The following is a 108731-nucleotide window of genomic DNA, read 5'->3' as shown; positions in this document are numbered from 1 at the left end:
GCGCTCGCGCTTCACCCGGCCGCGCCCTCGGCATAGGCTGCGCGGAACTCCTGCGCCGCCACGAAAACAGAACCCCGGCACCGCACGCGGCCTCACAGCAAGGACTCCCCCGTCACGGCCGTCTCGCGTTGCATGGTGCGTGCCCCGGTCCCTCCGGGGCCCGACCGGTGCGAGGACGCACGCGCCCCGGTCGGCAGCACCTGAACACTGACAGGACACACCGGATGAGCAACCAGATCGAGACGGTGACGGAGAGCCCCGCGGATGTCGTGCGAGGGCTGTACTACGCGTTGAGCAAGGGCGATGTGCCGGGTGTCCTGGCAAAGCTCGCCCCGAGGTGATCGTCGATGAGCCGAACCAGCTCCCCTACGGCGGCGTGCACCAGGGCCGCGAGGTGTTCGTGCAGTCGATCCTCGCCGCGATGATGGGCTACGCCAACGTCGCCATTACCGATGCCGAGGTCTTCGAGGGCCCGGCCGGCGTCATCGGAACGCTCACCGGAACGCTCACAGCCCACACCACCGGTGAAAAGTTCCCGCTGACCATGGTTGAGATCCACCAGGTCGAGGACGGCATGGTCCGCAAGATCGATGTCTACACCAAGAACCCCCACGAACTCGCCGCGTTCTACACGCGCGCCGAGGCGGGCACCCGCTGACCACGACGCTCGTCGGGTCTGCCAGTGGTGCACACGGAGACCCGCTTCGCTGAGGTCATCAGGTGGTCGGCAGCCATCCGCAGCAGTCGTACGGTGCAGGCATGTGCAGGGACGGAGTGCCCCGGCTGCGGCTGGTCCTGACCACGGACGACGACTCGGGGCCGCGATTGTGTCGCGGGTGCGGTGAGGTGCGTCGAAATGGTCACGGGGCGTCGAAAATGGTCACGGTTAGCGCCTTGTCCCACCGAGCTGCGGCCAGGTCGTCGTGGCGGATCATGTATTTTGTGTAGTACTCCGCGTAGACCCGGGCTTCATTGGCGAGCGGTATCCATTCGCTCGCCAGCTGGAGCCGGTCCTCGTCCGGATAGGCAAACCATTGTCCCTTCGCGGGGGTCTTCGCCAAGATGCTGCCGACCGTCGCCTCGTCATCGGCATAGCCGCCGATGACGAGGTAGGCGCCGGACGACCAGAGGCCGTGGGCCAGAGACCGAAGTTCGTCCAGGTGCGGCAGTTCACGCTCCATGTACCGGGCCAACTGCTGCTGGAAGGGCGACATGTCGTCCCACTCGAGATCCTCCCAGAACTCGTGCCAGTCCTCGTCGCCCTCCTCGAGCCAAAGGGGCAGATCGGCTCTGAGCTCGGCGCAGACGTCGATCTGCTCGCTGACACACGCGGAGTTGGGGGGTTCCGCGACCGCGGTTTCGGTGCCGTCCGGTACATATACGACTCGCGCGTACTGCCCCGGATCATTCCCCAATTCGCCAAAGTCCATCTCTTGGTGCACGAAGAAGAGCAGCGTCCCGTCCGCCGGCAGGTCGAAGCCGTCGACCCTCGGCAGCGCCCCACAATCGACGGAAAGGAGCAACGGCAGCGGAATGTCCCCGGCGGACGGCCACTTCATGCCCACCGGCAGCCGGGGAAACCCACCGATGTGCCCGACCGGAGAACCATCGCCACCCCCGGACAACCCGATCGCCAAACGAAGGTGCTGGCTGAACCTGCTGACCTCGTCGTCCGGGATGCCCAATTCAAGCGCTGCCCGACGAAAATCTCCCTGATGATCCATGTCCGAGAAGATAGACCTCTTCCCAAACCGGCTGCGCCATCGGGGTCATGGTGGGCATGAGTTGTACGTGGCGTGGTGCATGCGAGCGGTCAGTCACCTTGGGTCATCTCAGCGAATCCGCCTCCAGGAAGCCGCGCAGCTCCAAGGCGAGGTCGATGTCCTCTCCGGGAGCGTGATTAGTTCTGACTCCGAAGCACTCGTCGCCGGGGAATGGATGGTGCAGCCCCCCATGTCCGTTGGTCATGGGATCCCACGCGCTTGGCTGAGACCGTCAGATCTCGTTCCAAGGAACACGAGGTTCGGGCACCGTTCACCCACACGAGAATCTTCCGTCAACTCTGCCAAAAACACATTGAGTCCATCACCGCCCCACATCGTCACCGGGAGTGCGGTTGAAAAAGGCTCACTGAGCTTCTTCGAGTTGACCACCGATAAGGTGGCGGCCTGCGAAGTGCAACGAGCGAGGCCCCCGAGCTGTTGATGGAGATGTCTGACGTCTCAACCACGCTGCTCGGGGGCCTCGTTGGTTATCTATCCTGCCGCACTCGACCGGCCCCATGCGCTCGTGGAGTGGGGTCACGATGCTTGTCGCCACCCGCGAGGGTGACCGGCGCTGCAAGCTCCGCCCGTCTCAGCGCGCGATGGTGCACTGGTGTACCTGCGCGAACACACCACCCTGGCGAAGATCGCTGCCGGGTTCGGGATCAGCGAGTCCACCGCTCACGCCTACACCAGCGCGGTCATCCACCTGCTCGCCGAACGCGCCCCGGGTCTGCTGAAGTTCCTGCGCGAGGCCGAGGCGGACTTCGTCCTGCTGGACGGCACCCTCGCCGAGTGCGACCGGGTCGGCGACAGCCGGGCCGACTACTCCTGCAAGCACCGGCGCCACGGAGTGAACGTGCAGGTGGTCACGGATCCGGCCGGCCGGCTGGTGTGGCTCTCACCCGCGCTGCCGGGCCGAGCCCACGACCTGACCGCGGCCCGCACCCACCGGATCATCCGCATCTGCGAGCGCCAGGGCGTCCCTATCCTGGCCGATCTCGCCTACCAGGGCGGCGGCCCCTGGGTGACCACGGGCATCAAACGCAGACCCCTACAGGAACTCACCCTCACCGAGAAGACCGTCAACCGGGCCTTGGCCGCGGCACCGCCACCGGTCGAACGCGGCGTCGCGCGCCTCAAGTCCTGGCGGCAACGCTGAAGAAGCTCAGTGACATCGAGAAGGCGGCCGGTGTGCTGCGCGCCGGCGGCATGGTGGCCCTCCCGACCGAAACCGTCTACGGTCTGGGCGCCAACGCCGAGGACCCCGCCGCCGTCGCGCGCATCTTCCAGCTCAGCAGCAGCGCGAAGGACGCTACCGCGCAACAGGTGTGGCGCTATCACCCGATCAGGTAAGGGACACACCGTCTCGGCCCAGATCTCCTTTCCCTCTGACCCAGGGTGCAAAGCGCAGTTAGGGCGCCGCATGTCTCTCGGTGTCCTCTTTTTGGAGGATCCCCCCACCGCCGGGGGCGGGCCGGACGGTCCAGCCTGACGGCCAGTCGTGGGACAGTTGGTTGTCCTCTGGCGGCACCAGGCGTGTTAGCCGGGCACCGGTGAACTGGGTATCGCGGCCGAAGGTCGCGTTCCTGAACGAGGTGTCGCCGCCGAAGGTCGCGTACTCGAAGTTGGCGTCGCCGTCGAAGGTTGCTCCCCTGAACCAGGCGGCGGCGTTGAAGGTGGTGGTAGGGAACATGGTGAAGTCCTGGAAGGTGGTGCCCGTAAACACGGCGATGCCTTCGAAGGTCGCGTTCGAGAACGAGGCTACGTCATCGAAGGTCGCGTCATGGAACAGGGCAGCGACGCCGGCGAACGTGGCATCCCTGAATTCCGCCCGCGCCAGGTGGCAGTGACGGAAGTCCAAATCGATGAGGGTGGCGTGGTTCAGGTCGATGCGACTGCCCTCCCAAAAGAGCTCGTTGGGTGGAACGAGCTCTCGCTGGTCCGGGGCGCGGGTATCACGGAGGTGAGTGGCAAGGATGCTCTGGGCAGTCAACCGCACCTGCAGTTCCTGGCGCCGCTGGGCATTCGCCTTGCCGCGAAGGAGCACCCAGGCGGCATGCCGAGCCTGAGACAGCCGCGATTCGCCTCTCGGGGTGGAGTCCGGAGGCGGGGTGTAGGGCATGCGAGGTAGGCGCAGATGACGTCCACGATGGTCTGGCGGTGGGTTGGGGCGGTCTGACCGAGCCGTTCCAGTGCGTACAGGCCGCCTAGACGGACGGGGGCCCGTGGGCTTCCGAGCTGTTCGACGGCCTTGGTGTAGAGCTCGGTGAAGCGCCGTTCGGTGGCGTCGTGTTCGGTCTGTTCGGTGGCCCTCTCGTGGTGCTGCTGCCGACGGAACGCCAGCAGCACCGTGACAGCGGCGCCCACGCCGGCCCCGGCAGCCAGGGAGGTGCGCACGACGTCGATCCGCTGCCTTGTCCGTTCTTGGTTCGGTCGGATGCCGTCGGTCTGAGGCATCAGCAGGGCAGTAGTGATCCACACCGCGGCCGCCACAGCCGCGAATGCCAGCGCTGCCCACCACCAGCGGATCGACGGTGCAGAGTGACTGTCCTGCTGCGGCCGCGTGCGCCGGTACAGCTTGCCAGCCGCTGCGGCACAGGCCGCGGCAGCGAGCACAAGAAGGAGCGGGACAATCTGAATGCCGGCAGCCAAGGCGGCCAGACGATGCCAGGAGACAGTGGCCACGATTAGAAGACCAGCCGAGACCGCGATCAGCACGTGCGGGGCGCTTCGTCTCCATGGGACTGGACCCATGCTCCTCCCTCTTGCCTGGCCCAGAGGATTCAGGCTCGGAGGACACCGTGAATGACGTCGGTGGTCACAGGGGTCGCCGACTCGCCGTCATTCGTGGCTGTCACCCGATCAGTAGCATCCGGCGACATCTGCAGGACACCTTCGACGCGAGGCGGCGCGTGCGACGTACGCCGCACACTCCCGTCCCGCAGGCCGAAATCGCGTCGCTGCACTCTTGGACGGCGAGGCCACAGTCAAGGGTCTGCGCCGCGAAGACGGCCGAGTGTGGCTGGTGCCCCACAACCCGGCGTGCCGATCCCAGGTGACAACGCGGCGATTCTCGGCAAGGTGGTCGCAGTTGCGCACTCGTTCAAGCCGCCCCGGGGCCCCGGAGGCGCAGATCGACCAGGCCTACTGCAGAGCTCTCCGGTCAAGCCCGTTGAGAAGCACTGCCCCACCGCGGGACGTGATGGCCCCACTGGAGGCTCGCTCAATTACTCCAAAGAAGACATGGAGTCAGCATCGCGACTTTTACAAAGGCGGCGATCACTTGGGCCAGAGAGTAATCAGGGAGTCGAGTGCTTCGCCGATCCGCTGATTATCGGTGCCCCACCGGGAGCGCAGGTACCGATCGCTCTGGATTGCCTCGAGAAAGATTTCGATGACCGTGCCTTTTTTCGGGATCTTCGCCCGATTGAACACCCAGCGGACGGCCTTGCCGACCTCGCCACTCCCTGCGGCGGCGGGATCGAGGAGCGCTAGGTCGCGGATGAACTGCCGAGGCAGCTTCTTGTATTTTGCTGCATGGAGGCTGTTCGCCGTCCAGTTCTTCAGCTCCGTGTAGACGGTGTGCCCGACGCCGATCCCGCCATCGCCTCGAACGACGAGGTCGATCTCGCGGGCGGACCTGCCGGTGGTTTTCGAGATCTGCCACTCGAAGTGGATCAGCATGGGGTCCGCGCGGACCTTCTTGAGGATGTCGGATTCCTGGGTGGCGTAGCGCATCGCGAACTTCGCGCCGTCGGCCTTCTTCCCGCCCAGCGAGAGATCCTGGATCACCCGGTGGAAACCCGACGACTGATGGAACAGGTTGAGGAAATCGCGGCCGGTGTCGCCGAGCTCCGCGAGCTGCGTCGCAAGCTTCGAGGTAACCTTCACGCCCTGCTTCTCAAGCGCGAGGATCGCGTCGGGGCGGTAGCCAGTGTGGATCAGTGGCTGGGCAGCCTCGGACGTTGTCCGCAAGGCTGTCGCCTCGGCTGACACGGCTGGCGCGGACGCCTTGGCCGTGCTTACGGGGCTCCTGGTCCGGGAGAGCACGCGTCCCTCTTCGATGACCCCGCTCGCGGCCCCCAGGCGGCCGCCCGTCTCCAGACCACCGAACACCTCGGCCACCTCGCCCAGCGCGGCCTTCTGGCCTGCCGTCAGCGTAGTACCAGGCGCGATGTTCGCCACGGTCTGCAGGGTCTGCGGGTCGATCCGCGACAGCCCTTTCACCCCTTGGTGGAGGGCGCGAGGGGCGATGTTTTTCCCCGCCACCTGATGGGCGAGCGCCGCGAGGCGGAGCATCCCCCTGGACGTGGCGCGCCCGGCCGTCCCAATGCCCGCTTTCGCGATACCGAACGCCCCCTTAGCAAATGGGAGGAGCAAGAGCGCGCCGTTGAGTCCTCTCTCCCACACCGTGAGCTCCTGGCCAGTGAGGAGATTACGACCGATCGCTACCTCGGCGATCGCCTTGATCTGCCCGACGACGGGGATGAAGTCGAGCGCGACGTCGATGTAGGGCTTCACGAAGTCGAGCGCTTCGGCGGCTTCCTGGATCGGCTGCGCGGCGCCGCTCATGCGGAAGAGGCTGCTCGTCATCTGACGGGTATCGACCCGCATCAGGCGAAGGTCCGGCAGGTTGCGGATGAACTCCAGCTGGCGGAGGAACTCCTCGTATTCGAGCTCCTCGACGTGTTCGAGCTCTCTCGCAATCCGCCCGGCGCGCTCGCGGCGGGCTTCCATCCTCCCTCGGCGATACTCCTCCTCCATGCCGAGCTTGAACCGCCATTCGGCCTCGGCTCCGCCGTGGTGGCGGCTGTATGCGTTCCCAGCCGCATCGATCAGTTCTTTCGCCGATCGCTCGTCTCGGGTGTACTGGCTGCTGGACAGCTCGCGACGCACGAGCCTGTGGAGCTCTTCCCAGGACTTCGCTTGCTGTGCGAGCAGAGTGCCGCTCCGACGCGCCGCGAAGATGTCGGTGCCGCGGTTCCCGAGGCCGCGGGCAGTGTCGTCGAGCTCGGCCATGAGCGTGCCGAGGCGATCGAAGTACGGGTCCTTCGCGCCCTGGCCGGGGCGTGGCGAGGCACTCGGCCGCCGCCACGGCACGGGTAGGCCTCCGGCGGCCGAGGGCTCGGCGGGATCTGCCGTGTCCGCAGGCCACTGCTCGTCGCCCATCCCAGTCATCCGCTACGCGCCACCAGGGCCCGGAGCCGGGGCAATCACGGCCCCGTCCCCCTCGAACACGTACTTCGCCTCGATGTCGGGGTCCTCGAGGTCGCCGTCGAGGATGCGCTGGGCGCGGCGGACGTTGTCGACCGCCACCCGCCTCAGCTGCTCCTGCGCTGCCTTCACGTCGATCTGGCGGTGCAGGTGCTTGAACTTCTCCATTACCGAGTGCGCGCCCGGGAGCGCTTCGATGTAGAGGCTGGCGGAGGGCACCACGATCTCCTCGTCGTTCCGTAACGACCGCTGGAGCAGGTCACGCAAGGTGTCCCGCAGGTCGGGCTTCAGGTCCTCGAAGGACGGGCGCCCGTCGCCTTCACCGACGTCGTCGCCGTCGGTGTCCCCCTCCTCAAGGTCCTCGAAGTGCTTCTTCAGGCAGCAGACATACTCGGCGAACTCCTCGAGGGTCATGTTGCCGAGGGGATCGGGATCGGAGACGCCGTACTCGCCTTCGGCGAGCGAGACGTAGGGATCCATCATGAACTCGGTGATCGGGTTCGACTCGATCATCGGAAAGATCATGTAGTTCCCGAGGAACCCGACCGGCCGACCGATGTCGGCCACCTCGGAGAGCGGCTTGGTCTCGACCTGTTGCGGCTGAGCCGGCGGGTTGAAGAGGCCGAGGTCGGTCCTCACGTGGAACGGGCGCAGTCCCGCCATCGGCCGGTCAACTGCCACGCGAAGGGCATTCGGGTCGAACGTGTAGCGGCGCGCGGCTTTGTCCTTCTCGAATACCGGAACGGGTACGTTCCGCAGGCGAAGGTAGCGCTGATCGTCGGGTTCGTGCGCCCAGATCGCCTGCATGTAGAACGCGATGTTCTGCACGACGTGTGTGCAGAGCCGTTCGACCTGTGCCACTTGAGTGAGGTGGCTGGCGAGGCGTTCGGTGTACTGGCGCTGCATCGCCTCGAGCGACGACAGCGCGTTCTGCAAACGTGACGCTAGCTGTTCCTCTTCCCGTCGTTCCCGGTCGTAGGCGTCACGCGCTGCACCCTCGCGGATCTGCGCGGCCTCGGACGGACCCCCTTTCCCGCCAGTGAGCAGGTCCAGCCCGCCTTGGACGAGGTCGCCGACGACCGAGAGACCGCCAACGAGCTTGCCGAGCCCCCCGAACAGGCCGCCGCCGCCGGATCCCGCCGACGACGCCGTGCGCTCGATCTGGCGCTGCAGGGCCGAGTAGCGCAAGCCGGCCCCCGCCCGCCGGTCCTCCACGTCCTCCTTCAGCTCTTCCACGAGTTTGCGGTGGCGGAGCAGGGCCTGCCGCATTTCCTTGAGCACGACCTCCTCGCTGATCACCGACGTGGAGGCGTAGCCCAGCGCCGGGTTGAAGGAGTCGTCGAGCAGGACCCGGTTCAGGATCCAGTCGTGGCGAACAAGCCACGCGGCATCGATGGCCGAGGGGGGCGGCACTTCCTGGGCAACGAGTACCACCGATTGGAGGCGGTGCAGCTTCTCCGAAACGCGGAAGCGCCGTTGGAGCTCGTAGAAGAGAAACGTGACCGGGATCTCGTCGTTCGGGTTCTGGATCTCACCGGACTCCGTGAACTCGGACTCGAAGACCTCCTCGGTGGTGACCTCGAGCTTGCGTTCGTTGCGATACTCCTCCGCGCTCTTCAGGATCGCCTCGCGGAACTCCTTCTTCACGGACTGCGAATGCTGCTCAGCGTCGCGGGTGAAGGTGGACGTGGTGGTGGCGCTGCCGCCCACGGCATCCTTACCGACGCTGACCGTGCCGCTTTGCGACATCGCGAAGTTGGTCTTGGCAGCGGCCCGGGCCACGATCTCGGCCTCTGCCCGGCTCCGTTCCTCCGACTCCATCCGCCGGGAGATGAGGTTCGACTCGACCTCGTGCTGCGCCCTTTTCGTCTTCAGGACGGTGCGCTTGGAGAAGCGGCGGATCTCCTTCGGCGCGAGCGGGATAGTGCTCACTAGCTCGCCCACCTGGTAGGAGACGGGGCTCCAGCGCTGACGGTAGGTCACCATGAGACCGAAGTTCACGCTCCGGTGGCGCGCGCTGGCAGCAAAGAACCGGAACGGGTAGGAGCTCCCACGAGCGGCTCGCAGCCGGTCGATGATGTCGTGCGTGGGCCGGAACGGCTTGTTCGCCTCGGTGTCGAGCAGGAGCCGGCGGCCATGGGCGACGAGCCGTTCGGCGTCGGACGTCAGCAGCTGGATCTGCGCCCGCAAGGCGATCGAGGCCTTGGTGTTCGCGACGCGAACCAGCTCGCCGATGTCGAACACGTCGATTTTGGGGATGTCGTCGGGGTTGAGCGCGGCGATGACCCGCTCGCGGAGCTGCTGGATACGCGTGGCCAGAGAGCTCAGGTGCGTGCGTGAAGCTGGCGGCAGGGCACGCCACTCCTCGAGCGAGATATAGACGGCAGAGGCGACCGCTGGTGGCACCTCGGAGTCGGCGGCGGTTCCGAGGTCCCAGATGCTGTCAAGGAGCCTGTCGAAGAAACGGACCGGCTGAGTGGCCAGGAGTCCGCCGATCTCGTTGACTGCCGGCTCACCACCCCGCTCGACGATCTGTTCGTAGGCAGCCTCGACGTCGCCCAGCAAGCGGTCGTCGAGCGCCTCCTGCCACACCGGCTCGAAGGCCACCTGCAAGTCGTGGAAGTCGTGAAACGCCGGGACGTCGGCCGGACCGGGAGCCAGTTGGACGCCGCTGATCGCATCCGAGACTCCCCCGGCCGTGAGCGGACCTTCGAATTCGGTGCCCCCGGCGAACTCCACAGGATGCTCCGGAGGCACCTGACGATCGAACAGTGCGGCGACAGCCCGGTCTCTGTCGAAGACCACGTTGCCACCGACAACCGGCCCGTCCTCGACGGGCGACGGCCCTTCAATCGTGTCGTCGTCGGACGGACCCTCGTCCGGCGCTTCGCCGCCCGGCTGCCCCTCCGACGCCCCCGTGACGTCGAGGCAACGATCGGCGTCGTTCCGTGGGCGGCATGGATCGGGCTCCAAGTGCCGTCGGTAGACGGCCGGAGGCTTGTCGAGGGCTACTCCGAGCGCCTGCTCGAGCTCCTCCTCGGTGAGGGTAGTCAGCTGATTCGTTCCTTCGAAGATTGCGTCGGCCGCGTCCTTCGTGAGCAGGAATCTGCTGGGTCGGCGGATCTTACCGACCTGCGTCCCGACTTCGGGGTCCAGTTCCGTGTCGACGAGCGTGGAGACGTCCGCGGCGACCGCGGTGCGATGCACCGTCTCGATCTCGTCGTCGGAAGATACGAAGCGCCCGGAGGCCCGCTCGGAATCCGACACCGCCGACAACTCGGCCCGGAGTCTCTCGCGCACGCCGTCCCGATACATCGTGCGGCGAGTGGCGACCGAGTCGAACCTCGCCGTGAAGATGCTGTCGCTGGCATCCTGGATGACTTTGGCGTGCTCGTAGGTGGCCTCGATCCCCTCCGCGACAGTCTCCGCCGGAGCGGTCACCGCGGTAGGCACCGGAATCCCGGCCGCCTTGAGCACGTCGGGGGAGAGTCCGATACGGAACTCCTCATCGGACACCACCCCACGGCGGATCTCCGACGAGAAGACCATCCGCCGGTTCCGATCCGAGCCCGCCGCTTCGGGTGCGAGCACAACAACCTGCACGTCCCACTTGGGGAGGCAGAACCGCGACGACAGATGCCACGGTGGCACGGGGATGCGGATGCGGAATGCGCCGTCGCTGCCGGAGACCGTTGACGCAAGCCTGGCCGAGCGGCCCCGGCCGGTGACATGGTGAGCCTCCACGATGAGGTCCGGCACTCCAGTGGTGGAACCGGTGAGGGTCACCTCCCCGGCGACCGCAGGACCCGTCCTATGTGACGGCATGGCTCGACCTCCTCCGTCAGCCCACCACGCGGTGGACGAGACGTAGCCTGATGGTCACTGGGCTTCGTGGACACAAATAGCGGTCACTATGCGACAACAACGTAGCGACTCATGACCATGCACTTCCTGCTACCAGGGTTCGTTTACTGCGTTTGGCCCAGCCTCTTTCAAAGCGCGCTGCGGCGCGCCCTCCCAGCGCGCTCATGTACGGGATGGGGCTGGCAGGGCCGCTGGCCGTGGTCACGGCGATTCGGCATGTGGGCCGTCACGGTCGTCCCGGGCTGGGCGAATCCTGGGCCGAAGGCGTACGCGCGGTGCTGGGCCGGGCGCTCCGTGCCGGCCGGGCCTTGGAGCGGGTCCTGCTGCTGGCCACACCCGAGGGCCTGTCCAGCTCGTTCGCCACACAGCCGGTGGAACGGGTCCGATCTGCAGTGAGAACTCGAAGCCGCAGTGCGTGAGCAGATGGGGACGGCATCCCCGGCTCAGACGTAGAGCCAGGCACAGGGCCCTCGGGTCGTCCCGCCGAACCATCAAGCGGCCCGGGCGAGGCCAGTCGCTGACGCACGCCGCCCCCGGGCCAGACTGCTCGGCCCCGCGGGCGTCAGTCTGGACTCGGCCCCCGATGGCAGTAGTGCCAGTGGGGGTCGTGAGGCTCGAGTCCGAACAGCTCGCGTACGTACACGGCACCGTTCCAGCACTGCCGGTAGGGCGGCCGACCGTCGTCGTCGGCATCCACTGTCGCCGCCCCGCCGTCCAGCGGGCCGCCCTCGATCCCCAGCGTGTACGTCGTCACGGTTGATCAACGCCCTGGAGGGCACCGGGTCACCGCCGCTGCACGACCTGATGGTGCTGGAGCTCTACTGGGCCGGCCGGTGGTCGATGACGGTCTCCTCGCAGGGGCCGTCGGCGAAGGTCTTGAGCGCATCGAGCTCGGCCTTGTCGACCGCCAGGCCCCAGCGGAGCTTGGTGCCGATCTACTCGCCGATGTAGCGGCAGTACTGGTCGGACGCGGGCGGGAGCCACTCGGCCGGGTCCTGGTCCGCCTTCGAACGGTTCGTCCGAGCCGTGACCCGCAACCAACGAAGCAGCGGCACCCTGGTCATTGGCGTACGCCTCGCGCTTCGCCGCGGCCCAGCCGGAGGCTCCAGCTGGCAGGGAGCGTCATTCGAACCGTGCGGTATTCGTATGGCTGGTTCAGTGGCCCCAATAGGCCCGGTAATCCCAGTGATGGCACCGCACCAGCGCACGTCCGTCCTGGGTGCGGTGAAATCACTGGGGTAGCGGGCGCGGTCAGTCAGGGCTCAATGGTCAGTGCGGAAAGCATGAGGTCGACCGGTGCGGCTGCTTACGAGTCGGACGGGTCGTCGGGGGCAAGGCCGTTGGCGCGGCGGCGGTGTCCTCGGGCGATTGGGTGAAGCGGGGGGCGTTGCCGTTATCCGCGCCTTCTTCATGCGTTGGTGGTGCAGGCATCCGCATGATCTTCCGCTCGCGCGTGCTCTCTCTGTACGTGGAGCGGATCCGAATCAGCGTCGCGGACATCACACCAGAGGAGAAGAAGGCATATGAGTTTTCATCGGCTGAGGCGGTTGGTGACCAGCCTGGCGGTAGTGGGGCTGGGCGTTGCGCTTCCTCTTGTCGCGAGTCCCGCGTCGGCGCAGGCGGTACCGCAGCTGTCCATCGTGAAGAGCCACGTGGGGAACTTCGTCCAGGGACAGGCGGGTGAATACAGCATCGTCGTGGGCAATACCGGGGACTTTGCCACCACTCAGCCGGTCTTTGTCGAGGATGCCCTTCCCACCGGTCTCACGGCAACCAGCATCTCAGGCACCGGCTGGGACTGCGACCTAACCCCGTTGAGGTGTGTCAGGGTCGACGACCTGGCGCCCGGCGCACAATTCCCTGCGATCACGCTCGTCGTGGACGTCGCCGATAACGCCCCGGCGAATGTCGTCAACACCGCCACGGCCACCGGCGGCGGTAGCCAACACGCGACCGCCACCGATCCCACGACCATCGAGGCCCCGCCGGCCGCGGCACTGAGCATCGACAAGTCCCACACCGGTAACTTCACCCAAGGCGGGAGTGGCAGCTACACGATTGCCGTGTCCAACGCCGCCGGCTCAGGCACGACGGCAGGCACCGTGACCGTGACGGACACCCTGCCCGCAGGGGTCACTCCCACGGGCGCCTCCGGGACCGGATGGTCCTGCGGCATCTCAGGGCAGACCGTCACCTGCACGCGTTCCGACGCGCTCGCGGCAGGTGCCAGCTACCCGCCGATCGCCGTCACCATCTTCGTCACCGCCAGCGCACCCTGCAGCTTCACCAACACGGCCAGCGTCTCCGGCGGCGGCAGCTCCGCGGCCTCCGACAACGACCCGACCACGGTCACCGGCGGAACCTGCAACGGCGGCAACGGCGGCAACGGCGGGGGTGGATCGCTCCTCCCCATCAACCTCAACGGCATCTTCACGATGTTCAACAACATCAGCACCAACAACAACATCAACAGCCCCGGGGGCACCAACACCACCAACCAGAACTTCACGAAGACCACCAACTGAGAACCAGCGCCGCATCAGGGCCACTATCCAAAGCGGTGGCCCTGTGCGTCGTCGATGACGGCGGCGGGTAGCTCCGTCGGCGGGGTGCCCTTTGCGATCCGGTCGACCACTGGGGCGATCGCCTCGTACATCCGCCGCGACATCGGCTCGACGGAGGTGTCTGCGAAGGCCCCGCCGCTGATGTCCTGCTCCAGACTCTTGAGGTAGTCCACCAGTTGGGAACCGGTGAGCGTGATCTCCACCAGCCCGCGCTCACCAGCGGCGCCACCCAGGTTGCGGGGCTTGGCGTCCTCGTGCGAGTCGACGCTCTCGTGCGGTTCCGGCTGGTGCGTTCCCACAGGTCCTTCGTGCAGGTGATCTTGAGGAGGCGGCGCATGCGGCCTTTTCAGGCGCTCCTCGTGCCCGGCGGGCGGCTCATGTGCGCAGCTGGTGACAAGAACGAGGACGGCCAGCCGCATGTCTCGGTCCGCCAGCTCGCGTGATGGCATGAGCGCCTCCCGCGGATTCCCTTAGCGCCGTTTCGGTTCGTAGGGACTCCAGCCGCGAAGGGAGGGCCGTAGGTCCTCGGGGGTGGTGCGGGGGTCGTCCGGCATCCCGGGAAGTCGAGGCAAAGGGTCGAGTCCGGCAGCATGGGTTCTGCACCAGTTGATCCATTGCCGGACTGTCTCCGCGTTGCCGGAACGACCGTTCTCCAGGTATTCCTCAAGGGCGTCGCAGTAGGCGTGGATGCGTTGCGCCTCGTGCCATGCATCGACTTGGGCGGCCAAGGTGGTGGTGCGGTGGGCGTGGATGAGCGCCGTGCGGGCTTGTTCCATGGCGGCCTCCCACTGTTGTCGGGTCTCTTCCTCCTTTCTTTACTGCTCCGTGCGCCGTTCTGCGTTGGCGCGGGCCCTGTGGTCGATTTCGGCGAGTAGGTGGGGGAGCTTGTCCTCAAGTTGCCAGCGGCTTCGGTCACCCCACTGGTGGCGGCGCCCGCGATGGCCCCAGTCGTGGGCGAGGAGCAGGTCCGGTTGGTGAGAGGGCTGGGTGGTGTGTGCGGTCACGCGCTGCCAGGAGTACTGGACGCTGACTGGGTCGGGGACGGATTCGGTTGATTCCGTCATGTGCAGGTCGAAGACGTCGCTGTCGGCCGTGATGGTGAGAGTGGGGTCGGGGGAGTTGAGGCAGCTACCTGATAGCCCTTGCTTTCGGCGGCTAGCGCGAGGGCGTGCAGGATGTGTTTGGCCCGATCCTGGCAGCCAGGGCAGACGGGTACGTCGGCTTGGTGGACCTCTGGATGCAGGCCGGCGCCCTGGAGCGTATCGGGGACGGGCACGGGCTGGTGGCGAGGCCGTGGTGCGCCGGCGCCCGGAACCAGAGTGAGGATGAAGTCTCCTTTGTCCCGTCCCTGGCATCGCAGGTCGTGATCACGCGGGACGAGGCTCCGGCTTTGGGCGGCATGAACCAGGCGGCGTAGTCGAGCGCGTTGCGCAGGGGGTGGGTCGGTGATCCGTAGGGTTCCGCCGGCGTGCCGGATCTGCGTCATGAGATCCGCCGGCTCGTTCGGAATGCGCATCGCGGTCCTTCGCCAAGTCGTACGGTCCGGTGCGGGGGTCAGTCGCGGTGAGCCCGTGCCTCTCGCAGGAGAGCGGCGGGGACACCCAGCTCGCGTTCCAGTCGCTGGGCCGCGGCGGTCTGCCCTGCTTCGCGGAGGGCGCAAATGGCTGCCTCGGCCACGCCGCCGATGCGAGCGACTTCATGGCGCAGCGCGGCCAGCTCGGCGAACTGATCGACTGCTTCGGCCCCGCACCAGGCGCGGACCAGGTCCCGGCCCGGTCTGTAGGTGCGGTCCACTTCGATGCAGATTTCGGGCGAGATGAAGCTGCCCTCGTTCCGGCCGCGCCCGGGGTAGTACTGGCCGTGGATCGCGCGTTGCCGCTCGCGTTCTTCCTGTCTTGCGAGCGCGGCAACCAACTCTGCAGCGTGGTGGGCGGCGAGGCGGCGGGCGATGTCGAGGGTGGTGGGCCATGGGGCGGTGACGGTTCCGTCAGCGTCGACGCGAGCGCGTGGATCGGAGGTGAACACGTCCTGCATGATGCCGAGACGCGTCGCGAGCCGGGCGGGGTCGTAGACGTAGAGCAGGCCGCGTTCTCGGCCTGACTCTTCCAGTCCGACCATGTCGTCCTTGGGACAGTTATCGAACACGAAACTGACTGCAATGAGTTCGGCGTCTTCGTCCTCGGGACAGTCACGGATCAGTTCGTTCCATGTCTGCTCCGCCTCGAGCCAGGCTTCGCATTTCTCCCAGCGCACGCGCAGCCGGGCAGGCGACACCCACTCCTGTCGGTCTTCGGCCTCTACAGCGACGAACCGCACCTTCACTCGAAGCGGCCGATTCGTGCCGATCTTCAGCACTTCAACCTCGCTGACCGGTCCGTGATGAGGGGACACCCGGTAGCCCCACCGCTCCCCTACGACCGGCCCTTGCACCGCGCCGCCCACCCTCCGCCCCTTTCAAGACACTGCTGAAGGGCCCATCGTGCCCACACGCTCCTCTCATCAGGGCCGGAACGGGGAAACCGCCACCAGGACGGCGGACCGACCGGCCACACGACGGGGCCGCTGCGATGCTGCAGCGGCCCCGGCCCGAGGTGCAGCGAGGGCGCGGTCGGTCACCGGGCCGTGGTTGGTGGCAGAAACGCTGTGAAGGAAAGCGTGCAACCTCTGCCTCTCGAGCTTCCCGTCGAGCGACAGGGCGGTGCGCAGGGACTCGGCGCTGACGTCGCGGGGGATGTTCAGACGGCGTTCGCCGTCGCCGATGACTTCGCCGATGGTGTGCTGGGCAACTCCGGGGTGGTGGCGGATGAGCCAGTCGAGCATGCGGGCCACCGGTGTGGTGATGCCGTAGAAGAGGGACGGCTCGCCGGGGCTGACGCTGCTGTCGAGTTCCTGCCCGGTGGCGAATTCTTCGAGGACGGCGTGCCGGATGGTGGTGGCCAGGTCGTAGGGGTTGATGATCTCGTCGATGCCGGTGGCGACGTTGAAGGCGAGTTCGTCGGCGACCTGGTGGACCGCGGCCTCGGTGCGGTAGCGCATGGCCCAGCGCTTGCGCCGGTGGGGCCGCTCCCACAGGACGCTGAGAAAGGTGCGGGTGAAGCGCTCGCGGATGCTCGTGGCACTGAGGGACAGGAAGTCGTCTTCGCCGGCGGCGAGGGTTGCTGCGACGGCTTCCGGGGAGCGGCGGCGTTGTTCGGCCCAGTCCTCGGCGACGGGCCGTGCCCAGAAGTTGCGGCCGTTGATGGTGGCCTGGGGCGGGGGGACGGCGCTTTCGCGCCGGGAGATGTAGGCACGCAGGGTAGAGGCGGCGATGCCGCCGATCTGGGCCATCTCGGGGATGCCGACGAGCTGGTCGGCTGCGAGTTCCGGCGCGGTGAACTTCACGACGCAGGACGCGAGCGGGCGGGCGTCCTTGGGGCGGTGTGCGGCCGGCCGCCGGCAGGGACGGCCCGGCACCGCCACCCGCACCACACCCACGCCATGACCAGGGCCTCGGCAGACGGTCCTGCTCGACTGGCCGCACTGCGACAACGTGACCGGGCTGCTCCGGTCGGCATGGCTCGCAGCGTGCCTGGACAGCATTGGCACTGCCTAAACGGTCGAGCAGTCCAGGATTCGCCCGTCGGTGGTGCCGATGAGCAGTCGGCCAGGTTCGGTAACGGTCAGCGCGGTCGCCACGACGGGTACTCCGGCAACAGTCAGGTGCCGACGCCAGCGGACGTTGCCGTCACGGACATCGAGTCCGACGATCTCGCCATCGTCGTACGTGACATAGACGGTATCCGTGTCCTGGTCGAGGTCCGTGGCCTTCCGGTCTGTCCGAAAGACCCAAGTCGGCTCTTCACTGGCTACCGTGCGCCGTACGACGAACGAGCCGCCGAGCTGCAATCCGTGGCCGTGATAGACGGTGCCGGCATAAATCAGGTCACCGCCGGCGGTCTCCACGCCGGGGCCGGCGAAGTGTGTCTCACCTGGCTTCCAGGAGTGGGACACAAATGATCGACCTCCGCCCCCCTCGGCTCACGCGGACGTTCGGCAACCGGTATGGACCCCAGGTCCGCTGCCGCAAGCCAGGCTTCACCTGGTCCAGGCTGCTGCCCGACCTTCGTGGAAATGGTTTCCCGAAAGTAGATCCGGCTGCCACGCCGGATGCGCAACCTGCTCCGTTCCCCGTTCCGCCCAGCGGGTGCGCGGGCAGACAGGCCGTCAGCACATCGCACCAGGGAGACCGGGCCGGCGGGAGTGTGGTAGTCGAGCTGCGCCCCATCCTGTAGCGCGAGCCGGACTACGGCCTGAGCACGCTCCTCCCACGGTGGCCGCACCAGACCAACCCAGGCCGATCGCTCATCTGCGGCGAGGACAATGTCACGGCCACCACCATCGTCGTCCCGGACAGCCCACTGCCGTCGCCCCGAGGGCAGCCAGGACTCCAACTGGACCCCGTCGAGCGTCGCCACGATTCTGCCGTCGGACAATTCTTCAACCGCGCGTACGTTGCGTCGCGGGACCCAGTTCGTACTCAGACCGGAAACCGTCTGGCGGGCATCCTCTCTACGGTCGGTTCGCGGGGCCCCTACCCGTGGTCCGGCCAGGTCATATCCGGTGATCGACCGGGGTGGTACGACCCTCCAGTCGGGCCGATGCACCACTGCGACGTGCCCTGCCTTCCACGCGTCCTTGTCCTGCCAGTCGTCAGGCGGTGCCATCAGCAGGCTTAGTTCCTGTTCGCTGAGCCATTCCAAGCCCAGGACTTGGCGGCCGAGCTCGTGCTCGATGAGCGACACGGCGCTGCCCGTCTCCAGGTCCAGAAGGAGCAATTCCCCTTCGAAGAAGTAGCCGCCGTCGTAATCGCCCGTGCCGACTACAAGGAGAGGGAGCCTGGGGTGGAAAGCCATGGTGCGCACGGGATAGCGCGCACTGAGAAGCGCTCGGCAGGTCAGATCATCGATGCCGTAGACACCAACCGGCGCAGTTCTGCCGAACTCGTGCATGCCCGCCACCGCCACGTGTGTGCCCGCCACTGCTAGCAGGCCGCGGCCCTCGTCATGGACGGCGAGGACGGGATCACCGGCCTCGGCGAAGGGACGGTCACCGAGGATTCGGTCGATGCGGAACGAGATGGTCATGGTGGTGATCTTCGCAGCGGCCGGGAAGCTGCGTGAAGCCACGGACTTCAAGAAGCCGAACAGAAGAAGCCCTTGTCATCTCGATATCCGGGAAGGCGAGGGCTTCTTTGCGTTCCGGACTGCTTCCGGTGGGACGCTCGTGCCGGATGAGAGCGATCCGCTCATTGTTCCAACCGATCTTTCAGAGCGAGTTGCGGAGTCATCCCAAGCAGATGATCGCCCAAGCGAGTTGGTGGAGGGCCGCAGGGAGATCGGCGCTCATCTGCTTGACGACCCATTGGCGTTGCAGCGTCTCGGCTCTTCGACTGCCGAGGTGGGCGGCTTGCCAGCACTCGACTGGCGATTCTCCCACTAGAGCATCATCGACGACGTCAGAGACAGAGCAGCTATCTCTGCCCCTTCCGGCCTCCCTCATTACGCCGTAATGAACGTCCTCAGATGCCTCGACGACTGGCTATGCCGTTTCGTTCGGATCACATGCGTCGGCTCCGTCGCGTCCGTGTGCGCCCAACTAGTGACCTCATTCGGAGATCCTTAGGCGGTTCGCCCAACTCTCAGCGCTGCCACGGCTGGCGATGCAGAGGCGAGTCTCACCCGGTCGGATGTGGGCCCGACTGCCGGTCGATTGCGGCGGAGGTCTGCCGAGGAACTTCCGACTCGGGTCACCGGCGGTACGCGTCGCGGTACCTGCTCAGTCGGGGACCGCGTACGGCGGGCAGCCTGACCAGGGTGTAGTCGAAGGCGTGGCGGTGGGGCGTCAGCGAGCACCAGGGGTGTGGCGGCAAGGGGTAGTCGTCGCGCAGGACACCCTCCGGGAGCACTCCGGTCGCGGGCATTGGCGAGGTCTCGCCCGGGTGGGCAAGGTACGCCCAGAGCCCGCTGTCCAGCGGCACCACAGCCCCCTCCTCGCCGGGCGGACGCCAGGGCGCGCCGGTGAGGGGGTGGCGGGGGACGAGGAAAATGTCGGGGCGGGGCCGGGGCGTGCCGATCCCGGGGTCGGCCAGTCCCACGGTCCGGGTCTCGTGTCCGGCGGGGAGGTACCGGCCGACGGCGTCGCCGAGCAGCTCGGCGACGGGACCGACGGGGAGGGTCACCGGGCGGTCCTCGGTGGCCGCCACAAGGTGGGCCAGCATGACTCCGACCGCCGTCTCCCAGCGGCGGCTCCACGACCCGTCGGGTTCGACGGGTGGGACGCGGTGCTCGGCGCGCTCCAAATCGTCCCAGTCGGGAGGCCGCCCTGCAGGGAGCCCCGAGGGGCGGCGTTCGACCGCGTCGGGCTCCAGCCACACCGTCTGCCACATCCCGCAGTCGTCCATGCGGGTCGCCGCGGCTCGCCCGCATCCCTCGCACGCCAGGTTGGGGCCGGCCCGGCCGTCCACGCCCTGGCAGTAGCCCTCGCACTTCTCGGGGATCAGGGTCATGGACCGGGAGTCGCCAGGGGCGATGACGATCCTGTTCCGCGCGCCGAAAGAGACGGAGTACACCGGGGCGTACACGCACTGCCGAGCAGCCGCATCCTCTCCGACCTCCTCCCACAACCGCCAGGGCGGTCCAGTGGGCCGGGGGTCGACGGCGTACGTCGCGGGTTCCATCAGCGGAGGATGGAGTTCCTCCCAGCCCCCGTGATGGGTGTGGACCGGGAGGGCGACTCGGGACACCGGCGCCGTCAGCTCGGTGCCGCACCCGGCACACGCGAACACGTCCAAGCAAGCTCCCCCTCGCCCCGGTTCTCCGCCCGGATTGTGCCTCGCCCTCCGCGAAGAATCCACCGGATTCCGGAGCAGCTCCAGAAACCTGAGTCGGAAGTTCCTCTGCAGACCTCCGCCGCGATCGATCGGCGGTCGGGCCAACATCCGACCGGTGTGAGACTCGCCTCGGCATCGCCAGTGGCAGCGCTGAGAGTCGGGCGAACCGCCTAAGAATCTCCGACTCAGGGTCACTATGGTCAGAGCTGTAGTTCATGCACAGGTCGGAAGGCCCGTCTGGATGCAGGGCCCCAATCCTCAGCACAGGTCCGCCTGACCAGACAGCTTACGTATGCGCAGGTCATCGATCCGTGGCAGGCGAAACCAGTTGACGGGGTCGGCAGAATGTCCGGCATGGGTACAGACATGAGCGGCTTTCTCGAATATCGAGCGTCGCAGGACGACCGGGAGGCAGCCTGGTACGCCGCGTACGACCTCGACTCCCTTTACCAGGGTCGTAACTATGATGCGTTCGGCTGCCTCTTTGGGGTCCGCAACTACGCCAACTTCCGCCCCTTGGCTGCATGCCGAGGTCTGCCCGCCGACGTCTCGGCTGCCGTGAGTGCGCAGTTCGCGCAGCTGACCGAGTGGTACGGCGAGGATGGCTTTCATGACACCACGTGGATCACCTGGGCCGAGGTGAAGGCGATCGACTGGGACGAGCCTGCAGCGAAGCCTGACAGCCGGCTTCACGAGTACCGCCAGACTCCGAACGGGCTCAGGATGACAGGCAAGTCCGCCTGGAGTCCTGCGTTCGCCGAGGCTGTCGGTCTCGAAAGAGGCGAAGACCGGGAGTGGCCCGACGGAAGTGAGTGGCTCGTCGGGGACACGCTCTACAGATCGGTCACCATCCGCCGCAGAGACGCCGTCACCAAAACCGGCGAGTGGCAACCTGTCTGGAAAGCTATGGAGGCACTCGCAGCACAGCACGGTGACGACAACGTGCGCCTCGTCGTGTGGTTCGACGACTGAGCCAGTCGCTGCGCCCCCTCGCCGGACGCCTCTTTCGGATCATCTCGCTGACCAGCCTGAGCAGGCGCGTGGCTTCCCGGACCCACGCAGTGACCTGTACGCCCTCGGTTGCCTGCTCTTCGAGTTGATCACGGGACGACTCCCGTTCCTTGCCCTGACGGCCGGCTACCAGGAGCGGCCCGTCCCCAGCGCGGGTCTTTCGAGGAGTCCCCGCCGCCTGGGGACGACCTCGTGACGACCCTGCTGAGCAAGAAACCCGAGCAGCGGTACCCGGATGCGTCCGCTCTCTCCCACGCTGCAACGGCTCGAAAGCAGGCCCGCGCAGGTACGCGCCCCCGCGCGACAGCGCCCGCACCGATCACGGCGCCAGGGGGTGTCGTCAATGTGATGCGTCAGCCCGGGACTGGGGAACGGAGGCTGCTGCCTTGAGGTAAGCCGACCGTGCGATCGACCGCTCCCCGGCGACATGATGCTCCTATTGGTCGTCAAGCGGCGGTGAGCCAGTCGCGGTAGGTGCTGGTGAGGTCGTCGTCCCGGTGGATTCCTCGTTCGAGGGTGGAGATGGTGGCGGGCTGCTGTGGTGAGGGTGATGTTCTTCGACTGCCGCAAGGGACGCAGATCGGCGATCGAGGGCACGGCGACCGTGGTGGTCAGACAGCGGAACATCTCCCGGGCGATGGCCCGTTTCAGCAGCCGGATGATCTCCTTCTTCGTTCGGCCGGCGGCGGTCTGCCGCGTCACGTAGTCGCGGGTGCGCGGATCGCTGGACATGCGGACCAGGGCGATGCGGTAGAGAGCTGCGTTGGCCGCCCGGTCACCCGGATCCGTGGACCGACCCCCGCAACGTCAGGGCCGGCCTCCTCAGCACCGCCGGCCACCTCGCTGCCGCCGCCACTGAACTGCAAGACCTCGACACGATCAAGGCACGTGAGGAACTGTTCGAGGTCCTCGTCCAGCAAGGACAGGCGGTCGGAGCCGTAGGCGCCCATCCCACAGTGGCCGAGCAGCGGGCCGCCGAAGCAAAGACCGAATCCGTCTCTCTTCGGGAGGACGGGTGCTCCTTAAGTCACGGTGCTGGCGAAACCGGGCCTCGATCAGTTTGTCGATCTCGGCGACCTGCTGGTTGAGGGCCTTCACCTCCTTCGCCAGCGTGTGCACCATCTGGGCAGTCAGTTTCTCCCCAGGCAGGCTGGTGTACTGGCGCTCGGCGGCCTGGACGGCCGACTCGGCGAGCTGATCGGCGTTGCGAACGCTGCGGTTGCGCAACCAAGTCTCCAGGCGCTTGGCGCCGAGGCGGCGGAGGGCGGCCGGGGTCTTGTGACCGGTCAGCAGGGTGAGAGGGCCGGTGTTGGTGAGGTCCAGGGCTCGCTCCAGGCCGGGGAAGATGCTGGTGAGCTGGGCCCGGAGCCGGTTGACGGTGCGTGTGCGGTCGGCAACCAGGTCCATGCGGCGGCCGGTGAGGATCTTGAGGTCGGTGACGGTCTCGTCGCCGGTGCGTAAGGGGTGCAGGTCGCGCCGGATACATGCTTGTTCGGCGATGACGGCTGCATCCTTGGCGTCGGTCTTGCCCTCACCGCGGTAGCCCTCGGAGGCGCGGTGGATGGCCCGGCCCGAGAGGTAGAGCACAGGCTGGTCGTGGTTGAGGAGGATCGCGATGGCCAGGGCGGCGCCGTCGTCGGCCAGATCGATCCCCCAGGTGACCTCATGGCCCAAATCCAGGACGTCAGCGAAGAGTTCGAGCCGGCAGAATGGTCCGGTATGTCCCGAACTTCTGGCAGTGCCGTTCCAGGCAGGGCCAAACGTCATGCGAGCCCACTGTCACCACCGCGGGTCTCAATCCTGGTGACATCTGCAATGGTCTCGACGTGTCGCATCAATGCATGTGAAAGATCAGCTCGACACCTGTGCGCGCTCAGAACGTGACGCCTCGTATCTTCCCAAAGTTCCACCCAGGCGTCGCTCGAAGGGTCCACTTCTCTTCCCACCATGGCGTTCAACGCCTCTGTCGCCTTCTCAAATTTGTCCAGGACCCACTTCGAGTCTGCGGGATCGTCCCGCAGGTCCGGGTAGTCGCCGAACTCCAGCCGCTCACGGCCGTCGGTACCTTGCGTTGCTGGGATGTACAAGCCATCGTTCAGCGCCTCGTATAGGGCCGTACTCGCGTCGACACGCGCCTGCTCCGCCGCTTGGTGGAACGCTCCGGGGTCGACAATGCCATTGCCGAGCAGGCGGAACGTCCGCCCCAAGAGGTTGTCCCACGCGGCCATGGCCTTACGCACCTGCACGACCGAGCAACCTGAGCACGCTGCAGCTCGGACTGCCGAGTTGCAGCGGCATGGGCATGGGTCGAGTCGCGCTCCGCTGACGCCTCTCGGAGTGCTCGCTTTTGCACCTGAAGGGGCCCGTAGAACGTAGCGGTGCCTGCGACGATGGCACCGCCTAGTGCCCCCAGCAGACCGTAGACCGCATCCGACACGGCCACCCCCCGTAGTCAAGCAGCCCGAGTTCACTCAAGCATCGATGGCACGAACCTACTGGTGGCCAAACTTCGCTGACAACGCTCAATGTTCGATGACACGGGACAGTCGGCGTTGTTCAGCGGCGGTCTACACAGGACTAGAATCGAACGCGCGTCCGGTATGCAGCCAGCACCCCGCACACCAACAAACCCCCTTCCAGCGTCAGGCAGGTACACGCCGCGTGTGGAACAGGAATAACCATCATCGCAGCAGCGTCGGCAACGCGCCTTGTCTCCAAGGGCCGCATTCTCGTACTGGTGCCGACGCTCGACCTGCTGACCCAGACGGTGCAGGGCGTGGCACGACGCTGGGCACAAGGGCGCCGTCGCGGTGTGCAGCCTCCAAGACGACCCGGAACTGTAGAGCCGGGAGTTGTCCGCCTGCTCCACGATCTATGTCGCCTACGAAACCCTAAGACGTCGTTTCTTATGGCGTGAGCGTTCGTTGTTCCGTGTATGACGGATCTGGTCGAACGGTTGGTGCCGGAGGAGTTGTGGGTGTTGTTCCGGCGGGTGGTGCCGCCAACTGAGGTGATACGTCCGCAGGGCGGGGGCCGACGCCGGGCCGGTGACCGTGAGGCTCTCGCCGCGATCATCTTCGTGGCCACTTCGGGCTGCACCTGGAGGCAGCTCCCGCCGGTGTTCGGCCCGGCCTGGCCCACGGTCTACCGGCGCTTCGCCCAGTGGAGCCGGGACCGGGTCTGGGCCCGGCTCTACCGCGTCGTCCTCGACGAGCTCGGCGCCCGAGGCGAGCTGGACTGGTCACAGTGCGCGATCGACTCAGTCAGCGTCCGGGCTGCAAAAGGGGGTCATTGACGGGACCGAATCCGACCGATCGCGGCAAGCTGGGATCGAAAATCCACCTGATCTGTGACCGGAATGGACTGCCGCTGTCCCTGGGCATCTCCGGCGCGAACATGCACGACAGCCAGGGCCTGGAGCCCCTCGTGCGCGGATCCCGCCCATCCGGTCCCTCCGTGGCCCGCGGCGCCAGCGGCCGGCGAAGCTGCACGCGGACAAGGGATACGACTACGACCACCTGCGCCGGTGGCTCCGCGCGCGGGGAATCCGCCACCGCATCGCCCGCAAGGGCGTCGAGTCCTCACAGCGGCTGGGCCGACATCGTTGGGTGGTCGAGAGAACCGTGTCCTGGCTGGCCGGCTGCCGACGCCTCCACCGCCGCTACGAACGCAAGGCCGAGCACTTTCTTGCCTTCGTCGGCATAGCCGCGACCCTGATCGGCTACCGCCGACTGATCCGGTGAGCCAGTCGGTCGGGAGCAACAGTCGGCCAGCACCGGTGGTGTCAGTGACAGCTCGTAGGGTGCGCTGGTATTCGACGAGGAGGTTCCATGGGCTTTTCCGGTCATTTGGTCTTTGCGCGCAGTGAGCGCCCACTGCTGGAAGCACCCCTGTTCGGCAGTACCGGTCCAGGGCTGAGGGACGACGTGCACGAGTGGCAGCCGCGACCGGGCGGCTGGCAGACCCTGCAGTTGGAGCAGGGCATCTGGGAGGACGATTACCTCTTCGCCTTGGTGGAATGGACCGATACACCGGCCTGTGTCGCTGATGTCTCCGACAGCAGTGTCGCCCTCGTGACCGGCCTGGACACCAATGGGCGCCGCTGGCAAGCATGGCTCAACTTGCACAACGCCGCGGCCCTCCTCGTCGAGGAACACGAGGACGTGGACGACGTGAGCCTTTGGATAGCCACCCCCGAGTTCGAAGAAGCCATCGGGCACAAGCGCGCAGAGCTCGATGCGGAGGTGCCGGCCGACGCCGAAGGCGCTCTCGTGTGGGCTTCAGCAGCTGGCGTCCAGGCCGCGGCGCAGCAGCCTCGGATCGAGGAACTGCTGCGCGCACGAGAGACCTTCGTTGAGGAACTCTTCGACGCGCTGCTGGACGAGCTGGGCTTCCCTGAAGCTGCCCACTCCGCACAACAGCCATAAGAAACGACGTCTAAGCACGACGTGGAAGACCGCCCACCCGCAGCAGCTCGTCGACGACGTCCTGCGAATCATTGCGGACGACGTGGACTCCTCGCAGGCCCTGCCGCCGGACTCCGGGCCGTTGCGCGCGATGGGGCCTGACCACTCCCCGGCGTGGGCTCGCCGAGGAGACTGCCGACGAGTCCCGGCCGCTCGGCAATTCCAGCGTGGAAATACGGCCGTTGGTGGATTCTCAGATCTCCTCGACGGTTCCGCTACTCGTCGATCGCCGCCCCGAACTGCGCATTGGCCACCGGTGCCCCGAGGGACGCCCCGTCGTAGGTCCACGTGCCCTTGGCCACCAGCCCCGACGACGACGCGGGGACGACCCAAACGAAGCCGTCATTGGTGTTCTTGATGGCGCTCTTTGAACCTCCCCAGGTGTCGCTCTTCAGATGGCCAAACCTGCTCAGGTGATCTCCCCACCCATTGCGTGATCTTCCCGGCGTGTCGAACTGGTCTCGGCGTGTTCTGGAGAGCCTGCGTGCGCACGGAGTTCGGGCTGTTGAAGGGCCCTGGATGCTCACCTGGGAGGAAGACGTGGATGCTCACGCACTGCGTCGCCAGGGCTGGTCGATCTCGGCGATCGCCCGGCACCTGGGGCACGACCGCAAGACGATCCGCGCGTATCTGAATGGCGAGCGGGTCTCCGGATATCGACGTCAGTCGCCGGACGCGTTCATGCCGTTCTTGGAGTACTGCCGCCAACGACTCAGCGACGACCCCCACTTGTGGGCCTCGACGCTCTTCGACGAAGTGGTGGAACTCGGCTATTCGGGCGGCTACTCAACCTTCACCCGGGCCCTTCGGCGATACAAAGCGCGACCCCACTGCGAACCATGCCGGGCGTCAAGCGGCCGCGACGTGGCGATCATCGCGCATCCTCCGGGCGAGGAGATCCAGTTCGACTGGGTCGAGCTCCCGGACCCGCCCGCGGAGTGGGGCGTCGGTGCCAACGCGCATCTCCTCGTCGGTGCCCTGGCCCACTCGGGACGATGGCGGGCCGTGCTCGCGGAGGCAGAGACCTTCCCACACCTGGTCCAGTCCATCGACGCCGTGCTGCGGCGCCTGGGCGGAACCGCCCGCAGGTGGCGGTTCGACCGGATGGCCACCGTCTGCCACCCGCCGACCGGACGGATCCTGCCGACCTTCGCCGCCGTCGCAAAGTACTACGGAGCCGGCATCGACATCTGCCCGCCCCGGCGGGGCAACCGCAAGGGTGTCGTCGAGAAGGCCAACCACTCAGCGGCTCAGCGCTGGTGGCGAACCGTCCCGGACGGCATCAGCATCGAGGCAGGCCAGAACGGCGTGGACAAGCTGGCCGTCCAGATGGACAACCGCAAGCGCAAGCTCGACGGAGCCTCGACCACGGTCGCCGCGCTCGCCGAAGCCGAGCCGCTGCTGGACCTGCCGACCCGCCCCTTCCCCGCCGAGCTGGAGCAGACCCGAGTCGTCAGCCCGCAAGGACTCGTCTCCTTCGCCGGCAACCAATACTCCGTCCCGCCCGGGCTGACCGGCGCCCACGTCACGGTCCGGATCCGCCTCGGCGAGGACGACCTGCATGTGGTCACCGCCGGCCGCGCGATCATCGCCCACCACCGCCGGGCACCGGACGGAGCGGGTCAGACCGTCCGGGACTCCGGGCACGTCATCGCCCTCGAACGAGCCGTTCTCGCCTCGTTCACCGACAAGGCTCCCTGCCGCACCAAGGTCCGCCGGCCCCCGTCGGCCGCGGCCCAGGCGGAAGCCGAAAAGCTTCGCGGCCGACCTGAAACAGACGTCGCGAACCGGGTCGTCATCGACCTGTCTCACTACGCCGCCGTCGCCGACCGGCTGCGGCAGGCCCCCACCCACGAAGACCCAGGAGCGTGAGAGTGAGTGACACCATGCCGATGAGCGAGGCCCGCCGCTACCAGCAGCTGCGAGGCCACCTGTCCTATCTGAAACTCAACGACGCCGCCGAAGCCCTTCCCCGCGTCCTGGACCAGGCCCGAGCCGAGCGGATGACCCTCACCACCGCCTTGGAGAAACTCCTCGAGATCGAAGTCGAGGCGACCGAAGCCCGCAAACTCTCCTCCCGACTGAGGTTCGCCTGCCTGCCAGAACCATGGACTTTGAACGACTTCGACTTCGCTGCCCAGCCAGGCGTCGACGAGAAACTCATCCGCGACCTGGCTACCCTGCGGTTCCTCGACAATGCCTCCAACGTCCTGCTGGTCGGCCCGCCCGGCGTCGGCAAGACGATGCTGGCCGTCGCACTCGCCCGCTCTGCGGTCGATGCCGGCCACCGCGTCTACTTCACCACCGCCGCCGAACTCGCCGCCAAGTGTCACAAGGCCGCACTCGAAGGCCGCTGGTCGAGCATCATGCGGTTCTTCGCCGGACCCCGCCTGCTCGTGATCGACGAACTCGGATACCTCCCGCTGCCGGGCGACGGCGCCTCGGCCCTCTTCCAGGTGATCAACCAGAGGTATCTGAAGTCGAGCACGATCCTCACGACCAATGTCGGTATTGCAGATTGGGCAGGCGCCTTCGGCGACGCGACGGTCGCCGCCGCGATGCTCGACCGGCTCCTTCACCGAGCCGCCGTAGTCGGCATCGATGGCCCGTCCTACCGCCTCCGCTCGCACCAGTCCCACTCCGACAACCTCCGCAAAGGGGTGACTGGACGTGCTGGTTGAACACCGGGCCTGCCCCATCTGCTGGACCCAGTTCCAGGTCAACCCCCAGGCAACCCGACACACCTACTGCACCCCCCGCTGCAAGGCCGAAGCAGCCAGGCGACGACGCCGCGAACGCGACGAAGCCATCAACACAGCGGAGACCGACGTGGTCACGCGGCAGGCGCCGGCACCCACACCCCTGACGCCCACAGCTATCCGCAACTGCCCGCACTGCGACAAACCCGTCACTATCGTCGCGCTTCTCGCCACCCCCGAGGCCGCGCGGCCCACCATCCCTGCAGCAAGTCCCGACGTCATCCCCATGCGCCGCAGCTGAGCGGCCGCACGTCACTGACCTTGTCGGCCCCAGGCGGCGGCAGGGTCAGCTGGCGTTTCCGAACGAGGCGCCGATGTTGTTCCACATGAAGGCGTCCTTCCAATCCGGGCGCCCCTTGGCCCAGCCGCTCAGGGCGACGATCACCTTTTCCTGGGAGATCGTCCGGGTCTGGTAGTGCTCTGCCGCCGTCCCGTCACGGAACTCCAGCTGGTAGGTGTTGTCATCCCTCAGCCACACCTGCACATACCAATCACCGGCAGCCTCATCGTCGACTCGCTCGACGATCACGAAGGCGTTGCCCCGGCCGAGGTTCGCCACCATCCGACTCAAGGCCGCGGGCCCCGGATTCCTCACCTGACGACCGTGCTCGTCTCTCGCTTGCAGCATGGCCCGATCATCCCCCACAGCTCTGACACCCGTCGAAGAGCAGCCACGTCACGCCCGCGCTCGCTCCCCACGTTCCCCAGTTGGTTCACTCCGTGAACCAACTGGGGCGAAGAGTAGCTCTGAGGAAAATTCGGGATCGGTATCAGCTCGTGGGTGATGACGTTCTTCCGCATGATCTCCTGCTGCGCCGGATCGGACGAGTACCAGCCGGCGGCCCAGTATTCGGAGTTGATGCGGAGGTGGCCGCCCCAGGCGGACTGGTCGGCGGTGGAGACGCACGGGTCGGCGGTGCTCATGCCTGCGGTTCCGGTGGGCCGGTAGCTGTAGTGGACGACGATGCGCCGCCACGCCGGGCAGGTGCCGACGGGGGTGGTGTCGAGGGTGGTGGAGACGGTGACTTGCACGCCGGTGGTGGCGGTGATCTGCGCGGCCGGGCCGGTGAGGTAGGGGGTGAGACGGCTGCGGGCGGCACTGTCGGCGAAAACGATCACGTACGGCTGGGAGTGGATGCTGGTGATGCCGTGGCTGGTGAGGGCTTTCCACCCGGTTCCGTGGAAGCGGGGGTAGGTGCGGAAGTCGTAGGTCGGCGTGGGGCCGGTGGTGGGGGGCCAGGTGCTGGCGGCGGCCGTGGTGGTCACGGGGGTCATGGCGGCCCGTGCCGGGGTGCGGCGGTCACCGGGTTCGGCAGGGGTGGCGCAGGCGACGACGAGGCCGCAGGCGGCCGTTAACAGGGCCAGGAGGCGGCAGGTGCGGCGGGCGGGGATGACGCGGGACGGAAAGGGCATGCCCTTCAGTCTGGGCACATATCACTCGACCGTTGCCCCCGCTCGGACGCGGCTGCGCCCCGGCTACTGGGGGTAGTCCGGGGCGCAGGCGTCGGGGGGTGGAGTTGGTGTCAGCCCCAGGCGGAGTCGCGGGCGACCGTCGTGTCCGTACCGTCTTCGGTGGGCTCCGGTGCCGGCTCGTCGGCGGGCGGGGTGCCCCACGCGGAGTCGTCAGTGCCGGTGGGGTCCTCGACGACCGTGGACGTGTCGCTGCCGCCGGTGCAGGCGGAGGCAGCCGCGGCACTGCCGAGGACGCCGGCAGTGGTGAGGGTGAGGATGGCGAGGGCGCGGCGCAGCTTCATGACAGCGTCCAATCCGGTGTGGCGACGTGTGGCGGGCGGGGCGGGCCTCCCGGCCGGCGAAACGTTTCCTGCTGCGATCCACCCCTGGTGTCTGGCCAACGCGGTGCACTGGAAAGACGGTTGTGGAGGATACGTCGTTGGGCCGGGAGGAGCCCCACTGGTCGTTACTCTTGCTGTACCGCCATTCAGTGTTCAACCTTTGCCGTGTGCGTCTTTATGCACAGCGTGAACTCGCACGCGGTAGTACGAGACTTCGACGGGGGCACACGTGAACGAACGGGGCGAACCGCCGTCCGGTTGTGAGGCAATGTCGGCGTCCGGTCTGGACCTCTACGGCCGTATCGCGGCCGGCGGACGTCCCGGCGCGGGCGACGAAGCGGCGCTCGACGAGCTGTGGGCGTTCGGTCTGGTGTCCGCCGACCCGGACCAGCCGGACCGGCCGGTGATCCTGGAGCCGCGCCGTGCGATACGGGACCAGGCGCGGGCGCAGATCGCGATGCTGGCCCGTCAGGCTGCCGCGTTGGCGCAGCTTCCCGAGCTGTCGGACGAGCTGGCCGTGCACTACGACCGGGTCCGCAACCGGGAAGGTGTCGGCTGCGAATATTTGGACGACCCGGCGGAGGTGAACGCCCGGATCGGGGCGGCGTTGGCCGGGGCGCGGGTGGAGATGCTGACGGCTCAGCCCGGGGGGCCTCGTACCCGGAAGCTGTTGAGTCTGGCGGTGGACCGGGACGCGAAGGCCCTCGAGCGGGGGGTGCGGGTGAAAACCTTGTACCTGGACACCGTTCGGACGGATCCGGTGACCCGCGAGTGGGCGACCATCATGACCGGGAAGGGCGCCGTGTTCCGGACCATGCCGTCGCCGTTCCAGCGGTGCATCATCATCGACCGGCAGCACGCCTTCATCAACGACCACCTGCACGTTCAGGACGGTGGGCCGGTGAACGCGGCCTGGTATGTGCAGGACCACGGCATGGTCGCCTGGATTGCTGCCGTGTTCGACGAGGTCTGGCGCCGGGCCGATGTGTGGACCGGGGACGCGCACTGCGCCGGGCTGGGGATCGGTGTGGGTGCGGGACCGCGGACGACTCGCCGGCAGCGGGAGATGCTGCGGGACTTGTGCGAGGGCCTCGGGCAGGACGCGACGGCGAAGCGGCTGGGCTGGTCACCGCGGGCGGTGGCGAAGGAGTTCCAGGCGCTGCGTGCCATGTTCGGGGCGAAGACGCAGGCGCAGTTGGCGTACGAGTGGGCGCAGTGCCCGGAGCGGCTCATCGACGACGAGCCGGCCATCGCCCAGGGCGACGTCGACACCGCAGCCTGACCGCACGGGCCCCGGGGCGTTGTCAGTGCCTGCTGCCAGGATCCGCGTGTGGCAGAACCGATGAGCCTGGAGGAGCGCCAGAACTGGCGTGACGCCCAGCGGACGGCCGTGTACCGGCTGTACGACGAGGATGGGGTGCTGCTGTACGTCGGCATCACCTATGACGTGCCGGAACGGTGGCGACATCACCGGCGGCACAAGCCCTGGTGGCCGCAGGTCGCCCATGAGCGGCTGGTCTGGTACGACACCAGGCCGGAGGCCGAGGCGGCGGAGACGCACGCGATCGTCGCCGAGGAGCCGCTGCACAACCAGGTGAAGAACTGGTCCGACTTCCGGGCGAACTACCGCATCCAGTGGATCGGAGGCCGGTTGCGGGAGGAGCGGTCCGTACTGTGTACGCCGCGCCGGCCGCGGGCGAAGGCGAAGCTGGCGAGAGTCGTCGAGCTCGAGGGGCAGCTGCGGCTCCTCGCGGACCACGCGCCGAACCAATGGGGCGCCTGGCACTGGCAGAAGAACCGGTCAGCCCGGCAGGTGATGGAGGACATTCTCTGCGGCCGTGGCCCGGTCCTGGACGATCCGCTGACGGCCAGCCGGTGCGAGAACGACGAGTGCCCGCTGTGTGGCGGGCCGGTGCCGTGCCCGGTCGTGAAGGAGATGGCAGAGCCGTACCGGGAGCACCCGTTCTACTGCCTGTGACGGGCCCGTGAGGCGCCGAGGAGGTAGGTGTGCGGCGAATGGTCGGCGCACTCCTGCCAGCCCCACATGATGAGGTCGCATGGGTGGCAGTACCGGCGCAGCCTAGGGACAGCCCAGGACCAGTACGCCACCACGCTGACCAAAGTCCGCACGTCAGCCGTCCCGCCTCGAGGCGTTCGACGGCTGGTGCCCTTTGAGTTCGGCCAGCTCCCGCTGCACCTCCACCAGCTTGGCCAGGTGGCCGGCGGCGACTTCCTCCCAGGTGGTACGGCGGCCGCGACCGGTCATCAGCATGTCCCAGCCGCGCAGGGCATACGTGAGGTCGCAGATGCGGGAGCGGAGACCTTCCGGGTCCCGCTCCTGCCGGAGTTCGGCGAGCTCGGCCTCGAGACGGGTCATGTCTTCGGCGGTGCGCTGCTTCTGGGCTTCGCGGCCGCGGTCGTAGCCGCGCCTGAACGCGGCACGGCGCTCCTCCCGCGGGCACTCCCCGATCCAGTCGAGGAGCGCCTCGGCAGCATCGCGGTGGGCTTCCGCCTCGTCGGGGTCGGTCTGGGCGAGCTCGTCGATGCCGACGCCGTACGTGTAGGAGCGGCACAGCTTGTCGGCCAGCACGGCCAGGCGCTCCGCGCGGGTCGGCGGCTGGTCCTCGGGCGGTTGGTCGGTCACGGCTGCTCCTGCGGCGTGAGGGTGTCGCGTACGTGCTGGGCGGTGTCCTCGAGGTTGGCGGTCCACGGGGCTCCGGCAGCGATCTGGTCGGCCACGCGGCGGACACGGGCCTCGAGGTGGTGGAGCTCCATCACCAGCTCGGTTCCGGCCTGGGCCTGGTTGTGGAACCGCTGCCGCATTTCGTCGCGGTCTCGTACGACGGGCTCCAGGGTCTTCTTGAGCTCCTGCTGGACTATGGGGAGCACGGCATCGGCAAGGTCGCCGCGGCGCATGTCGGGTCGGTAGTCGGCGGCTTCGAGGGCGTCAGCGATGAGCTGACGGAGGCGGGGGGCGCAGAGACCGAACTGGACGTCGGGCTGGTCGGTCACGAGCTCCTCCGGGCGCAAGCGAAGTGGTTGGGGCATTGGGGCTTGTTGTCCCACCAGCGAGCTGTGGCGCGGGGGATGGCCGTTCCGCACCACTGGCAGGTGACGGTGTCCTCGTCCTGCTCGGTCATAGGTAGCTCCCGGTAGTGGTGAGGTGGCGGATACGGCGGCCGAGGAACCAGCCGTGGCGGCGGGTGGCGGGTCGGGCGGTTTCGAGGAACAAGGGTGTGGGGCCGGGGAGGACGTATCGGGGGAGGGTCCGCGTTCGGGCCTTGGGGCGGCGCTGTGGGCGCTGCGGGACGGCCGGGGCGGGTCCGGGTCGGGCGGGCTCCCACAGGGGCTCCTGACGCCACGTGAGGGGGATTGCGGCTTGGCCGTCGAGTGGGGCCGGGGTGGGGAGGGTGAGGCGCTTCTCGACGGCACGGATCCGGGCCCGCGTCTCAGGTGTCGTCACCCGCAGCTCCCGCAGGCTCGAGGTCGTCGGCGAGGAGGCGGAGCCGGCCGCGGTTCGCCGCGAACGTCTCGCCCGGGGTGGGCCAGTCATCGGCGCACAGCCCGTACTTCGGCGGCTGCCATTTCGGGAGGTAGTGCTTGTAGACGCGTTCCCAGTCGGCGTTGAAGTAGCAGGGCAGGAGGCCGCCCGTGTTCGGGATCGGCTCGGGCGCGCCTTCGTTCTGTTCGCGGACCTGCTCGGTCACGCGGTCGGCGTGGCCCTTGTGGCGCTTGCAGAACCAGTGCGGGGTAATCCAGCCGGTGCGGGGGTCCTTTTCGAGGACGCGGTGGTGGGAGTCGGCTCCGCAGACGCCGTCTTCGGTGCGCCAGTCCCTGGGCGGCTCGTATCCGGGGTCGACGTGCACGATCGGGGGCGGCAGCCTTCGGGCGATGGCCTCGTCGGCCAGCACGGGTACGTCGGGCGGGGTGGGCTGGGTACGCGGCTTGTACGGGCGGGGACGGTAGGGGCGCAGGCGCGGCGCCTCGCAGAAGGGCCGGTCGAACTGGAGGTTCCTTGCTGACTCGGGCGGCTCATAGCGGGGTGCATCCGCGGTGACGAGCCGGTCGTAGCGGGCCTGCCTTCCGTGCTCCACGCCCAGCTTGCGGCGGGCGGTCCGAAGCGGGCTGACGCCTTCCTCGCGCTTGGCGAGGTCGACGGCGTAGGCGACGGCAAGGAGGAGTTCGCGTGCTTCGTGGCCGACGCGGGGGTCCTCGTAGATGGCTGCGACGAGTTCGGGGAACGTGCGCTTCGGTCGCTGCTCGGTCGAGGGCGGCTTCACCGCGGACAGGTGGGTCACGGGGCGCTCCTGTCGGGTTCTGTGGCCGGGAGGGCGTACACGGCCTCGAGGGCTTCGGTCTCGTACTGGGCCGGGGTCTTGTGGTCCCACTTGACGTGGTCGAACGCGTCGCGGAGGGCGTGCTGCCAGCTGTCGCAGTTGTGGCGGGAGCTGCCTGCCGGGTGGGGACCGCGGGTGTGACCGACGCAGACGCAGGTGTAGCCCCAGGCGCCGTTGCGGCGGCGGTGGACGAGGGGCTTGCCGGGGCGGAGGGGGAAGCGGCCCTGGGCGGCGGTGTCGCCGTACTTCGCACGCCGTGTCATCGGCCGGCCTCGTTCTGTTCGGCGGCCGGCAGAGCGATCGGTTCGCGTGCGGGGAGCGGGACGACGCGGACCGTGGCGGTGCGCTGGACGATCCGGTGCTTCATGTCGGCGAACCGCTGCATGAGCTTCCGCTGCCGGTCCGCAGCCCAGTACGCGTCCGTCTCCGCGCTGCTGGACTGCTCCCACGTGCCGTCGGGCTGCTCGGTCTGGACGAAGAACTCGACCGTGGTACGCACTTCCCCGACGGGCTTCTCCGGGTCGGGGGTCGCGAGCCGGGCGCAGCCGGTGGCCGCAGCCCACGACTCGCGGGTGTGCCCGAACGGGTCGACGACCTGGGACACGGGCCCCGGCCACTGCGACGCTTCGGCAAGGCGGGCAAGGTCGGCAAGCTCGTGGGCGAACTGGTTGATGAGGGTGCGGGACTGCTCGCTGTCGCCGAGGGCGTTAAGGAGCTGGTCGTAGGCGGAGGGCTCCAGCTCACTGGGCTTCATCACGACCGGGCCTCCTTCTGTGCGGCACGACGGGCGCGCATCCGGGCGAGGATCTGCGCTGGCGTGGGCTGCTCCCACGAGTGGAGGCCCTTGGAGCGGATGTAGCTTCGACCGTGGTTGCCACGCTCCTCGCCGCACCAGCGGCAGGAGAATGGCGACCAGATGGTGCGGCTCCTCACGGCGTGGCCTCCTGCTTGAGCTGGTCTTGTACGGCGACCAGGACGTCGGGGGTCGGTGTCCAAAAGCCGAGCTGCCCGGACGCCGGCACCGGCTCGGCGAGGGCACGAACGTCCTCGAGCTGCCAGTGGAAGTAGTCGGTCATGCCCCACGGTGCACAGCAGCCGGAGTCGAGGTGGCAGGAGGCCAGCACCGCGGTGCCGAGGATTGCGGATCGGGCGTCGGGCCGCGGCCCCCAGAGATCGGCGTCACGGTGGAATGCCGCGCCGGCATGGATGAGGATCGTGGCGCCCACGTACTTGGGCGGGATGGGGCGGGAGCGGTTCTCGACGGTCTTCCGGCCGTGGAGGGGGTGCCCGCCGTGGACGATGGCGTCGGCGTACGGCTGCCGGACGGTGAGGGCCTTCACGACTGCACCTCCTCGTCGGTCTCGCAGACGTGGTCGTCTGTGGCGAAGGGCTGCCCGTTCTCGTCGTGCAGGACCAGGCCGTCGTCCTCGTCGTACCAACCGTCTCCGGTGGCACCGCAGGCGCCGCATTCCCAGGTGCCCGCGAGGCTGATCCCGGTGAAGCCTCTGCTGCTGCTCATTCCTTGGCCTCCCGGCTGTCGATGTCGGAGATCCACGCCTGGGTGACGGCGGCGACCTGAACCAGCTCCGCACGAAGCGCTGTGGGGTCGGACTCGGCGAGCGCTTCGTACACCTCCTCGAGGAGGACGTCACGCCAGGCGAGGGCGCCCACGGCGGCGTAGCGGTCGGTCTGGTCGCGGTACCGGTTGGCGGCGTGCTTGTACACGGGGAGGCCGGTGCCGTCGGGGTGATGCTGGTCGCCGAACTTGGCGAGCTGCGCCTGCCGCTCGGTGTCGACGTCGACCATGTGCTGGGCCAGGCCGGGGGTGCGGGGGAGGACGCTGCCCATGTAGGCCGCGGTGTTCACGGTCAGCATGGCGACAAGGTCGGCTGCACCTTCGGGCGTGCCGACGCGGACCGGGGTATCACGGACGGTTTCGGCAATGGTGCGGGCGAGGGGGGCCAGTTCGGCCTGCTGCTCGGTGGTGAGGTCGGCCATGGTCACGCCTCCTGACGGGTGCGGGCGAGCTCGAGGAGGACGTCGGCGTGGCACGGCATTTCGAGCGCGCACCAGCACATGAGGTCCCGGCCACGGAGCTGCTCGACGTCCGCGAGCAGCTGGTCGCGCCGCTCACGGGACCACGTGGTGCCGGACGGTCCGGGGCCGCCGTCAAGCTCGCCGCTGAGCCACTGGCGGAACTGGTCGGTGACGACCTGGCGTGCTTCGTCCTTCGTGTCGGCGAAGCCCGCCTCAAGGCAGTCGGTGATGGTGAACGGGTTGCCCCAGCGGCTGCCGCGGCCGACGTACGTGGCGCCGTTCGATGTCCAGCCCGCGGTGCGCTTGCGCTGGATCCGCTCCGGGGTGGTCGTGATCCGGGCGGGGAGGAACTCGGCGCTCTTTCCTCCGGCGAGGTCGAGGTACAGGAACTGGCCCATGGTCCGGTCGTGGTTCATGCGGAACAGGCTGTCGGCGAGCTCCGGCCGGCCCATTTCCGTGAGGACGGGCGTGATGTGGGGGCGGGCGTGGTCGAGGACGGTGCGGCTGAGTTCGTTCGGGTCGGTGGTGCGGACGGTCAGGTCGGGGACAGGGCGGGTGTCGCCCAGTGCGCCGAACTCGATCTCGTAGGTGGCCATGAGCGCTCCTCGGGAAGGGGAGGGGGCTGTTTCAGGGTGGCGCGGTTTGTGCGCGGCGTTCCCCGCGGTCGGGTGGGTGAGGGTGGGGCTCCACCCTAACCGCGTTCATAGTGCGTACGCAATACGTTACGAGGTGGGAGGATACAGCTCAGCCCCCATCCGTGCGTGCGGATGAGGGCCGGCCAGCAGTTCCCCAATGGGGGCGCTTCAGGAGCCTCGAAGACTCGACGCTGATCCTGGCACCCGACCGGCTCGAGCATCCCCCCGGCCAGGCTGCGCCCTTGACGCCCCAACAGCAGGCGGGATCCTCAACAGGACGACACCCGCACGAACGAGGGGAGCAGGCATGCAATGTCCACGGTGCGGAGGCACCGCAACGCAGGCCCCGAACGGGTCCTGGTACTGCGCGAACTGCGGCCCCGTGTCCGGCAACACGCCCCAGCCGGCCGCCCAGCCACTACCCTCCACGCCATGAGCGCCCCACAGCCCCACGTGCCGGCAGCCGACACCGTGCCGGAGGGACCGCAGATCACCGAGACCGCGTGCGTGCGCTGCGGCACGGCTCTCGCAGGACTGGATGGGCGCTATGCCTGTGGCGTTTGCGGTTGGACGAACAACTGGTCAGATGGCTACCGGGACCTGCCGACCGCCGAGGACGACCCGGACTATCCGGGGCCGGGCAAGACGCAGGCCCGCCGCCCAACCTGAGCGACGGGCCCCTGGTCCTCAGCGGGTCACCTGGGCGGCGCCGTGGCCCACCGCATCCACGCCGCCAACCCCTGAACGGCGGCGGCCTGTCGCGTCGGGTGCCGCTCCCCACCACCCGACGGGCCCAGAGCGGCCAGATGCTGCCGCCACCCGTTCCGGCCCGACCGGCCGGCACCGCCGTACGACGGCGACACCACCACCAGCACCTCGCCGTCGACGCCGACGACATGCCACCGGCTCGACTCCGCCCAGTCCGGCGCCTTCACCAGCTCCGCGCCGTCGACAATCTCCTGCGCCTTCTTCGCGGTGAGGCGCTTCCGGGCCGCGGGCATACGGGTCTCCAGGAGGGTTTGGGAGGTCGACGGCACGAGCACGAGTCTGCCATCCGGGTCAGGCGGCGTCTGCCGCCTCGTCCTCAAGGTCCTTGCCCGCCATCTCACGAAGCCGTTCCAGGACGGCCCGGCAGTCACCCACGGCTCGGTGGTCGCCGCCGTACAGCGGCTGCCACGTGTTGTTGCCCCAGTAGTCCGACCAGTCCCCGACCCAGTCCGAATAGGGGATCATCGCGTCCTCGAACTGCATGGCGTCGAGCCAGGCATCTGCCGACTCCTCGGGGTCGGGATGCTGTTCTTGCCGGTAGTGGATGGTGAGTTCGTGTCGGAGGCGGGCGACGTCGTACGGCCGGTTGTAGATGAGGCAGCGCCGGCCGTCGAGGGCAGCGGTCAGCTGGTCGAGGATGCTGCTGAAGGTGGGCGCGGTCGCGGTCATCGTGTCGGTGATGCCGTGGATGGAGGTGGCGTCCGCGGGGATCGGCTCGCCGGGGTTGACGAGCGTGTCCATCAACACGTCCCCCGCGCCGTTGACGATGGCGATGTCGACGATCCGGGCATCGTCCTCGAGGCCCGTGGTCTCCGTGTCGAGGACGACAAGGTTCGGATCCTCGAGCGCGGCCGCAGCCCACGAGGAAAGATCCCGCACCTCCTGCTCCCGGGCCTCCCTGAACCGCTGTTCGGCCTCCCGCTGCTGCCGCTCCCGCTCGGCGCGCTCCCGCGTATCGCGCTCCTTGCACGGCGGGCACCACCGCGGCGACCACCCCCACGACCGCCACTCCTGCGCGGCATCCTCATCCCAACCGGCCGCGACTTCCTCATCCGTGGCAGTGACCACCGTGCAGTCTCTGCCGGGGCATGTACGCGCCCACACCGCGCGGCGCTCCGCCGCGGCCTGATGGCGGATCGCGTACAGCACACGGCAGTGCTCGCAGGCGTGCCCTTGGTGGGCGTCTTTCGGCAGGGCCTGGCCGGCGACGCGGCGGCAGCGCCTGCACGTCCGCGTGTACAGCTCCTGCCGTGCCTGTTCCGCCTTCTCTCGGCAGTCGACGCACCGCACGTGGACGATGTACGCGCGCAGGGTGCCGCACTCGGGGCACGTACGGCGGGCGTCCTTCGCGGCCTGCTGCTTCGCCGACAGGGGCCGCATCGGCGCCGCGTCGGCCGGGTCGTACAGCGGGAACTCTCCCCAGCCGTGACCTTGGCGGTACTTGCGCAGGTAGCCGACTGGCTCCTGCCCGGGAGCGACCTTCAACCGCTGCTCTTTCAGTTCCGTCTTGGTGCGCAGGTGGGCGGGAACGTCGGCCGCCGCCCACACGGGCAGCGTCGTCGTCTCGACGGCGGGGGACGCGGTCACGGGCACCTCCATACGGGTTTGTGGTGGTCTGTGGGCAGTCTTGCAGCGGGCACTGACAGCGGGCAGCAGAACGCCCCCGAACCAGCCGGCCGGGGGCGCGTGGAGCAGGCTATTCGGCTGTCGGCTCCCCCCGTAGGGCCTGGCGGACGTGCGGGTCGCTCAGGCCGATCGTGCGGGTGATGGTCTCCCTGTCGACTCCGCGGGCGTACGCGGCGCGCATGGCGGCGTTCCTGCGGGCCACATGCGACTTCGTGCGGGCCTTCCCGGCGACGGTCTGCTGCAAGGTCTTCGCCCACCACAGGCATGCGCGGCCGGCCCAGATGGTGATGACGGTCAGCGTGGGTGCGGTCTGATTGGCCAACATGTCCCCCTCGTGTCGGTGTGCTCCGTTCTGAAGGTGAGGGCGCGGGGCGTGGTGGGCAAGGGCGCGAACCGGCCTGGTGGAAGCACAAAGCCCCCGACCATGGCGGTTGGGGGCGTGAGGCTGAATCAGCAGGACTCGTCCAACTTCACCGAGTACAAGGTGATGGTCTTCTCCACGCCGTTCCTGCCCGGCGCCGGCTCCTGCTTGCAGACCTTCCAGTTGCTGTCGAGGATCAGGAGGCGCTCCATGCCGGTGGCGTCCTTCTCCCGAAGGTTGAAGAACCCGGCGGCCTGCGCGGTGTCCTGCGCGTCCTGGTGGTTCATGCCGATGAAGTTCGGCAGGTTGGCGGTCTCGACCGCGGGGGCGACGGCCTGGGTCTTCTTGGGGGCCGGGGTGTCCTTGACGGTCGGCGTGGGCGCCGGCGCCCGCTTGGTGGCGGACGCCTTCGGGGACGGGGTGGCCTTCTTTTCGGCGGGCTTGGCGTCCGCCTTCGCGGGCGTCCCCGACGCGGTCGCGCTCGGCTTGCGGGTCGCCGTGTTGCTCCCGTCGACCGTGTCGATGATCGCGCCGAGGATGCCGAGAGTTCCGCACACGCCCGCGAGGGTGAGACCGGCAATGGCCCAGCCGTTCATCGGCTTCTTCGGCGTCGGCGGGGGCTGGTAGGGGGCGGGGCCGCCCATGTACGGCTGCCGGTACTGCGGTGCCGGCTGCTGCGGGTATCCGTAGCCGGGCTGCGGAGGCTGCTGGGGCTGCTGGCCGTACGGGGGCGGGGTGGGCTGAGACACAGGTGGTCCTCGAGGCTGGGCGGTGTGTTGGGGGCGCACCGGTGCGGATGAAATGTGGGACATCCGGTGGGGTCGGATGGTTGCGTAACTGCCGGACTACGGCTTTCGCCGGGCCAGGATTTCGCGGAGCGTCTGCACGGTGGCCACTGCTGCTCCGACCGCCGCCGCCGTGCTGGGGGACATGGCGTACATGGCGGCGATCGGAGCGATAGCGAGGGCGTACATGCGGTGCGAAGAACCGGGCTGGAACATGACTGTTCCTTTCGTCTTGGTGGGGGTTGGATAGTCCCGCCCGGTTTGGGTGGGCTGCCGCGTTCCCTGTGCGAAGGTCGACCGCGGCAGCCCGTGCATCACAGAACCTACGCGAAACATAGTGCGTACGCAATACGGTAGTGAAGGTGATGCGCACCACGGAGCCCCCGACTGTGATGGTCGGGGGCTCTGCCGCGCCAGAATCGCTTAGTTGACCTGCCAGTCCTCCACGAACCGGGTCGCCACGAGGACCTCACCCTGTTGGCCCCGGCCCTGGTCTACCAGGTTGCCCATTTCCAGCAGTTGGCGACCAAAGTGCTCGACGAACGACCGCGGGGCTCCGATAACAGAAGCCACCTCCCCGAAGGTGAACAAGCGGTTGGAGAGCTGGCGATGGATCTTCCCGAGGAGCCACAGGGCCACCTCGCGATCCGTTCTCTGACGAGGAGCGCCTGGCCACAGCATGTACCCGCCGAGCTCCTGCTTGACGACTTCCAAGATGCGAACAGCGCACTGGACCAGCGGCACAGGATCGTGCGGGAACTCGAACCACTCGCCGTGCCTCCGGTACGAACCGAAGTGATGATGCAGCGCCTGCTCGAGGGACTGATTGCCGTTGCACGACCAGCGGACTTCGAGGGCCTGCGGCGACATGTTCTGGATCTCGCGGAGACGCCGATCGATGTTGCTGGTGACCCCGATCTTCACCACGTAGCTTCCGGCGCTCCCGATCACGTACACGGACTCAGGCATGCTGCGCCTCCTTGGCACTTGAGCAATCACGGCACAAGAGTTCGCCAGCAGGCGTGGGTCGTCCACACATGCGCTGTTGGCCCTCGCACTCGCCCGGACGATCCCCCACGACGATCAGATCCTCAGTCCACGAGGCGGGGGTCGGAGTCGTCGTGTCAGCGGGCCGGCCGCCTTGAAGGGGCGGCGCGCAGGAAGGAGCGGGTCCGGACAGGGCTTGCCGCAGCCGACTCGAGACCACCGCGCCAACAGACGTTCGGATCAGATCAGGCAGCGGCCGGCCTGCGATGACCTCCCGCAGCTGCTCTGCGGTCCACCCCACGTCCAGCATCCCGAGAACGGTCAGGCCCTGGTCCCGGAGCGTTTTGCCCGTCAGCAGGAACTTCGGATTCTCAGCACCAATCGCGAGCAGCAGATCGACGCCCTCGTTCCTGCTGATCTGATGGGGGACCGCTGAGCCGTCCATCCCTCCGTCCTTGCTGCCCTCCGTCGACTGCTCGGGGACGGAAGGACGGGGAGTGTCCCGGGGTGGGTTAGAAGGGGAGGGTTGGGGGTCTTCCAGTCCCCCCCTCTGGGACTTGTAGTCCCCACCCCCGGGACTTGTAGTCCCCCCCTCCTGCTCATCTGGACCGGGGGACTTGTAGTCCCCACCCCCCGCCGGACCCACCTTCGGCTTACGCTTCACACCCTTGTCGGCGCGACGCTTCTTCGGCGGGGCTTTTGCAAGGTCAGGGCGCATCTCCGGCGTCAACGGCGGCTTCCCCCGCCCCTTCCGCTCAGCGTTGATCTGCTCAACGTCCGGATACCAGGAGAACGGGATCATCAGGTCGTACACCGTCGGCCGGAAGTGCTCCGGGATGTACGCGGCCGCCGCCTGGTTCCCCTCGGCAATGAGGCCACGGGACGTCATCGACCTCAGCCGGCGCTGAACCGTCTTCGGGTCGATCATCGCCAGCTCGGCGATCGTCTTCTTTGACTGGAACGCGTCGGTGCCATCGCTCCAGGCGCTCTCCGCCATGGTCACGAGGATGACGCGCTCCTCGGCGTCGGCAACGGGGGCGTTCTTCAGCGCCCACAGAATCGGCAAAAGGCTCACAGGACACCGCCCAGCATTCGGACGATCACACAGTGTGGCCTTGCGGGGGTACCCGACGGTACGGGTAGAGTCATGAAGGACCTCATCACGCTTGTGGGTCTATGAGGCAGCGGACGTCAATCCGCTGTTGCACTCGAACGGCCGGCCATTGGGGAGCTGCGAACCCTCCAGGCTGGCCGTTCCGCGTTCCGGTGGCTGCGATCACCGGAACTGACCAGGGTCATTCGGGCTTGCGCCCGCGGCCGCCGCTCGTGGGGCCGGCCTCGAAGTACGCCAGGAACGCTTTCGTGTCCATGGCCCGGGCGTTGCCCACGAGGATGTACGGGTGCTTCCGGCCGTCGCCGAAGGGCCAGTCGTCTCGGGTGCGCGCGATGTAGCGCAGCCCGTCCGGCGTGATGCTCTCCACCAGGCCCAGTTGCATGAGCAGAGGTGCTCCGGTGGTGAAGGTGACGATGGGGGGAAGCTCGTTACCGGAGGTCACAGGGGGCCTCCGACTGTTCGAAACTTCGATGTCCCCGAAAATGCCGCTAGTCTCGGCATGGCAGGTCCAATCGCTCATGAGGGTGATCTGCTGCGGCCGCATATGTCTTCGCAGGACGCGGCCAGGGGACGGTCGACAGGGTTGTGGTGACCCGTCGGCCGTCCGCCTTTTACGGCGGGCTTCGCATGGTTCTTGCTCCTGTCTCGGCCTGGCCTACTGGCCTTCCACCTGCCACCGGCCGGGCGCGTACACGTCCTCCCACACCTCGATCGGCCCATCCTCGTCGTGGAAGACGTTCACGAGGACGAGAACCGGCGCACACGTACCCTCAGGTAGGTCGATCTCCAGCGCGGCCAGCTCGTGCGCGCTGGCCGGCCGGGCGCCGCGCATCTCCGGCGACCGGTTGATCTCCCGGCCTGTGCGCTCCGTGTAGAGGTGCTGCCAGAACCGGCCCGTTGTCCCCGGGCGGAGGATCTCCGGCACCGCCTCCAGCGCCCGCGGGTGGATGCACGCCATCGAGAAGACGTTCGGCGTGTCCTCGTGGGTGTAGACCCGGGTCCGGCGCACGACCTCGTCATGCGGCTCGATCCCGAGCTGGCGGCAGATCGCCGTGTCCGCGCACGGAACCATCGTCGCCGTGTGCTTGATCGACCGCTCCTTCACGCCCAGGGGCCGGCCGGTGCGCTCGAGACGATCGAGGCGCGCCGCGCCCGTTGAGCCGACGAGCGGCCTGTCGGCAACGACCGTCCCCACGCCCAGCTTTACCGCGGTCAGCCCTTCCGCCTTCAGGACGGCGAACGCCCGGTTGGCGGTCGTGATCGCGACGTCGAACTCGTCCCGCACATTGCGGATGGACGGCATGGCGTCGCCAGGGGCGAGCGTGCCGTCAGCGATGAGCCTTCGGTAGTGGGCGGCGATGTCCGCATATCCGGTGGTTCCACTCATGTACTCGCCCCTCTCGTGTCTCGGAGTAGTTGAGGTGTTCTACTCAGTGTTCTACGGTAGGTGTTCTACGGCAGTGTTCTACCTTAGGTCGGGCGTGACTCCGGCCGCAACGCGCAAGGAGGCGACGTGGCAACTGAGCACCTACTCAGCCTCCTTGCGGCGCCGGCTGTCGCGGATCGCCGCGCGCTTGGCGTGCGCGACGAAGTACGGCTTCGCCTCGCGCCAGTCAACGACCTTGGAGCGGCCGATCTGCTGAACCGCGGGGAACTGCTCGTCGTCTCGTGCCAGCTGGGAGACGCGCTGGTGGCTCATCGAGGGGGCGATGCCCTCCGCCACGACGCGGCGCGCAGCTTCTCGGAAGGTCACCAACTCGGGGCCTCTTTCTGTCTCGGCGATGACGGCATACTCCATTCTCTCCACATGACTTGCCATATGGCAAGTCATCGCCTAGTGTCGTTATCAGCACAGCAAGACGGCCCCAATCCAGCAGTTGCCGGACCAGGGCCGCGTGTCCAACCCGGTGCTACCAACACCGCGAGGACGAGAACCCGCCCACCTGCGCATTCAGGGAGGCCGATCCGTATGGATCGTAACCGCCAAATGGCTACTCGCACCATCAGCCCCTCCGACGTCCAGCAGAACGAGGCGCTGCGCCGCACGGCCGCGCCGGCCAGCAAGCCCACCCGGCTCATCGCCGCCGGCATCAAGAACGGCCGCGGCACCTACACCCTCCGCACGGCGGTGACCCGATGACCGGCAACCTGCCGCCCGAGGTCGACCCGCTCCTCATCGCCGCGATCGAGGACCACTTCGACCAGGTCGACACGATCGCCCTCACCGGCGAAGTCCTCCACGCCGTAATGCCGCAGGCCCGGATGCTCGTCACCCGCGCCATCGACGACATGTTCGGCCACATCCCCACCGACACGGACGGGGACCTGTGATGGCCGGCCGTGACACCTCCTGGGTGCACACCGCCGACAACGCCGTCCCCCCGCTGGACGACGAACTCGAAGGCGTCCTCGAGGACCTCGACAACATCCACCCCGGCATCGACCTCATCCGCGACGGCCTCCGACTCCTCGCCCTCGACCGGCTCACCATCGACCGCACCCAGACCCTGATCGCCGCCCTCGCCGGATCCGCCGGCGTCGACGTCATCACCGCCACCGCGCTCACCGTGCAGCGCCTCACCAACCCGGCCACGAACCCGTCACTCCGGGCCCTGCCCGACGAGCGGCAGAAGAAGGCCCAGCGCTACGGCGAACTCGCCGCCCTCCACCTCGCCGACCCCGAACTCCACCAGCCCGCAGCCGAAGCCGCGGCCGCCATCGAAGGCATCTGACCACCCACCGCGCGGGGCCCGGCCGTCGAGCCGACAGACAGTCCGGGCCCCGCACCCCCGGAAAGGAACCGACCGCCATGACCGCCTCCGAGTTCCGCACCGCACACGGCGACCCGCAGACCTGGACCACCGCCGACATCGAAGCCCAGCAGAACCTCGCCGAAATCGACCAGCTCCCCGACCCGCACGCCAGCGCCGACCGACTCCGCACCCTCCTCGCCCCCGCCGCCTGACCACCGGAAGGACACCACCGTGACCACCCAGACCGAGCAGACCACCGCCCAGGCCACCGACACAGACACCGTCGACCACCACTGGATCCTCACCATCCAGCGCGCCAACGGGCTCATGAGCTGCCGGTCCGGTGTCCACGCCCTCCCCACCGGCATGACCCGCGACGAGGCCCTCCGCGCCATCGCCGACGAGTACTTCCCCGGCGAACGACAGCTGATCGTCCTCTTCTTCTCCCTCGAGCCCAACCAGATCTGACCCGCGCCACACCACGAACCGAAAGGACACCGACCCGCATGACCACCAAGCAGAAGCGGAAGCGCACGCCGCTGACGGGACTCGCCGCAGTCCTGTCCTTCGGCTCCCTGATCTGGACCACCGTCAGCCTCTTCGACCTTCTGGGTGTCGGCCCCGCCGGCCTCAGCGTCGCCGCAGGAGCGGACATCGTGTGGGGCGCGGTCATCTACGCCGAGTACCGCGGCACCCGCGTCTGCGGAAAGCGGTGGCCCGTCGCCGCCTTCGGCTGGGCCGCCCTCCTCGCCGTCGCCGGATTCCTCGTCTGGCACGGCATCGCCCTCGACAACATGGCGCTCGCCGCCGGCGGCCCGTTCCTCCCGCTCGGAGCGAAGGTCGTCTGGGTCCTCGCCCTCGCCGACATGCGCGACCCCGCCGCCCTCACCGACGACGAACTCCACACCCTCGCCCGCATGGAACGCGGCATGGCGTTCGAAGAGGCGCAGCACCGTATCGAGATGCGGCGCCGCGAGATGGACGCCGAGCGTCAGATGGCGGAGGTGTCCGTCGACTTCGACATCGAGCTGATGCGGCAGGACAAGACCCGCGAACTGATGCGCCGCAGGCCGATGCTGGAACTTACCGCCAGTGATGCGGCCAGTGATGCTCCCCGCATCACCGATGCGCCGCGCACCCCGCAGATCAGTGATGCGCCCACCTCCTACACCGCCTCATCGGCGCAGCACACCATGCTCGCCGCGGCCGCGCACCGTACTGCTGCGGTCGGTGAAGTCCCTGATAGGGCCGATGATGCGCCCCTGACGCGGACCGCACCCGCCCGTACTGCTGCGCCTCGTCCCACCGGTGATGCGCCGCGTCTGGACGGGATGAGCAAGGCCGCCGCAGTCCGTGCGATGCGTGATGCGGACCCGGCCGCATCAGCGCCTCAGATCGTGGAGCGCCTCGCGCATCACGGAGTCGAGGCGAGTGATGCGTATGTGCGCACCGTCCTGTCCCGCACCAAGCAGCAGCGCGCCGGTGACGGCGGATACCTCTAAGCGAAGGCGAGCAGCGATGCGCACCACCACCCAGCCCCGACCGGTCCGTTCGAACAGTGCACCGGTGACGTCCAAGTCCGTTGAGCAGCTGGTCGCGGATGCCCTCCGCGGCCAGCGCCCGCCGGTGCCGGATACGCCGTCCTGGTCCCACCGGCTCCTGCCGCCTGCGGTACGCCGCGCGCTGGCTGGCCTCGGCTGGTGGCAGGACCCCGCCCCGCAACTTCCGTCCACCCACCTCGAGCAGACGCTCGAGGTCCTCCGCAGGTACGGATGGTGCCAGTCCCTCGACACCACCATCACCGGCCGGCTCTGCATCCGCGGCGCCCAGAACGTCCTCGAGAAGACCGGCCACACCACCCCCGAAGCCCGGGAGAAGGCCGTCGCCTACATGCAGCAGACCCTCGCCCAGGCCGGGGTCAGCATGCAGTTCTTCACCTGGAACGACCTCCCTGACCAGCAGTTTTCCGCCGTAGAAGCCCTCCTCACCAGTGCCGCTCGCACCGCCCGAGAGAACGGAGAATGACCGTGAACGCCCCCCAGGACGACGAGTTCAACAGCATCATCAACGGCCTCAACGCCCCTACGGCCGTGGACCCGTACCCGTACGGGCCGCCCGCCCACACCCCCAAGGCCGGTCTCACGAAGCGCGGCAAGGTCGCCATCAGCGTCGGCGCCGCCGTTATCGCAGGTAGCAGCCTCATCGGCTACCAGATGTACGAGGCCAACGCCATCAAGGAGCGCGAGCTGGAGCTGAAGGCCCAGGCCCTCGAGCTGGAGAAGCTCCGCGAGACGAACCGGGTCACCCAGACCAGCCAGCAGCAGGCCAACGCCCAGATCAAGGAGCGCCAGGCGTCCGTCGACGCCTGCGTGAAGGGGCAGGCCGACCAGGTCGGCAAGGCGTACGGATCGCCGTCCTACCGGGACATCGTCGACGCCTGCCAGGCCCAGTACACCGGCACCGCGGACGCCATCAGCGGCCTCGAGAACGCCGCCTCCACGCAGTCTGCGGACGGCGGAGGGGGCGTCAACTCGGGTGCCGTGATGGGTGTTCTCGTCCTCGGCGGCGGCCTCGCGCTCCTCGCCCGAAAGGGCAAGCGCCCTAACGCCGCGTAACCACTTCCCTCCCACTTCCCACAGAAAAACACCTGCTCAACCCCCCACAGGAAACCCCCGAACCGATCTTCCCTCCACTCAAGTGGCAGGGAAGTGACTACAGAAAGTGAGGAAACTGATGGCGGCCGACGCGGCTCCCGCAGCAGTGCCCGACCCGCACGACACGACCGGCAACGCCCGCACCAGCGGCGCGCAGCCGGGACTTCTCGCGTCCGCGCTGGCCCCTGTCGCCCCCGCCCGTACGGCCGCATTCACCCTCGACCCGGCCACCACCAACAGCGCCGAGAACGCCACCACGGGGGCGTCCAGCGACGCCTTCCACACCACCTCCGACACCCCCGCACCGGGCACCAAGACGGGCACCGGACGCGGCGGAGCGGCCCAGAACCAGAGCGTCGTCAAGGCCTGGCTCCTCGCCGGTGCCGAGCGGTGGAAGAAGGGCGCCGGGTCGAACATCAAGCGCCTCGAGGTCGCCAAGGCCCGCGCCATGGCGCAGCAGGTGAAGGAGACGCGGCAGGTCAAGGTGAACCGCACCGACGCGCCCGCCCCCAAGTCCAGCCCCGCGGCCGCGTCGAAGACCGGCTCTGCGCCGAAGTCGTCCCCGGCCTCGAAGGCTGCGCCGGCGCCGGTGAAGAAGTCGCTGGGCAGCAAGAGCCAGGGTCCGGCGCCGAAGGGTCCGAAGAACTCCGGCACCCACAGCCCCGGCCCGGGTCGCAACGCCTCTGCCGGGAACGGCCGCAGCACCGCAGGGTCTGCCCCGACCGGAGGGGGGAAGACACAGGCGCCCGCCGGTGCGACACCCAAGGCCCGGACAGGAGAGCCGAAGCCGAGCAAGGCCGACCCGTCGAAGCCCCCCGCCCCTGATGGCCGGAGCGCCGCCGGCGCCGGGAAGGCCGGACCCCAGGGCCCCGCCGGGCCCGCCGGGAAGCCCAGCACCACCGGAGCGCGGAGCAGCGACAAGGACACCGCGGGCGCCAAGGGCGACGCCGGCAGCCGCAAGAGCGGCGACCAGCAGAGCAAGCCCGGCCCGGGCGGGACGGTCGAGAAGCCGTCCGGCAAGGACCGCAAGGACTCCACGAGCACGCCTGGCAAGGACGACGCCAAGCCCGCGGCAGGCCCGGAGCGGAAGGACGACCAGCCCGCCGCCAAGGACAGCACCAAGCCCACCGGGAAGCCGGACGACAAGCCCGCCCCCACGGCCGACAAGCCCGACACCAAACCCGAGGAGACCGGCGGAAAGCCGGCCGAGAAGACCGGGAAGCCGCTCAACCTGCGCGAGTCCCGCGAAACCGGCTACCGCGACGGCACCCGCGCCGCCCGCACCGTCGCCCACGTCAAGGCCTACCGCGACGGCGCCAAAGACGGCTGGAACGACACCACCGAAGCCGCCGAACGTGAGAAGCAGCGCCTCGACCAGGACCGCGACAACCGTAAGAAGCAGCGACAGGAGCAGCAGGTGCCCGCCACCACCAGCGCCGACTACCACCACCCCCAGAACGAGGCCGGCCCGCAGCCCATCCCCGTCACCGGCATCAACGCCACCCACCTCACCCTCGGCGACGGCGCGGCCCGCACCACCATGACCCGCGGCGAGGTCCGCACCCTCAAGAAGTTCGAACGCCGCCTCGCCGAGAAGACCAGCCTCGCCGACAAGGCCGCCGAACAAACCAAACACCTCAAGGCCCACGCCGACGCCCAGGCCGCGAAAGCCCTCCAACTCCTCGAGCTCTCCCGCAGCGTCAAAGGCGGCGCCAAGCTCACCACCGCCCTCGCCAAAGCACACGAAGCCGCACGCGCACAGGCCGGGCAGGCCGAAGAGATTTATCGCCGCGCCTCCCGCGCCGCCGAAGCATGCCGGGCCCTCTACGCCAACACACAAACCCGCTACGGGGCCATGTACCAGGCCGTCGTTGACTCGCCCGAGACCACGCCCGCCGAAATGACCTTCTACCTCGGAGACCGCAATGGCTGACATCACCTACCGGCAGCTCAAAGCAGCAGTCACCGCGCTCAGCAAGGAAGTCACCCGCGGCGCCGAAGCCATCCACGCCCGGGCCGAGCAGATCGCCGAAGACGCCCGCGACACCGCCCGCGTCGCGGAAATGATCGCCTCCATGGGCGTCGACGAGCCGACGATCGCGGAGACCGTCCAACTCGCCAGGATCACCGGCGGGGTATCCCAGGCGTCCCTCGCCTACGCGGCCGCAGGCGACACCACCGCCCGCGCCATGAAGGCCGCCCACGACCAGGCGCACGCCTCCCACGACGGCATCAACGAAGCCGTCTCCCGCTCCACCGTCGACGTCAGCGGCCTGGACCGCGAATGGCTCCGCCAGGAGTAGCCCACCGGCCCGGGACCTCCCCGTCCCGGGCCGCCCACCCCCATTCCGCCCACCGCACCCGCAGGAGACGCCTCGTGAACACCCCCGCCCACACCGCCACCCGCCCGGCCGGCACCGAACGCGCCATCGCCATCGCCACCAGCGCCGCCCCCATCGCCACCGGCATCGTCACCCCATTCCTCGACGGCGGCGCAGCGTTCACCGCCACCCTCGCCTACGCAGGCACCGCCGGATTCCTCGCCGCGAACTACATGAACCGCCTCCCACCCGGAATCACGGCCAACCTCCCCGCCGCCGACATCGTCCAGGCCCACCGCTCCCCGCTGTTCATCTCCACCCTCACCACCGGAGTCGCCCTCGCCCTCGGCACCATCGGCGGCCCCGCAGGCTCCGACGCCCTCATGGCCGGCGCGCTCACCCTCCCCTCCCTCCCCGGCATCGTGTCCCTCGGCTGGTGGGCAGCCGTCGCCCTCGTCCCCTTCAAGCTCCGCACCGTCCTCAGCCGCCGCCCCCGCACCCTGAGCCCGACGGCCGCGCCCACCGGCGCCGTCGCATCCGTCCTCCACACCAACGTCACTCCCGACGAGCGGAACATCCTCCAGTCCTGGGGACAGAACATCTCCCACCCCGACCACGGCTCACACCGCGGCCAGATCCTCACCCTCACCAGCCTCACCCCCCGGGCATGGACCGGCACCATCACCGCCCCCGCCGGACAGTCCGTCACCGTCAACGCCGACACCGTCTCCTCCGTCTACCAGCGCCCCGCCGCCTGGATCACCTTCGCCCCCGGCGCCCACGCCGGCGAACGCCGCATCACCGTCAACCTCACCCCGCCCGCCGAGCTCGACACCACCACGCTCGCCGGAGCCTGGAAGAAGTGGGTGTCCCGCAAGGGCGGCCTCATGCCCGGCACCCACCTCGAAGACATCCGCGACGACCCCAACACCGGCGGCCAGGTCGCCCTCGTCGTCGCAGGCGAAGACATCGACCGGCTCCAGCACCCCGACCGCATGGACCTCGCCGGCGCCATGCGCGTCACCAACTCCCTGCTGATCTCCTACGAGCCCCGGCAGAACCCGCGCCAGGCCGTCATCCGCAAGATGGACCGCAACCCCCTCGAGCAGGGCGCCCCGTTCCCAGGCGTCCACGTCCTCAAGGCCAACGCCAACGGCTACATTGAACTCGGCCGCGGCGTCTCCGGCTTCCCCGCCCGCATCCAGCTCCACGACCCCGCACTCGGCGCCCAGCACTGCATCGTCGCCGGCGTCACCGGCTCCGGAAAGGGCGGCACCCTCCAGATCATCGCCCTCGCCCACCACGTCAACGGATCCGCGATCATCTACGCCGACCCCAAGGGCTCCTCCAACCCCGCCATCGAGACCATGGCCGCCTACTCCGGCCTCGGCCCCGACGACGCCATGGGCGCCCTCCGAATCTGGTGGCACATCCTCCAGCACCGCGTCGCTGAATCCGCACGCCTCGGCATGAAGAACTTCCAGCCCTCCGCCGACCGGCCGTGGGTCCCGCTCATCCTCGACGAGGCCAGCAAGCACCTCGGCGAGAACGCCGAACACAGGAAGGAAGCCACCTTCATCGTCAACGCCGGAGCCACCCTCGGCCGGTCCCTCGGCATGCCCGTCATCCTCGCCAACCAGCTCATGCAGCTCGCCCAGCTCGGCGGCGACGCAGCCATCCGCGACAACGTCTTCTACGGCGGCAGCCTGATCCTGCTGCGCTCCGACTCCCAGCAGAAGCACCTCATCGACCTGCCCGAGAACTTCGCCGGCTGCAACCCCGCCGACATCCCCCCGGCCTGGTCCGGCGACCGCGACATGGTCTACGACCCCAACACGCCCCCGGACGACCCGCAGCGCACCTTCGGTCTCGCGTTCGCCGCCAGCCCCGGCGGCCACGCCGAGATGATGCGGAACTGGATCCTCGAAGACGCCACCCCCTACATCGACACCGACAACATCGCCATCCCCGCCGACTGGCCCCTCTGGGAACAGCGCCACGAGCTGGCCACCCGCTCCGTCCTCCCCGACGACCAAGCCGGCGACGACCTCGATGGCGGGCCCTCCACCCTCTTCGGCGGGCCCGACCCCGTCCCCGCCAAGCCCGCCAGCGCCGACGAGAAGCTCGTGCAGGCACTCCGCGACAGCAGCGACCCCCTCGGCATCGAGGTCACGTACCTACACAAAGACAAGCTCCAGACCATGACCGCGCTCGCCAAGTCCACCGTCGAGAACGCCCTCTCCCGACTCGTCAGGGAAGGCCAGATCCACCGACAGACAAACGAGCAGGGCCTCGTGATCCGCGGCATGTACGGCCTCGGCGCAGCCCCGGACACCGCCCCCGTCGAGCAGGCCCCCGTCGACACAGGACTCGAGCAGAAGGTCAACGAGCTGCTCCCCGACGCGATCGAGCTCATCGTCTCCACCCGCTTCGGTTCCGCCTCCATGCTCCAGCGCAAGCTCCGCATCAGCTGGGACCTCACCACCGCGGTCATGGACGGCCTCGAGCAGCTCCGTGTCGTCGGGCCCGCTGACGGCAGCAAGGCCCGCGAGGTCCTCGTCACCCCCGACCAGCTCGAGGACGTCCTCCAGCGGCTCCGGAACCCCAAGGCGGGGGAGTAGGGGGAAGCACCTCGGACAGATCCGTGATCGTCCGCCACTCTGATATTGCACAGCCTGGGCGGGTAGCCCGAGCGTCCCCGCGCCCACTGCCCGTCCAGGCCGTAACCTCTTCGGCCCCCGCCACCACGACTCCGGTGACGGGGGCCGCTCCATGCCCGCGGTCAGCCGATCTTCTTCCAGATCCCGCAGTTCTCCGTCGTGAACTGACCGTCGGAGGCCCGGATCGTCACCGTGATCTCCTGCGCCGACGTGGCGAAATTGTTGTCGATGATCTCCCCGCCCCGGGTCGTCCGCTCCCAGTAGCAACCCTCCAGGTCACCCGACGTCCGGTACGTACCCGGACCGATCTCCTGCGGCTCCTCCGACGACGGATCCGGATCCTTCGGCTTGGCCTTCACCACATACGTGCCCTCCGTGTACTCCCGCACGTAGTCGCCGTTCAACGCGGCCAGGCCGACCTTCTCCCACTCCGGGCACAGGTCCTTCCACCCGGCCTTCAGGATCTTCAGGTTGTCGTTGTCCCTCGCATGCCTTGCAAGGAAGGCTCCCGGGTCGTTCCCGACCTCCTTCTGCGACGTCATGCTCGTGCACATGTCCAGCACCAGCGCGGACGCCGAGTCGTACAACGAGTCGTAGACCCAGCCCTCCTCGTCCGCCTTCCTGTCCAGGTCGCCGGCCGCGTTCGGCGGATACCCCGTTTCTGTCTCGGTCGGCTCCGGTTCCACCGACGGCTCAGGCGCCGGGGCGCTCGAGGACACACTCGGCGACGCGGCCGCCTTCCCGTCCTCGCCCCCTTCGCTGCCGCACCCCACCAACAACGCCGCCACGGCCACCCCAGCCGCAACAGCCCCCACCCCACGCACAGTTCTCATGGTGCGCAGAATCCCACCCCACCCAGACCGGGGGGAACCGGAACGGCCGGATCGGGGATCATTCGTGACAAGGCGCGGGGCCTGACAACCACACAGCGGGAGCCCCACCGCCATGGCCACCTCCAGAGCCAAACACGCACAAGTCGCCGACAGGCGCGCCCGGCTCGTCAAGCTGCGCCTCGCCGGCGTGAAGTTCGACGACCCCCGGATCCTCGCCCTCGGCTACGCCAGCCGCCAAGCCGCGTCCAAGGACATGATCCGCGCCCTCGAGGAACACCGCGAAGAGGAAGCCGCCGCCGTCTCCGCCTACCGGCAGCAGGAGAACGAACGCCTCGACACCCTCCTCGAAGCCGTATGGGAGAAGGCCACCAAGCCCAGCCCCGTCTTCAACAAGGAACGCGAAGTCGTCGCCGAGGAGATCGACGTACGTGCCGTGGAGACCGTCCTCAAGCTCATGGACCGCCGCGCCAAGCTCAACGGCCTGGACTCCCCAGTCCGAACCGAAGTCTCCGGCCCCGACGGCGGAGCTCTCCCGCTGGGCGCCGGGTCCGTAGCCGAGCTCAGCCAACTCATCGGAATCGCAGGACAGCCCGACGGCACGAACGATGCCGAAGACGAGGAGGACGAGGGTGGCGACAGCCCCGAGTGACCTGCTCGAGGACGCGCTGCTCCAGCACTACCGCACCCTGTCCGTGGCGGAACGCCGCCGCATCGCGCAGCAGGCCAGCCCCGGCGTCCGGATCCGCCTGGCCTGGGTGGAGCGGCAGATGGCCATGGACCGCTCCCCAGGCGCACTCGCCGCGGTCCTCACCGAAGGCCGGGAGAAGCAGGCCCCGCACCTCGACCTGATCGACGGGGTGTTCCAGCGCATCGCCGCCGGTGAGCGCATGCAGGTCATGCTGACGATGCCTCCGAGACACGGGAAATCGCAGAGGGCCTCTCGGTGGGGTCCGCTCTGGTACCTGCGCCGCAACCCCACCGCACGCGTCATGCTCGCCTCCTACGGTGCGGACCTCGCCGACGACCACGGCCGCTGGGTCCGCGACCAGCTCCGCGAGCACGGCGACACCATCGGCGTCCGCCTCGACCCCGCCTCCCACGCCGCGAACCGGTTTGACCTCGAGACGCCCCGCGGGTCATCCGTACGCGGCGGCATGGTCACCGCCGGCGTCGGAGGTTCGTTGACCGGCAAAGGATTCTCGCTCGGAGTCATAGATGATCCATTTAAGGGCTCCGATGACGCCAACAGCCCGGCGCAGCGCGAGCGCGTCTGGAACTGGTACCGGTCCGTCTTCTACACCCGCCGCGCCCCCGGCGCCTCCATAGTGTTGATCAACACCCGCTGGCACGAAGACGACCTGTCCGGCCGGATCCTCGCGACCGAGCCCGAGAACTGGACCCTCATCGACCTCCCCGCTCTCGCCCTCTCCGCCGACGACCCCCTTGGACGCGCTCCCGGCGAAGCCCTGTGGCCCGAGCAGTACGACGCCGACGAACTCACCCGAACCCACAAAGCCGTCGGCGAACGCGTCTGGTGGGCCCTCTACCAGCAGCAGCCCCGCCCCCTCGAAGGCGGCGTCTGGCACTGGGACTGGATCACCAAGAACCGCATCTCGCCGGTCGCGTTCCGCGGTGTCGACCTCGCCCGCGTTGTCGTCGCCCTCGACCCCGCGGGAGGAGACACCCCCGGCCACGACGAGTCCGGCATCGTCGCCGCCGGCCGCGACACCGACGGCCACCTCTACGTCCTCGCCGACCGCACCGGCAAGCACTCCGCCGAAGCCCGCGGCCGCGAAACCTGCCTCCTCGCCCTCGAACTCGGAGCGGACGCGATCGTCGTGGAGACCAACTACGGCGGCGACATGGCCCGCCAGAACGTCATCCAGGCCTGGGCGGAGCTCCAGCGGCAGGGCGAGACGAAGGGCTGGCCCATGCCCCGCGTCATCGACGTCACCGCGAAGAAGGGCAAGCGGCTGCGCGCCGAGCCGATCGCCCAGCTGTACGAGACCGGACAGGTCCACCACTGCGCCGACTTCCACCAGCTCGAGACACAGATGGTCACCTGGATCCCCGGCATGGACTCCCCGGACCGCATGGACGCCGCCGTGCATGCGCTCACTGAACTGGCGGATCCGACAGCAGCGGCCGTGAAGACCGAAAGCTACGCCGACAACCGGCTCCGAGGACGACGGTGAACCAGGCGGCAGGCCCGAGAACGCCCCTGGACGCCCGCCTGACGGTTCGGGCACCCGGGGAAGCGGACCACACCAAGCCAGTGACCACATAGATAACCAATAAGTGGTCACCAACTTGCGAGAACCGATAACGCAATCACGATCCGTGAATTAGGTTGGAGAGCGCGCCACCTTAGGGCACTGACAAGTGCGCTGAAGTGGCGAAGGAAAAGGAAGAGAGACCGGGGACGCACCTAGCGGTACGCCCCCGGCGGGTTGGACCCCGTTCAGGATCCGTTGCCGTGCCTGAGCGCCTCGAGGACCAGTCGAGCCGCGTTCATCAGGAACGAGCCAGCAGCAAGAAGGATCCCGACCGGGGTCTTCCGCTGCTTCTGCGGCGGTTTCTGCTCATCTTCCACAGTGGTGCGTCTCCTCCGTTTGATTCCACGTGCGGAACGGGGACACCAGTGCGGTGACGGAACGTCAACCACCTCCTCGCACCCTATTCGCCACCGTTTCGCCATGGGGGCCGTTTACAAACACAGATCGCGTACGCCAGCATTCGCCACCCCCTTCGTGTGAACTTCCTCCTTCGCCACCCCGTTTCGCTGGACACCAGGCGGAGGGAAGCCCCACGCCGGTTGCCCGTACGCTGATGGGTATGGCGCGGGGCCTGTAGCGGAGGATGCTTCGTGGGCCTCAAGAGCGTGGTCATCGACGCCTGGTCATGGCTGAACTTCAAGCCCCTGTTCAGCGACCCGACGCTCGGCATGCCGAACCGGCGGGCCTTCCCGGAGGCGCACGCCTCGTGGGTGCCGGCCGCCGACGAGCGGCGCCTGGCCGCGTACAAGCTCCTCGCCGCCTACGACAACAACCAGGCCGGCGAGCTCGCCGAGATCCGCGACGGGGCCGCCGCCCGGGAGCGGCGCGAGTTCGGCGACCCGTCCATGTTCGTCGACACGCTCGTCTCCCACGTCCTCGGCCGCGAGCAGCACATTGTCGTCCCCGGCGCCGAGCAGGCCGACGCGGACGGCCAGAGCGACGCGGCGGTCGCCGAGCGGGTGCAGACTCTGTTGCGGGAGTGGGCCGAAGAGGAACTCCTCCCGATGCGGATGCTCCAGACCGAGCGGAAGGCCGTCAGCTTGGGGGACGGCGTGTACCTCGCCTACTGGGACCCGTCGAAGCGGCGCGTACGGATCAAGACGTATGACCCCGGCTTCTACTTCCCCGTCCTGGGCGAAGACGACGACGGGGCCGACTTTCCCGAGCGCGTGCACATCGCGTGGGAGCTCCCCGAGGACAAGAAGCGCGGCCTGAAGCCCCGGCTGCGGCGGATCACGTACGAGCTGGGGGAGATCCGAACAGCCACCGCATCAGGCGTGGACAGAGAAGGGCGTGCCGTGCGGGCGCCGCTGCTCGCCGAACCCGCGGAGGAGGGCGGCGAGCCGTTCCCGGTCCTCGGGCAGGGCGACGACGTCGACGACACGGGCCGGATCTCCCGCCAGTACCCGTGGAACGACGAACCCTCCTACCTGACCTGCTATCTGACGGACGCGACGTGGGAGATCGGCGACCTGCAAGCCGGCGCCGACGTCGACGACCTGCCGATGAACAAGGCCATCTACGCGACCAACGGCTCCGGCGAGGTCCTCGACCACCTCGATCTCCTCATCGACTTCGTTCCGGTCGTCCACCAGCCGAACACGGTCCCGCCGGCGGAGGAGCACTGGGGCCAGTCGTCCCTCGCCAAGGTCCTGCAAGTCTTCGACGAGCTCGCGGGCACGGACACCGACTCCTCGAAGGCTTCCGCCACGACCGGCTCCCCGGTCATCTTCATGTCCGGGAAGTCCACGGCCCCCGACACGGTGGCTGTCGGCCCGGGCACCGTCCTCACCGGCGGAGAAGGCGGCCGCATGGACGTCCTCAACACCGCCCCGCAGCTCGCCGAGCTCCGCAACCACCGGGCCGACCTGGCCGACCAGGCCGCGAACGTCGCCCGGCTCCCCGCCGTTTCACTGGGCACCATGGACCCCTCCAAGGTGCCGTCCGGGTACGCCCTCGAACTGTCCCTCGGGCCGCTGGACTCCCTCATCTCGAGCATGCGGCTCGCCCGCGCGCACAAGGACATGCTGCTGCTGCGGTTCGTGCAGCGCCTGTTCCTCGCCGGGCAGCACCCCGACTGGGCCGGTGTCCGGCCGCTGCCCGCGAAACTGGTGCGTGGCCCGTACACCCCCACCGACAAGGCTGCCGTCCTCGAGCAGGTCACCAACGGCGTCGGCAAGGTGTTCTCCCTCGAGACCGCGGTGCGGATGCTCACCGAGGCCGGGTTCCCCATCGAGGACGCCGAGCGGGAGATCGAGCAGATCGAGTCCCGCCAGTTCGAGCAGGCCCGCTTCCTCGCCGACGCGCTCGGCAACCCGGACGAGGTCGCCGCGTTCCTCGGCAGGCAGGCCCCGGACGAGCCCGTGGCCCCCGCCGTGCAACTGCCGCCCATCGACGACGACGAAGACGACGACGACGACGAGGAAGAGGCACCGCCGGGAACCGGGGGGAACACGTGACGCGTTCTGTGCTCCAATCGATCTCAGGCGCGGGGCCTGGAACCTCTTTGGGAGGAAGCGTCTCCATGCGTCGCCCCGCGCAGCACCGCTACGGCCCCACCGCCAACTCGTGGGCCCACCCGTACACGGGTGTGGCCGGCTTCGCCGTCTTCTACAACGACGGCGGCAACCCGCCCGCCCCCGCCCTCGGTGAGCCCAAGCCCGTGGAGCCGCCGAAGCCCGGCCCGCCGCCGGTCGCCAAGGAGTTCACGCAGGAAGACCTCGAGCGGGTCGCCGCACGCGAGAAGGCCCAGGGCAAGCGGTCAGCGTTGAAGGAGTTCGCGGAGGAGCACGGGTTCAGCAGCCCCGAGGACGCGGCCACGTTCATCGCCGCCGCCCGCCAGGCTCAGCAGGAGGCCCTCAGCGAACAGGAGCGGCAGGCTCAGCAACTGGCCGCCGACCGGGCCAAGCTGGAGCAGGAACGCAGCCAGATAGAGGCCACCCGGCGCACGCTCAAGCGGGAGCAGGCCCTCGCACGGCTGGGAGCACTCGACACCGATGATGCCCCCAACCTCCAGGACGCCCTCGCGATGTTGGACCGCGACCTTCGCGACCAGCCCGACGCGGACGACGAATCCCTGACCAAGGCCGCGGCCGCACTCAAGGCCCGCCGGCCGGAGCTGTTCGGCACCAAGACCCCGGACGCCACGCCGCCCGCGGTGCTGCCGCCCGCGCCCGGCGGCGCGCCCGCCGGAGGCGGCACACCCCGCGTCCCGGCCACCAAGGACGACGTGAAGGCCCGCGCTCTTGAGCGCGCCCGCAAGATGGGCTTCGCGACGAAGCCCGACGCCGCATAGCGGCCACACAGACCGAGGGACCACGCCCTCCCCGCACCACCCCCGTGGACGACACCACCCGCACAGGCCCGGTGTCCGCACTCACCTCGTGCCATCCCACATCCACGGGAGGAGATCCGGCGTGGACATCCAGCCGATCACCACGGAGGAGACCACCAGCGCCAACCGCACATGGCTGCGGTCGCTGCACGGCTCCGACATGAACAAGACCGTCACCCTCGACCTGGCGACCTTCACCGTCGACGACCACTACACGGCCGCCGCCAACGGGATCCCGAACAGGCTGTTCTCCGGCCTGCCGCTCGGGAAGATCACCGCATCGGGGCTGTACGGCCTGTACGACTCCGCCGCCGTCGACGGCCGGGCGACCCTCGCCGGCCTCCTCGACACCGAGACCGCGTTCAACACCGGCAGCACCAAGGTCGGCGCCGCGCTCCGCGTCCACGGCGACGTCGACAAGGCGAAGCTCCCCATCGCGCTCACCGTCCCCGCGGCCGCGAACCGCACCGACTCCATCCTGTTCTCCTGAAAGGGGCTGACTAACCATGCTTGAGGCCCTGCTCAGGGACATCACCCCCACGGACATCATCGCCTTCGCGCGCGCCGTGCAGACCCCCGCCGACTACGCCCTGACTCTGTCGGTCATGCCGGAGCGGCAGATCAACGGCGTCAAGTTCAAGACCCGCCGCACCAGCCGGCGCGTGAACGCCGCCAAGTACCGTGCCTACGACGCGCAGACCCCGGTCGCGTCCCGCGAGGTCAAGCGGATCGAGACCGAGGGCATGCTGCCCCCGCTCGGTCAGAAGTTCCTCGTCGGAGAGCTCGAGACGATCCTGCTGGCCGCACGGCGCGGACAGGACGGCTCCGAGCTGGTGGAGTCCCTCTACGAGGACACCGCCGCGCACACCCAGTCCATCCGCTCCCGCCTGGAGCTCGCCGTCGGCGACCTCCTCACCGACGGCAAGTTCACCCTCGCCGGGGAGAACGGCCTGACGGTGGAGTACGACGCCGGCGTCCCGTCGGCGAACATGCCCACCGCCGCCACCCCGTGGACCACCACCACGGCGGACGCTCTCGCGGACGAGATGGCGTGGATCGAGGTCCTGCGCGCGTCCGGTGCGCCGCTCCCCGCCCGTGTCCTCACGTCGTACAAGGCGCGCGCCCTGCTCGCCTCCAACGACTCCTACCGGCGTGCGTTCTACGGCCAGCCCGCGGCATCCACGCCGACGGGTGTCCTCGCCCCCAACGAGGTCGACGCCGTCCGCGCCCGCTACAACCTGCCGCCGATCGAGGTGTACGACGTCCAGATCCCCAAGGACGACGGCACCATGGCCCGCCCGATCCCCGAGGACCGGTGGCTGATGCTGCCCCCGAACCCGGCCCAGTGGGGCGAGACGCAGTACGGCATCACCGCCGAGTCGATCGCCCTGACCACCGGCTCCAACCCGGCGATCGAGCTGGAGGAGGCGCCCGGCATCATCGTCACCCACGGCTTCTCCGACGACCCGGTCCAGGTGTGGACCAAGGGGTCCGCCGTCGCGATGCCGGTGCTGTACGTGCCGGACATCCACATCACGGCCAAGGTGTTCTGATGGGCGCCCGGCTGGCCGCAACGGTCTACGTGACAGAGCCCGGAACGAACCAGACGGTGCGCCTCGACGCAGGAAGCGAGCCCCCTGCGGAGCTGGCCGCCCTGGTGACGAACCCGTCGGCGTGGGAGGGCGGCAAGCTGCCGTCCGCCCCGGCCGACTCGAAGTCCTCCAAGACCCCCGCCAAGGACAGCGGCGACGGGAACGACGGGGACGACAGCGCGGACACGAAGCCCGCGCGCAAGACGGCCGCCCGTAAGACGGCGGCCAGCTAGCCCGGTCTCGGGGCCGGATGTGGCCGCCGGCGAGGGCAGCGGCGGCCACAACGGCGGAGTGCGACCCCCACGTCTGGTGGGGGCGCCAGCAGGGTTCGCACTCCGCCACACCGCTTCCCCTGCACACCTCTTCAGCCACGGGAGACCTCATGGACGCCGACGTCACAGCGTGGCTGCTCGCCGAACTCGGCACCACCACCGACCTCACCGACCTCACGGCCCGATACACCCGGCTCGGCGGCGCCCGCGCCGTCGCCCTCGAAGTCCTCCGCGAACGCCTCGCCACCCTCCGCGCCCAGCCCGCCACCGTCAACGTCTCCAGTGTCGTCTCCGTGTCCAACGTGGAGAACATCAAGGCCTACGAGCGGCAGATCGCCCGCCTCGAGAACGGGCAGCCCCCGGCCCCCGACGACCACACCGACGACACCGACTACGGCGGCTTCGACGTCATCACCCTCACCGCCAGGCCCCGCCGATGAGCACCCCCACGCGGCGCCGCACGCTGCGCTCGAGACTCCTGGGCATCATCACCGGCGCCACCGACCGGCTGGTGGCAGCGTGGCGGATCCTCACCCGCGCCCAGACCGTGCTCCTCACCGCGCTGGCCCGCATCCGGCCCGGCCGCGGCGCCACCCGCACCATTCGCGCCGCCACCGCCGCGTTCCAGCAGAAGATCGCCGAGTTCGACCGTGCCGTTGCCGCTTTCGCCGAACGATGGGCCGGACAGGACCTCCCCATCGCCTACCGCGAAGGCGCGTTGAGCGTCCTCGACCACCTCGACCGGCCACACCGCTCCTGGTCCTGGACCCGCCGCCATCAGGGCGCCATCACCGGCCTGACCGCCCAGTACTACGCCGACCTGATGGGCCGCCTCCGCGAAGCCGTCCGCCGCGCCCAAGCCTTCCTGCGCGCCGCCACTGATGCCGCCCGCGACCGCGCCGGCCGGTTCACCGTCCCCGCCTTCGACCGGGCCCAGCTCGAGCAGGACCACCCGCTCGACACCGTCATCTACGCCAACGACTCCCGGCACCCCGTCGAAGCGTGGGCCCGCGCCGCCCTGTCCTGGCAGACCGTGACCACCGCCAACACGGCGGCCGCCCGCACCAGCCTGGACGACCTCGGCATCGAGTGGATGGAGGTCCGCGACGGCGCCGGTTGCGGCTGGGAGACACACGACGACCCCGACCTGGCGAACGGGACCCTCCGCACCGTGCAGGACGCCCTCGCCCACCCCACAGCCCACCCGCACTGTGTTCGCCAGTTCCTTCCCCGGCCGGACATCATCACCCGGCCCGACTACGCGTTCGGAGGCCCGTTCTGATGACCACGCCCCCCAGCCTCGGCGACGCCCCCCGCCACGTGCGCATCGCCAGCGACGGCACCCGCCCCGCCCTCCACATCGACGACACCGAGTTCACGAACCTCGTGCACGGCTACAGCCTTCAGCAGCAGGCCGGGCAGTCGCCGCTCCTCGTCCTCCACGTCAACCTGCACCGGCAGGCCATGGAGTTCGACGGGATGGCGCACGTCGTCGTCGGCGACCAGCCCGACCCCGCTCAGGCGGTCGCCGACTTCGTCCGCAGCCTCGACCCGAAGACGCTCGAGCAGGCTGCGCTGAACCGTGACGCCATGGACGACGGACGCTACGGGCTCACCCGCGCGATGCTCGCCCAGATCGCCGACTGGGCACTCGGAAACGGTGGCCGCTGATGGCCGGCCTCGATGACGCCATCGCCGGAGCGGTCGCCTTCATCCGCACCAGCGTCCTCGTCGACACGGTCCGCGTCACCCACCCCGGCAGCACCGGCGCACCGGTCCTCAACGAGGACACCGGCCAGCTCGAGTACCCGACCACCGTCGGCGAAGTCCTCTACGAAGGGCCCGGGGCGATGCTGCCCGTCAGCGGCCCGCCAATGACCGTCATCGCCGACGCGAACCTTGGATGGGACAGGGCCACCCGCTCCGCGTACATGCTCCTCACCCCGCTCGAGGCGCCGATCCCCTACAAGGATTGCGTCGTCACCGTCGTCGCCGTGCACAACCCGACCAACACCGCGCTGCTCGGCAGGGCGTGGCAGTGCTCCGACCCCGGTCGCGCCGGCACGGTCGAAGCCGTCCGCAAGACACCCTGCGACCAGCTCGGAGGTGCAGCAGCGTGACCCCTGATGAGCTCGCCGACCGGCTCGAGCAGGCGGCCGACAAGATCGGTCCTGCGGTGCAGCGGCGGATGCGGCACGTCGCCACTCTCGGCATCGCCACCATCCGACGGAACGCGTCCGGCCGGCCAGGGCCGCGGGCCATCACCGGCGCGTACCGGGCCTCGTGGCGGGACGTGCACCAGGCCCTGCCGTACGGAGCGCAGTGCACGATCGGCACCGATGCCCCCCAGGGCCGTCGGCTCGAGTTCGGCTTCTGGGACATGACCGACTCTATCGGCCGGCACTTCTTCCAGCCGCCGTATCCGCACGTTCAGCCCGCCCTTCCTCTGATCGGGACGATCCTGCGCAACCAGATGGGCGAGGCGATCGACGAGGTGCTCTCATGATCCGGCGCCGCCCGGTCACCAACGCTGTCGCCACGCTGCTCGCCACGGTGTCCGGTCTGCCGGTCGGCCGCGGTAAGGCACCCGTCGGGGACCCGGACCCGCCGTACTACCTGCTGTACGCCATGCCGCTCGAGGTGTCCGGCGCGCCGCTGGCGGACGAGAACGAGGACGCCTCGATCGTCTACCAGGTCACCTCCGTGTCGGGGCCGGACCCGGCCGTCGCGGACTCGGCCGGTGAACTGGATCAGACGGAGTGGATGGCCGACAAGGCCCGCGAGGCGTTCCTCGCCCGCGACCCGGCGACCGGCCTGTGGCTGCATCAACTCGCCATCCCCGGCGTCAAGGTGATGACCCGGTCGCTGGACACCGAGCCAGGGGGAACGAATGATCCGGCCGATGCCATCATCACGTATGTGCAGCGCTTCAGGCTCGGCCTGACGCCCGCCTGACCCACTGGTCGGGCAGAAGGACCGCACCGCGGCGGGACCCCACGCGGACGCCACCCCACTGGTGGCCGCCATCGCCGTACCGCATTCAAGGGGTCCCCACCATGGGCAGGTTTTCCCGCAAGGGCACAACGAAGATTCTCTTCTCGCCGACGATCGCCGCGGCCACGTACATCCCCACCCGCACCGAGATCACCGACGCCGAATCGCTGACCAAGCAGATCTCGTCGGTAGAGGGCTTCAGCCTCGAAAACCAGGAGATCGAGACCCCTGACCTCGAGAGCACGTTCACGTCGAAGATCCCGGGTGACGACCAGGCCGCCGACTCCACCCTGACGTTCTACGAGGACGACACCGTCTCCACCCTGGAGGAGCTGCTCGCGAAGGGCACCACGGGGTTCATCATCATCCTCCGCAAGGGCGACGTCCCCGCCTCCAAGAGCATGGACATCTACCCGGTGCGTGTCGCCTCGCAGTCCGCCGCGATCACCGTGGACAACGAGCCCGCCCGATGGATGGTCAAGTTCTCGATCACGGACACGCCGGTGATCGGCGCCGCCGTCCCGGCCGCCGTCTGATCCCACCCCCGAAGCTCCTGGTCGGGCCCGACGTGTTCGGGAAGGGGCGCTGAGGCGCCCGGCCAGGTCCCCCCTTCCCTACCGGAGGACCCTGATGCCGAAAACCACCACAACGAAGGCGCAGCCGCCTGCCGAGGCGGTGGCCCGCGACGCGCACTGGACCGCGACGAGGGAGCGTCTCGCTGCCCGCGCCCGGCCCACGGCGAAAATGACGATCTGCGACGACCACACCGTCAAGGAGAACCTGGCGCGCGCCCAGTACGCCGCCCGCGCCGCGCAGGCCAAAGTCGACGACCAGGACACGCCAGAGAACCAGGCCGCCGCCGACACGGCGAGCAAGGCTCTCGAGGCGGCACAGGCCGCATTCGACGAGACAGTGATCGTCCTGCGCTTCCAGGCCCTCGAACGGCCGCTCCTCGAGCGGCTGAAGAAGGAACACCCGCCGACCGAGGAGCAGGCCGAAGACGGGTTCGTCTTCAACGTCGAAACCCTCGCCCCCGCCCTGATCGCCGCCGCGTCCCTGGACGGCATCACCGAGGACGACGCCCGCACCTACCTCAACACCTGGTCCGAAGCCGAAGCGGTCACCCTGTGGAACACCGCCTACGGCGTACAGGGCGACGCGTCGCGCCTGGACGTGGGAAAAGGCTGATCGCCGATGAGCGCTTCCGTACCGAGCTCGAACTGTGCGACCGATGGGGCATCCCCCACTCCCTCTTCCTCGGCGCCGGCGACGGCGTCTGGACGGCCCGCGACCGGCACAAGGCCATCGCCTACCGCGACTACCAGCGCAGCGTGTGCCCCCAGTGCGGCACCCGCCACGACGACTGGGACCACGGCGGCGACGGCGAAGAGGACCTGTACGTCGCCTCGGTACAGAAGTGCGTCGGCTGCGAAGTCATCGCCGACAAGCAGCAGGAACTCGAACGCCAAGGCACCGGACTGAACGGCATGAAGATCGCCCTGGTGCCCGCCGATGTGCAGGCGGCGCTCGAGGCGGAACGCGAACAGGCACGGGCCCGGCGCGGACGGCGCGCCTGGGACGACGAGGACGAGTAGAGGAGGGCGAGCGGCGTGGCCAACTGGAACCTGTCAGTGGACCTGCGCGGCGAGGGCAACGACCTCGCCCGGGCTTTGCGCGAATCGGCGCGCGACGCCCGCGGCCTGGCCACCGCCGTCCGCACCGCCCGCACCCAGGTCCGCGGCCTGGACACCGACGCCAGCAGCGCCGCCACCCAGATCACCCGCCTCGGCGGCGCCACCAACACCGCCCAGCGGAACCTGCTGCGCATGGCCCGCCAGGCCCAGCAGGCAGCCCGCCAACTGCGCGACGTCGCCCGCGCAGCCGACCACGCTGATGCCCGCCTGCGCGCCATGACAGACGACGTCCGCATCCAGGCCCGTCTCGACGACGACACCGCCGCCGGCCAGGCCGCGATCCACACCGCCATCGCCAACCTCAACAGCCTGGGCCCCGTCCGGATCGGCGTCCAGTTCGACGCCGACGCCGCCCAACTCGCCGCCGCCGGAGCGGCTGTCACCGCAGCCCTCAACACGGTCCAGACCCAGTCCAGCGACACCTCCCGCACCCTGCTGATCCTCGCCGCCCGCGCCCGGCGCACCGCCCGAGAACTCGACGAGCTCGCCGACCGGGCCACCCTCGCCGCCGGCCGCCTCGCCCTGCTGAACACCGCCGCATCGAACGCCAACGGCAACGTCCTCACCCTCGCCGGGAGCGTCCGCCTCCTGCGCGGCGACATGGACGACCTCGACGGCAGCCTCACCCGCGTCAACGCCAACCTCAACGGCCTGAACGGCAACCTCCCCAACGCGGGAGGCAGCGCGGGCAGCGCCGCCGGGAACATGCGCAGCCTGTACCTGGCCGTCGGGCTTCTCGCCACCGCCCTCATCCCCATCGCCGCAGCAACCGTCCCCATCGCGGCAGGCCTCGCCGCGGCCGGCGTGGCCGCTGGAGCGTTCGGTGTCGCGATCGGCGGGCAGATCGCCACCCTGGTCGAGGCGGGCGAGGCGCAGGAGAAGTACGAGGAGGCCGTCCGTGAGCACGGCAAGAGCTCCGAGCAGGCGGTAGAGGCGGAACGGGAGTACCTGCGCCAGATCGAGGAGATGCCGCCCGCCACCCGCGAGGCAGCGGCCGCCGTGTCCGTCCTCAAGGACGAGTACATGGACTGGTCCGACGCTCTGGCCGCCGACACCATGCCCGTCGCCATCAAGTCCATGGACCTGATGCGCGCCATGCTCCCGAAGCTCACCCCCCTGGTGCGCGGCGCGTCCACCGAGTTCCAGCACATGCTGAACGTCCTCGCCGGAGCCAGCCAGGCCAAGGGCTTCGACCGGTTCATGGACCGGTTCACCGAGTTCGCCACCGACTCGCTAGCCAAGGCGACCAGCGGCATGGTCCGCTTCTCCCAGTCGATGAACACCGGCGAGATCGGCGCCGACCTGCGCGCGTTCCTCGACTACGCCCGCCAGAACGCGCCCCTCGTGGGCGACACACTGCGGGAACTGGCCCGGGCGGGCATGCACCTGCTTGTCGCCTTCTCCGACGTCGGCGTCGGCGTGCTCCAGGTCATCAACGCGCTCGCCACCGGCTTCGCGGACCTCATCAACGCGGTCCCACCCGGAGCGCTGACCACGTTCCTCCAAGTGGCCGCAGTGATGAAGCTGGTCACTCTGTCCGCCGCCGCCCTGGGCGCGGTCACCGGGGGAGCGGCGGCCGCCCGGCTGGGCGCCTACTTCGCCGTCATGCGCGCCGCAGGTGTAGGTACCACCCTCCGCGCGACCGCCGCATCCATGTCCGCGACCGCGAAGGCTGCTGTCGGACTTGGTGTCCTCGCCGTCGCAGCGATCGGCATCGGTCACCTGGCCGAGAAGGCCCGCGGCGCGCCGCCGGACGTCGACCGGCTCACCACCTCCCTGAAGGAACTGTCGGAGACGGGCAAGTTCACCGGCGAGCTGAAGAAGACGTTCGGCGACGTCGACGGTGTCGTGGACAAGCTCGGCGAGCTCGGCAAGGCCGCCAAGGAGCAGGAAGAGTACGTCGAATCGTTCGGCAACTCGGGCATTGAGGTCCTCGACGACCTGCGACGCGGCGCCCATGATCTGTGGTCCGACTTCTCCGACGGCGACAAGTCCCTGAAGGCGCTCGAGGACGACTTCAAGGGCCTCGACGAGGCCATGGCCGGCATGGTGTCGTCCGGCTACGGCGAGCAGGCCGCCAGCGACTTCGACCTGATCAAGAACGCTGCGCTGAAGGCCGGATACTCGATCGACGACATCAACAAGGTCTTCCCCAAGTACAACGACGCCGTCGCCGCGTTCAGGGTCGAGCAGCAGTTGGCCGCCGCGGGTATGGGCCTGTTCGGACAGCAGGCGATCGACGTCAAGGGCAAGCTCGACGCCCAGCGGGCATCCGCCGATGGCCTCCGCGGCGCGATCCAGGCCCTGAACGAAGTCAACCGCCAAGCCCTCGGCGGCATGATCGGCTTCGAGGCGTCCATCGACGCGGCGGCGAAGGCGGCGAAGGACAACGCCGGCGCGCTGAACATGGTCAACGGCGCACTGGACCTCAACGACCCGAAGGCCCAGGCCGCCGCGACGGCCCTTCAAAACCTGGCCACAAGTACCGACGAGGCTGCCGCGGCCGCCCGGGCCTCCGGCGCACCGTGGGGCGAGGTCAACGCCATCTACGACCGCGGCCGTACCGAGCTCGTGAAGTACGCGCAGCAGATGGGCCTCACCGAAGCCGAGGCCAACGCGCTCGCCACCAGCATTCTCGGCATCCCGGCGGACAAGGACATCACGATCGACATGATCCGCGAGGACGCCATCGCGGGTCTCGACGAGGTGATCGGGAAGATCAAGGCCACGCCGGGCAGCAAGTCGGTCGTCGTGGACGCGCTCACCGCTGAGGCGATGCGGCTCCTCAACTCGCTCGGCTTCCGAACGGAGACCCTGCCCGATGGACGGGTGCAGGTGACCGCGATCACCGGCTCTGCCCTGTCGAACATCGGCGCGGTGCAGAACGCGCGAGACCGTCTGTCCGACAAGACCATCACCATCACCACGAACTACGTCGTCACCGGCAACCAGGCCCGCCGCTCGGGCGCGCACGGCTCGCAGCTTCGTGAAGCGGACGGTGGCGTCGTCGACTACTACGCCGACGGCGGCATCCGCGGCGAGGTCAAGCACTTCGCCAACGGGGCCGAAAATCACATCGCGCAGATCGCCCCCGCCGGCGCGATGCGCGTGTGGGCGGAGCCCGAAACGATGGGCGAGGGCTACGTACCCTTCGCCCCGTCGAAGCGGCCCCGCTCCCGCGCCATCACCGAGGAGATCGTCCGGCGCCTCGACGGAGACCCTTCGGCGATCCAGTGGAACGCCAACGGCAACGTCAACAACTGGAGTGGGCGCGAGGCGTTCAACCCCCTCGAAGCCCAGAGCCGCCGCCAAGCCTTCCCGATCCTCCGTGACGCGGCCCGCCGCCTGAGCGTCGGCCTGACCGACGTCACCGCGGGACGGCAGGTCGTGATCGTGAAGGAAGGCGACACCACCACCATCAACGTGCCCGTATCCCGCAACGACGCGTCGCCGTCCGACATCGGAGCGCAGGTCGGCCGCAGCTACCGGCGCGCCACCAGGGGAGGGGTGAAGTCCCGTGCCTGATATCACGCTCACCGCAGGGCAGGTCGACCTCGGCGGGGTCGCCATCGGCAAGGGCACGGTGGTCGACATCATCGAGATCACCGGCCTTGGCCGGCCCCCTGTCCGCGACAACGACACGGACCGGCCGTCGATGGACGGGGAGTGGGCGGGCCCGGACTACTGGGGTGCCCGGCAGGTCCAGATCGACGCCGCCATCAAGATTCCCGGCGACGGTCCGGCGTGCGAGGCGATGCTCGCTTCCCTGCAAGCCGCCGCGTCCGACCCGGCCCTGCGGCTCACCGGCGGCAGCGGAATGCCGCTGCGGATCCTGCGCCCCGGCGGGGTCGTCAAGCGGCTCACGGGCCGCCTGCGGCGCCTGGATGCCGAGTACGCCCAGGTCGTCCACGGATACCTGCCCATCGACATCGACTTCATCGCCCACGACCCCACCTGGTACGCGGACACCGAGACGCAGATCAGCGTCCCGCTGGGCTGGTTGTCTGGCGGTGGGTTCACGGCCCCCGTCACGGCTCCGATCCACGTGACCAGCGGTGCCACGGCTGCGGACCGGCCCGGCTGGGTCACCAACCAAGGGGATACAGACGCGTGGCCGGTCATCCGGATCACCGGCCCCTGCTCCAACGTGACCATCACCCACGCCGACTCCGGACGCCAGATCAAAATGCCGACGCTGGTCCTCTCGGCCGGCCAGTGGGTGGAGATAGACACCCGCCCGGGCTTTGTCACCGTCACCCGCGAGAACGGCGGCAACGCGTCCACCCTGATCAGCCCCGGCTCAAGGATCGACCAGTTCTCCCTGCCGCCCGGCCAGTCAGAGATGCGCTGGACCGCCGTCGACCCCACCCTCACCTCCCGCATGCGCCTCACCTGGCGCGATGCCTACATCGCCCTCTGAGGAGCACCGACCATGACTCTGTTTCAGGCCCCGATCCTCACCGACGGCGCCACCCACCCCGCGCAGCAGTTCCGCATGCTCGTGCGCGACCTGGCCCGCGGCTCGGAGGGCATCACCGAAGGCGACGACCTGAAGGTCAGCCAACTGTCCACCCCCGGTGGTGGGGTGCAAATCTCGGACGGGTCCGGCATCGTCGTCGGCCGCGCCAACCCTGTTCAGGGCTCCTACGCGGTCGCCAACGTCGGCTCCGCCACGGTCGATGTTGCGGCGAACGGCGGCGGTAGCACCCGCTACGACATGGTCATCCTCCGCGTCGAGGACCCCGAGTACGAGGGCACCCTCGACCCGGCAGTCGACGACATCAACTACTTCACGATCATCCCGAGCGTCACGTCGACGGCGACGACGATCCCCGGCGGGCTGACCGGCATCCCCCTCGCCCGCATCGCGATACCGGCCGGCACCTCCGTCATCACCGACGCGATGATCACCGACCTGCGGCAGGTCGCGAACCCCCGCCGCGAACGCACCCTGCACATCCAGACCCCTGCCTCCGCGTCCACCGGCATCAGCGGCACGTCCGCCACGTTCGCCTACTTCTCGACCGCGCCCGGCTGGAACATTCCCGTCCCGGCGTGGGCCACCAAGGCCGTCGTCACCATCAGCATCGGCGGCCTGCGCCTGTCCGACGGCATCTTCTTCGGCAGCATCTCCGGAACCCTCGGCGTCCTCTCCATAGAGCCGGTCATCGTCGACGACAACACCACCGGCACCCGGCGCGTGACCCACATCATGGGCGACACGCTCACCATCCCCGACAGCTACCGCGGCACCACACAGCTGCTCCGCTGCCGTGCTCTCGCCTCGCCCGGCAACGCCGGAACGATGATGGTCGACACCGCGTCCACGTTGATCGCCGACGTCGAGTTCTTCGAGGCGCCCAGGTGACCGGCCTCGCACCCGTCGACCGGGTCCTCACCCGACACGCCCTGACCGGCGAGTGGCAGACCCTCGCCCTCCCGGTCCAGGACCTGGCGTACGGGCCGGAGCTCAACGGCCCCGGCACTCTCACCGGCCGCCTGTCGCCGCGGCTCATCGCCCAGAACCCCAGCTTCCTCGACCCGGGCACCACGTACATCTACACCGAGTCCGCCGGCCAGCTCCGCTGGGGCGGCCTCGTCTGGCACGCCGAACCTGAAGGCGACACGTTCACCTTCGAAGCGGCCTCCTGGTCCAGCTACCTAGAGCACCGCTTCGACCTCCACGGCGACTTCGCAGGCCGCGGCCCCTACACGCAAGCCGACCCCTGCCGGATCATCCGCGACATCTGGGAGTACGCCCAGTCGGTCGAAGACGGCAGCATCAGCGTCGTCGTCGACACCATCACCAGCACCGCGAAGGTCGGCACCACCGCCGAGCAGTACAAATCCGGCTGGTGGGACGGCAAGAGCCTCGGCGCCCACATCGACGACCTCGTCTCCGGCGAAGCCACCCCCGACTACACGTGCGACGTCGCCTGGAACGCCGCCAAGACCCAGCCGGTACACCGGATCCGTCTCGGCTGGCCCCGCCTCGGCGCCCGCCGCACCGACCTGACCTTCGCCTCCGGCGTCAACATCGTCGACGACCCGGCCGTACCCCTGAGCGGAGACGAATACGCCCAGGTCGTCGTCGCCATGGGCGAAGGCGAAGGGTCCAAGAAGCGACGCGCCGTCTCCGCCGTCCGCAACGGCCGGCTGCGCCTCGAGCGGATCTCCGACTACCCGGGCATCACCGCGGCAGACGTCCTCGCCGCCCACGCAGCGGCGGAACGCAAACGGCGGCAGGTCATCGGAACCGTCGACCAGATCATCATCCGCGACACGGCCGCAGCCCGGTTCGGCTCCTGGCAGGTCGGCGACGACGTGTACGTCCGCATCCACAACGCCTGGACCTCATACGTCGGCTGGCGCCGCATCACCAGCTGGACCATCCACCCCCACGCCAAGGGCGGGCCACAGGCGGTCATCGACCTCCAGCCCGCCGACGCCTACACCTACGCAGGGACGTAATACATGGACATCGGACACGAACTGGCCCTCATCAAGCGCAAGATCGAAGAGATAGAGCGCTCCTCGCGCCTGTCGTCCGCCTCGCTGGACGACGCGGCGCTCGAGGTCTTCGACGACACCGGCAGCCTGAAGGCCATCGTCGGTGTCCAAGCGGACGGCACCAGCGGCGTGAACGTGGTCAATGGACCGGTCCCGCCCACACCGTCCGACCCGACCGTTGAGCCCGCGCTCGCCGCCCTGACGGTCGCCTGGGACGGCACGTTCACCGACGCGCAGGCCGCACCGCTGGACTGGATGCGAGTCGAGGTCCACGTCGGCCCCACCGCAGGCTTCACCCCCGACCAGGGCACCCTCCGGGACACCATCGAGACCGCGCAAGGCGGCTCGGTCGTCATCTCCCTCCCGTACACCGAATGGCACGTCAAGCTCCGGTCCCGCAGCACCGCCGGCGTCGCCGGCCCGGCGAGCAACGGTGTCGCGGGCACTCCCCGCAAGGCCGACACGGAAGACCTGGTCGTCGGGGCGATCACCGCCGACCTCATCTCCGTCGACGCCCTCACCGGCAAGACCATCACCGGCGGCACCATCAACGGAGCCGAAATCCACTCCGACGACGGGGCCGGGGCCACGGTCGACATTCAGGACGGCATGGTCGTCGCCTCCGCCCCCTCCGGCTGGTCCATCCTCCTCGACCCGATCGGCACCAAGCCCGCGGTCGGGTTCAACAACAGCCTGGGGGTGACCGCCGGCTACATCGCCGCCACCGGCACCGACTCGCAGCCCGCGGTCAACATCGTCACCGGACAGATCACCGACGGCGCCGTCTCCGACTGGCGCTGGCGCACCTACTCCGGACAGGGGGAGGGCAGCAACTTCTGGCGCACCTACCGAACCCGCGACTCGGACGGAAAGGTCAAGGGCGGATGGATCGAAGCCTCCCCGACCCGCGCCTTCCTCGCCTTCGTGAACACGGTCGACGCCCTGCCGTCCACGCGCATCGAAGCGACCGACGGCGTCATCTCCGTCTCCGGCGGCCGCCTCTCCGTGCAGCCCGCGGCGTCCGCCTCATCCGGCGTGCTCCTCAACGCCGCCGCCGGCCACACCGGGAACCTGCTGCGGCTCCAGCTCAACGCCGCCGACAAGTTCACCGTCGACAAGGACGGCAACACCACCCTCACGGGCACCCTGACCGGCCCGAACGGCACCTTCAGCGAAGAGGGCGCCTGGCAGGCTGTCACGTTCACCGACTGGAAGCAGTCCACGAACGGCACCTACCAAACCCTGCGCTGCTCCCGCGGCACCAAACGCGCCCGCCTCGACGGCGCCGCGATGGTCGCCACCGCCATGGCCGCAGGCACCTCACAAAACGTGTGCACGCTCCCCGCGGGCATGTGGCCCCTCAAGGCCCACTACTACGACGTCCCCTTCGCCACCGGCGGCAGCCCCTCCCTCCTCGGCTGCCGCGTCGGAGCCGACGGCGTCGTCACCGTCTGGACCACCGCAGCACGCGCGGTCAACGACCTGTTCGACTTCACCGAATGCAGCTGGCCCCTCGACTGACCGGCACCGGCGGCGGCCGGAGGGAACGATCCCTCCGGCCGCCTCTACGCTGAACAGCAGGGCGACCCTCCGCCCCGCTCCACCCCGAGGGACTGCCACCCGGCCTCGCCAGGACGCAGAGACCACCGCCACACGCTCTGGGCGCGGGGAAGAGAGCGAGACAGCCGATGGCGACGCCACCGAGTGCTGCCGCATTCCTGAAGGCACTCCGCGACGAGGGCCTCAAGGTCGTCGAAGTCGGCGACTGGCGCACCCACAACCGCAACCACAAAGGCTCCTTCGGCCCCCTGCACGGAGTGATGATCCACCACACCGTCACCAAGGGCACCGACACCACCGTCCGCATCTGCCGCGACGGATACAGCTCACTGCCCGGCCCGCTGTGCCACGGCGTCATCGACAAGAAGGGCATCGTCCACCTTGTCGGCTGGGGCCGCGCCAACCACGCCGGGCTCGGCGACGACGACGTTCTCGACGCCGTCATCGACGAGCGCGCACTCCCCGCCGACAACGAGGCCAACACCGACGGCAACCGCCACTTCATCGGCTTCGAATGCGAAAACCTCGGCGACGGCAAGGACCCGTGGCCGGACGCCCAGCTCGAGGCCATCGAGAAGGCCGCGGCCGCCGTGTGCCGCCTCCTGAACTGGGACGCCGAGAGCGTGATCGGGCACCTCGAGTGGCAGCCTGGGAAGGTCGACCCGCGCGGGTTCACGATGCGGTCGATGCGTGACCGGGTCCGCGACCGTCTCGCCGGAGGTAAGCCCCCGGCCACCCCGCCGCCCGCTCCGGCGCCGTCGGGCACGTACACCGTCCGCAAGGACGACACCCTGTGGTCGATCGCGAGGACGCACAAGACGACGGTCGCCAAGCTCGTCGACCTCAACAAGCTCGACGACCCCAACGAGCTCAGCGTCGGGCAGAAGCTCAAGCTGCCCGGTACGACGGCACCGTCGAAGCCCGCGGCCCCGAAGCCCGCCTACGAGCCGTTCCCCGGAGCCGCGTTCTTCAGCCTGGGCCGCCGCTCACCCCTGATAACCGCCATGGGCCGCCGGCTCGTCGCCGAAGGCTGCGGCCGCTACCAGCAGGGCCCCGGCCCGCACTTCACCAACGCCGACCGCCGGAGCTATGCGGCCTGGCAGAAGAAGTACTCCGACAAAAACAAGAAGGGCTGGACCGGCTCCGCACTGGACGGAATTCCTGGCAAGGAGTCCTGGGATGCCCTTCGTGTACCGAAGCAGCTCTGACCCCGCCCATCACTCCTGAGAGAGAAGACAACCGTGAAGATCTTCGGTCGAGAGCCCGCGCTGATCCTGACCCTCATCGCCGTAGCGCTGAAGACCGGCACCGCGTTCGGCCTTGAGGTGTCCAGCGAACAGCAGGCCGTCATCAACGCCGTCGCCGCGGCCGCCGTCGGCCTCCTCATCGCCGTCATGGCCAGCGACGGCATCAGCGCCGCCATCCTCGGCTTCGTCCAGGCCGTCATCGCCCTCGCTGTCGGCTTCGGCGCGGACTGGTCCGCCGAGCAGCAGGCCATCGTTCTGTCCCTTGTCGCAGCCGTCGTGGGCATGTTCGACCGCACCCAGGTCACCGCCCCGGTACCGGCCGGCGCGGTTGGCAAGCCGACCAGCGCCTGACCGTTGCCCTTACCCCCACCAGGAGCACGCCCCATGGCTGATGAGCCGTCTCTGGGAGAGCTGGGACGGCTCATCCAGCTTCTGCGCGGAGACATCCGCGACGACATGGCCCAGATCAACTCCCGCCTGGACCGCATGGTCTCAACCGACGTGTACACCGTCGAAAAGGCCGGGCTCACAAAGGACATCGCCGACTTGGCGAAGAAGGTCGAAGGCTTCGAGACGCAGCGCTCTGCGGATGCCGACCGGGTGACACAGACCCGTCGGTGGCTGCTGGCGTCCGTCATCATCCCCCTGATCGGCCTCATCCTGCCGTTCGTCTTCTTCTTCCTTGGAGGGAAGGCATGAGGCCGATCACCCGCGTTGAAGCGCGGCGCCTACGAAAGCGGGGCGACTATCTTGCCGCAGCCGCTGCCCTGTTTGCCGCTGTCGTCCTCGGTGCAGTCGTGACCGCGTTCGTCGTCCTGTCGCGCGACCTGGACGAGGCGAACGAAGCCCGAGACGCACTCGCCCATCAGGTGGAGAGCCTCGGCGAGAAGCCCATTGCTGGGCCCCCTGGGTCACGCGGCGAGGCTGGCAAGTCCATCGTCGGTCCATCAGGTCCGCCCGGCCCCACCGGTCCGGAGGGTCCGGTCGGCCCGACTGGACCCGAAGGCGTCCCCGCGCCCACCCTCCGGCCGCTGCCGGGCCCCACAGGGCCCCTCGGGCCATCGGGTGTGCCCGGAGTCCCGGGCGAACCCGGTGCCCCCGGGGCGGACGGCAAGGACGGCGCGGACGGGCCGCCTGGTAAGGACGGCACTGACGGAGTCGACGGCAAGGACGGGCAACCGCCCGCGGGCTGGACGTACACCGACCCCAAGGGCGTCACCTACACATGCACCCGGGTCTCCAACTTCGACCCGGCCGCACCCCGCTACGAGTGCACCACCAACAGCAGCCCCGACCCGCAGCCACCCGCCAACGGCACGTCGGTGCTGGGCCTCGCCCCCGACCGCCGCCGCTTCTGATGATCTGGAGACGCTGATGACGATGGTGACGGGCAAGCTGATCGGACCGACGGACCCCACCAGGGTGGAGGTCACGGCCACGCTCGTGGACGTGACCGGCGCCCGGGCGGTCGGCTACGTAGCCAGCCTCGAAGGCGAAGTTGTGCGCCCGGTACGGATCGTGCCCGCCTCGGACGGATCCTGGTCGGCGGACCTCGTCGCCAACGCGCTGGTCGAGTCACCGGCGGGGGACACGCTGTGGGAGGTGATGGAGGGCCGCGCCCTGGACGGCACCCCGGTCGCCACGCACATCCTCGTCCCGGAGACGGGCGAGTGGTGGGTGGGCGACGTGCGGGTCGAACTCGCCGACGCCCCAACGGAGGCCGGGACGGTCGTGTTCGTGCCCGGCCCTCCCGGAACCCCGGGTGTCGACGGAGCAGACGGCACGGACGGAGCTCCGGGGGCGTCGGCATACGGCATCTGGCTCACCGCCGGCAACACGGGGACGGAGGCCGACTTTCTCGCCTCCTTGCAGGGCACGGACGGGCAGGACGGAACCGACGGCACCAACGGGGCAGATGGCGCCCCGGGCCCCGCCCGGCCCGGACTCCTCACCACCGTCGGCCAGCCCGACAACGCCATCGGCATCGACGGCGACTGGGCCCTCGACGCAGGCGCACGCCGACTGTACGGGCCCAAGACCGCCGGCGTGTGGACGCCATGGCTGCACATCCCGCCCCCGACCGACCCCGGCTGGCAACTCAACGGCTTCGCCGCCCTGACCGGCACAGACCTGTACCTCACCCACGCGGCAGACGGGTTCGGCTCCGGCACCTGCTGGCGCACCAGCCTCGAGCCCGCCGACGGCCTCGACGTCACCTTCCAGTGCGAGATGTCCGGCGGCACCGGCGCCGACGGCATCACCTTCGCGCTCGCCGACCCCGCAGACACCGCGGCCACCTTCCAGGGCGGCGGGGGAGGAGACCTCGGTCTCGTCGGCTGCACAGCGCTCGCGGTCGCCCTGGACACCGGCGCCGGGTCCCGGGCCCGGATCGTCACCACCACCCCCACCGGCATGACGACCGTCGCCACGTACGGAGGCGTACTCGCCCTGCGCGCCGCGCCGGTCCTGGTGCGCGTCCGGTACGCGGCCGGCGGCATCTCGGTGTGGGCCGATAGCGTCCTCCTCTTCGACCAGGTTCCGGCCGTGGTGCCGGCGTCGGTGCGGGTGGGCTGGACCGGGTCGAACGGTGGCGCCAACGACGACCACATCGTCCGCAGTGTGGAGTTCGTCGTCGCGGGCGGCATTGAACTGTGACCAGGGCAGTTGTCCTACACAAAGTCACCGTAAATAACCCGATCTTGCTCGAACGAGCGCTCCGCCCACCACGCCGCAAGCCAGTGCGGGTCAACACCCCGCCAACAGCCAGGGCAACAGACTCCTGGCGCGCGCCTACGCTCGCCGTGTGCTGCTTTCCGACCGTGACATCGAGGCCCAGATAGCTGACGGCCGTATCCGTATCGCCCCGTACGAACCGGCGTTGATACAGCCGGCGTCGCTGGACGTCCGCCTCGACCGCGGGTTCCGGGTGTTCGAGAACCACCGGTACGCCTGCATCGATCCGGCGGTGGACCAGTCGGACATGACGCGGCTGGTCGATGTGGCTGACGGGGAGGCGTTCGTGCTGCACCCGGGGGAGTTCGTGCTCGCGTCGACGTACGAGCAGGTGACGCTGCCGGATGACGTGGCGGCGAGGCTTGAGGGCAAGTCGTCGCTCGGGCGCCTTGGTCTGATCACACACTCCACCGCGGGGTTCGTCGACCCCGGCTTCTCCGGGCACGTGACGCTCGAGCTGTCGAACCTCGCCACGCTGCCGATCAAGCTGTGGCCCGGCATGAAGATCGGGCAACTGTGCTTCTTCCAGTGCTCGTCGCCGGCCGCGGCCCCGTACGGCGCGGGGGCGGCCGGGTCCCGCTATCAAGGGCAGCGCGGGCCGACCGCTTCCCGCTCCCACATCGGCTTCCATCGCACGAAGGTGTGACGCCGGTTTCAGTCTCGCTGGTGGCTTCCCATACCGTCTCTGCATCGCCCTTGGGAAGGAGCCCAACGTGCCCCGCAGCGAACGAGTGCAGGCCCCGCCGGCGGGCATCGTGTGGATCAAGGACTACCGAAGCAGAGACGGCTCGGTTGTCATCCCCGGAATCGCCACCCGGCTCGGCATCAGCCCCAGCACGTACCGCAAGTGGCGGATGCGCGACCAGGGGCCGGTAGCTTTCATCATCGGGAAGAAGGTCGCCGCACGGATCGACGCCATCGAGTCGTTCCTCGCGGACCTGCATGAGACCGCAGTTCGAGAGATGGCGCAGAGGGCCGAGGACGCCGCCTCCTGCGGCCGCCCTCCGGAACCTCGTGCGACGAAGGCGCGAGCCGCGCGAGGGGGACATTCATGACCGTGCCCGAGGCTCCTGGCGTGCCGCAGTCGTCGCAGATCCGACCGGGTATCCCGGCGCCCTCCACCGTCGAAGGCGAGCTGTTCCACTACACGCCTGCCGAGGCGGCCCAGTGGCTGCCCTTCACGGCCAGGCGACTCCGGGAGATGGCCTACCGTCGCGAAATCCCCCATGGGAACAACGGCAACAAGATCTGCTTCGCCGGCATTCACATCAGGGCTATCACGGAGCAGTTCACCGTCGAAGTCCTGCCCGAGTCGAAGCGTGTACCGAGTTCGCGTAGGGGCTGGTAACTGAGGATCGCCCCTTTCCCGCCCCTGCCTCCCCACGAGCGGGCGTCGCCTCTATGCGGCCAGCCGTACCCTGGCGTGCAGATGCCCCCGACCAATTCACCTGGTCGGGGGCATCGCTACAGGGCCTGGTCAACGTGCGAGATGCCAACCGACCGGACAGCTACGGCGCATCAGGTCGAGCACCCACTGAGGGGTCCAGTGCACGCCCCCAGGAAAGACGACGTCCTCCAGCCGGTCGGTCAGGGTGCCATCGCGGTCACGCCACTTGCCGAACACGCGGGCCTCGCCCTGGCACTCAGTCTCTCCAGAGTGCCGGGACAGCTTGATGCGCACCTGACTCGGTACGAGGCGCCCCATGTCGTACGGCAGCGGCACCTCGGGGGCCCCATCCGGCAGGGTGAAGTTGTACGTCCGGAACTCGGACTCGTGGACAGCGTTCACGGCCAAGGTCGTGTTCCTCATTTCTCGGTGTCCCAGGGTGCCCGCTGCGCGTATCCCCCGTTGCGGCTCTTGAAGTGCTCTGTCACCGAGATGCCCATCTTCACCAGCGGGCGCAGAGCTGCGGAGGATGCGACCTGGAGGTCGTACGCGTCGGAGAGCGGACCGGCTGAAAGCTGGTACTCCTCGACGGCCGGCCAGTCGTCGACAATGTAGTGGATGCGCCATCCGTCCCCATCGGGTTCGAAGGCGATGCCGACCTGGTGTCGCTGCGCGGTGGCGAGCAGGTCGCCAATGGCGTTGAGCAACTCGGGCGGGTAGGTGTTCGGCTCGGGGCTCAGGTCGTCGTCCATGGTCGTGGTCCTCACTGCTCGGTGGTGGTGTCGGGTAGGGGGATGTCGGATTGCAGGACCATGCCGAGGTACTCGGCTGCGGCCGCCCGCTGCACCACGATCAGGTCGAGCCCCAGTCCCGCGGCAATGGCCGCAATGAGAGGCGGGTTGACCTTCACCGCCTGGCCTGTCGCGATCCGCCACAGGTGATTCGCGCTGGGTTGGTAGCCGGTTGCCGGGTCGACGGCGCGCTGGTGCAGTGCCTCGAAGGTGAGCGGTCGGCCGGTCCCTGCCTGCGCGGCCACCAGCTCCCTGAGAGTCAGCACGGTCGTGGTCCTTACTTCTCGGTGGTGCGGTAGGTGGCGCTGCCGGGGTCGGTCTTCTCCAGCAGGCCGGCGGCGGCCAGGTCGCGGAGGATCTGACGGGCCCGCTTGTCGGTGACCTCGTGGCCGGCGTCGCGGAGGGCTGCGACCGCCAGGACGGTGGTCCACTCGCCGCGGCGCTTGCGGACGGCCTGCTCCAGTGCGGCGGACTGGGTCATGCGCTGCTCTGCCCATTCCTCGGGCTCGGTCTCGATGTTGCGGACTGCGGCGAAGAAGACGGGCACCAGGTCCTCGTCCATGGCGTAGCCGGCGACCTTGCCGAAGCCGGGGCCTTGGGGGTCGATGGGGGTGGGGATGCTCTCGGGCCAGAGGCCGCGCATGGAGCCGCGGTGGAGGAGCCGCTTGAGGGCGGCGCTGTGTCCGCGGAGGCTGGTGTTTTCCTCGTCGCGGAGGTCTTCGGCGGAGACGTATCCGTCGCCGGCGACGGCGAGCTTGACGATGCGGCGGGCCCGGGAGGGGAGGGATCGGTAGTACTGCTCTGCTCGTTCGACGGTCCAGGTCGCGTCGATCTGGATGTCGGCAGCGTGTTCGGCGAGGAGGGTAAGCAGCTTCTTCTGGAAGTCGCCGGTGGGGTTCTCGATGTTCATCGTGATGCGCAACAGGTGCCCCCGTAGTAAGAGACGTGAACTAACGTGCTTCTGACGTGGCATCACCGTAGCGCAGCACGACTCGTCTGTCACTGGTTAGTTCCACGTTTATCAGGACCGCTGTGCGGCCGACCTCGGGGGTGACCGAACCACACCCTCTCTGTCAGCGCCTAGCCATACCCTTCGGCTACAACCCACGAGGAGAGGGCGAACACCGTGGCGATACAACGGAACTGGCTGGACGTCACCTATGACGAAAAGGACGCCGCGAAGGCGGCTGGTGCCCGATGGGATGGTGCAGCACGACGCTGGTACGCCCCTCCCGGCCGGGAGGACTCCCTCCAGCGGTGGGCAGCAGCACCCGACATCCCCGATCTGCTGCCCGGCGAAGACCGCTCCCTGGGCCAGGGCCTGTTCGTCGACCTCGTCCCGAGCTCCTGCTGGTTCACGAACGTCCGCTCGTGTGTCGCCCCGAAGGACTGGGAACGCCTGCGCAGGATGATCACCGCCCGGGCGGGCCAGCGCTGCGAAGCGTGCGGCGCCACGCAGGACCGGGAGACGAAGCGGTGGCTCGAAGCCCACGAACGATGGACGTACGACGACGAACGCCGAGTTCAGACACTCCGGCGGCTCATCTGCTTGTGCACGCACTGCCACACCGTCACCCACTTCGGATTCGCCCAGGTCCGCGGCCTTGAGGACGTGGCCCTCTCCCACCTGATGGCCGTGACCGGCATGACCAAGGCCGAGGCGCGGGAGCATGTCGAGGCTGCCTTCGAGATCTGGCACGCGCGGTCCCAGCGCAGCTATTCGCTGGACCTCTCGATGCTGACCAACGCCGGCATCACCCTTTCCGGGCCGCCAGAGGCCAACGAGCGGGACCGCATTGCGCAGACCACGCTCCGCAATCAGTCCTGACGATGCGATGACCTGGTGGAGGTAGCGAAGCGTTCTTACCGAAGTGCGGCCCATCCGTAAGGATCGATTCTGGCGAAGGATCGGAAGCCCTCTCCGCTTGTCCACTCTCGAACGGCACGCCGGGTAGCCATCCTTGAGGCGGAATGAGCCCATGTGCCATGCGCGCTGTCACCCTCCGGGAGCAACGGTCCGGCAGAATCTCTCACGTGCGCCGCTCTCAACTCCCCGCTCCCGAGGGGTATATCTGGCTCGACGAAGCGTCCCGACTCACGGGACTGGCCCAGAGGACCCTGTACAACTATCGCTGCCAGGGGACCGGGCCACCTTCCACCACGTACCGCCGCAAGGTTGTCTACAGACTGGTCGACGTTCAGGCGTGGATCGCGGAGCAGCTGGCCCCTGCCCCGGGCGCGGCACGGCTCCACGAGCGCCGTCCGCCAGAGCCGCGGTTCACCCCGAGGTCCTGACCCTGACGATAAGGGGTGACTCGGACCGGGCAGGTGACACCGTTTCGGGGAACCCTCTCGCGATCACCCACGTATAATTTCCCTTGTAGGTGGCTCTTGCGTGAGCCGCCCTGAGAGGGGATCAACTCCATGGCCGTCACCATTCCTGCCGCCGACGACGTACAGGCGCTGCAAGCCTTCCTTGAGGAACGCGTCAACGAGGAGTGGGAGGCGATCAACACGGACGAGGACCTGGACCCCGACGCCGCGGCCCGCTTCAACCGCGTCTCGAACTCCAACAAGCACGGGATCGCGGGCATGGCCGAGGCCGTCTCGTACCTCCTGGCCCAGGACGACGCCGAGGGTGCCGAGCGCGCCTGGCATCTCCTGACTGGCGCAGGTGAGCAGTGGCGGGATCACCCCGACTACCTCTCCGTCTGGGAGAACCCCCAGTTGGCACGCGTTCGTCAGGCCCTTGGGGGCTGACGTCGTGGACGACGAGGCGGAGGTGGTCGACGCCGAGCTGGTGGACGACGACCACCTGCCTGCCCTGGTGCAGCAGACCCCTGCCGTCCGGCCGGCCGTGGACCGGCACACCATCCTCTACCCCGGCCAGGGCCTACCCACCGAGGACGAGCAGCCGGCGTACACCGAACGGGACCTGTACGTCTCCGCGCGGACCGCCGAACGGCTCGAGAAGCAGTCCGCCCCGCGCAACACCAGCGCCAACTACCTCTCCCAGCGGAACAAGTTCGCCGCCTGGTGCACAGAGCAGGGCCGCGTCGCCCGGCCGTGCACCACCGCCACCTACGTCGAGTACGTCGCCCACCTCATCGAGGAGGGCCGCGCCCCGAACGCCATCAGCGCCGCCATGTCCGCCATCCGCACCTGGATGCCCGAGGACAAGAAGCCCGGCACCAGGCAAGCCCGCGGCATGCTGAACGAGTACCGCAAGGAGTGGGGCAAGCGCCGCGCCGTCCGCAAGGCGCCGCCGGTCACCGACGCGCTGCTGCGGGCCATGGTCGAAAGCTGCGACCTGCGGACCCCGGCCGGCGTGCGAGACCGGTGCGTCCTCCTCTTCGGCCGCGGCGCGCTGAACCGGCGGGTGGAGCTCGCCGACCTGTCCATCGCCGACGTCGCGGTGGACGACGACTTCGTCACCCTCCACATCCGCTCCTCCAAGACCGACCAGGAGGCCAAGGGTGAGCACACGGACATCCCCGCGGATCCTGACCCGCTGCTGGACCCGGTCACCGCGGTGCGGGACTGGCTGAGCGTGCTGCACCGGCTCGGCGTGCGGGAGGGGGCGTTCTTCCGGGCCCTCACCTCTCGGGGCACGCTCCAGAACCGGGCGGCCGCCAAGGAGCGTGGCGACTACGTAACCGGCGACGCCATCAATGACTGGGTCCGCGGCCGCGCCTTCAAGGCCGGGGCGAAGAACTGGCAGCAGATCACCGCGCACGGGCTGCGCCGGGGCGGGGCCCAGGCCATTGCGGACGCCGGCGGGGACCCGACCAAGCAGGGCCGGTGGAAGCCGGGCTCGGCGGTGGTGAAGCGGGAGTACCTGGACCGGGCTCAGTCCCGGGCGGAGAATCCGTGGCTCAAGGTGCAGGCGAAGCGGCGCGAGGAGCAGGCATGACCGCAGACGAGTCCGTGGATGTCCGACCGGTGTTCGACGGCCTGTTGGCTGCGGCCAGGGACGGTCTGAGCCGCTCGACCTGGCGCGTCGGGGACTCCGACGAGAAGCTGCTGCTGCCCATCATCGGGGCTCTCACGGTTCATCTGGCGAAGGGCCTGCGGGTGAACGAGATGCCGCCCGACGAGCACATGCTTCGGTCGCAGATCGCGGAGGAGCTACGGCGGGCGGCAGGCCGTCATCCGGCGGGCACGGCACGGCACGCGGCGTACCTGGAAGCGGCCCAGATTGCAGAGCAGGGCGAGGCGTCGTGAGCTACCGGTACGCGTCGGTGCGGCAGTTGGCCGCGGTGGTGGAGCGGATCGCGCCGCGGGACCCTGCCGCCTGGGAGGGGCGGCAGCTGGTGCCTGGGGCGGCTGGTGTGCCGATCCAGGTGTCCCGGTCGCGGGCCAAGCAGCTGTGGGCGCTGGTGGGCTTGGTCGACCGGGCGGTCGGCACCGTGCCGGAAGCAGTGCTGTCGAAGCGGTCGGCGCGCCGGCTGTTCGAGGACGAGGCGATCGGCGCGTTCTGGGAGTTGGTGGAGGCCGGGGAGCTCAGGTTCCGGGCGAAGGATGTGGGGCGGCCGCTGCCGGTCGCGTCGCTGCGGATTGTGCGGGACTGTCTGGCGTTGCTGGGGCGGGTGGTGGTGCCGGACCGGATGCTGCTGCTGCCGGTGATCGAGCAGCCGGAGCTGAAGGCCACGGTCGACGGCCGGTCGCGGGCGGCGCTGTATCGGGGGCTGGTGGACCTGGCCGGGGAGGGGCCGCTGGAGCGGGACGGCCTGGCGCTGTCGCATGCGGACCGGACGCGGCTGCTGGCGATGGTCGCGGTGGTGCTGGACGCGGGCACCAGGTCGGGCGAGTTGGCGGCGCTGCGCATGGACGATGTGGCGGAGGGGCTCGCCGCGGTGGGGGTGCGCCGGCGGCAGCAGAAGGCCGGGCCGAACCGGGCGGAGGAGATCGCCTCGTTGGCTGAGGTGCATCCGGATACGGTGCGGGCCGTGTTGTGGGGGCAGCGGGAGCGCATGTCGGAGGCAACAAGGCAGCGGGTGCTGGCGGCGGTGGAGGTGTTGCCGCCGCTGCCGGAGGTGGAGTGGTACCCGCTGCGGGACGGGACGCGGGTGGCGCTTGGCCGGTGGCTGGAGGTGCGGGAGCAGATCGTCGACGCGTTGCCGATCGAGGGCGGCCGCAGCGCGCTGTGGGTGACGCTGCACGAGTCGAAGGCCGGCCCGGCGGGGATCACGATCCTCCCGGACGGGCTGCGCAGGGCCTATGCGCGGGGGATCACGGCACTCAACTATGTGATGGCCGGCCAGTACGGCTGGTCGCCGTTGCCGACGACGATGGAGCAGCTACGCCGGGCGGTCGGCGTCACGCCGCTGGACGAGCCGCCGCCGGTGCCGTCGTCGCGCGCCGGTGCGGGCGCGGCCGTACGGTCTGGGTAGGCGCTTCGGACAGGATGGCGCTGGGCGGCCCCGCGGTCACTTCGCACGTGCGCGGGGCCGCCGTCTGCTGCGCTACCGGGCCTGAACCCACAGGATGATGATGCTGACCGCTCCGCTGCCGATGCCGGTGGCCATGCCGCGGGCGACGTACTGGTGGATCCGCCACTCCGACAGCCGACGTCGAAGTCGCGTCAGCCGTCCCTCTGGCTGTCCTTCCTCGTTCTTCTTGCTACCGTCCATTGCTGGTGTCTCCTTCAGATTCATGGTGAGTGGCACCCGCGCAGGGAGCTTTAACCCGATGCCCGGCCAGGCTCTTTCGGGGGAGGGCTCCCGTTTGCGTTGTCGGGCTGATTGCCCGATGCCGGGAGAATGACTGAAGGGCTATAAGCGGGTCAACTGACCTATCTGCGTGGGGAGATGGGCCTCTGTTTCGGGAAAGTGGTTGGGGGAGAACAGAGTTGCCGGGCAACGGCCAGTGACTACTGGCCTAGGCCATCCGGAAAGAGTGGCGCGCATCACGCTGGAGGCTGCGACAGAACAGGACGTACTGCCTCGCGCCGCTCGACGCCGGTTTCAGGTGCCGGGGAGCGTGTCTTGGTCGACGTGATGCTCGGGTGCGGCCGCGGGGTGCCGGTTGGGGTCGCAGTCCGGTCCGTAGCCGTTCAGCCGGGATTCGAGGCGGGTGAGTTCGCGGCCGCAGCGCCGGCAGTAGCGGTGCCGGTAGCCGGTGACGGGGTCGTCGACCAGGGACGGCTGCTGGTGCGTGGGGCGTTGGGCCATGGGTTTCATTGTCCCAGGTAGGCGGTGGGGGTAGCAGGGTGGAGACTTCTCGGGCTAAGCTGCGCTTGCGCAACTCGTGTGACTTTGAAGGCCACCATCCCTGTTCGGGGTGGTGGCCTTCGTCGTTCACTGGCCGGAGTACAGGAGATGGCTGTTCATCGCGTGCAGGAGCCGGCGAGCCTGAAGGTGGCCGAGGTTGTCTCCGGGCTCCAACTGCTCCATCTTCTGCGCGACGTCATACGCGCTGAGGGGTGACAGGCGCGCTTCCTCGTCAGTGTCGAACGACGCGAGGTCCAGAAAGCGGCTGGGCTCGTAGTCGTGGTAATCGAAGTCCTGCACGCAGATGACGATGATGCCCTGCTCCGGGCGGTGGCTGAGGTAGCGCCGGTAGTGGACCCGAGGGTTGTACCGGTGGTCGCCAGTCATGTCGAGCGGCATGGGTCCTCCTAGGCGGCGAGGTCGGTGTCGGTCTGGGTGATGCGGCGGCGGGCGGGGAGGTAGTCGCGGCCGAGTTCGCGGGCGATGAGCTGTGCGGCGCTACGGACGATGGTGGGCCGTCCGGCCGGGGTCGTTGCCTCCGGTGCTTCGAGGACGAACGCCATCCGGTGGCAGGTGTAGGAGACGATCCGGTCGACGTCGAAGGATCGGGCGTCGCCGCGGAGCCGGCACATGGCGCGTACCTGGATGAGGCCGTTGCGGGTGGTGCGGATGTCTATCGGCTCGATGGTGCGGATGGATTCGGTGCCGTCCTTGTCGAGGTAGGTGATGGTGACGGCGTGACGACGGTCGAGGGCGCGGTAGAGGTCGGCCAGGGTCTTGGTGCTGGTCTGGCGGCTGGTGTGCCTCATCGGGTCCCCCTCGTTCGTGGTGTTGGGAACACCGTACCATTTCATAGTGCGTACGCAATACGTTTCGTGTAACGTGGTGCCCACCAGGAACCCCCTGGGGCTACGCACCGCCCCCTAGGCGTGGCGTACGCAATACGAAATGGAGGACACTGGCGTGGCACACACCCCCATGACGCGCCCGCCCAACCGCCCTCGGTGCCTGCGGACGCGCCCACCGAGAGGACCCCGCCCCGTGGCCCGCAAGGACAACCAGATCCGCCAGCAGATCGCCACCGCCGCCAGCCACCTGCGCGACACCGGCAAGCCCGACCTCGCCGACGCGATCGACCTTGTACTCGCCCCCGCCGGCTGGGGCATCCTCCGTCGCTCCGACCCGGACGCCGGCGATGCCACCTCCGCACCGAACCTGCCGATCCGTATCTCCGCCACCGACCGGGACCGGATCCGGGCAGCTCAGGAGCAGGCCGGCACCTCCCTCATCGCGGACGCCACCGAAGGCCTGAACGCCTTCATCGCAGGCGAGTTCTCCCCCGAGCAGCCGGCCCGGTCCGTACGCGGCTCCGGGGAGGAGAAGGTCGTCATCAACGTGCGGATCGATGAGGAGCTGCGCAAGCGCGTCGAGCAGGCCGCCGAGGAACGTGCGGACGAGCTGGGCTGGAAGCCGCGGCCGATGCACGTCATCCGAGAGTGGCTGATCCAGGAGAAGTACCCGGCGCCGAAGGCGTCCAGGAAGTAGCCCCTCTGCGGGCGGCCTGGACGCCGACAACCGGGCCGCCGCAGCAGCACAACCCCACATAGGAGACCTCATGGCCACGGCCACCGAGGCTGCCCGCACCGCGGGCGGCCCGACCTCGCACACCCGTTTCCAGTTCGTTCAGGCCACCAAGGAGCAGTCCAAGGCCCGCGTCGCCCTCGACGGGCCGTCCGGCTCCGGCAAGACGTACACGGCGTTGACCATCGCCACGGCACTCGGATCCCGCATCGCGCTGATCGACACCGAGCGCGGCTCCGCCCGCAAGTACGCCAACGAGTTCGCCTTCGATGTCCTGGAGCTCGCCTACTTCTCCCCGGACGACCTCGTCGAGGCGCTCGCCGCCGCCGGGTCTGCCGGGTACGACGTCGTCATCGTCGACTCCCTCTCCCACTTCTGGTCCGGCTCGGGCGGCATGCTCGAGCAGGTCGACCACGCCGCCAAGAAGGGATTCGGCGGCAACAGCTTCGGCGGGTGGAAGGAAGCCCGCCCGATGGAGCGCCGCATGGTCGACGCGCTGGTCGCCTACCCGGGGCACGTCGTCGTCACGATGCGCGCCAAGACGGACTACGTGCTGGAGACCAACGACCGCGGCCGGCAGGTGCCCCGAAAGGTCGGCATGAAGCCGGAGCAGCGTGAGGGCCTGGAGTACGAGTTCGACATCGTCGGCTCAATGGACTGGGAGAACACGCTGGTGGTCACCAAGTCCCGCGCCAGGAACCTGACCGGCGCCGTGGTGAAGCACCCGGGTATCGAGTTCGGCCAGCAGATCAAGGACTGGCTGGAGGACGGTACCGCCGTGGAACCGGTCGAGGACCTGATCACTGAGGCGCTGCGTCCGGACGCCACGTTCGAGGACTTGAAGGCTCTGATGCAGAAGGTCCGGGCCCGTCGGCTGGAAGGCGCTCCGATGCTCGATCCGGCTGGGCAGGCCACAACGCTCGGGGTGCACGTCACCGAGCGCGGAAAGCAGATGCTGAAGGCCGCCCCGGCCGGGGGCGCCGAGAGGAGCGCCGCCTGATGGCTCGTCCGTCCAAGAAGCTGCCCCGCACCGCCACACACCGGCCGGCTACCAGAAGCCGCCGCTTCCGCCACGACGACCTCGTCGCCGTCGATCTCTTCAGCGGATTCGGGGGGCTCACCGAGGGAATCAAGCGGGCCGGGTTCACCACGATCATGGCCGCGAACCACAACCCGTACAAGGTCGAGGTCCACGAGGCGAACCACCCCGAGGCCGAGCACTGGATCGCCGACCTGATCAACCCCGACGCCGCCGACTACCACTCAGCCCGGGACCTCCCCGCGGCCGACCTCCTCGTCGCCGGCGTGAGCTGCGTCAACCACAGCCAAGCCAACACGCTCAAGGCCTACGCGCAGGGCCTGACCTTGTTCGGGATGGACGACCCGGACTACGAAGAGCGCGTCACACGCTCCGAGCGTGACCGCGCCACAGCGAACTGCGTACTCCACTACGCCGCCCAGCACCGACCGCGGATGATCCTCGTCGAGTGCACCACCGAACTGCAGTCCTGGGGAAAGCTCCTCCCCGGCAGCAAGAAGGTCGGTGACGGATCGACGTACCGGTGGTGGCTCAAGCAGTTCGACCTCCTCGACTACAACCACCAAGTGCTGTTCCTCAACAGCCAGTTCTTCAACGTTCCCCAGTCACGGAACCGCGGCTATTGGGTGTTCGTCCACAAATCCCTGCCGATGCCGGACCTCGAGCACCGGCCGGTGTCCCGCTGCCACCGCTGCGACAAGGACGTCGAAGCGGTCTGGACATGGCGCACCGGAATCCCTCCGACCGGGAAGGTCGCTTACGGCGAGCAGTACGAGTACCGGTGCCCGTCCTGCCGCACGGCAGTGGTCCCGCCGATGAAGCCGTCGATCACCGCGCTGGACCTGACTGATCTCGGCACCCGCATCGGCGACCGGCCCGTCAAGATGTTCAAGGACGGCCACCGCGGGCCCTTCGCCGCGTCGACGACAGCCCGCATCGAACGCTGCCGACAGAAGTTCGCCGACTTCCCGGCGATCCTCATGCCTGCCAAGGGCATACACGGCTCCGAGCGCCTGCTGCTGCAGCCCTTGGCGACACAGACCAGCCAGCAAGAAACCGCCCTGCTGTCGACCGGCCCGGGCCTGTGGGACGAGCCGGCGGTCGCCCTTGCCGTCGACAACTACCAGGGCGCACCCCGCGGCGCAGACGCGCCGCTACCCACGCAGGTCGGCTCCGAGACCCTCGCCGTCGTCTCCTCCGGGGTCATCCCGTACCGCAAGCACACCGTGCCCGCGGTGCACACCGAGCCTATGTCGACGTTCACCTCGGAGCAGATCCCGGGCCTGCTTACCGCGGCCGGCTGGTTCAAGCAGAACGGCCCCACGGGCACCGAGACTGCGGCCCACCCGGTAACCGACCCGCTTGGCACGCTCACCTCCCGCGACACCACCGCGCTCCTCACCGCCGACTGGGGGCCCGCGCTATCTGAGATGCCGTTCGAAGAGTGCTTCTACCGAATGATGGCCGCCCACGAGATCGGCCGAGGCTGCGGCTTCGACGTCGACTTCCGCGACTACAGCGGCACCTTCACTGTCTGGGGCACCGCGCGCGACCAGGTCGACGGCTTCGGCAACGCCGTAAGCCCGCAGGTCGGAGAGTGGATCGGATCCCGACTCCGGACCATCGTCCACACCCCCCAGGACCGCGATCCGGGGTTCACCACCGCAGCTTGACCCTCGCCCCATACGGCGGGGCACCACTCATCTCTCCCCTTCTGAAGGAGGCCCCGCCGTGGGCTCTATCAACCTTGCCTGGATCATCCCCGCGTGCATCGTGGCCGGGATGCTGCTCGCCGCGATCGAGTGGGGGCAGCGTGAACTGCGGTCCGCCGTCCGGGACGTGTACCCCGACTCGCCGGAGCACCGCCAGGCACTCGCCACGGTCGACGAGCGGACCGCGCCCTGCTGCACCACCTGGCAGGACCTGACCACCGCAGAGCAGGCCGCGTGGGACGAGGAAGCCCTCGACCGCGCGGCCGCTGCTGTTCCGCCCCTGCCGGACGTGGACGGGAGGGACACGCGTTGACCCGCACCACCGTCCTCCTCACCGCCGCGGCGGCGGCCGCCGTCCTCGGCGCCGCCACCCGCCTGCGGTACCTGCACCGGGCCGTCGCCCGCGAGCGCACCGTCGCCCGCCTCGCCGAAGGCATCCACCAGCGCGACCTCAACACGCTGAAGACCCGCATCCGCACCGAGTGTCGGCAGCAGCAGATCCTCGCCGAAGCCGACCGCATCCTCACCGCCGCGATAGCCGCGCACCACCCGCAGAAGGGGGGCTGACCATGGCCGCCACGATCACCGCACGCGATGCCCACCAGCAGTTCATCGGTCACCGGTTCTACCGGTACCGCGGCTGCGCACCCGACCCTGACCAGCCCACCCAGGCCGCCGGCGACCCGGACCTGCCGTGGCGGGCGTGGGAGGCGCCGGACGTCGACGGCGGGGAGGACCAGGCGGCTCGGCTGCGCCGTGAGGCCGCCGCCAAAGCGGTGTGTGCCCGCTGCCCGGTGCAGCAGGCGTGCCTGACGTACGGGACGTCGACGAACGACGAGGGCCGTATCGCGGTCGAGCACGGCATCTTCGGCGGGGCGACGATGCTGGAACGGCACCGGATGTTCATCCGCCAGCGGCAGGCGACCCTCGACGAGGAGCAGGCCGCGGCTGCGGACCGGCGGCTGCGCACCGCACAGAAGCTGGCCGTGCTCCGGGCGCTGGCCGCGCACACGGATCCGTACGAGGTGGCTGCGGCGGCCGGCGTGGACGTGCGGACGGCGAACTGGCAGCGCTCCGCCTGCTGCACGCTGCTGGGTCTGGACAAGCTGGTGGCGACCCGCGGGCAGCTGCTGGCCGCAGCGCAGGAGCGCGGTCTCCTCGACGGGGTGACGATCGCCTCCGGGGGTGAGGACGTGCCCGCGGTCCCGCCGCCCGGCACCACCCCCGTCGCCGCCACTAGTCCCGCCACGGCGCCGGTGGCCGCCGTACCCGCCCCGCCCCAGACGGCCGTGCCGCGCCACACCCCCTCTGCGGCGGCCCCGGCCCGCGACGAGACACCGCCGGCGCGCGGCCGCCGCATCCCCGCACCCCACCGCGGCCGCTTCCACGCCATCCGAGGCCAGCTCTCCCTCGACCAGGCCCTCACCGAACACCGGCACCTACGCCTCGTTCCCAACCGTCCCCGCATTCTCGGAGCCGCCGCGTGACCACCGACCTTCCCGCCACCACGGTGGCCGCCGACGGCGAATTCACCGAACGCTGCCAGTCCTCCGGCGACTACCTCGCCGGCCTCATTGCCGACGGCATCCTCGACACCGTCGGCCGCCCCACCAAGTTGCCCGAGCTGATGTGGCCGCACGTCGACCCCGAACTCGTCCGCACCATCTGGCAGGCCGGTGTCGCCGCCGGATACGCCGCGGGCCAGACAGCAGGACGGCCCCGGTGGACCCGCGAACGCCTCAACAAGGCCCGCACCGCCCTCCAGGCCGCCGGATACGAGGGCATGGCCCGCCTCGTCGGCCGCACCAACACCCTCCACCCCCAGCCGCACCCCGCCGAGCTCGACACCCCCCGGAGCCACCCGTGACCGGCCGCCGCCTCACCCGCGGCCGCCCCGTCCTCTTCACCGACACCCTCCGCAACCGGTACCTCGAAGCCGTCGCCGCCGGCATGTACCTGAAAGACGCCGCCGCCCACATCGGCGTCAGCGAAAACGTCCCCCAACGCCACGCCCGCACCGACCGAGCGTTCGCCGCCGCCCTCAAAGAAGCCCGCACCGCCGGGAAGAAGGTCCGCATCGACGAGCTCCCACACGGCGAGTACCGGTACAACCACCACAACTGCCGCTGCACCAACGGCTGCGCCCAGGCCGCCACCAAGAACCGCGCTGGGCGCCGCCGGACAGCCGCCGAGACCACCGACACCGGCGGGCAGGTCATCGACCTCCCGCCAGCCCAAGTCCCCCATTCCTTTTCGCTGCTGAAGGCATCTTGAAGGACACCAGGCGGCGCCGCTGGATCCGGTTATTTACGGCGACTTTGTGTAGGACAACACCACAGGTCAGGAGGGGTTTTGTGATGAGACGACAATCTGACGACACGACAGCAATCCGACACGATCCCGCAGAGGGGGGACAAGTGGAGAGCTCAACCGATAGGCTGCGCCTAGCGCCAGACGCACATTCAGGTTCGAGGCCTGGCGGCCGGCGCGCCAGACAACGTCAAAAGGCCCCGCTGCTCCTCACGGAGCAGTCCCGATGTTTGCCGCATCAGGACGCGGGGCCCGCCGACACCACACCTGCGAAGAATGAAGGTGCCAGCTCTATGGCGAAGCGTACCCGGACACCCGGGAGAACAGACAGTGGGACCCGAGACACCGGCGTGAACATCACACCGCCGACGCACTCAGGCCCGGTCACCACTACCCGCACAGTCGCGTGACCGCCCAGGGCGAGGACATCCTCGCCTGGCTGGATCGTGCCATCACCAAGCGGCAGTGCATGGCGACCGAAGCAGCCGATGAGTACGGCGCTGACTGGTACTACGACGACGGATTCGTCCTCGCGCGCCGCGAGGACGACATGGTCGCAACCGGGTCTCAAGACTTCCTGGAGCGGCCCCAGGGTCAGCTCATTGCCACCAACGACCCGGAGTCAGTCCTGCGCCGCTGCGCCGCCGACCGGCAGCTGCTGAAGCTTCACGCCAGGACCATGCACAGCTGCCCCGCCACCGACGAGACGGGATACCTCGACGAGTGGACCCAGTTCCGCCACGAGGACCTTTGCCCTGTCGTTCAACTGCTGGCAGACAGCTACGGATGGGCAGCCCCACAGACTTCTGCGTCTACGCCGGCGCAGACCCCACCGAGTGATGGAGATCAGATGACATAGCGCTTGCTGGGCGGGAGATTCCCTCGACCGCCTGGCCGCTTCCCCGGTTGGTGCGCCAACACCTTCCGGGCCTCTGCGGCCCTCGTACCACGGCTCGACTCGCCAAAGCCGAGCTAAGGCCCAACGGACGCCAATCCACCGGGCGAACTAACTGGTTCTCACCGAACCGCCCTCACCGAAGCGGGGCTTTTGCATGCCCCCGCACAGCAGGAACGAGGTACATAGTGCCGTACGCACAGACCGCTTGTCAGCTTCCGCACGCCCGCGTGGGCGTTTCGCGTAGTAAATCCCCCTCCGTTGAGGGCATCCCGTGCCAGCAAACCCCTCGCCACGAAACCGATGTACGTGACACGTTCGAACGTGTGTGCGAGAGTGGCGGGCAGGTCGAACCCGTCCGCGGCGCTGCCCAAGAGGTGCAGCGCACTGCCTCGCGACGGTCCGGCCCGCGTGCGTGGCTTCGCGCCGTGGAGTGGCTGATCGCAGCCGGCCAGCATCTGCGGGCGAACGCCACCACGCTCCGCATCGCCGAAGACCTCGCCAAGCGGATGGACTACGACACCGGGCACGTGCGCTACGGCCTCGACGACATGGTCGCCCGCCTCGGCATCTCCAAGCCCAGCATCAAGCGCCACGTCGCCTACCTCCGCGAACTCGGCGCCCTCGCCTGGGTCGTCCACGGCACCAAGGCCAACATCCGCCGCGCCCTCGGCATGAAGGGCTACGCCGCCACCGCGACCGTGTACGCCGCCACCATCCCCGCCGTCTACGACCACGCCATGGGCCACCGCATCGTCGGCACCGGCTACGAGGCGCGCATCGTCGTCGACCTCCGTGACCGGCAGACCCCTGTGGACAACGCGCCGGTGGACGACCAGGACCTCAAGGGCTGTGAGCCCCCTTCCCTAACGGTGGTAAAGGAAGTGGGTCAGGTTCAGGTAGAGAGTGGTTTTAAAGACACCGCGCGTACCGCGGCGCGTGGAACCGCATCCATCCCCCACCAGACCAACAAGCGCAGCAGCCAGGACCAGGCTCGGCGCCGCAGCCCGCAACAGGTCGCCCAGGAGATCCACGAGACCAAGCTCGTCCGGTCGATGGTCAACTGGACCCAGGGCGAGCGGCGTACCCGCCGCCTGGCGTTCGTCCTGCGGCCGTTCTTCGACCGCGGCCTCCGCGCCCACGACATCGCCGGCGAACTCCACGGCCTGGCCCTCGGCTGGAAGCCCAAGCGGCCCGCCGAGTTCATCGCCGCCGCCCTCGCCGAGCAGGCCACGGCCGACGCCCAGCTCGCCGCCGACGAGAAGCGCCGCACCGAGGCCACCTGGCAGCAGCGCGCCAGCCTCGCCGCACTGTTCGCCCCCGCCGTCGAGACCGAGCCTGAGCCGGAGCGCACCGACGAGGACCGACTCCGCGCCCGTATGGACTGGAACAACTGGCCCGAGGTCGCCGACCACTACGCCGACGACCCGTACGACGCCATCGACCTGTACGGCGAGGACCTCGTGACCTTCGCCATCCGCCAAGACGCACGCCTCGGCCACCGGGAGGTCACCCATGTCTGAGCCCACCACCGCCGGCGCTGACCTCGCGCGCATGGCCCTCCAAGCCGCCCGCCGCACCGCGAAGGCCAAGCCCGCCACCGGTCGGCCTACCCGGGCCAAGCGCACCCGCGGCGCCCGAGGCGACGGCCGCGACCCCATGCCCCTTGGTGCAGCCCTCACCCGCCTCATGGACGAGCACGGCTGGGACACCGCCGTCACCGGCGGCAACATCCTCGACCAGTGGAGCGAGCTGTGCCCCGAACTCGCTGGGAAGGTCCAGCCTGTCGCCTACGACCCCAAGCGCGGCATCCTCGAGCTCCGGCCCGGCTCCCACGCCCACGCCACCCAGCTCCGGTGGCTCGAGCGGCAGCTGTGTCAGCGCATCAACACCAAGCTGGGCCAGACTGCGGTGCGTTCCCTGCGGGTCCTTGCGGTGGCGGCGATCGTAGATCAGCCGACTCCCCCTGCTGTCGAGCCGGCACCCGACACTGCGCCGGCCGCACCGGTGCGCACCCCTGAGACGGCGTCCCCCGGCTACCAGCGGGCCCGCGCCGTCGCCCTCGAGCACAAGCCCGACCGCACCAACCTCCTCGCCCCGGCCGCCCGGGCAGCGATCGAGCGGCAGAACCAGGCTCTGCGCGCCCGGCGTGAACCCGAGACCGCGTTCACCGAAGCTGCCGCGCAGGCCGACATACTCTGCGCGCAGGACGACCGCCAGCCGGCCGCAGGGACGCTCGAGGCGTCCATCCGCGCCGCTCTCGCCTACAAGCACACCGGCGGCACCCGGGAGCCGCGGCTCCTCTTCGAAGCCTCGTGACGGTTTATCGCGGTAAACCGAGCGGGGGGAACGATCCGCTCCGCCTGCGGCACCGTGGCCCGCAGCAACAGCAGTTCGGCTGAACGGAGACCACCGTGCCCCAGCGCTACGACGACACCTGGCACCAGCTCGAGGCCGCCGACGAACGCGCCTGGCTCGACCAGTGGGCCCGAGCTCAGACTGGGAACGCCCGCCTGGCTGCTGAAGCCGCCGATTATCACCCGGTGATAATCCGTCCCCGCCCGGTCGTCGGCTCGCCGAATATCACCCGGTGATAATCGGCAACCTTGGAGCGGCGCCATGGAGCTGGCCGGCCAGTATCACCCGGTGATAATCCGGTGCAGCCCCCGAGGGTGAAACCGCATCAGAAACCACCATCCCGGCAACACCCCCCGCCCGGGAGTCAGTAAGGTGACGCCATGGCATCTCCATACCCCCAAGGCGACCGGGAAAAGGTGGCGTCCAAGCTGCCTGTCGCACTCCGGCAAGAAGTAAAAGTCCGCGCCGCCGAGCTGGGCGTGGACATCCAAGACGCCGTCACCGCAGCCGTCACCGAATGGCGAGAGCTCCCCGCAGCCCTCCCGCCCGTCGACACCACCGGCGCTGACTCGTTCTCCACATGGCTCCCCGCCGGCCTGTACGACGACTTCAAGGCCACCTGCGCCGACCGCGGCGTCTCCTACATCCAAGGCCTCGCCCAGTCCGTACGTCGTTGGCTCGACAGCAACCCGTCCCCCAGCGACGCACCCCCCACCGGCATCGTCCGCCGCATCATCGTCTGCAACCAGAAGGGCGGCGTCGGTAAGACCGCCATCTCCGCAGGCACCGGCCAGGCATGGGCCGAGGAAGGCAAGAGGGTCCTCCTCGTCGACTACGACCCCCAGGGCCACCTCTCCCAGCAACTCGGCGTCGCGCAGATCCCGCCCGGGCACGACAGCCTCGTCTCCCACATGTGCGGCGAGTCAAAGGCCGACCTTCGCGACCTCGTCACCGTCATAGAGGACGAACGGTTCGGGAAGAACCTGCACCTCCTGCCGTCCTGCTTCGACGGCTTCCTCCTCGACGCCAAGGTCGCCGTCAAGGCCGCGGGCGCCCGCGGCTTCCAGAAGGAACACGCCCTCGAGCGGGCCCTCGCCGATCTGGAGACCGACTACGACATCGTCATCGTCGACTCCCCGCCGAGCCTCGGCATCGCCATGGATGCCGCTCTCTACTACGGACGGCGCCGGCAGGGCGAAGCGATCGGTGCCTCTGGCGTCCTCATCCCTGTCCTCGCCGAAGACTCCTCCGCCACCGCCTTCGGAATGCTCACGAACCAGATAGAGGACATCCGCGCCGACCTCGGCACCGACATCGACTACCTCGGCATCGTCGTCAACCTCTACGACTCCCGCCGCGGCGTCATCGCCACCACCTCCCTCCGGGAGTGGAAGAACATCGGCGACCCGCCCGTCCTCGCGGTGATCAACGACCTGAAGGAACAGCGGGAAGCCGTCCGCCAGCAGATGCCGCTCCTCGCCTACGCCCCGACATGCGAGCAGTCCGAAGCCATGCGCAAGATCGCGAAGGGAGTCAGCCGGTGAGCAAAGCCGACCAGTTCGCGTCCTCGTCGGCGTTCAGCCGCGCAAGCGGGGCCCGCTCCGCCCGCGCCCAGATGTACGCAGAAGCGACCGGGAAGATCCTTCCCGACGCCGATGGCACCCTGCCCCTCGACGCGATCAGCCAGAACCCCGACAACCCCCGCGACCACCTGCGCAACCTAGACGAGATGACGCAGACGATCCGCGAGGTCGGCGTCATCAACCCGATCACGGTCGCCACCGTCGAGGCGTACCTCGCCGACCGGCCTGACCGGGAACATGACCTCGACCCCGACACGCAGTACCTCGTCGTCGACGGCCACCGCCGTCTCGAGGCCTCCCGGCGTGCGGGAGAGGCCCGTATCAAGGTCATGGTCGACAACGCCCGCGTGGCCACGGACGAGTCCCTCCTCGAGGCCGCATTCGTCGCCAACTATCACCGCGACAACATGAGCGAACTCGAGGAAGCTCACGCCCTCGAGGCGCTGGTGAAGTTCTACGGCGGCCAAACGAAGGCCGCCCAGCGGCTCGGGATCGCCCAGGCGACCATCTCGTCCAAGCTGTCCCTGCTGAAGCTGCATCCGGTACTGCAAGCCGACCTGGCCGAGGGACGCCGGAACGTGAAGCACGTACGGAACCTGGGGAAGCTGTCCCCCGAGGAGCAGGTGGCCCAGGCGGACGCCCGGGCGGCCGCGGACGAGGCGGAGAAGCAGCGCCGGCTCGCGGCCCGGCAGACCATGCAACCGACACCTGGACCGGGCGAGGGAGACAGGTCGATCCGGCCGGCCGGAGTGCCGGCGGCTGCCGAACCGGTGGCAGAACCTGCTGGGCAGCCGCGGAGCGATGTCGGAGAGCGTGGACAGCGTGTCCCGGCCGCGGTGTTCACTGCGCCGCAACCGGAGACGAAGACGGCTGCCTCTGCTGTACCCGAGCAGCGTCCGGAGCTGGAGCAGGCGGCCCGGCCGACGAAGATGCCGTGGGACAACCCTGTGGAGTGCGCGCGCATCATCGGCGACCGGATGAAGCCCGCCGAGCGGCAGCAGCTCGTCGTCCAGCTGCTCGAGCAGGAACGCATCGACATTCGGCTCGGCTATGTGGAGCCCCGACCGTCCTGACCGGCAGCACACTGCGGCCCCGCTTCCTCGCCTTCGGGTGGGGGAGCGGGGCCGCTTTCGTCATGTCCGGGGCGGTGTCCGGGATTGTTGCACTGTGCCAGGGTTTTTCGGTCACACGAACGAGTGGTTTCGGACATGCACCCTTCCGCCCACGAGTGACGCGGATTTGGCTGTAGAAGGCCGGCACCTGCGAAGTGCTGGAAGGGGGCGCTGGGCACCTCCCCCCAGGAGGATCGCAGCCCCGGCGCCCCCGCCCGCACCCCTCCCGGCGGACTGCCCCAAGTTCCGGGGGAAGGCCCCTACCTGCGTGGCGAGCTCCCGCATTAGACTGACGTCAATCTGACGGGCATGCGCTCGTGAGGTCTCGAGCCCCCGCCGGGCCGGATGGTGTGTTGTCGGCAAACTCCGCACCCCCCGCCCCCGGGGGCTTCCTCATACCCCCGGTAACTCCGACTTCGCGCCTCCATCACGCCCGGGCGACTGCATCACAACCGAGTCAAAACTGAGCGCTGCCTTACCCATCTCACGTATTCGGTGTCAGCATTACAAGCCCACGGCGCTGGATTGGCAGCGGCGCCACGGGTACAGACCACGGGGCCCGGTAGACCAGCCGGGTGCACGAGGACCCTTCCCAACTGCCGGAGGAGCGGAGACGCCCCATGTCCGCAGCAGCAGAGGCAGCCGACCACACGCCCGGCCAACCATCATCAGGGGGAGTGGTGCTACCGATGTTCAAGCGACGCACCCGGCCCGCCGTCGTCCCGCCGGCAGACAACGCTGCCAAAGAGGAACCGGTCGCGGCGCAGGAGCTTGCCGAGCGGATCGAAGCCCTGTTCCACCACCACGGGATGACGCTCACCGACGACGAGGCGGCCGAGGTGTACGGCGTCACCCTCGACTTGGTCCGCATGATGCACGAAGGGGCCCACACTGACGGGGTCATCACCGCCCCGCAGTTGGCGCAGCTGGCCGCCATGGTCGACGGAATGCGCCGAGCGCCCCAACTCCTGTGATTGTGCGGTTACTTGGAGGCATCGGTTCTGCAATTGCAGTGACACAGTGATAGCAATCTGCTGATCATCAGACACTTTCGGTTCAACTTCAGCCACTTGAGTGGCACAATGAGGCGTCCGGAATCACCCGGAGTGACAACTCCTGGCCCCCGGCGCGCGCCCCGGCACCAGCCCGTCTCGCCCGCCCCCGGGGCCCACCACGGGACGGGGACACCGCATGGGCATTGGGGACGACGAGACCACGGCATCACGGCTCCGCCTCCTCCAGGCCGAGTTCATCCAGCCGGGCCAGAACCGTGAGCCCGGCGCCCGCACAGCGCCCACCGCCACAGCCTCCGCGCCGCTCAACCTCACCATCGTCGACCACATCCGGTCCGCCATCGACGAGGTCATCAGCCACGCCCGGGCCGACATGCCCGAGACCCACCCCGACGCGACCCCCGCGCCGGCCGACCCCGCCGCCGTCTACGGCTGGTGGCAAGCCATCCCCGTCTCCGACGAGGACCGCCAGACCGCACGCGACCAGGTCATCTACCGCCAGGGCCTCGAGCACGCCATCCTCATGGGCAACACCAAAGTCGTCCGCCCCCTCCGTTGCCCCGAATGCGAATGCCTCGGCCTCCTGTGGGTAGGCGCCCGCCGCAAGGCTGTCTGCACCAACCTGGACTGCGTCGACGACGACGGACTGTCGAACGCCTGGACGTTGAAGCGCCTCGCCTACGAGCGGATCACGGCCGAAAAGATGTTGAAGCGGCATGCAACCTGACACCCCAGAAGGGTGTCTACTAATCATCAGCACCATTCGTTCACTGCAACATCACAACCGGACTTGAACAGTCCAACCCGTTTCGGCCGCAGGAGCTGCGAACTTCGGCCGCCGTAGTGGGAGCCCTGCCCGTGGCCATCGAGAACCTCGTCACCACAAGCCGGTACGCGTCGCACATGAGCGACATGACGCCGCTTCAGGAGATCTCGGACCTCCTCAAGGAGACCGACCACCCCGCGTCGGTCACCACCCTGCGCCGGTGGATAGCCAAGTACGGCCTCCACACCATGCGCCGCGGCCGCGCCGACTGTGCGTCATGGACGGCGATCCTCCAGGTCCACCGGGACGAGATCGCCCTCCGCGACTGACCCGGCCGGCCCGTCCCCTCCGAGCAGCCCCCGCCCCCACCCCCGTGGGGCGGGGGCTTTCTCATGCCCACATCGCTAACGTATTGCGTACGCACTATGAAAGGGCTAGGCTGGCGGAGCCGACAACGACAGCCAACCCGGCTGACGGAGTAACCCCCTTGGAGACGCCATGAGCGTGTTCACGCTGCCCGCAACCGCCCAGACCGTCGACCACAGCACCCTCCCCCCGTGGAAGCAGGCCCTGTTCGACCAGCTCATTGAGCAGGCCCAAGCCGCGGGCACCCTCGACCACTTCACCACCCTCATGGCCGACGCCACCCGCGCCGCCGGCCTCCCCACCCCCAGCGGCGAAATCACCAAGTGCGCCTGCACCCACTGCTACTGCACCGCCCTCTTCGACCCCCACGCCCCCGACGCCCACGCCTTCGGTGAACCGACCAGCCACAACCTCGGCCGCCAGCAGTGCCCGGCCTGCGCCGACGACCACCTGGCCACCGTTGACGACTAACCCTCAAGCCCCCGGCCCCACGGGTCGAGCACCCACGCCACAGGCGCGGCAGTAGCTCCCCGGGGGCCGGTGAAGACCACCCCGTACCGCACGCACCGGGAGACCCGCATGCCCAGCACCGCTCAGATCCTCCGCGACGCCGCATCGTTCATAAGCTGCTACGGCCTGCACACGGGAGAGCAGTTCGCTTCCGCTGGCCTGCTCTCCGACCGACTGGACGTGTGCGCAGCGATCTACGAAGCCGCCGAGCGCATGTTCCCTGCCGAGTTCTACACCGACGAGGACGCCTCCCTCCGCCTCATCGAGTGCAGCGCCGGAGCCATGGCCGCCATCCGCGCCATCTCCGACGCCCTCGACACCCAGCCCTGCACCACCGAGGTCGCCCCCGGCCTCGACATGCCGGACTACATCGAGCACGTCTCCAACTGGGCCCGCACCCCCGCCATCGGCGAGACCGCCCCGCCCACCACCTCCGAGGTCATCGGCCGCATCCTCCGCGCCGCCCAGAACCTCGAGCAGGGCCTCGCCAACGTCCCCCACCAGCGCGCCGCCTGACCACCGCCCGCGCCCCTCACAGACCGGAGACCCCACGCCATGAGCATCACCACCCTCGCCCTCGCCGCCCTCGACAACCAGGACCCCGTCCACGCCGCCGGCCGCGCCGACGCCCACGACGACCTCACCGAAGGCCACCCGCTGGCCGTCCTCGAACAGCGCCTCGACTGGCTCGAAGACGCCCGCATCTCCCCCTACCCGGCCGCCTACCTCGCCGGATACCGCGCCCGCCTCAACGACGCCAGCGCATCCGAGTACGCCCTCCGCATCGCCACCACCCACCACGACGACTACTGGAGCACCCGATGAACGAGCAGACCACAACCCAGCTCACCGGCGAGCAGTGGCTCGCTGAGATCGAAGCCCGCGCCAACGCGGCAACCGCCGGCCCCTGGTGCACCGACAGCTGGGAGATCTACCAGGGCACCGAGTACGTGCCCGGGATCTCCATGTGGATCGGCGAGACGTGCCGCGGCATGACCAGCATGGAGCAGGACCGCGCCGACGCCGCATTCATTGCCGCCGCCCGCACCGACGTACCCGCCCTCGTCGCCGAGGTCCGCGAACTCCTTCTGCACACCCGCACTCTGGAGGCGCTGGTCGCCGAGCAGGCCGCCGAGATCGACCGCCTCCGCAATGAGCTGGAGCCCTACGAGGTCCTCAACCCTCAGCAGTGCCCCAAGGGCCTCCACTCCGACTGGCTCGTCGACTCCGAGAACACCCACGCCTGCCCCTGGTGCCGCATCGCCGAGCTGGAGTACGCGGCGACCAAGTGCGACTTCGTGGCCTGCGAGCCGGGCGGGGAACCGTGCTCCACGCACGAGCGGTTGATGGCCCACGCGGAAGGCGACCACGAGCTCTGCGCCCCGGACTGCCAGACGGCGAAGTCCGACCAGGGCAAGCCCGCCGCCCCGTGACCTGGCCTGCGCTCATCGGCCTCGCCATCGGCACCACCACGGCGGTGCTCGTCTACCTCGACCAGCACCGTCCCCGCACCACCACACCACCCAGCCCCACGGACGGAGAACCACCGTCATGACCACCAGGACCCGTGCCAAGAAGCCCACCAAAACCAGCACCCGCAAGCCGTCCACCCGCAAGACCCCCGCCGCGGCCGCCAAGCTCCCCACCCGCAAGCCCCTCAACCAGCGCGACTTCATCACCGCCATCCAGCTCGACGCCGCATTCACCGCCTCCCTCGCCGGCGTCACCTACACCCGCATAACCGGCTGGCAGCACCAAGCCGACGGCACCGTCTCCTACGACTTCCCCAACGGCGCCGCCCTCACCTACACCCCCCACACCGACGTGCCGCTCACCGCCCTCACCCCCTGCGCCCACGGTTCTCACCACCCCCACCCCGTCACCACCCCGCAGGACCTCCGCGACGCCCAGCACCAGGCCGCCTCCTGCACCGGACACGGCGACACCACAGACACCCCGCAGGAACACCCCCATGACTGACCGCGCCTACATCGCCCAGCTCGTCGCCCAACTCGAGCTCGCCGCCGAATTCCGCATCCCCTGCCCCGGCCACCACTACGGCCACCACGCCGACCTCCACGTCCGACGCCGCCTCGACGGCCGCGCCGACGGATGGGCCGTCCTCAGCGACGACGACACCCACGCCTGGACCGGCACCACATGGGTCCCCCTCGGCTCCCTCGCCCGCAGCGAGATCTACCGCTACGAGCAGCAGGACGCCCTCGCCGAAGCCCAGCGCATCGCCCCCCTCGAAACCCAGACCTTCAACACCACCATCGCCCGCCTCCGCGACGAGTACGAGAAGCAGCACACCCCATGACCACCGACCTGCTTGCCGTCGCCGAAGACGAACTCGCCCGCCTCCGCGGACTCGTCGCCCAAGTCGCCGCCTGGATCAACAACCCAGCCCACGACCCCGCAGCACGCGAAGCCCTCGCCCGCCAGATCGGACTCCCCGAACCCCGCCGTAAGGAGGCCGCGTGATGGCCGCCTGCCCCCACCCCGACAAAAAGCGCTACGCCACCCACAGCGCAGCCGACCTCCGCGGCCGCCGAGCCGAACTCCGCAACGACCAACGCCTCTACCCCTACCAATGCATCTGCGGCTGGTGGCACCTCACCAGCAACTCCCGCGCCGACCTCCCCACCTGGGCCACCCCCCGTCCCGAAGACGTCCACCGCCTCACCCACATGAGCTGCGCCGACTTCACCGTCCTCGTCTCCGAAGAAGCCCGCAGCATCACCCCCCTCCCCGACCGAATAGCCCTCCGCCACCCCCACCTCAACACCCGCTGGCGCCGCACCCTCAAGACCCTCATCACCGACGTCAACCGGCAACTCGCCAACCGCCCCCACACCGGCCTCGCTCACGACACCGACTGGCGCGCACGAGCCGAACGCTTCCGCGACACCCTCACCGTCCGCCTCCGCGAATGTCAGACCCTCCGCACCCACACCGCCTCCCAGGAGCACGCCGCATGACCACCGCCCCCGACATCGAGCGCACCCTGCGCCTCACCGTCGTCGTCCACGGCCGCCCAGCACCCCAGGGAAGCAAGAAGTACGCCGGCCACCGCCTCAACGCCGCCTCCGGACGCATGAGCGCCGTCCTCGTCGAACAGTCCAAACGCGTCAAGCCCTGGCGCGCCCTCGTCACCGCGGCGACCGCACAATCCCTCACCACCGGTGGGCACGGCTACGAGCCCCTCGACGGCCCCCTCGAAGCCGAGATCGTGTTCACCGTCCTCAAGCCCGCCAGCGCCCCCAAGCGGAAGCGCACCTGGCCCACCACCCGCCACTCCGGCGACGTCGACAAGCTCATCCGCTCCACCTTCGACGGCATCGCCGACGCCCAGGCCGTGGCCGACGACTCCCGCATCATCCGGGTCACCGCCACGAAGACCTTCCCCGGCGAGCACCCCGAAGCCCTCGACCAGCCCGGCGCCATCATCCGCCTCTACACCCTGACAGGAGCCACCTCATGACCACCGCGCCCCCGACCCCGACCATGGCAACCGGCCGTCGTAGGACAGCCGCCGTCAGCACCCAGTCCGTGGGCCGATGGGACGACGCGGCGGCCTGCCGCACCCACCCCTCTGATCTGTTCACGTCCGACGACAGGGACGACAACATGCAGGCCCGCCGGGTGTGCTTGGGCTGCCCGATCCTCGAGACGTGCCTGTCGCGGCAGATGCGGACGGAGGAGGTGCTGTACCGGTGGAATCTGGTGGGCGGGTTGACGCCGCAGCAGCGCCGCGCCTTGTACGGGGAGCTGGTGTTGGGTGGCCGGCCGAACTGGAAGGTGGCGGCACGGCTGGCCCGGCCGCAGGGCTGGTATCGGCTGATGGCGGCGTGGAAGGAGTCCGGTCGCCGCCTGCCGCAGACGACTGTGCTGCTGCGCGCCGAGGGGTGGCTGGTCGATGAGACGACGGTCCGGGTCGCCTTGTGGTGGGCGGGGGAGGTGGTGTCCCGTCTGACGTCGCCCCCGTCCGGGAGCAGCGCCGAGCGCGCCGAGCGGATGGCCGCGGAAGACGGTGAGGCGATACGCCGGCTGCTCGAGGCGGGGGTGGCGTACAACGACGTGGTCGCCTACTTCGGAGCCCGCCGTGCAACAACGGTGAACGCCATCCGGGTCCTGGAGAAGCAGGCGGTGGCGGCATGAACACCCTGACTGCTGCCAGCTGGCGCCGATCGGCCGCGTGCAGCACCGCTGACCCGGACTTGTTCTTCCCCGAGCCGGACACCAGCGCGGAAGACATCGAGAAGGCCAAGGAGATCTGCGGGGAGTGCCCGGTCAAGGCCATGTGCCTGGCGGAAGCGCTGCGATCGGACGACCAGGCAGCGATCTGCGGTGGCCTCACCCCGGATGAGCGGCTGGAGCTCGCTGCCTCCGGGCAGGTCCTGAGCCGGTTCCAGTCGAGGAGGGTGGAGAACAACAACGCCCGCCTGCTCGCCATGACGTACGGCGCGGACATGCTTGTGTGGATCGTGAACCAAGGCCTCACGGTTCCGGAGGTGGCCGATCGGCTGAGCGTGCGCCCCAGGGCCGTGTACCAGGCTTGGCGGATGCTCGTCCCGCCCCCGTCGGCACGCGCGCACCAGCCTTCGGCGGTCGAGCGGGTTCTGGTCGAATCGTCGCTGGAGCTGCGCGCCCTCGAGCGGGCCGGCAGTCCCCATGACGAGATCGCGTCTCTGCTGCGCACCTCGCAGAACATCGTGTCCTCGAGCCTGCGGGTGCTGGCGCAGCGCGATCAGGCTCTGGATCGTCTCGAGCGGCCGGGGGAGGGTCTCGAGTCGGTCGTGTCCCGGGTCCAGGCGCAGGAGTGCCGGGTGCGCAGCGAGTCGGGGTCCGGACTGACTGTGGGTGAAGTCGTCCAGATGCTCGGGCCGCGGATCCGGCAGATGACGGCTGAGGGAAAGCCGCTCCGGCAGGTTGCGGAGGAACTCGGCATCTGCCGGGAGACCGTGCGTAGGGCGCACAAGGAATTGACAGCAGGGGTTGGCAGGGAGCTGACCCAGGATGAGATGGAGAGTGCGGCATGAGCGGCGAAACGATCATCACGGTGTGCGGGAACCTGGTCGACGACCCGGAGCTGCGGTTCACGCCGTCCGGTGTGGCGGTGGCGAAGTTCCGGGTGGCGTCCACCCCGCGGACGTTCAACCGGCAAACGAACGAGTGGAAGGACGGCGAGAGCCTGTTCCTGCCGTGCTCGGTGTGGCGCCAGGCCGCCGAGCACTGCGCCGAGACCCTTCAGAAGGGCATGCGGGTCATCGTGCAGGGCCGGCTGAAGCAGCGGTCGTTCGAGGACCGTGAGGGCGTGAAGCGGACCGTCTTCGAGCTGGATGTCGAGGAGGTGGGTCCGAGCCTGAAGAACGCGACCGCGAAGGTGACGAAGGCCGCGGGTGGGCAGGGTCAGCAGGCGGTCCAGCAGGCGCGGCGTGAGCAGGGGCAGGCGTCGGCGGGGGATCCGTGGTCGTCGTCGACGCCGGGGTCCGGTGGCCAGCCGGCGGGTGGTTGGGGTGCTGGGGGTGGGGACGAGCCGCCGCCTTTCTGATGGCTGGTGGTGTGTGGGGCCCGTTCCCGGGTGGGGGCGGGCCCTTTGTGTTGCCCCAACCCCGTAACGTATTGCGTACGCACTATGAAATAGATACGCTGGGACAGCCGACAACACACCACCCGGTCACCATCCCAGGGGGCACCCCATGACGGAACTCCGACTCCTCGACCCCAACGGCTACCTGGTCCCCGGCACCATCACCACCGTCTCCGACGGCGCCGCCGACGAGATCCGCGACCAGCTCCTCGAGAAGGCCGCCGAGCACGCCGCCCAGTGGGCCGACTTCGGCTACCACGCCGGCGACTACCGCGTCGCCTGAACCCCCAACCGTCCGCCTGACAGCCCACGGAGGCACCTGATGCTCGGAATGATCGCCGTCGCGGACGTCCTCGACATGCTCACCCCCGACGACGACGGCACGGACGACTGCTTCACCGTCCGCGACATCCTCGACTGCAAGCGGCAAGACCCCGAGTACGCCGACCTGCTCGAGGACATCCGCCGCAACGGCATCACCGTTCCCCTCTTCATCCGGGTCCGCAACGGCGAGCCGTGGCTGGCCGACGGGCACCACCGCGTAGCCGCCGCCGTCGACCTCGGCATCACCGCGCTGGTGTGGACGGACATCCCGCTGGACATAGAGCCGCACCGGCTCAATCCGATGATGCAGCGCGGCTGGGGCCCCTACCGGCCCGCCGCCTGAGCCTCGCCTCCCCGCCCCCGCGGAGGCCTCCCGCCGCCACCCCCAAGGCGGCCCGGGGGCGCGCCCCACACCCCCGAGGGGCGCGCCCCCACCTCATCCACCCAGCGACATCCCCCTCTCGGAAGGACACGGCCATGCCCAACACCACCGCTCCTGTCTACGAGCTCGAGACCTACGACTTCAGCACCGAAGCGTGGACGAAGGTCGAGACCTACGACACGGCCAACGACAGCCGCGCGGAGGGCGACGCCTACTTCGCCTACGACATCCACGTCGAGGGCGGCCCGACCCGGCTGATGAAGGACGGCGTCCGCTGCCTCGGCTACGACACGCCGGACGACTACTACGCGGCCGACCTGTACTAGCCGGCCCCCCCCGCCCGCCCCCCCCCCCCCCCGGGGGCGCGGCCGCGCCCCCCCCCCCGCCCCCCCCCCCCCCCGCCGGGCGG

At 69.0% G+C, this 108731-nt stretch carries 140 protein-coding genes and 7 pseudogenes (1 of these 147 running past the window's edge); 97 read left to right on the top strand and 50 right to left on the bottom strand.

Annotated features, from left to right (window positions below):
• Window positions 1–15, bottom strand: the beginning of a protein-coding gene (locus ACWGH4_RS00735) for a nucleotidyltransferase domain-containing protein (protein WP_453454120.1). The gene continues 195 nt to the left of window position 1, outside the view; only the first 15 of its 210 coding nucleotides appear in the window; it begins with the start codon at window positions 13–15; the stop codon falls past the left edge of the window.
• 322 nt (window positions 16–337) lie between these two features.
• Here ACWGH4_RS00735 and ACWGH4_RS00730 point away from each other — a divergent pair, with 322 nt between their 5' ends.
• The gene (locus ACWGH4_RS00730) at window positions 338–658 is read left to right on the top strand and encodes a nuclear transport factor 2 family protein (RefSeq protein ID WP_453454118.1); all 321 of its coding nucleotides are present in this window, start codon (window positions 338–340) and stop codon (window positions 656–658) included.
• A 202-nt stretch (window positions 659–860) separates the two neighbouring features.
• Here the strand turns inward: ACWGH4_RS00730 and ACWGH4_RS00725 are convergent, their stop codons facing one another.
• Window positions 861–1724, bottom strand: a complete 864-nt coding sequence (locus ACWGH4_RS00725) for a DUF1963 domain-containing protein (RefSeq protein WP_453454117.1) — start codon at window positions 1722–1724, stop codon at window positions 861–863.
• Between the two features lie 523 nt (window positions 1725–2247).
• On the opposite strand from ACWGH4_RS00725, the pseudogene ACWGH4_RS00720 reads away from it, so the two are divergent.
• Together ACWGH4_RS00720 and ACWGH4_RS00715 are read left to right on the top strand one after the other, a co-directional pair.
• A pseudogene (locus tag ACWGH4_RS00720) lies at window positions 2248–2916 on the top strand (transposase family protein); the annotation flags it as partial.
• A gap of 41 nt (window positions 2917–2957) precedes the next feature.
• A pseudogene (locus ACWGH4_RS00715) lies at window positions 2958–3059 on the top strand (L-threonylcarbamoyladenylate synthase); the annotation flags it as partial.
• Between the two features lie 118 nt (window positions 3060–3177).
• Here the strand turns inward: ACWGH4_RS00715 and ACWGH4_RS00710 are convergent.
• Complete coding sequence (locus tag ACWGH4_RS00710) at window positions 3178–3765, bottom strand: pentapeptide repeat-containing protein (RefSeq protein WP_453454115.1); 588 nt, start codon at window positions 3763–3765, stop codon at window positions 3178–3180.
• On the bottom strand, window positions 3756–4484 hold the full coding sequence (locus tag ACWGH4_RS00705) for a hypothetical protein (protein WP_453454113.1): 729 nt from the start codon (window positions 4482–4484) through the stop codon (window positions 3756–3758). Before ACWGH4_RS00705 ends, ACWGH4_RS00710 begins: the two co-directional genes overlap by 10 nt.
• 238 nt (window positions 4485–4722) lie before the next feature.
• On the opposite strand from ACWGH4_RS00705, the pseudogene ACWGH4_RS00700 reads away from it, so the two are divergent.
• Window positions 4723–4868: pseudogene (locus ACWGH4_RS00700) on the top strand (LexA family protein); the annotation flags it as partial.
• Window positions 4869–5045: 177 nt separating this feature from the next.
• On the opposite strand, the gene ACWGH4_RS00695 reads toward ACWGH4_RS00700, so the two are convergent.
• The 4 genes and pseudogenes from ACWGH4_RS00695 to ACWGH4_RS00680 all read right to left on the bottom strand — a co-directional run.
• Entirely contained in the window at window positions 5046–6935 is a 1890-nt protein-coding gene (locus ACWGH4_RS00695) for a pre-toxin TG domain-containing protein (RefSeq protein ID WP_453454112.1), read from the bottom strand.
• Window positions 6936–6947: 12 nt separating this feature from the next.
• Complete coding sequence (locus ACWGH4_RS00690; RefSeq protein ID WP_453454110.1) at window positions 6948–10766, bottom strand: hypothetical protein; 3819 nt, start codon at window positions 10764–10766, stop codon at window positions 6948–6950.
• Between the two features lie 640 nt (window positions 10767–11406).
• On the bottom strand, window positions 11407–11598 hold the full coding sequence (locus ACWGH4_RS00685; protein WP_453454109.1) for a hypothetical protein: 192 nt from the start codon (window positions 11596–11598) through the stop codon (window positions 11407–11409).
• Between the two features lie 64 nt (window positions 11599–11662).
• Window positions 11663–11954: pseudogene (locus ACWGH4_RS00680) on the bottom strand (HNH endonuclease); the annotation flags it as partial.
• A 440-nt stretch (window positions 11955–12394) separates the two neighbouring features.
• Here ACWGH4_RS00680 and ACWGH4_RS00675 point away from each other — a divergent pair.
• Entirely contained in the window at window positions 12395–13369 is a 975-nt protein-coding gene (locus ACWGH4_RS00675; protein WP_453454107.1) for a hypothetical protein, read from the top strand.
• A 23-nt stretch (window positions 13370–13392) separates the two neighbouring features.
• On the opposite strand, the gene ACWGH4_RS00670 is transcribed toward ACWGH4_RS00675, so the two are convergent.
• Both ACWGH4_RS00670 and ACWGH4_RS00665 read right to left on the bottom strand, forming a co-directional pair.
• Window positions 13393–13707 carry a hypothetical protein gene (locus ACWGH4_RS00670; protein WP_453454105.1) on the bottom strand — a complete coding sequence of 105 codons (315 nt, stop codon included), beginning with the start codon at window positions 13705–13707 and terminating at the stop codon, window positions 13393–13395.
• Between the two features lie 171 nt (window positions 13708–13878).
• A complete protein-coding gene (locus ACWGH4_RS00665) occupies window positions 13879–14184 on the bottom strand; it encodes a hypothetical protein (protein ID WP_453454103.1) in 306 nt (101 codons plus the stop codon).
• A 392-nt stretch (window positions 14185–14576) separates the two neighbouring features.
• Between ACWGH4_RS00665 and ACWGH4_RS00660 the strand changes: the two genes are divergently transcribed.
• Window positions 14577–14825 (top strand): hypothetical protein, encoded by a 249-nt coding sequence (locus ACWGH4_RS00660; protein WP_453454101.1) that lies wholly within the window; start codon window positions 14577–14579, stop codon window positions 14823–14825.
• 137 nt (window positions 14826–14962) lie between these two features.
• On the opposite strand, the gene ACWGH4_RS00655 is transcribed toward ACWGH4_RS00660, so the two are convergent.
• From ACWGH4_RS00655 to ACWGH4_RS00640, 4 genes are all read right to left on the bottom strand, one after another.
• Window positions 14963–15850 carry a hypothetical protein gene (locus ACWGH4_RS00655; RefSeq protein ID WP_453454099.1) on the bottom strand — a complete coding sequence of 296 codons (888 nt, stop codon included), beginning with the start codon at window positions 15848–15850 and terminating at the stop codon, window positions 14963–14965.
• A 57-nt stretch (window positions 15851–15907) separates the two neighbouring features.
• A complete protein-coding gene (locus ACWGH4_RS00650) occupies window positions 15908–16882 on the bottom strand; it encodes a hypothetical protein (RefSeq protein ID WP_453454097.1) in 975 nt (324 codons plus the stop codon).
• Between the two features lie 114 nt (window positions 16883–16996).
• Complete coding sequence (locus tag ACWGH4_RS00645; protein ID WP_453454096.1) at window positions 16997–17350, bottom strand: hypothetical protein; 354 nt, start codon at window positions 17348–17350, stop codon at window positions 16997–16999.
• On the bottom strand, window positions 17326–18531 hold the full coding sequence (locus ACWGH4_RS00640; RefSeq protein ID WP_453454095.1) for a hypothetical protein: 1206 nt from the start codon (window positions 18529–18531) through the stop codon (window positions 17326–17328). Before ACWGH4_RS00640 ends, ACWGH4_RS00645 begins: the two co-directional genes overlap by 25 nt.
• Here ACWGH4_RS00640 and ACWGH4_RS00635 point away from each other — a divergent pair.
• Window positions 18512–18886, top strand: a complete 375-nt coding sequence (locus ACWGH4_RS00635) for a hypothetical protein (RefSeq protein WP_453454093.1) — start codon at window positions 18512–18514, stop codon at window positions 18884–18886. The two genes, ACWGH4_RS00640 and ACWGH4_RS00635, sit on opposite strands and share 20 nt — an antisense overlap.
• 307 nt (window positions 18887–19193) lie before the next feature.
• On the opposite strand, the gene ACWGH4_RS00630 is transcribed toward ACWGH4_RS00635, so the two are convergent.
• Window positions 19194–20123, bottom strand: coding sequence for a hypothetical protein (locus ACWGH4_RS00630; RefSeq protein WP_453454092.1), 930 nt, complete (start codon window positions 20121–20123; stop codon window positions 19194–19196).
• A gap of 507 nt (window positions 20124–20630) precedes the next feature.
• Between ACWGH4_RS00630 and ACWGH4_RS00625 the strand changes: the two genes are divergently transcribed.
• On the top strand, window positions 20631–21248 hold the full coding sequence (locus ACWGH4_RS00625) for a hypothetical protein (protein WP_453454090.1): 618 nt from the start codon (window positions 20631–20633) through the stop codon (window positions 21246–21248).
• A gap of 577 nt (window positions 21249–21825) precedes the next feature.
• Window positions 21826–21993 carry a hypothetical protein gene (locus ACWGH4_RS00620; RefSeq protein WP_453454088.1) on the top strand — a complete coding sequence of 56 codons (168 nt, stop codon included), beginning with the start codon at window positions 21826–21828 and terminating at the stop codon, window positions 21991–21993.
• Window positions 21994–22316: 323 nt separating this feature from the next.
• Here ACWGH4_RS00620 and ACWGH4_RS00615 read toward each other — a convergent pair.
• Together ACWGH4_RS00615 and ACWGH4_RS00610 are read right to left on the bottom strand one after the other, a co-directional pair.
• A pseudogene (locus tag ACWGH4_RS00615) lies at window positions 22317–22988 on the bottom strand (IS110 family transposase); the annotation flags it as partial.
• 62 nt (window positions 22989–23050) lie between these two features.
• Entirely contained in the window at window positions 23051–23533 is a 483-nt protein-coding gene (locus ACWGH4_RS00610; RefSeq protein WP_453454086.1) for a hypothetical protein, read from the bottom strand.
• Window positions 23534–23934: 401 nt separating this feature from the next.
• On the opposite strand from ACWGH4_RS00610, the pseudogene ACWGH4_RS00605 reads away from it, so the two are divergent.
• The 6 genes and pseudogenes from ACWGH4_RS00605 to ACWGH4_RS00580 form a co-directional block, all read left to right on the top strand.
• A pseudogene (locus ACWGH4_RS00605) lies at window positions 23935–24127 on the top strand (DEAD/DEAH box helicase family protein); the annotation flags it as partial.
• Between the two features lie 95 nt (window positions 24128–24222).
• Window positions 24223–25030 (top strand): annotated as a pseudogene (locus tag ACWGH4_RS00600) (IS5 family transposase).
• 87 nt (window positions 25031–25117) lie between these two features.
• Window positions 25118–25714 carry a hypothetical protein gene (locus ACWGH4_RS00595; RefSeq protein WP_453454084.1) on the top strand — a complete coding sequence of 199 codons (597 nt, stop codon included), beginning with the start codon at window positions 25118–25120 and terminating at the stop codon, window positions 25712–25714.
• 579 nt (window positions 25715–26293) lie between these two features.
• Window positions 26294–27625, top strand: a complete 1332-nt coding sequence (locus ACWGH4_RS00590) for an IS21/IS408/IS1162 family transposase (RefSeq protein WP_453454082.1) — start codon at window positions 26294–26296, stop codon at window positions 27623–27625.
• 2 nt (window positions 27626–27627) lie between these two features.
• Entirely contained in the window at window positions 27628–28434 is an 807-nt protein-coding gene (gene istB / locus ACWGH4_RS00585) for an IS21-like element helper ATPase IstB (RefSeq protein ID WP_314250970.1), read from the top strand.
• Window positions 28424–28753 (top strand): hypothetical protein, encoded by a 330-nt coding sequence (locus ACWGH4_RS00580; RefSeq protein WP_453454080.1) that lies wholly within the window; start codon window positions 28424–28426, stop codon window positions 28751–28753. The genes istB and ACWGH4_RS00580 overlap by 11 nt, the downstream gene beginning before the upstream one ends.
• Before the next feature lie 45 nt (window positions 28754–28798).
• On the opposite strand, the gene ACWGH4_RS00575 is transcribed toward ACWGH4_RS00580, so the two are convergent.
• The 3 genes from ACWGH4_RS00575 to ACWGH4_RS00565 form a co-directional block, all read right to left on the bottom strand.
• Entirely contained in the window at window positions 28799–29140 is a 342-nt protein-coding gene (locus ACWGH4_RS00575; protein WP_453454078.1) for a hypothetical protein, read from the bottom strand.
• Window positions 29104–29925, bottom strand: coding sequence for a hypothetical protein (locus ACWGH4_RS00570; RefSeq protein ID WP_453454077.1), 822 nt, complete (start codon window positions 29923–29925; stop codon window positions 29104–29106). Before ACWGH4_RS00570 ends, ACWGH4_RS00575 begins: the two co-directional genes overlap by 37 nt.
• A 110-nt stretch (window positions 29926–30035) precedes the next feature.
• Window positions 30036–30266 (bottom strand): hypothetical protein, encoded by a 231-nt coding sequence (locus ACWGH4_RS00565; protein ID WP_453454075.1) that lies wholly within the window; start codon window positions 30264–30266, stop codon window positions 30036–30038.
• 307 nt (window positions 30267–30573) lie between these two features.
• Here ACWGH4_RS00565 and ACWGH4_RS00560 point away from each other — a divergent pair, with 307 nt between their 5' ends.
• The gene (locus tag ACWGH4_RS00560) at window positions 30574–31587 is read left to right on the top strand and encodes a hypothetical protein (RefSeq protein WP_453454074.1); all 1014 of its coding nucleotides are present in this window, start codon (window positions 30574–30576) and stop codon (window positions 31585–31587) included.
• A gap of 48 nt (window positions 31588–31635) precedes the next feature.
• Window positions 31636–32283, top strand: a complete 648-nt coding sequence (locus ACWGH4_RS00555) for a GIY-YIG nuclease family protein (protein WP_453454073.1) — start codon at window positions 31636–31638, stop codon at window positions 32281–32283.
• Between the two features lie 153 nt (window positions 32284–32436).
• On the opposite strand, the gene ACWGH4_RS00550 is transcribed toward ACWGH4_RS00555, so the two are convergent.
• The 10 genes from ACWGH4_RS00550 to ACWGH4_RS00505 form a co-directional block, all read right to left on the bottom strand.
• Complete coding sequence (locus ACWGH4_RS00550) at window positions 32437–32949, bottom strand: hypothetical protein (RefSeq protein ID WP_453454071.1); 513 nt, start codon at window positions 32947–32949, stop codon at window positions 32437–32439.
• The gene (locus ACWGH4_RS00545) at window positions 32946–33317 is read right to left on the bottom strand and encodes a hypothetical protein (RefSeq protein ID WP_453454069.1); all 372 of its coding nucleotides are present in this window, start codon (window positions 33315–33317) and stop codon (window positions 32946–32948) included. Before ACWGH4_RS00545 ends, ACWGH4_RS00550 begins: the two co-directional genes overlap by 4 nt.
• A 437-nt stretch (window positions 33318–33754) precedes the next feature.
• The gene (locus tag ACWGH4_RS00540) at window positions 33755–34603 is read right to left on the bottom strand and encodes a hypothetical protein (RefSeq protein WP_453454068.1); all 849 of its coding nucleotides are present in this window, start codon (window positions 34601–34603) and stop codon (window positions 33755–33757) included.
• Complete coding sequence (locus tag ACWGH4_RS00535; RefSeq protein WP_453454066.1) at window positions 34600–34905, bottom strand: hypothetical protein; 306 nt, start codon at window positions 34903–34905, stop codon at window positions 34600–34602. The genes ACWGH4_RS00540 and ACWGH4_RS00535 overlap by 4 nt, the downstream gene beginning before the upstream one ends.
• The gene (locus ACWGH4_RS00530) at window positions 34902–35399 is read right to left on the bottom strand and encodes a hypothetical protein (protein WP_453454064.1); all 498 of its coding nucleotides are present in this window, start codon (window positions 35397–35399) and stop codon (window positions 34902–34904) included. The genes ACWGH4_RS00535 and ACWGH4_RS00530 overlap by 4 nt, the downstream gene beginning before the upstream one ends.
• Window positions 35396–35575, bottom strand: coding sequence for a hypothetical protein (locus ACWGH4_RS00525; RefSeq protein WP_453454062.1), 180 nt, complete (start codon window positions 35573–35575; stop codon window positions 35396–35398). Before ACWGH4_RS00525 ends, ACWGH4_RS00530 begins: the two co-directional genes overlap by 4 nt.
• Complete coding sequence (locus tag ACWGH4_RS00520; RefSeq protein ID WP_453454060.1) at window positions 35572–35982, bottom strand: hypothetical protein; 411 nt, start codon at window positions 35980–35982, stop codon at window positions 35572–35574. Before ACWGH4_RS00520 ends, ACWGH4_RS00525 begins: the two co-directional genes overlap by 4 nt.
• The gene (locus tag ACWGH4_RS00515; protein ID WP_453454059.1) at window positions 35979–36161 is read right to left on the bottom strand and encodes a hypothetical protein; all 183 of its coding nucleotides are present in this window, start codon (window positions 36159–36161) and stop codon (window positions 35979–35981) included. The genes ACWGH4_RS00520 and ACWGH4_RS00515 overlap by 4 nt, the downstream gene beginning before the upstream one ends.
• On the bottom strand, window positions 36158–36640 hold the full coding sequence (locus ACWGH4_RS00510; RefSeq protein WP_453454058.1) for an NUDIX hydrolase: 483 nt from the start codon (window positions 36638–36640) through the stop codon (window positions 36158–36160). The genes ACWGH4_RS00515 and ACWGH4_RS00510 overlap by 4 nt, the downstream gene beginning before the upstream one ends.
• Window positions 36641–36642: 2 nt before the next feature.
• Window positions 36643–37275 carry a DUF4326 domain-containing protein gene (locus tag ACWGH4_RS00505; RefSeq protein WP_453454057.1) on the bottom strand — a complete coding sequence of 211 codons (633 nt, stop codon included), beginning with the start codon at window positions 37273–37275 and terminating at the stop codon, window positions 36643–36645.
• Between the two features lie 471 nt (window positions 37276–37746).
• On the opposite strand from ACWGH4_RS00505, the gene ACWGH4_RS00500 reads away from it, so the two are divergent.
• Window positions 37747–37983: a hypothetical protein gene (locus ACWGH4_RS00500; protein ID WP_453454056.1), complete on the top strand. Its 237-nt coding sequence runs from the start codon at window positions 37747–37749 to the stop codon at window positions 37981–37983.
• A gap of 26 nt (window positions 37984–38009) precedes the next feature.
• On the opposite strand, the gene ACWGH4_RS00495 is transcribed toward ACWGH4_RS00500, so the two are convergent.
• The 10 genes from ACWGH4_RS00495 to ACWGH4_RS00450 form a co-directional block, all read right to left on the bottom strand.
• Window positions 38010–38351, bottom strand: coding sequence for a hypothetical protein (locus ACWGH4_RS00495; protein ID WP_453454054.1), 342 nt, complete (start codon window positions 38349–38351; stop codon window positions 38010–38012).
• Window positions 38352–38373: 22 nt separating this feature from the next.
• The gene (locus tag ACWGH4_RS00490) at window positions 38374–39669 is read right to left on the bottom strand and encodes an exonuclease domain-containing protein (protein WP_453454052.1); all 1296 of its coding nucleotides are present in this window, start codon (window positions 39667–39669) and stop codon (window positions 38374–38376) included.
• A gap of 109 nt (window positions 39670–39778) precedes the next feature.
• Complete coding sequence (locus ACWGH4_RS00485; protein WP_453454050.1) at window positions 39779–40033, bottom strand: hypothetical protein; 255 nt, start codon at window positions 40031–40033, stop codon at window positions 39779–39781.
• Window positions 40034–40158: 125 nt separating this feature from the next.
• The gene (locus ACWGH4_RS00480) at window positions 40159–40818 is read right to left on the bottom strand and encodes a hypothetical protein (RefSeq protein ID WP_453454049.1); all 660 of its coding nucleotides are present in this window, start codon (window positions 40816–40818) and stop codon (window positions 40159–40161) included.
• A gap of 96 nt (window positions 40819–40914) precedes the next feature.
• Window positions 40915–41070, bottom strand: a complete 156-nt coding sequence (locus tag ACWGH4_RS00475) for a hypothetical protein (RefSeq protein ID WP_453454047.1) — start codon at window positions 41068–41070, stop codon at window positions 40915–40917.
• A gap of 207 nt (window positions 41071–41277) precedes the next feature.
• Window positions 41278–41823: a GIY-YIG nuclease family protein gene (locus ACWGH4_RS00470; protein ID WP_453454045.1), complete on the bottom strand. Its 546-nt coding sequence runs from the start codon at window positions 41821–41823 to the stop codon at window positions 41278–41280.
• A complete protein-coding gene (locus ACWGH4_RS00465; protein WP_453454044.1) occupies window positions 41816–42916 on the bottom strand; it encodes a hypothetical protein in 1101 nt (366 codons plus the stop codon). The genes ACWGH4_RS00470 and ACWGH4_RS00465 overlap by 8 nt, the downstream gene beginning before the upstream one ends.
• Window positions 42917–43136: 220 nt before the next feature.
• The gene (locus ACWGH4_RS00460) at window positions 43137–43397 is read right to left on the bottom strand and encodes a hypothetical protein (RefSeq protein ID WP_453454043.1); all 261 of its coding nucleotides are present in this window, start codon (window positions 43395–43397) and stop codon (window positions 43137–43139) included.
• Between the two features lie 213 nt (window positions 43398–43610).
• On the bottom strand, window positions 43611–44342 hold the full coding sequence (locus ACWGH4_RS00455) for a GntR family transcriptional regulator (RefSeq protein ID WP_453454041.1): 732 nt from the start codon (window positions 44340–44342) through the stop codon (window positions 43611–43613).
• 141 nt (window positions 44343–44483) lie between these two features.
• Complete coding sequence (locus tag ACWGH4_RS00450; protein ID WP_453454141.1) at window positions 44484–44753, bottom strand: hypothetical protein; 270 nt, start codon at window positions 44751–44753, stop codon at window positions 44484–44486.
• Window positions 44754–44942: 189 nt separating this feature from the next.
• Here ACWGH4_RS00450 and ACWGH4_RS00445 point away from each other — a divergent pair, with 189 nt between their 5' ends.
• The 11 genes from ACWGH4_RS00445 to ACWGH4_RS00395 all read left to right on the top strand — a co-directional run bounded on the left by ACWGH4_RS00445 (window position 44943) and on the right by ACWGH4_RS00395 (window position 53304).
• Window positions 44943–45095 carry a hypothetical protein gene (locus tag ACWGH4_RS00445; protein WP_453454039.1) on the top strand — a complete coding sequence of 51 codons (153 nt, stop codon included), beginning with the start codon at window positions 44943–44945 and terminating at the stop codon, window positions 45093–45095.
• On the top strand, window positions 45092–45286 hold the full coding sequence (locus tag ACWGH4_RS00440) for a hypothetical protein (protein WP_453454037.1): 195 nt from the start codon (window positions 45092–45094) through the stop codon (window positions 45284–45286). Before ACWGH4_RS00445 ends, ACWGH4_RS00440 begins: the two co-directional genes overlap by 4 nt.
• Window positions 45286–45687, top strand: a complete 402-nt coding sequence (locus ACWGH4_RS00435; RefSeq protein ID WP_453454035.1) for a hypothetical protein — start codon at window positions 45286–45288, stop codon at window positions 45685–45687. The genes ACWGH4_RS00440 and ACWGH4_RS00435 overlap by 1 nt, the downstream gene beginning before the upstream one ends.
• 77 nt (window positions 45688–45764) lie before the next feature.
• The gene (locus ACWGH4_RS00430) at window positions 45765–45920 is read left to right on the top strand and encodes a hypothetical protein (RefSeq protein ID WP_453454034.1); all 156 of its coding nucleotides are present in this window, start codon (window positions 45765–45767) and stop codon (window positions 45918–45920) included.
• A 19-nt stretch (window positions 45921–45939) separates the two neighbouring features.
• Window positions 45940–46176 carry a hypothetical protein gene (locus tag ACWGH4_RS00425; protein WP_453454032.1) on the top strand — a complete coding sequence of 79 codons (237 nt, stop codon included), beginning with the start codon at window positions 45940–45942 and terminating at the stop codon, window positions 46174–46176.
• A gap of 38 nt (window positions 46177–46214) precedes the next feature.
• Window positions 46215–47210 (top strand): hypothetical protein, encoded by a 996-nt coding sequence (locus ACWGH4_RS00420; RefSeq protein WP_453454030.1) that lies wholly within the window; start codon window positions 46215–46217, stop codon window positions 47208–47210.
• A 64-nt stretch (window positions 47211–47274) separates the two neighbouring features.
• The gene (locus ACWGH4_RS00415; protein WP_453454028.1) at window positions 47275–47733 is read left to right on the top strand and encodes a DUF6197 family protein; all 459 of its coding nucleotides are present in this window, start codon (window positions 47275–47277) and stop codon (window positions 47731–47733) included.
• A 2-nt stretch (window positions 47734–47735) separates the two neighbouring features.
• Entirely contained in the window at window positions 47736–48323 is a 588-nt protein-coding gene (locus tag ACWGH4_RS00410; protein ID WP_453454026.1) for a hypothetical protein, read from the top strand.
• Between the two features lie 118 nt (window positions 48324–48441).
• The gene (locus ACWGH4_RS00405) at window positions 48442–50295 is read left to right on the top strand and encodes a hypothetical protein (protein ID WP_453454025.1); all 1854 of its coding nucleotides are present in this window, start codon (window positions 48442–48444) and stop codon (window positions 50293–50295) included.
• Window positions 50288–50665 carry a hypothetical protein gene (locus ACWGH4_RS00400; RefSeq protein ID WP_453454023.1) on the top strand — a complete coding sequence of 126 codons (378 nt, stop codon included), beginning with the start codon at window positions 50288–50290 and terminating at the stop codon, window positions 50663–50665. Before ACWGH4_RS00405 ends, ACWGH4_RS00400 begins: the two co-directional genes overlap by 8 nt.
• Before the next feature lie 74 nt (window positions 50666–50739).
• Window positions 50740–53304, top strand: a complete 2565-nt coding sequence (locus ACWGH4_RS00395; protein WP_453454021.1) for a DNA translocase FtsK — start codon at window positions 50740–50742, stop codon at window positions 53302–53304.
• A 161-nt stretch (window positions 53305–53465) separates the two neighbouring features.
• On the opposite strand, the gene ACWGH4_RS00390 is transcribed toward ACWGH4_RS00395, so the two are convergent.
• A complete protein-coding gene (locus ACWGH4_RS00390; protein ID WP_453454019.1) occupies window positions 53466–54029 on the bottom strand; it encodes a hypothetical protein in 564 nt (187 codons plus the stop codon).
• A gap of 259 nt (window positions 54030–54288) precedes the next feature.
• Between ACWGH4_RS00390 and ACWGH4_RS00385 the strand changes: the two genes are divergently transcribed.
• Complete coding sequence (locus tag ACWGH4_RS00385; protein WP_453454018.1) at window positions 54289–54825, top strand: hypothetical protein; 537 nt, start codon at window positions 54289–54291, stop codon at window positions 54823–54825.
• Window positions 54806–56371: a terminase large subunit domain-containing protein gene (locus ACWGH4_RS00380; RefSeq protein ID WP_453454016.1), complete on the top strand. Its 1566-nt coding sequence runs from the start codon at window positions 54806–54808 to the stop codon at window positions 56369–56371. The genes ACWGH4_RS00385 and ACWGH4_RS00380 overlap by 20 nt, the downstream gene beginning before the upstream one ends.
• Before the next feature lie 266 nt (window positions 56372–56637).
• Here ACWGH4_RS00380 and ACWGH4_RS00375 read toward each other — a convergent pair whose 3' ends face one another.
• Complete coding sequence (locus tag ACWGH4_RS00375; protein ID WP_453454014.1) at window positions 56638–56769, bottom strand: hypothetical protein; 132 nt, start codon at window positions 56767–56769, stop codon at window positions 56638–56640.
• Window positions 56770–57042: 273 nt separating this feature from the next.
• Here ACWGH4_RS00375 and ACWGH4_RS00370 point away from each other — a divergent pair, with 273 nt between their 5' ends.
• The 27 genes from ACWGH4_RS00370 to ACWGH4_RS00240 all read left to right on the top strand — a co-directional run bounded on the left by ACWGH4_RS00370 (window position 57043) and on the right by ACWGH4_RS00240 (window position 79736).
• Window positions 57043–58911 carry a hypothetical protein gene (locus ACWGH4_RS00370; RefSeq protein ID WP_453454012.1) on the top strand — a complete coding sequence of 623 codons (1869 nt, stop codon included), beginning with the start codon at window positions 57043–57045 and terminating at the stop codon, window positions 58909–58911.
• A 65-nt stretch (window positions 58912–58976) separates the two neighbouring features.
• On the top strand, window positions 58977–59747 hold the full coding sequence (locus ACWGH4_RS00365) for a hypothetical protein (RefSeq protein ID WP_453454010.1): 771 nt from the start codon (window positions 58977–58979) through the stop codon (window positions 59745–59747).
• Between the two features lie 121 nt (window positions 59748–59868).
• Window positions 59869–60276, top strand: a complete 408-nt coding sequence (locus ACWGH4_RS00360; protein ID WP_453454008.1) for a head decoration protein — start codon at window positions 59869–59871, stop codon at window positions 60274–60276.
• Window positions 60277–60292: 16 nt separating this feature from the next.
• Window positions 60293–61339 carry a major capsid protein gene (locus tag ACWGH4_RS00355; RefSeq protein ID WP_453454006.1) on the top strand — a complete coding sequence of 349 codons (1047 nt, stop codon included), beginning with the start codon at window positions 60293–60295 and terminating at the stop codon, window positions 61337–61339.
• The gene (locus ACWGH4_RS00350; RefSeq protein ID WP_453454004.1) at window positions 61339–61611 is read left to right on the top strand and encodes a hypothetical protein; all 273 of its coding nucleotides are present in this window, start codon (window positions 61339–61341) and stop codon (window positions 61609–61611) included. The genes ACWGH4_RS00355 and ACWGH4_RS00350 overlap by 1 nt, the downstream gene beginning before the upstream one ends.
• Window positions 61612–61760: 149 nt before the next feature.
• Complete coding sequence (locus tag ACWGH4_RS00345; protein ID WP_453454002.1) at window positions 61761–62090, top strand: hypothetical protein; 330 nt, start codon at window positions 61761–61763, stop codon at window positions 62088–62090.
• A complete protein-coding gene (locus ACWGH4_RS00340; protein WP_453454001.1) occupies window positions 62087–62932 on the top strand; it encodes a hypothetical protein in 846 nt (281 codons plus the stop codon). Before ACWGH4_RS00345 ends, ACWGH4_RS00340 begins: the two co-directional genes overlap by 4 nt.
• A complete protein-coding gene (locus ACWGH4_RS00335; protein WP_453454000.1) occupies window positions 62932–63321 on the top strand; it encodes a hypothetical protein in 390 nt (129 codons plus the stop codon). Before ACWGH4_RS00340 ends, ACWGH4_RS00335 begins: the two co-directional genes overlap by 1 nt.
• Entirely contained in the window at window positions 63321–63770 is a 450-nt protein-coding gene (locus ACWGH4_RS00330) for a DUF6093 family protein (RefSeq protein ID WP_453453998.1), read from the top strand. The genes ACWGH4_RS00335 and ACWGH4_RS00330 overlap by 1 nt, the downstream gene beginning before the upstream one ends.
• Window positions 63767–64156 (top strand): hypothetical protein, encoded by a 390-nt coding sequence (locus tag ACWGH4_RS00325; RefSeq protein WP_453453996.1) that lies wholly within the window; start codon window positions 63767–63769, stop codon window positions 64154–64156. The genes ACWGH4_RS00330 and ACWGH4_RS00325 overlap by 4 nt, the downstream gene beginning before the upstream one ends.
• Entirely contained in the window at window positions 64153–64605 is a 453-nt protein-coding gene (locus tag ACWGH4_RS00320; RefSeq protein ID WP_453453994.1) for a hypothetical protein, read from the top strand. The genes ACWGH4_RS00325 and ACWGH4_RS00320 overlap by 4 nt, the downstream gene beginning before the upstream one ends.
• 101 nt (window positions 64606–64706) lie before the next feature.
• Window positions 64707–65180, top strand: coding sequence for a phage tail tube protein (locus ACWGH4_RS00315; protein ID WP_453453993.1), 474 nt, complete (start codon window positions 64707–64709; stop codon window positions 65178–65180).
• A 94-nt stretch (window positions 65181–65274) separates the two neighbouring features.
• On the top strand, window positions 65275–65832 hold the full coding sequence (locus ACWGH4_RS00310) for a hypothetical protein (RefSeq protein ID WP_453453991.1): 558 nt from the start codon (window positions 65275–65277) through the stop codon (window positions 65830–65832).
• A complete protein-coding gene (locus ACWGH4_RS00305; RefSeq protein WP_453453990.1) occupies window positions 65772–66239 on the top strand; it encodes a hypothetical protein in 468 nt (155 codons plus the stop codon). Before ACWGH4_RS00310 ends, ACWGH4_RS00305 begins: the two co-directional genes overlap by 61 nt.
• A 15-nt stretch (window positions 66240–66254) precedes the next feature.
• Window positions 66255–69863: a hypothetical protein gene (locus ACWGH4_RS00300; RefSeq protein WP_453453988.1), complete on the top strand. Its 3609-nt coding sequence runs from the start codon at window positions 66255–66257 to the stop codon at window positions 69861–69863.
• Window positions 69856–70758, top strand: coding sequence for a phage distal tail protein (locus ACWGH4_RS00295; protein ID WP_453453987.1), 903 nt, complete (start codon window positions 69856–69858; stop codon window positions 70756–70758). The genes ACWGH4_RS00300 and ACWGH4_RS00295 overlap by 8 nt, the downstream gene beginning before the upstream one ends.
• 12 nt (window positions 70759–70770) lie before the next feature.
• Window positions 70771–71706, top strand: coding sequence for a hypothetical protein (locus tag ACWGH4_RS00290; protein WP_453453985.1), 936 nt, complete (start codon window positions 70771–70773; stop codon window positions 71704–71706).
• Complete coding sequence (locus tag ACWGH4_RS00285) at window positions 71703–72809, top strand: hypothetical protein (RefSeq protein WP_453453983.1); 1107 nt, start codon at window positions 71703–71705, stop codon at window positions 72807–72809. The genes ACWGH4_RS00290 and ACWGH4_RS00285 overlap by 4 nt, the downstream gene beginning before the upstream one ends.
• 3 nt (window positions 72810–72812) lie before the next feature.
• Window positions 72813–74369: a hypothetical protein gene (locus tag ACWGH4_RS00280; RefSeq protein WP_453453981.1), complete on the top strand. Its 1557-nt coding sequence runs from the start codon at window positions 72813–72815 to the stop codon at window positions 74367–74369.
• Between the two features lie 167 nt (window positions 74370–74536).
• Complete coding sequence (locus tag ACWGH4_RS00275; protein ID WP_453453979.1) at window positions 74537–75616, top strand: peptidoglycan-binding protein; 1080 nt, start codon at window positions 74537–74539, stop codon at window positions 75614–75616.
• Between the two features lie 33 nt (window positions 75617–75649).
• On the top strand, window positions 75650–76006 hold the full coding sequence (locus ACWGH4_RS00270) for a hypothetical protein (protein WP_453453977.1): 357 nt from the start codon (window positions 75650–75652) through the stop codon (window positions 76004–76006).
• 33 nt (window positions 76007–76039) lie between these two features.
• Window positions 76040–76354: a hypothetical protein gene (locus tag ACWGH4_RS00265; RefSeq protein ID WP_453453976.1), complete on the top strand. Its 315-nt coding sequence runs from the start codon at window positions 76040–76042 to the stop codon at window positions 76352–76354.
• A 98-nt stretch (window positions 76355–76452) separates the two neighbouring features.
• Window positions 76453–77013, top strand: a complete 561-nt coding sequence (locus ACWGH4_RS00260) for a collagen-like protein (protein ID WP_453453974.1) — start codon at window positions 76453–76455, stop codon at window positions 77011–77013.
• Window positions 77014–77029: 16 nt separating this feature from the next.
• Window positions 77030–78310 carry a hypothetical protein gene (locus ACWGH4_RS00255; protein ID WP_453453972.1) on the top strand — a complete coding sequence of 427 codons (1281 nt, stop codon included), beginning with the start codon at window positions 77030–77032 and terminating at the stop codon, window positions 78308–78310.
• Between the two features lie 148 nt (window positions 78311–78458).
• The gene (gene dcd, locus ACWGH4_RS00250; RefSeq protein WP_453453971.1) at window positions 78459–79034 is read left to right on the top strand and encodes a dCTP deaminase; all 576 of its coding nucleotides are present in this window, start codon (window positions 78459–78461) and stop codon (window positions 79032–79034) included.
• 67 nt (window positions 79035–79101) lie between these two features.
• Window positions 79102–79443: a hypothetical protein gene (locus tag ACWGH4_RS00245; protein ID WP_453453969.1), complete on the top strand. Its 342-nt coding sequence runs from the start codon at window positions 79102–79104 to the stop codon at window positions 79441–79443.
• The gene (locus tag ACWGH4_RS00240; protein ID WP_453453967.1) at window positions 79440–79736 is read left to right on the top strand and encodes a hypothetical protein; all 297 of its coding nucleotides are present in this window, start codon (window positions 79440–79442) and stop codon (window positions 79734–79736) included. Before ACWGH4_RS00245 ends, ACWGH4_RS00240 begins: the two co-directional genes overlap by 4 nt.
• A gap of 129 nt (window positions 79737–79865) precedes the next feature.
• Here the strand turns inward: ACWGH4_RS00240 and ACWGH4_RS00235 are convergent, their stop codons facing one another.
• From ACWGH4_RS00235 to ACWGH4_RS00220, 4 genes are read right to left on the bottom strand one after another with little or no spacing between them, the layout of a single operon-like run.
• Window positions 79866–80183 carry a hypothetical protein gene (locus tag ACWGH4_RS00235; protein WP_453453966.1) on the bottom strand — a complete coding sequence of 106 codons (318 nt, stop codon included), beginning with the start codon at window positions 80181–80183 and terminating at the stop codon, window positions 79866–79868.
• Window positions 80184–80194: 11 nt separating this feature from the next.
• The gene (locus tag ACWGH4_RS00230) at window positions 80195–80527 is read right to left on the bottom strand and encodes a hypothetical protein (RefSeq protein ID WP_453453964.1); all 333 of its coding nucleotides are present in this window, start codon (window positions 80525–80527) and stop codon (window positions 80195–80197) included.
• Between the two features lie 11 nt (window positions 80528–80538).
• Window positions 80539–80832 (bottom strand): hypothetical protein, encoded by a 294-nt coding sequence (locus tag ACWGH4_RS00225; RefSeq protein ID WP_453453962.1) that lies wholly within the window; start codon window positions 80830–80832, stop codon window positions 80539–80541.
• An 11-nt stretch (window positions 80833–80843) separates the two neighbouring features.
• The gene (locus ACWGH4_RS00220) at window positions 80844–81488 is read right to left on the bottom strand and encodes a hypothetical protein (RefSeq protein WP_453453960.1); all 645 of its coding nucleotides are present in this window, start codon (window positions 81486–81488) and stop codon (window positions 80844–80846) included.
• A 204-nt stretch (window positions 81489–81692) separates the two neighbouring features.
• Here ACWGH4_RS00220 and ACWGH4_RS00215 point away from each other — a divergent pair, with 204 nt between their 5' ends.
• The 6 genes from ACWGH4_RS00215 (at window position 81693) to ACWGH4_RS00190 (ending at window position 85959) form a co-directional block, all read left to right on the top strand.
• Window positions 81693–82394 carry a DUF5710 domain-containing protein gene (locus tag ACWGH4_RS00215; RefSeq protein ID WP_453453959.1) on the top strand — a complete coding sequence of 234 codons (702 nt, stop codon included), beginning with the start codon at window positions 81693–81695 and terminating at the stop codon, window positions 82392–82394.
• Between the two features lie 143 nt (window positions 82395–82537).
• Window positions 82538–82861, top strand: a complete 324-nt coding sequence (locus ACWGH4_RS00210) for a helix-turn-helix transcriptional regulator (RefSeq protein WP_453453957.1) — start codon at window positions 82538–82540, stop codon at window positions 82859–82861.
• 129 nt (window positions 82862–82990) lie between these two features.
• Window positions 82991–83326 carry a hypothetical protein gene (locus tag ACWGH4_RS00205; protein WP_453453955.1) on the top strand — a complete coding sequence of 112 codons (336 nt, stop codon included), beginning with the start codon at window positions 82991–82993 and terminating at the stop codon, window positions 83324–83326.
• Window positions 83316–84479 carry a tyrosine-type recombinase/integrase gene (locus ACWGH4_RS00200; RefSeq protein ID WP_453453953.1) on the top strand — a complete coding sequence of 388 codons (1164 nt, stop codon included), beginning with the start codon at window positions 83316–83318 and terminating at the stop codon, window positions 84477–84479. Before ACWGH4_RS00205 ends, ACWGH4_RS00200 begins: the two co-directional genes overlap by 11 nt.
• The gene (locus tag ACWGH4_RS00195) at window positions 84476–84790 is read left to right on the top strand and encodes a hypothetical protein (RefSeq protein ID WP_453453951.1); all 315 of its coding nucleotides are present in this window, start codon (window positions 84476–84478) and stop codon (window positions 84788–84790) included. Before ACWGH4_RS00200 ends, ACWGH4_RS00195 begins: the two co-directional genes overlap by 4 nt.
• On the top strand, window positions 84787–85959 hold the full coding sequence (locus ACWGH4_RS00190; protein ID WP_453453949.1) for a hypothetical protein: 1173 nt from the start codon (window positions 84787–84789) through the stop codon (window positions 85957–85959). Before ACWGH4_RS00195 ends, ACWGH4_RS00190 begins: the two co-directional genes overlap by 4 nt.
• A 72-nt stretch (window positions 85960–86031) precedes the next feature.
• Here ACWGH4_RS00190 and ACWGH4_RS00185 read toward each other — a convergent pair whose 3' ends face one another.
• From ACWGH4_RS00185 to ACWGH4_RS00170, 4 genes are all read right to left on the bottom strand, one after another.
• A complete protein-coding gene (locus ACWGH4_RS00185; RefSeq protein ID WP_453453947.1) occupies window positions 86032–86199 on the bottom strand; it encodes a hypothetical protein in 168 nt (55 codons plus the stop codon).
• A 333-nt stretch (window positions 86200–86532) separates the two neighbouring features.
• Window positions 86533–86739 (bottom strand): DUF6011 domain-containing protein, encoded by a 207-nt coding sequence (locus ACWGH4_RS00180; RefSeq protein ID WP_453453945.1) that lies wholly within the window; start codon window positions 86737–86739, stop codon window positions 86533–86535.
• A 126-nt stretch (window positions 86740–86865) separates the two neighbouring features.
• Window positions 86866–87177 carry a hypothetical protein gene (locus ACWGH4_RS00175; protein ID WP_453453943.1) on the bottom strand — a complete coding sequence of 104 codons (312 nt, stop codon included), beginning with the start codon at window positions 87175–87177 and terminating at the stop codon, window positions 86866–86868.
• A gap of 8 nt (window positions 87178–87185) precedes the next feature.
• Window positions 87186–87587 (bottom strand): WYL domain-containing protein, encoded by a 402-nt coding sequence (locus tag ACWGH4_RS00170; RefSeq protein WP_453453941.1) that lies wholly within the window; start codon window positions 87585–87587, stop codon window positions 87186–87188.
• Between the two features lie 232 nt (window positions 87588–87819).
• Here ACWGH4_RS00170 and ACWGH4_RS00165 point away from each other — a divergent pair, with 232 nt between their 5' ends.
• From ACWGH4_RS00165 to ACWGH4_RS00005, 33 genes are all read left to right on the top strand, one after another.
• Complete coding sequence (locus tag ACWGH4_RS00165) at window positions 87820–88323, top strand: hypothetical protein (protein WP_453453939.1); 504 nt, start codon at window positions 87820–87822, stop codon at window positions 88321–88323.
• Window positions 88324–88393: 70 nt separating this feature from the next.
• Complete coding sequence (locus ACWGH4_RS00160) at window positions 88394–89359, top strand: ATP-binding protein (protein WP_453453937.1); 966 nt, start codon at window positions 88394–88396, stop codon at window positions 89357–89359.
• Window positions 89359–91071: a DNA cytosine methyltransferase gene (locus tag ACWGH4_RS00155; protein ID WP_453453935.1), complete on the top strand. Its 1713-nt coding sequence runs from the start codon at window positions 89359–89361 to the stop codon at window positions 91069–91071. The genes ACWGH4_RS00160 and ACWGH4_RS00155 overlap by 1 nt, the downstream gene beginning before the upstream one ends.
• Before the next feature lie 58 nt (window positions 91072–91129).
• Window positions 91130–91423 carry a hypothetical protein gene (locus ACWGH4_RS00150; RefSeq protein ID WP_453453933.1) on the top strand — a complete coding sequence of 98 codons (294 nt, stop codon included), beginning with the start codon at window positions 91130–91132 and terminating at the stop codon, window positions 91421–91423.
• Window positions 91420–91677, top strand: coding sequence for a hypothetical protein (locus tag ACWGH4_RS00145; RefSeq protein ID WP_453453931.1), 258 nt, complete (start codon window positions 91420–91422; stop codon window positions 91675–91677). Before ACWGH4_RS00150 ends, ACWGH4_RS00145 begins: the two co-directional genes overlap by 4 nt.
• 2 nt (window positions 91678–91679) lie before the next feature.
• A complete protein-coding gene (locus ACWGH4_RS00140; RefSeq protein WP_453453929.1) occupies window positions 91680–92597 on the top strand; it encodes a WhiB family transcriptional regulator in 918 nt (305 codons plus the stop codon).
• The gene (locus ACWGH4_RS00135; protein WP_453453928.1) at window positions 92594–92977 is read left to right on the top strand and encodes a hypothetical protein; all 384 of its coding nucleotides are present in this window, start codon (window positions 92594–92596) and stop codon (window positions 92975–92977) included. The genes ACWGH4_RS00140 and ACWGH4_RS00135 overlap by 4 nt, the downstream gene beginning before the upstream one ends.
• Window positions 92974–93384, top strand: coding sequence for a hypothetical protein (locus ACWGH4_RS00130; protein WP_453453926.1), 411 nt, complete (start codon window positions 92974–92976; stop codon window positions 93382–93384). Before ACWGH4_RS00135 ends, ACWGH4_RS00130 begins: the two co-directional genes overlap by 4 nt.
• Window positions 93385–93826: 442 nt before the next feature.
• Window positions 93827–94279, top strand: coding sequence for a DUF6221 family protein (locus ACWGH4_RS00125; protein ID WP_453453924.1), 453 nt, complete (start codon window positions 93827–93829; stop codon window positions 94277–94279).
• 464 nt (window positions 94280–94743) lie between these two features.
• On the top strand, window positions 94744–95838 hold the full coding sequence (locus ACWGH4_RS00120; protein WP_453453923.1) for a hypothetical protein: 1095 nt from the start codon (window positions 94744–94746) through the stop codon (window positions 95836–95838).
• The gene (locus ACWGH4_RS00115) at window positions 95831–96634 is read left to right on the top strand and encodes a DciA family protein (protein WP_453453921.1); all 804 of its coding nucleotides are present in this window, start codon (window positions 95831–95833) and stop codon (window positions 96632–96634) included. Before ACWGH4_RS00120 ends, ACWGH4_RS00115 begins: the two co-directional genes overlap by 8 nt.
• Before the next feature lie 95 nt (window positions 96635–96729).
• Window positions 96730–96909, top strand: coding sequence for a hypothetical protein (locus ACWGH4_RS00110; RefSeq protein WP_453453919.1), 180 nt, complete (start codon window positions 96730–96732; stop codon window positions 96907–96909).
• A gap of 144 nt (window positions 96910–97053) precedes the next feature.
• A complete protein-coding gene (locus tag ACWGH4_RS00105; RefSeq protein ID WP_453453917.1) occupies window positions 97054–98217 on the top strand; it encodes a ParA family protein in 1164 nt (387 codons plus the stop codon).
• A complete protein-coding gene (locus ACWGH4_RS00100; protein WP_453453915.1) occupies window positions 98214–99329 on the top strand; it encodes a ParB/RepB/Spo0J family partition protein in 1116 nt (371 codons plus the stop codon). Before ACWGH4_RS00105 ends, ACWGH4_RS00100 begins: the two co-directional genes overlap by 4 nt.
• Window positions 99330–99988: 659 nt before the next feature.
• The gene (locus tag ACWGH4_RS00095; RefSeq protein ID WP_453453913.1) at window positions 99989–100342 is read left to right on the top strand and encodes a hypothetical protein; all 354 of its coding nucleotides are present in this window, start codon (window positions 99989–99991) and stop codon (window positions 100340–100342) included.
• A gap of 217 nt (window positions 100343–100559) precedes the next feature.
• Window positions 100560–101108 carry a hypothetical protein gene (locus ACWGH4_RS00090; protein ID WP_453453911.1) on the top strand — a complete coding sequence of 183 codons (549 nt, stop codon included), beginning with the start codon at window positions 100560–100562 and terminating at the stop codon, window positions 101106–101108.
• A 131-nt stretch (window positions 101109–101239) separates the two neighbouring features.
• Window positions 101240–101476 (top strand): hypothetical protein, encoded by a 237-nt coding sequence (locus ACWGH4_RS00085; RefSeq protein ID WP_453453909.1) that lies wholly within the window; start codon window positions 101240–101242, stop codon window positions 101474–101476.
• Between the two features lie 169 nt (window positions 101477–101645).
• Window positions 101646–101984, top strand: a complete 339-nt coding sequence (locus ACWGH4_RS00080; protein ID WP_453453907.1) for a hypothetical protein — start codon at window positions 101646–101648, stop codon at window positions 101982–101984.
• Window positions 101985–102092: 108 nt separating this feature from the next.
• On the top strand, window positions 102093–102539 hold the full coding sequence (locus ACWGH4_RS00075; protein ID WP_453453905.1) for a DUF6197 family protein: 447 nt from the start codon (window positions 102093–102095) through the stop codon (window positions 102537–102539).
• A 39-nt stretch (window positions 102540–102578) separates the two neighbouring features.
• Window positions 102579–102848 (top strand): hypothetical protein, encoded by a 270-nt coding sequence (locus ACWGH4_RS00070; RefSeq protein ID WP_453453903.1) that lies wholly within the window; start codon window positions 102579–102581, stop codon window positions 102846–102848.
• Window positions 102845–103456 carry a hypothetical protein gene (locus tag ACWGH4_RS00065; RefSeq protein ID WP_453453901.1) on the top strand — a complete coding sequence of 204 codons (612 nt, stop codon included), beginning with the start codon at window positions 102845–102847 and terminating at the stop codon, window positions 103454–103456. The genes ACWGH4_RS00070 and ACWGH4_RS00065 overlap by 4 nt, the downstream gene beginning before the upstream one ends.
• The gene (locus ACWGH4_RS00060) at window positions 103453–103578 is read left to right on the top strand and encodes a hypothetical protein (protein WP_453453899.1); all 126 of its coding nucleotides are present in this window, start codon (window positions 103453–103455) and stop codon (window positions 103576–103578) included. The genes ACWGH4_RS00065 and ACWGH4_RS00060 overlap by 4 nt, the downstream gene beginning before the upstream one ends.
• Window positions 103575–104003 carry a hypothetical protein gene (locus tag ACWGH4_RS00055; protein WP_453453898.1) on the top strand — a complete coding sequence of 143 codons (429 nt, stop codon included), beginning with the start codon at window positions 103575–103577 and terminating at the stop codon, window positions 104001–104003. The genes ACWGH4_RS00060 and ACWGH4_RS00055 overlap by 4 nt, the downstream gene beginning before the upstream one ends.
• Window positions 103996–104343, top strand: coding sequence for a hypothetical protein (locus tag ACWGH4_RS00050; protein ID WP_453453896.1), 348 nt, complete (start codon window positions 103996–103998; stop codon window positions 104341–104343). Before ACWGH4_RS00055 ends, ACWGH4_RS00050 begins: the two co-directional genes overlap by 8 nt.
• Complete coding sequence (locus tag ACWGH4_RS00045; protein ID WP_453453894.1) at window positions 104340–104507, top strand: hypothetical protein; 168 nt, start codon at window positions 104340–104342, stop codon at window positions 104505–104507. Before ACWGH4_RS00050 ends, ACWGH4_RS00045 begins: the two co-directional genes overlap by 4 nt.
• The gene (locus ACWGH4_RS00040; protein WP_453453892.1) at window positions 104507–105004 is read left to right on the top strand and encodes a hypothetical protein; all 498 of its coding nucleotides are present in this window, start codon (window positions 104507–104509) and stop codon (window positions 105002–105004) included. The genes ACWGH4_RS00045 and ACWGH4_RS00040 overlap by 1 nt, the downstream gene beginning before the upstream one ends.
• Window positions 105001–105507, top strand: a complete 507-nt coding sequence (locus ACWGH4_RS00035) for a RusA family crossover junction endodeoxyribonuclease (protein WP_453453890.1) — start codon at window positions 105001–105003, stop codon at window positions 105505–105507. Before ACWGH4_RS00040 ends, ACWGH4_RS00035 begins: the two co-directional genes overlap by 4 nt.
• The gene (locus ACWGH4_RS00030; RefSeq protein WP_453453888.1) at window positions 105504–106184 is read left to right on the top strand and encodes a WhiB family transcriptional regulator; all 681 of its coding nucleotides are present in this window, start codon (window positions 105504–105506) and stop codon (window positions 106182–106184) included. The genes ACWGH4_RS00035 and ACWGH4_RS00030 overlap by 4 nt, the downstream gene beginning before the upstream one ends.
• On the top strand, window positions 106181–107065 hold the full coding sequence (locus ACWGH4_RS00025; protein WP_453453886.1) for a WhiB family transcriptional regulator: 885 nt from the start codon (window positions 106181–106183) through the stop codon (window positions 107063–107065). The genes ACWGH4_RS00030 and ACWGH4_RS00025 overlap by 4 nt, the downstream gene beginning before the upstream one ends.
• Window positions 107062–107577 (top strand): single-stranded DNA-binding protein, encoded by a 516-nt coding sequence (locus ACWGH4_RS00020; RefSeq protein ID WP_453453885.1) that lies wholly within the window; start codon window positions 107062–107064, stop codon window positions 107575–107577. The genes ACWGH4_RS00025 and ACWGH4_RS00020 overlap by 4 nt, the downstream gene beginning before the upstream one ends.
• A 148-nt stretch (window positions 107578–107725) precedes the next feature.
• Complete coding sequence (locus ACWGH4_RS00015) at window positions 107726–107899, top strand: hypothetical protein (protein WP_453453883.1); 174 nt, start codon at window positions 107726–107728, stop codon at window positions 107897–107899.
• Between the two features lie 39 nt (window positions 107900–107938).
• Window positions 107939–108283 (top strand): hypothetical protein, encoded by a 345-nt coding sequence (locus ACWGH4_RS00010; RefSeq protein ID WP_453453881.1) that lies wholly within the window; start codon window positions 107939–107941, stop codon window positions 108281–108283.
• 134 nt (window positions 108284–108417) lie between these two features.
• The gene (locus ACWGH4_RS00005) at window positions 108418–108648 is read left to right on the top strand and encodes a hypothetical protein (RefSeq protein ID WP_453453879.1); all 231 of its coding nucleotides are present in this window, start codon (window positions 108418–108420) and stop codon (window positions 108646–108648) included.
• Window positions 108649–108731: the final 83 nt, after the last annotated feature.

Source organism: Streptomyces sp. NPDC054847 (genome assembly GCF_053610925.1).
This window is presented reverse-complemented; position numbering and strand designations above follow the sequence as displayed.

Excerpts from the sequence above, each read along its gene's own strand:
- ACWGH4_RS00725 (WP_453454117.1), bottom strand. The coding sequence starts at position 1,724 with ATGGATCATCAGGGAGATTTTCGTCGGGCAGCGCTTGAATTGGGCATC.
- ACWGH4_RS00695 (WP_453454112.1), bottom strand. The coding sequence starts at position 6,935 with ATGGGCGACGAGCAGTGGCCTGCGGACACGGCAGATCCCGCCGAGCCC.
- ACWGH4_RS00665 (WP_453454103.1), bottom strand. The coding sequence starts at position 14,184 with ATGGAACAAGCCCGCACGGCGCTCATCCACGCCCACCGCACCACCACC.
- ACWGH4_RS00635 (WP_453454093.1), top strand. The coding sequence starts at position 18,512 with ATGCGGAACGAGATGGTCATGGTGGTGATCTTCGCAGCGGCCGGGAAG.
- ACWGH4_RS00640 (WP_453454095.1), bottom strand. The coding sequence starts at position 18,531 with ATGACCATCTCGTTCCGCATCGACCGAATCCTCGGTGACCGTCCCTTC.
- ACWGH4_RS00630 (WP_453454092.1), bottom strand. The coding sequence starts at position 20,123 with ATGGAACCCGCGACGTACGCCGTCGACCCCCGGCCCACTGGACCGCCC.
- ACWGH4_RS00625 (WP_453454090.1), top strand. The coding sequence starts at position 20,631 with ATGGGTACAGACATGAGCGGCTTTCTCGAATATCGAGCGTCGCAGGAC.
- ACWGH4_RS00595 (WP_453454084.1), top strand. The coding sequence starts at position 25,118 with ATGGGCTTTTCCGGTCATTTGGTCTTTGCGCGCAGTGAGCGCCCACTG.
- ACWGH4_RS00575 (WP_453454078.1), bottom strand. The coding sequence starts at position 29,140 with ATGCTGCAAGCGAGAGACGAGCACGGTCGTCAGGTGAGGAATCCGGGG.
- ACWGH4_RS00570 (WP_453454077.1), bottom strand. The coding sequence starts at position 29,925 with ATGCCCTTTCCGTCCCGCGTCATCCCCGCCCGCCGCACCTGCCGCCTC.
- ACWGH4_RS00565 (WP_453454075.1), bottom strand. The coding sequence starts at position 30,266 with ATGAAGCTGCGCCGCGCCCTCGCCATCCTCACCCTCACCACTGCCGGC.
- ACWGH4_RS00560 (WP_453454074.1), top strand. The coding sequence starts at position 30,574 with ATGTCGGCGTCCGGTCTGGACCTCTACGGCCGTATCGCGGCCGGCGGA.
- ACWGH4_RS00535 (WP_453454066.1), bottom strand. The coding sequence starts at position 34,905 with ATGACACGGCGTGCGAAGTACGGCGACACCGCCGCCCAGGGCCGCTTC.
- ACWGH4_RS00515 (WP_453454059.1), bottom strand. The coding sequence starts at position 36,161 with ATGAGCAGCAGCAGAGGCTTCACCGGGATCAGCCTCGCGGGCACCTGG.
- ACWGH4_RS00510 (WP_453454058.1), bottom strand. The coding sequence starts at position 36,640 with ATGGCCGACCTCACCACCGAGCAGCAGGCCGAACTGGCCCCCCTCGCC.
- ACWGH4_RS00505 (WP_453454057.1), bottom strand. The coding sequence starts at position 37,275 with ATGGCCACCTACGAGATCGAGTTCGGCGCACTGGGCGACACCCGCCCT.
- ACWGH4_RS00500 (WP_453454056.1), top strand. The coding sequence starts at position 37,747 with ATGAGCGCCCCACAGCCCCACGTGCCGGCAGCCGACACCGTGCCGGAG.
- ACWGH4_RS00485 (WP_453454050.1), bottom strand. The coding sequence starts at position 40,033 with ATGTTGGCCAATCAGACCGCACCCACGCTGACCGTCATCACCATCTGG.
- ACWGH4_RS00475 (WP_453454047.1), bottom strand. The coding sequence starts at position 41,070 with ATGTTCCAGCCCGGTTCTTCGCACCGCATGTACGCCCTCGCTATCGCT.
- ACWGH4_RS00470 (WP_453454045.1), bottom strand. The coding sequence starts at position 41,823 with ATGCCTGAGTCCGTGTACGTGATCGGGAGCGCCGGAAGCTACGTGGTG.
- ACWGH4_RS00455 (WP_453454041.1), bottom strand. The coding sequence starts at position 44,342 with ATGAGTGGAACCACCGGATATGCGGACATCGCCGCCCACTACCGAAGG.
- ACWGH4_RS00450 (WP_453454141.1), bottom strand. The coding sequence starts at position 44,753 with ATGGAGTATGCCGTCATCGCCGAGACAGAAAGAGGCCCCGAGTTGGTG.
- ACWGH4_RS00445 (WP_453454039.1), top strand. The coding sequence starts at position 44,943 with ATGGCTACTCGCACCATCAGCCCCTCCGACGTCCAGCAGAACGAGGCG.
- ACWGH4_RS00440 (WP_453454037.1), top strand. The coding sequence starts at position 45,092 with ATGACCGGCAACCTGCCGCCCGAGGTCGACCCGCTCCTCATCGCCGCG.
- ACWGH4_RS00435 (WP_453454035.1), top strand. The coding sequence starts at position 45,286 with ATGGCCGGCCGTGACACCTCCTGGGTGCACACCGCCGACAACGCCGTC.
- ACWGH4_RS00430 (WP_453454034.1), top strand. The coding sequence starts at position 45,765 with ATGACCGCCTCCGAGTTCCGCACCGCACACGGCGACCCGCAGACCTGG.
- ACWGH4_RS00420 (WP_453454030.1), top strand. The coding sequence starts at position 46,215 with ATGACCACCAAGCAGAAGCGGAAGCGCACGCCGCTGACGGGACTCGCC.
- ACWGH4_RS00405 (WP_453454025.1), top strand. The coding sequence starts at position 48,442 with ATGGCGGCCGACGCGGCTCCCGCAGCAGTGCCCGACCCGCACGACACG.
- ACWGH4_RS00400 (WP_453454023.1), top strand. The coding sequence starts at position 50,288 with ATGGCTGACATCACCTACCGGCAGCTCAAAGCAGCAGTCACCGCGCTC.
- ACWGH4_RS00385 (WP_453454018.1), top strand. The coding sequence starts at position 54,289 with ATGGCCACCTCCAGAGCCAAACACGCACAAGTCGCCGACAGGCGCGCC.
- ACWGH4_RS00365 (WP_453454010.1), top strand. The coding sequence starts at position 58,977 with ATGCGTCGCCCCGCGCAGCACCGCTACGGCCCCACCGCCAACTCGTGG.
- ACWGH4_RS00355 (WP_453454006.1), top strand. The coding sequence starts at position 60,293 with ATGCTTGAGGCCCTGCTCAGGGACATCACCCCCACGGACATCATCGCC.
- ACWGH4_RS00350 (WP_453454004.1), top strand. The coding sequence starts at position 61,339 with ATGGGCGCCCGGCTGGCCGCAACGGTCTACGTGACAGAGCCCGGAACG.
- ACWGH4_RS00345 (WP_453454002.1), top strand. The coding sequence starts at position 61,761 with ATGGACGCCGACGTCACAGCGTGGCTGCTCGCCGAACTCGGCACCACC.
- ACWGH4_RS00340 (WP_453454001.1), top strand. The coding sequence starts at position 62,087 with ATGAGCACCCCCACGCGGCGCCGCACGCTGCGCTCGAGACTCCTGGGC.
- ACWGH4_RS00335 (WP_453454000.1), top strand. The coding sequence starts at position 62,932 with ATGACCACGCCCCCCAGCCTCGGCGACGCCCCCCGCCACGTGCGCATC.
- ACWGH4_RS00330 (WP_453453998.1), top strand. The coding sequence starts at position 63,321 with ATGGCCGGCCTCGATGACGCCATCGCCGGAGCGGTCGCCTTCATCCGC.
- ACWGH4_RS00320 (WP_453453994.1), top strand. The coding sequence starts at position 64,153 with ATGATCCGGCGCCGCCCGGTCACCAACGCTGTCGCCACGCTGCTCGCC.
- ACWGH4_RS00315 (WP_453453993.1), top strand. The coding sequence starts at position 64,707 with ATGGGCAGGTTTTCCCGCAAGGGCACAACGAAGATTCTCTTCTCGCCG.
- ACWGH4_RS00310 (WP_453453991.1), top strand. The coding sequence starts at position 65,275 with ATGCCGAAAACCACCACAACGAAGGCGCAGCCGCCTGCCGAGGCGGTG.
- ACWGH4_RS00290 (WP_453453985.1), top strand. The coding sequence starts at position 70,771 with ATGACTCTGTTTCAGGCCCCGATCCTCACCGACGGCGCCACCCACCCC.
- ACWGH4_RS00280 (WP_453453981.1), top strand. The coding sequence starts at position 72,813 with ATGGACATCGGACACGAACTGGCCCTCATCAAGCGCAAGATCGAAGAG.
- ACWGH4_RS00275 (WP_453453979.1), top strand. The coding sequence starts at position 74,537 with ATGGCGACGCCACCGAGTGCTGCCGCATTCCTGAAGGCACTCCGCGAC.
- ACWGH4_RS00265 (WP_453453976.1), top strand. The coding sequence starts at position 76,040 with ATGGCTGATGAGCCGTCTCTGGGAGAGCTGGGACGGCTCATCCAGCTT.
- ACWGH4_RS00255 (WP_453453972.1), top strand. The coding sequence starts at position 77,030 with ATGACGATGGTGACGGGCAAGCTGATCGGACCGACGGACCCCACCAGG.
- ACWGH4_RS00240 (WP_453453967.1), top strand. The coding sequence starts at position 79,440 with ATGACCGTGCCCGAGGCTCCTGGCGTGCCGCAGTCGTCGCAGATCCGA.
- ACWGH4_RS00230 (WP_453453964.1), bottom strand. The coding sequence starts at position 80,527 with ATGGACGACGACCTGAGCCCCGAGCCGAACACCTACCCGCCCGAGTTG.
- ACWGH4_RS00210 (WP_453453957.1), top strand. The coding sequence starts at position 82,538 with ATGAGCCCATGTGCCATGCGCGCTGTCACCCTCCGGGAGCAACGGTCC.
- ACWGH4_RS00205 (WP_453453955.1), top strand. The coding sequence starts at position 82,991 with ATGGCCGTCACCATTCCTGCCGCCGACGACGTACAGGCGCTGCAAGCC.
- ACWGH4_RS00195 (WP_453453951.1), top strand. The coding sequence starts at position 84,476 with ATGACCGCAGACGAGTCCGTGGATGTCCGACCGGTGTTCGACGGCCTG.
- ACWGH4_RS00185 (WP_453453947.1), bottom strand. The coding sequence starts at position 86,199 with ATGGACGGTAGCAAGAAGAACGAGGAAGGACAGCCAGAGGGACGGCTG.
- ACWGH4_RS00180 (WP_453453945.1), bottom strand. The coding sequence starts at position 86,739 with ATGGCCCAACGCCCCACGCACCAGCAGCCGTCCCTGGTCGACGACCCC.
- ACWGH4_RS00175 (WP_453453943.1), bottom strand. The coding sequence starts at position 87,177 with ATGCCGCTCGACATGACTGGCGACCACCGGTACAACCCTCGGGTCCAC.
- ACWGH4_RS00170 (WP_453453941.1), bottom strand. The coding sequence starts at position 87,587 with ATGAGGCACACCAGCCGCCAGACCAGCACCAAGACCCTGGCCGACCTC.
- ACWGH4_RS00160 (WP_453453937.1), top strand. The coding sequence starts at position 88,394 with ATGGCCACGGCCACCGAGGCTGCCCGCACCGCGGGCGGCCCGACCTCG.
- ACWGH4_RS00155 (WP_453453935.1), top strand. The coding sequence starts at position 89,359 with ATGGCTCGTCCGTCCAAGAAGCTGCCCCGCACCGCCACACACCGGCCG.
- ACWGH4_RS00140 (WP_453453929.1), top strand. The coding sequence starts at position 91,680 with ATGGCCGCCACGATCACCGCACGCGATGCCCACCAGCAGTTCATCGGT.
- ACWGH4_RS00115 (WP_453453921.1), top strand. The coding sequence starts at position 95,831 with ATGTCTGAGCCCACCACCGCCGGCGCTGACCTCGCGCGCATGGCCCTC.
- ACWGH4_RS00105 (WP_453453917.1), top strand. The coding sequence starts at position 97,054 with ATGGCATCTCCATACCCCCAAGGCGACCGGGAAAAGGTGGCGTCCAAG.
- ACWGH4_RS00095 (WP_453453913.1), top strand. The coding sequence starts at position 99,989 with ATGTCCGCAGCAGCAGAGGCAGCCGACCACACGCCCGGCCAACCATCA.
- ACWGH4_RS00090 (WP_453453911.1), top strand. The coding sequence starts at position 100,560 with ATGGGCATTGGGGACGACGAGACCACGGCATCACGGCTCCGCCTCCTC.
- ACWGH4_RS00080 (WP_453453907.1), top strand. The coding sequence starts at position 101,646 with ATGAGCGTGTTCACGCTGCCCGCAACCGCCCAGACCGTCGACCACAGC.
- ACWGH4_RS00075 (WP_453453905.1), top strand. The coding sequence starts at position 102,093 with ATGCCCAGCACCGCTCAGATCCTCCGCGACGCCGCATCGTTCATAAGC.
- ACWGH4_RS00070 (WP_453453903.1), top strand. The coding sequence starts at position 102,579 with ATGAGCATCACCACCCTCGCCCTCGCCGCCCTCGACAACCAGGACCCC.
- ACWGH4_RS00065 (WP_453453901.1), top strand. The coding sequence starts at position 102,845 with ATGAACGAGCAGACCACAACCCAGCTCACCGGCGAGCAGTGGCTCGCT.
- ACWGH4_RS00055 (WP_453453898.1), top strand. The coding sequence starts at position 103,575 with ATGACCACCAGGACCCGTGCCAAGAAGCCCACCAAAACCAGCACCCGC.
- ACWGH4_RS00050 (WP_453453896.1), top strand. The coding sequence starts at position 103,996 with ATGACTGACCGCGCCTACATCGCCCAGCTCGTCGCCCAACTCGAGCTC.
- ACWGH4_RS00045 (WP_453453894.1), top strand. The coding sequence starts at position 104,340 with ATGACCACCGACCTGCTTGCCGTCGCCGAAGACGAACTCGCCCGCCTC.
- ACWGH4_RS00040 (WP_453453892.1), top strand. The coding sequence starts at position 104,507 with ATGGCCGCCTGCCCCCACCCCGACAAAAAGCGCTACGCCACCCACAGC.
- ACWGH4_RS00035 (WP_453453890.1), top strand. The coding sequence starts at position 105,001 with ATGACCACCGCCCCCGACATCGAGCGCACCCTGCGCCTCACCGTCGTC.
- ACWGH4_RS00030 (WP_453453888.1), top strand. The coding sequence starts at position 105,504 with ATGACCACCGCGCCCCCGACCCCGACCATGGCAACCGGCCGTCGTAGG.
- ACWGH4_RS00025 (WP_453453886.1), top strand. The coding sequence starts at position 106,181 with ATGAACACCCTGACTGCTGCCAGCTGGCGCCGATCGGCCGCGTGCAGC.
- ACWGH4_RS00020 (WP_453453885.1), top strand. The coding sequence starts at position 107,062 with ATGAGCGGCGAAACGATCATCACGGTGTGCGGGAACCTGGTCGACGAC.
- ACWGH4_RS00015 (WP_453453883.1), top strand. The coding sequence starts at position 107,726 with ATGACGGAACTCCGACTCCTCGACCCCAACGGCTACCTGGTCCCCGGC.
- ACWGH4_RS00010 (WP_453453881.1), top strand. The coding sequence starts at position 107,939 with ATGCTCGGAATGATCGCCGTCGCGGACGTCCTCGACATGCTCACCCCC.
- ACWGH4_RS00005 (WP_453453879.1), top strand. The coding sequence starts at position 108,418 with ATGCCCAACACCACCGCTCCTGTCTACGAGCTCGAGACCTACGACTTC.